At 71.7% G+C, this 112,323-nt stretch carries 102 protein-coding genes (1 of these 102 only partly in view); 39 read left to right on the forward strand and 63 right to left on the reverse strand.

The features are described 5' to 3' along the window. Window positions 1-297: 297 nt before the first annotated feature. The 4 genes from EOT10_RS22425 to EOT10_RS22440 all read left to right on the forward strand — a co-directional run bounded on the left by EOT10_RS22425 (window position 298) and on the right by EOT10_RS22440 (window position 3,918). The gene (locus EOT10_RS22425; RefSeq protein WP_127830083.1) at window positions 298-1,380 is read left to right on the forward strand and encodes a zinc-dependent alcohol dehydrogenase family protein; all 1,083 of its coding nucleotides are present in this window, start codon (window positions 298-300) and stop codon (window positions 1,378-1,380) included. Between the two features lie 6 nt (window positions 1,381-1,386). Beyond that, on the forward strand, window positions 1,387-2,070 hold the full coding sequence (locus EOT10_RS22430) for a helix-turn-helix domain-containing protein (RefSeq protein ID WP_127830084.1): 684 nt from the start codon (window positions 1,387-1,389) through the stop codon (window positions 2,068-2,070). A 124-nt stretch (window positions 2,071-2,194) separates the two neighbouring features. Next, window positions 2,195-2,674, forward strand: coding sequence for a pyridoxamine 5'-phosphate oxidase family protein (locus EOT10_RS22435; RefSeq protein ID WP_127830299.1), 480 nt, complete (start codon window positions 2,195-2,197; stop codon window positions 2,672-2,674). A gap of 314 nt (window positions 2,675-2,988) precedes the next feature. Further along, window positions 2,989-3,918: a universal stress protein gene (locus EOT10_RS22440; RefSeq protein WP_127830085.1), complete on the forward strand. Its 930-nt coding sequence runs from the start codon at window positions 2,989-2,991 to the stop codon at window positions 3,916-3,918. A 71-nt stretch (window positions 3,919-3,989) separates the two neighbouring features. Here the strand turns inward: EOT10_RS22440 and EOT10_RS22445 are convergent, their stop codons facing one another. The 4 genes from EOT10_RS22445 to EOT10_RS22460 form a co-directional block, all read right to left on the reverse strand. Next, window positions 3,990-4,451: an Hsp20/alpha crystallin family protein gene (locus tag EOT10_RS22445; protein ID WP_127830086.1), complete on the reverse strand. Its 462-nt coding sequence runs from the start codon at window positions 4,449-4,451 to the stop codon at window positions 3,990-3,992. 283 nt (window positions 4,452-4,734) lie between these two features. Further along, window positions 4,735-6,144, reverse strand: coding sequence for a dihydrolipoyl dehydrogenase (lpdA, locus tag EOT10_RS22450; protein WP_127830087.1), 1,410 nt, complete (start codon window positions 6,142-6,144; stop codon window positions 4,735-4,737). Between the two features lie 133 nt (window positions 6,145-6,277). Continuing rightward, window positions 6,278-6,781: a hypothetical protein gene (locus EOT10_RS22455; RefSeq protein ID WP_127830088.1), complete on the reverse strand. Its 504-nt coding sequence runs from the start codon at window positions 6,779-6,781 to the stop codon at window positions 6,278-6,280. Then, a complete protein-coding gene (locus tag EOT10_RS22460; RefSeq protein WP_127830089.1) occupies window positions 6,782-8,599 on the reverse strand; it encodes a sialidase family protein in 1,818 nt (605 codons plus the stop codon). Window positions 8,600-8,830: 231 nt separating this feature from the next. Here EOT10_RS22460 and EOT10_RS22465 point away from each other — a divergent pair, with 231 nt between their 5' ends. After that, on the forward strand, window positions 8,831-9,478 hold the full coding sequence (locus EOT10_RS22465; RefSeq protein WP_127830090.1) for a CatB-related O-acetyltransferase: 648 nt from the start codon (window positions 8,831-8,833) through the stop codon (window positions 9,476-9,478). 36 nt (window positions 9,479-9,514) lie between these two features. Here EOT10_RS22465 and def read toward each other — a convergent pair whose 3' ends face one another. Beyond that, window positions 9,515-10,177 carry a peptide deformylase gene (gene def / locus EOT10_RS22470; protein WP_127830091.1) on the reverse strand — a complete coding sequence of 221 codons (663 nt, stop codon included), beginning with the start codon at window positions 10,175-10,177 and terminating at the stop codon, window positions 9,515-9,517. A 171-nt stretch (window positions 10,178-10,348) separates the two neighbouring features. Between def and EOT10_RS22475 the strand changes: the two genes are divergently transcribed. Further along, window positions 10,349-11,116 (forward strand): MBL fold metallo-hydrolase, encoded by a 768-nt coding sequence (locus EOT10_RS22475; RefSeq protein WP_127830092.1) that lies wholly within the window; start codon window positions 10,349-10,351, stop codon window positions 11,114-11,116. A 16-nt stretch (window positions 11,117-11,132) separates the two neighbouring features. Here the strand turns inward: EOT10_RS22475 and EOT10_RS22480 are convergent, their stop codons facing one another. From EOT10_RS22480 to EOT10_RS22490, 3 genes are all read right to left on the reverse strand, one after another. Next, entirely contained in the window at window positions 11,133-11,927 is a 795-nt protein-coding gene (locus EOT10_RS22480; protein ID WP_127830093.1) for a hypothetical protein, read from the reverse strand. 211 nt (window positions 11,928-12,138) lie between these two features. After that, window positions 12,139-14,103, reverse strand: coding sequence for a M13 family metallopeptidase (locus tag EOT10_RS22485; protein WP_127830094.1), 1,965 nt, complete (start codon window positions 14,101-14,103; stop codon window positions 12,139-12,141). Between the two features lie 50 nt (window positions 14,104-14,153). Then, on the reverse strand, window positions 14,154-14,687 hold the full coding sequence (locus EOT10_RS22490) for a YceI family protein (RefSeq protein WP_127830095.1): 534 nt from the start codon (window positions 14,685-14,687) through the stop codon (window positions 14,154-14,156). Window positions 14,688-15,021: 334 nt separating this feature from the next. Between EOT10_RS22490 and EOT10_RS22495 the strand changes: the two genes are divergently transcribed. Beyond that, window positions 15,022-15,651, forward strand: a complete 630-nt coding sequence (locus EOT10_RS22495; protein ID WP_127830096.1) for a hypothetical protein — start codon at window positions 15,022-15,024, stop codon at window positions 15,649-15,651. Between the two features lie 163 nt (window positions 15,652-15,814). Next, window positions 15,815-16,207, forward strand: coding sequence for a nuclear transport factor 2 family protein (locus tag EOT10_RS22500; protein ID WP_127830097.1), 393 nt, complete (start codon window positions 15,815-15,817; stop codon window positions 16,205-16,207). Window positions 16,208-16,250: 43 nt separating this feature from the next. Here EOT10_RS22500 and EOT10_RS22505 read toward each other — a convergent pair whose 3' ends face one another. Further along, complete coding sequence (locus tag EOT10_RS22505; RefSeq protein ID WP_127830098.1) at window positions 16,251-17,204, reverse strand: LysR family transcriptional regulator; 954 nt, start codon at window positions 17,202-17,204, stop codon at window positions 16,251-16,253. Window positions 17,205-17,290: 86 nt separating this feature from the next. On the opposite strand from EOT10_RS22505, the gene EOT10_RS22510 reads away from it, so the two are divergent. The 5 genes from EOT10_RS22510 to EOT10_RS22530 all read left to right on the forward strand — a co-directional run bounded on the left by EOT10_RS22510 (window position 17,291) and on the right by EOT10_RS22530 (window position 22,989). Continuing rightward, window positions 17,291-17,986 carry a type 1 glutamine amidotransferase domain-containing protein gene (locus tag EOT10_RS22510; RefSeq protein WP_127830099.1) on the forward strand — a complete coding sequence of 232 codons (696 nt, stop codon included), beginning with the start codon at window positions 17,291-17,293 and terminating at the stop codon, window positions 17,984-17,986. 210 nt (window positions 17,987-18,196) lie between these two features. Further along, entirely contained in the window at window positions 18,197-19,510 is a 1,314-nt protein-coding gene (locus EOT10_RS22515; protein ID WP_223281139.1) for an aldehyde dehydrogenase family protein, read from the forward strand. A 122-nt stretch (window positions 19,511-19,632) separates the two neighbouring features. Further along, window positions 19,633-21,957 (forward strand): molybdopterin cofactor-binding domain-containing protein, encoded by a 2,325-nt coding sequence (locus EOT10_RS22520; RefSeq protein WP_127830101.1) that lies wholly within the window; start codon window positions 19,633-19,635, stop codon window positions 21,955-21,957. Between the two features lie 11 nt (window positions 21,958-21,968). After that, a complete protein-coding gene (locus EOT10_RS22525) occupies window positions 21,969-22,445 on the forward strand; it encodes a (2Fe-2S)-binding protein (protein WP_127830102.1) in 477 nt (158 codons plus the stop codon). A gap of 151 nt (window positions 22,446-22,596) precedes the next feature. After that, window positions 22,597-22,989 (forward strand): RidA family protein, encoded by a 393-nt coding sequence (locus EOT10_RS22530; RefSeq protein WP_127830103.1) that lies wholly within the window; start codon window positions 22,597-22,599, stop codon window positions 22,987-22,989. 16 nt (window positions 22,990-23,005) lie between these two features. Here EOT10_RS22530 and EOT10_RS22535 read toward each other — a convergent pair. The 3 genes from EOT10_RS22535 to EOT10_RS22545 form a co-directional block, all read right to left on the reverse strand. Then, window positions 23,006-23,880, reverse strand: a protein-coding gene (locus tag EOT10_RS22535) for an IS5 family transposase (RefSeq protein ID WP_223281140.1) whose coding sequence is annotated in 2 segments (ribosomal slippage) — window positions 23,006-23,488 and window positions 23,491-23,880 — 873 coding nt in all. Because the reading frame shifts where the segments join, the coding sequence is not laid out codon by codon here. 169 nt (window positions 23,881-24,049) lie between these two features. Further along, window positions 24,050-24,847 carry a hypothetical protein gene (locus EOT10_RS22540; RefSeq protein ID WP_127830104.1) on the reverse strand — a complete coding sequence of 266 codons (798 nt, stop codon included), beginning with the start codon at window positions 24,845-24,847 and terminating at the stop codon, window positions 24,050-24,052. Window positions 24,848-24,983: 136 nt separating this feature from the next. Further along, window positions 24,984-26,174, reverse strand: coding sequence for an MFS transporter (locus EOT10_RS22545; RefSeq protein ID WP_127830105.1), 1,191 nt, complete (start codon window positions 26,172-26,174; stop codon window positions 24,984-24,986). Window positions 26,175-26,283: 109 nt separating this feature from the next. Here EOT10_RS22545 and EOT10_RS22550 point away from each other — a divergent pair, with 109 nt between their 5' ends. Continuing rightward, a complete protein-coding gene (locus tag EOT10_RS22550) occupies window positions 26,284-27,435 on the forward strand; it encodes a serine hydrolase domain-containing protein (protein ID WP_127830106.1) in 1,152 nt (383 codons plus the stop codon). Window positions 27,436-27,469: 34 nt separating this feature from the next. Here EOT10_RS22550 and hemC read toward each other — a convergent pair whose 3' ends face one another. The 3 genes from hemC to EOT10_RS22565 are packed head-to-tail and all read right to left on the reverse strand — an operon-like array spanning window position 27,470 to window position 30,731. After that, window positions 27,470-28,405, reverse strand: coding sequence for a hydroxymethylbilane synthase (gene hemC / locus EOT10_RS22555; protein WP_127830107.1), 936 nt, complete (start codon window positions 28,403-28,405; stop codon window positions 27,470-27,472). Between the two features lie 51 nt (window positions 28,406-28,456). Beyond that, the gene (locus tag EOT10_RS22560) at window positions 28,457-29,206 is read right to left on the reverse strand and encodes a hypothetical protein (RefSeq protein ID WP_127830108.1); all 750 of its coding nucleotides are present in this window, start codon (window positions 29,204-29,206) and stop codon (window positions 28,457-28,459) included. A gap of 40 nt (window positions 29,207-29,246) precedes the next feature. Beyond that, window positions 29,247-30,731 (reverse strand): M60 family metallopeptidase, encoded by a 1,485-nt coding sequence (locus EOT10_RS22565; protein WP_127830109.1) that lies wholly within the window; start codon window positions 30,729-30,731, stop codon window positions 29,247-29,249. A 204-nt stretch (window positions 30,732-30,935) separates the two neighbouring features. On the opposite strand from EOT10_RS22565, the gene EOT10_RS22570 reads away from it, so the two are divergent. Beyond that, window positions 30,936-31,472: a GNAT family N-acetyltransferase gene (locus EOT10_RS22570; RefSeq protein WP_189491948.1), complete on the forward strand. Its 537-nt coding sequence runs from the start codon at window positions 30,936-30,938 to the stop codon at window positions 31,470-31,472. A 53-nt stretch (window positions 31,473-31,525) separates the two neighbouring features. Here EOT10_RS22570 and EOT10_RS22575 read toward each other — a convergent pair whose 3' ends face one another. The 5 genes from EOT10_RS22575 to EOT10_RS22595 are packed head-to-tail and all read right to left on the reverse strand — an operon-like array spanning window position 31,526 to window position 36,331. Next, entirely contained in the window at window positions 31,526-32,170 is a 645-nt protein-coding gene (locus EOT10_RS22575; protein ID WP_127830111.1) for a GOLPH3/VPS74 family protein, read from the reverse strand. Beyond that, window positions 32,167-32,865 carry an alpha/beta fold hydrolase gene (locus EOT10_RS22580; RefSeq protein WP_127830112.1) on the reverse strand — a complete coding sequence of 233 codons (699 nt, stop codon included), beginning with the start codon at window positions 32,863-32,865 and terminating at the stop codon, window positions 32,167-32,169. The genes EOT10_RS22575 and EOT10_RS22580 overlap by 4 nt, the downstream gene beginning before the upstream one ends. Window positions 32,866-32,924: 59 nt before the next feature. Continuing rightward, window positions 32,925-33,827 (reverse strand): polysaccharide deacetylase family protein, encoded by a 903-nt coding sequence (locus EOT10_RS22585; protein ID WP_127830113.1) that lies wholly within the window; start codon window positions 33,825-33,827, stop codon window positions 32,925-32,927. A gap of 18 nt (window positions 33,828-33,845) precedes the next feature. After that, complete coding sequence (locus EOT10_RS22590) at window positions 33,846-34,997, reverse strand: maleate cis-trans isomerase family protein (RefSeq protein WP_127830114.1); 1,152 nt, start codon at window positions 34,995-34,997, stop codon at window positions 33,846-33,848. Next, window positions 34,994-36,331: an MFS transporter gene (locus tag EOT10_RS22595; RefSeq protein ID WP_127830115.1), complete on the reverse strand. Its 1,338-nt coding sequence runs from the start codon at window positions 36,329-36,331 to the stop codon at window positions 34,994-34,996. The genes EOT10_RS22590 and EOT10_RS22595 overlap by 4 nt, the downstream gene beginning before the upstream one ends. Before the next feature lie 137 nt (window positions 36,332-36,468). Here EOT10_RS22595 and EOT10_RS22600 point away from each other — a divergent pair, with 137 nt between their 5' ends. Next, window positions 36,469-37,179 (forward strand): GntR family transcriptional regulator, encoded by a 711-nt coding sequence (locus EOT10_RS22600; protein ID WP_127830116.1) that lies wholly within the window; start codon window positions 36,469-36,471, stop codon window positions 37,177-37,179. A gap of 61 nt (window positions 37,180-37,240) precedes the next feature. On the opposite strand, the gene EOT10_RS22605 is transcribed toward EOT10_RS22600, so the two are convergent. From EOT10_RS22605 to EOT10_RS22645, 9 genes are all read right to left on the reverse strand, one after another. Then, window positions 37,241-37,753: a hypothetical protein gene (locus EOT10_RS22605; protein ID WP_127830117.1), complete on the reverse strand. Its 513-nt coding sequence runs from the start codon at window positions 37,751-37,753 to the stop codon at window positions 37,241-37,243. A gap of 50 nt (window positions 37,754-37,803) precedes the next feature. Next, the gene (locus tag EOT10_RS22610; RefSeq protein ID WP_127830118.1) at window positions 37,804-38,589 is read right to left on the reverse strand and encodes an SAM-dependent methyltransferase; all 786 of its coding nucleotides are present in this window, start codon (window positions 38,587-38,589) and stop codon (window positions 37,804-37,806) included. A gap of 65 nt (window positions 38,590-38,654) precedes the next feature. Next, window positions 38,655-40,091, reverse strand: a complete 1,437-nt coding sequence (locus tag EOT10_RS22615) for a hydrolase (protein WP_127830119.1) — start codon at window positions 40,089-40,091, stop codon at window positions 38,655-38,657. 136 nt (window positions 40,092-40,227) lie between these two features. Beyond that, entirely contained in the window at window positions 40,228-41,097 is an 870-nt protein-coding gene (locus tag EOT10_RS22620) for a MurR/RpiR family transcriptional regulator (protein WP_127830120.1), read from the reverse strand. 156 nt (window positions 41,098-41,253) lie between these two features. After that, window positions 41,254-42,468: a M20 family metallopeptidase gene (locus EOT10_RS22625; protein WP_127830121.1), complete on the reverse strand. Its 1,215-nt coding sequence runs from the start codon at window positions 42,466-42,468 to the stop codon at window positions 41,254-41,256. Beyond that, on the reverse strand, window positions 42,465-43,217 hold the full coding sequence (locus EOT10_RS22630) for an amino acid ABC transporter ATP-binding protein (protein ID WP_127830300.1): 753 nt from the start codon (window positions 43,215-43,217) through the stop codon (window positions 42,465-42,467). Before EOT10_RS22630 ends, EOT10_RS22625 begins: the two co-directional genes overlap by 4 nt. Before the next feature lie 8 nt (window positions 43,218-43,225). Next, window positions 43,226-44,194 (reverse strand): amino acid ABC transporter permease, encoded by a 969-nt coding sequence (locus EOT10_RS22635; RefSeq protein WP_127830122.1) that lies wholly within the window; start codon window positions 44,192-44,194, stop codon window positions 43,226-43,228. Between the two features lie 2 nt (window positions 44,195-44,196). Then, entirely contained in the window at window positions 44,197-45,144 is a 948-nt protein-coding gene (locus EOT10_RS22640; RefSeq protein ID WP_223281141.1) for an ABC transporter substrate-binding protein, read from the reverse strand. An 82-nt stretch (window positions 45,145-45,226) separates the two neighbouring features. Further along, window positions 45,227-45,793, reverse strand: a complete 567-nt coding sequence (locus EOT10_RS22645; RefSeq protein WP_127830123.1) for a phenylacetate--CoA ligase family protein — start codon at window positions 45,791-45,793, stop codon at window positions 45,227-45,229. A 160-nt stretch (window positions 45,794-45,953) separates the two neighbouring features. On the opposite strand from EOT10_RS22645, the gene EOT10_RS22650 reads away from it, so the two are divergent. Then, entirely contained in the window at window positions 45,954-46,262 is a 309-nt protein-coding gene (locus EOT10_RS22650; RefSeq protein ID WP_127830302.1) for a zinc-ribbon domain-containing protein, read from the forward strand. A gap of 4 nt (window positions 46,263-46,266) precedes the next feature. Here EOT10_RS22650 and EOT10_RS22655 read toward each other — a convergent pair whose 3' ends face one another. The 3 genes from EOT10_RS22655 to EOT10_RS22665 form a co-directional block, all read right to left on the reverse strand. After that, window positions 46,267-46,806: a 2'-5' RNA ligase family protein gene (locus EOT10_RS22655; RefSeq protein ID WP_223281142.1), complete on the reverse strand. Its 540-nt coding sequence runs from the start codon at window positions 46,804-46,806 to the stop codon at window positions 46,267-46,269. A 104-nt stretch (window positions 46,807-46,910) separates the two neighbouring features. Next, a complete protein-coding gene (locus EOT10_RS22660) occupies window positions 46,911-47,543 on the reverse strand; it encodes an LAETG motif-containing sortase-dependent surface protein (protein WP_189491951.1) in 633 nt (210 codons plus the stop codon). Window positions 47,544-47,647: 104 nt separating this feature from the next. After that, entirely contained in the window at window positions 47,648-48,853 is a 1,206-nt protein-coding gene (locus tag EOT10_RS22665) for a Gfo/Idh/MocA family protein (RefSeq protein ID WP_127830125.1), read from the reverse strand. 180 nt (window positions 48,854-49,033) lie between these two features. Between EOT10_RS22665 and EOT10_RS22670 the strand changes: the two genes are divergently transcribed. The 6 genes from EOT10_RS22670 (at window position 49,034) to pspAB (ending at window position 57,277) form a co-directional block, all read left to right on the forward strand. Beyond that, a complete protein-coding gene (locus EOT10_RS22670; protein ID WP_127830126.1) occupies window positions 49,034-49,774 on the forward strand; it encodes a helix-turn-helix domain-containing protein in 741 nt (246 codons plus the stop codon). 112 nt (window positions 49,775-49,886) lie between these two features. Continuing rightward, window positions 49,887-51,632 (forward strand): glycosyltransferase family 2 protein, encoded by a 1,746-nt coding sequence (locus EOT10_RS22675; RefSeq protein ID WP_223281143.1) that lies wholly within the window; start codon window positions 49,887-49,889, stop codon window positions 51,630-51,632. Further along, window positions 51,629-53,911, forward strand: a complete 2,283-nt coding sequence (locus tag EOT10_RS22680; protein WP_127830127.1) for a bifunctional glycosyltransferase/CDP-glycerol:glycerophosphate glycerophosphotransferase — start codon at window positions 51,629-51,631, stop codon at window positions 53,909-53,911. The genes EOT10_RS22675 and EOT10_RS22680 overlap by 4 nt, the downstream gene beginning before the upstream one ends. Before the next feature lie 41 nt (window positions 53,912-53,952). Then, window positions 53,953-55,602, forward strand: coding sequence for a glycosyltransferase family 2 protein (locus EOT10_RS22685; protein WP_127830128.1), 1,650 nt, complete (start codon window positions 53,953-53,955; stop codon window positions 55,600-55,602). Window positions 55,603-55,751: 149 nt separating this feature from the next. Continuing rightward, entirely contained in the window at window positions 55,752-56,678 is a 927-nt protein-coding gene (gene htpX / locus EOT10_RS22690; protein WP_223281144.1) for a zinc metalloprotease HtpX, read from the forward strand. A 23-nt stretch (window positions 56,679-56,701) separates the two neighbouring features. Next, entirely contained in the window at window positions 56,702-57,277 is a 576-nt protein-coding gene (pspAB, locus tag EOT10_RS22695) for a PspA-associated protein PspAB (protein ID WP_127830129.1), read from the forward strand. Between the two features lie 10 nt (window positions 57,278-57,287). Here the strand turns inward: pspAB and EOT10_RS22700 are convergent, their stop codons facing one another. From EOT10_RS22700 to EOT10_RS22715, 4 genes are all read right to left on the reverse strand, one after another. Further along, window positions 57,288-58,085 (reverse strand): family 1 encapsulin nanocompartment shell protein, encoded by a 798-nt coding sequence (locus tag EOT10_RS22700; RefSeq protein WP_127830130.1) that lies wholly within the window; start codon window positions 58,083-58,085, stop codon window positions 57,288-57,290. Next, window positions 58,082-59,125 (reverse strand): Dyp-type peroxidase, encoded by a 1,044-nt coding sequence (locus EOT10_RS22705; protein ID WP_127830131.1) that lies wholly within the window; start codon window positions 59,123-59,125, stop codon window positions 58,082-58,084. The genes EOT10_RS22700 and EOT10_RS22705 overlap by 4 nt, the downstream gene beginning before the upstream one ends. 83 nt (window positions 59,126-59,208) lie before the next feature. Next, window positions 59,209-59,703 (reverse strand): DUF5709 domain-containing protein, encoded by a 495-nt coding sequence (locus EOT10_RS22710; protein WP_223281145.1) that lies wholly within the window; start codon window positions 59,701-59,703, stop codon window positions 59,209-59,211. A 346-nt stretch (window positions 59,704-60,049) separates the two neighbouring features. Beyond that, complete coding sequence (locus EOT10_RS22715) at window positions 60,050-61,234, reverse strand: hypothetical protein (protein ID WP_127830132.1); 1,185 nt, start codon at window positions 61,232-61,234, stop codon at window positions 60,050-60,052. A 274-nt stretch (window positions 61,235-61,508) separates the two neighbouring features. Here EOT10_RS22715 and EOT10_RS22720 point away from each other — a divergent pair, with 274 nt between their 5' ends. Then, a complete protein-coding gene (locus EOT10_RS22720) occupies window positions 61,509-61,727 on the forward strand; it encodes a hypothetical protein (RefSeq protein WP_127830133.1) in 219 nt (72 codons plus the stop codon). Window positions 61,728-61,731: 4 nt separating this feature from the next. On the opposite strand, the gene EOT10_RS22725 is transcribed toward EOT10_RS22720, so the two are convergent. After that, window positions 61,732-62,676 (reverse strand): SDR family oxidoreductase, encoded by a 945-nt coding sequence (locus tag EOT10_RS22725; RefSeq protein WP_127830134.1) that lies wholly within the window; start codon window positions 62,674-62,676, stop codon window positions 61,732-61,734. 209 nt (window positions 62,677-62,885) lie between these two features. Here EOT10_RS22725 and EOT10_RS22730 point away from each other — a divergent pair, with 209 nt between their 5' ends. The 3 genes from EOT10_RS22730 (at window position 62,886) to EOT10_RS22740 (ending at window position 64,562) form a co-directional block, all read left to right on the forward strand. Next, complete coding sequence (locus EOT10_RS22730) at window positions 62,886-63,452, forward strand: rhodanese-like domain-containing protein (protein WP_127830135.1); 567 nt, start codon at window positions 62,886-62,888, stop codon at window positions 63,450-63,452. A 52-nt stretch (window positions 63,453-63,504) separates the two neighbouring features. Continuing rightward, window positions 63,505-63,750, forward strand: coding sequence for a metal-sensitive transcriptional regulator (locus EOT10_RS22735; protein ID WP_127830307.1), 246 nt, complete (start codon window positions 63,505-63,507; stop codon window positions 63,748-63,750). Between the two features lie 257 nt (window positions 63,751-64,007). Further along, the gene (locus tag EOT10_RS22740; RefSeq protein WP_127830136.1) at window positions 64,008-64,562 is read left to right on the forward strand and encodes a DUF4232 domain-containing protein; all 555 of its coding nucleotides are present in this window, start codon (window positions 64,008-64,010) and stop codon (window positions 64,560-64,562) included. Between the two features lie 63 nt (window positions 64,563-64,625). Here the strand turns inward: EOT10_RS22740 and EOT10_RS22745 are convergent, their stop codons facing one another. The 3 genes from EOT10_RS22745 to EOT10_RS22755 form a co-directional block, all read right to left on the reverse strand. Then, complete coding sequence (locus EOT10_RS22745; RefSeq protein ID WP_127830137.1) at window positions 64,626-65,348, reverse strand: PP2C family protein-serine/threonine phosphatase; 723 nt, start codon at window positions 65,346-65,348, stop codon at window positions 64,626-64,628. 213 nt (window positions 65,349-65,561) lie between these two features. Beyond that, complete coding sequence (locus EOT10_RS22750; RefSeq protein WP_127830138.1) at window positions 65,562-65,957, reverse strand: nitroreductase/quinone reductase family protein; 396 nt, start codon at window positions 65,955-65,957, stop codon at window positions 65,562-65,564. 73 nt (window positions 65,958-66,030) lie between these two features. Next, on the reverse strand, window positions 66,031-67,407 hold the full coding sequence (locus tag EOT10_RS22755; RefSeq protein WP_189491954.1) for an MFS transporter: 1,377 nt from the start codon (window positions 67,405-67,407) through the stop codon (window positions 66,031-66,033). 188 nt (window positions 67,408-67,595) lie between these two features. On the opposite strand from EOT10_RS22755, the gene EOT10_RS22760 reads away from it, so the two are divergent. Both EOT10_RS22760 and EOT10_RS22765 read left to right on the forward strand, forming a co-directional pair. Then, window positions 67,596-68,504, forward strand: coding sequence for a TIGR03619 family F420-dependent LLM class oxidoreductase (locus tag EOT10_RS22760; RefSeq protein ID WP_127830140.1), 909 nt, complete (start codon window positions 67,596-67,598; stop codon window positions 68,502-68,504). A gap of 445 nt (window positions 68,505-68,949) precedes the next feature. Next, a complete protein-coding gene (locus tag EOT10_RS22765) occupies window positions 68,950-70,389 on the forward strand; it encodes a PP2C family protein-serine/threonine phosphatase (protein WP_127830141.1) in 1,440 nt (479 codons plus the stop codon). A 97-nt stretch (window positions 70,390-70,486) separates the two neighbouring features. Here the strand turns inward: EOT10_RS22765 and EOT10_RS22770 are convergent, their stop codons facing one another. Further along, window positions 70,487-71,986: a DNA-binding protein NsdB gene (locus tag EOT10_RS22770; protein ID WP_127830142.1), complete on the reverse strand. Its 1,500-nt coding sequence runs from the start codon at window positions 71,984-71,986 to the stop codon at window positions 70,487-70,489. A 232-nt stretch (window positions 71,987-72,218) separates the two neighbouring features. On the opposite strand from EOT10_RS22770, the gene EOT10_RS22775 reads away from it, so the two are divergent. After that, window positions 72,219-73,397, forward strand: a complete 1,179-nt coding sequence (locus EOT10_RS22775) for an aminoglycoside phosphotransferase family protein (protein WP_127830143.1) — start codon at window positions 72,219-72,221, stop codon at window positions 73,395-73,397. Window positions 73,398-74,085: 688 nt separating this feature from the next. Next, a complete protein-coding gene (locus EOT10_RS22780) occupies window positions 74,086-76,071 on the forward strand; it encodes an N-acetylmuramoyl-L-alanine amidase (protein WP_127830144.1) in 1,986 nt (661 codons plus the stop codon). A gap of 73 nt (window positions 76,072-76,144) precedes the next feature. Here the strand turns inward: EOT10_RS22780 and EOT10_RS22785 are convergent, their stop codons facing one another. Together EOT10_RS22785 and EOT10_RS22790 are read right to left on the reverse strand one after the other, a co-directional pair. Beyond that, the gene (locus tag EOT10_RS22785; protein WP_127830145.1) at window positions 76,145-76,645 is read right to left on the reverse strand and encodes a glycosyltransferase family protein; all 501 of its coding nucleotides are present in this window, start codon (window positions 76,643-76,645) and stop codon (window positions 76,145-76,147) included. 113 nt (window positions 76,646-76,758) lie between these two features. Continuing rightward, a complete protein-coding gene (locus EOT10_RS22790; RefSeq protein WP_127830146.1) occupies window positions 76,759-77,373 on the reverse strand; it encodes a CGNR zinc finger domain-containing protein in 615 nt (204 codons plus the stop codon). Between the two features lie 62 nt (window positions 77,374-77,435). Between EOT10_RS22790 and EOT10_RS22795 the strand changes: the two genes are divergently transcribed. Further along, window positions 77,436-78,149, forward strand: coding sequence for a leucine-rich repeat domain-containing protein (locus EOT10_RS22795; RefSeq protein ID WP_189491958.1), 714 nt, complete (start codon window positions 77,436-77,438; stop codon window positions 78,147-78,149). A 10-nt stretch (window positions 78,150-78,159) separates the two neighbouring features. On the opposite strand, the gene EOT10_RS22800 is transcribed toward EOT10_RS22795, so the two are convergent. The 6 genes from EOT10_RS22800 to EOT10_RS22825 form a co-directional block, all read right to left on the reverse strand. Beyond that, window positions 78,160-79,080: a universal stress protein gene (locus tag EOT10_RS22800; RefSeq protein ID WP_127830147.1), complete on the reverse strand. Its 921-nt coding sequence runs from the start codon at window positions 79,078-79,080 to the stop codon at window positions 78,160-78,162. A gap of 142 nt (window positions 79,081-79,222) precedes the next feature. Then, window positions 79,223-79,465, reverse strand: coding sequence for a DUF397 domain-containing protein (locus tag EOT10_RS22805; protein ID WP_127830148.1), 243 nt, complete (start codon window positions 79,463-79,465; stop codon window positions 79,223-79,225). 82 nt (window positions 79,466-79,547) lie between these two features. Further along, window positions 79,548-80,720, reverse strand: a complete 1,173-nt coding sequence (locus tag EOT10_RS22810; RefSeq protein ID WP_127830149.1) for a thiolase domain-containing protein — start codon at window positions 80,718-80,720, stop codon at window positions 79,548-79,550. After that, window positions 80,717-81,763 carry a thiolase domain-containing protein gene (locus EOT10_RS22815; RefSeq protein ID WP_127830150.1) on the reverse strand — a complete coding sequence of 349 codons (1,047 nt, stop codon included), beginning with the start codon at window positions 81,761-81,763 and terminating at the stop codon, window positions 80,717-80,719. Before EOT10_RS22815 ends, EOT10_RS22810 begins: the two co-directional genes overlap by 4 nt. Then, window positions 81,764-82,717: a Zn-ribbon domain-containing OB-fold protein gene (locus tag EOT10_RS22820; RefSeq protein ID WP_127830151.1), complete on the reverse strand. Its 954-nt coding sequence runs from the start codon at window positions 82,715-82,717 to the stop codon at window positions 81,764-81,766. It lies immediately after the preceding gene. A 30-nt stretch (window positions 82,718-82,747) separates the two neighbouring features. Then, on the reverse strand, window positions 82,748-83,560 hold the full coding sequence (locus tag EOT10_RS22825) for a crotonase/enoyl-CoA hydratase family protein (protein ID WP_127830152.1): 813 nt from the start codon (window positions 83,558-83,560) through the stop codon (window positions 82,748-82,750). Window positions 83,561-83,764: 204 nt separating this feature from the next. Here EOT10_RS22825 and EOT10_RS22830 point away from each other — a divergent pair, with 204 nt between their 5' ends. From EOT10_RS22830 to paaK, 3 genes are all read left to right on the forward strand, one after another. Next, window positions 83,765-85,381 (forward strand): acyl-CoA synthetase, encoded by a 1,617-nt coding sequence (locus EOT10_RS22830; RefSeq protein WP_127830153.1) that lies wholly within the window; start codon window positions 83,765-83,767, stop codon window positions 85,379-85,381. A 151-nt stretch (window positions 85,382-85,532) separates the two neighbouring features. Beyond that, the gene (locus EOT10_RS22835; RefSeq protein ID WP_127830154.1) at window positions 85,533-86,324 is read left to right on the forward strand and encodes a GNAT family N-acetyltransferase; all 792 of its coding nucleotides are present in this window, start codon (window positions 85,533-85,535) and stop codon (window positions 86,322-86,324) included. Window positions 86,325-86,412: 88 nt separating this feature from the next. Next, complete coding sequence (gene paaK / locus EOT10_RS22840; RefSeq protein ID WP_127830309.1) at window positions 86,413-87,708, forward strand: phenylacetate--CoA ligase PaaK; 1,296 nt, start codon at window positions 86,413-86,415, stop codon at window positions 87,706-87,708. 69 nt (window positions 87,709-87,777) lie between these two features. Here paaK and thrS read toward each other — a convergent pair whose 3' ends face one another. Together thrS and EOT10_RS22850 are read right to left on the reverse strand one after the other, a co-directional pair. Further along, window positions 87,778-89,037 carry a threonine--tRNA ligase gene (gene thrS, locus EOT10_RS22845; protein ID WP_127830155.1) on the reverse strand — a complete coding sequence of 420 codons (1,260 nt, stop codon included), beginning with the start codon at window positions 89,035-89,037 and terminating at the stop codon, window positions 87,778-87,780. Between the two features lie 221 nt (window positions 89,038-89,258). After that, the gene (locus EOT10_RS22850; RefSeq protein WP_127830156.1) at window positions 89,259-90,779 is read right to left on the reverse strand and encodes an acyl-CoA synthetase; all 1,521 of its coding nucleotides are present in this window, start codon (window positions 90,777-90,779) and stop codon (window positions 89,259-89,261) included. Window positions 90,780-90,918: 139 nt separating this feature from the next. On the opposite strand from EOT10_RS22850, the gene EOT10_RS22855 reads away from it, so the two are divergent. Next, a complete protein-coding gene (locus tag EOT10_RS22855; RefSeq protein WP_127830157.1) occupies window positions 90,919-93,342 on the forward strand; it encodes a penicillin acylase family protein in 2,424 nt (807 codons plus the stop codon). 50 nt (window positions 93,343-93,392) lie between these two features. On the opposite strand, the gene EOT10_RS22860 is transcribed toward EOT10_RS22855, so the two are convergent. Both EOT10_RS22860 and EOT10_RS22865 read right to left on the reverse strand, forming a co-directional pair. Next, complete coding sequence (locus tag EOT10_RS22860) at window positions 93,393-94,949, reverse strand: acyl-CoA synthetase (RefSeq protein ID WP_127830158.1); 1,557 nt, start codon at window positions 94,947-94,949, stop codon at window positions 93,393-93,395. Between the two features lie 252 nt (window positions 94,950-95,201). Then, complete coding sequence (locus EOT10_RS22865; protein WP_127830159.1) at window positions 95,202-96,302, reverse strand: NAD(P)H-dependent flavin oxidoreductase; 1,101 nt, start codon at window positions 96,300-96,302, stop codon at window positions 95,202-95,204. Between the two features lie 161 nt (window positions 96,303-96,463). Between EOT10_RS22865 and EOT10_RS22870 the strand changes: the two genes are divergently transcribed. Next, complete coding sequence (locus EOT10_RS22870; protein WP_127830160.1) at window positions 96,464-98,272, forward strand: serine hydrolase domain-containing protein; 1,809 nt, start codon at window positions 96,464-96,466, stop codon at window positions 98,270-98,272. Here EOT10_RS22870 and EOT10_RS22875 read toward each other — a convergent pair. From EOT10_RS22875 to EOT10_RS22910, 8 genes are all read right to left on the reverse strand, one after another. Then, the gene (locus EOT10_RS22875) at window positions 98,261-99,076 is read right to left on the reverse strand and encodes an oxygenase MpaB family protein (protein ID WP_223281146.1); all 816 of its coding nucleotides are present in this window, start codon (window positions 99,074-99,076) and stop codon (window positions 98,261-98,263) included. The two genes, EOT10_RS22870 and EOT10_RS22875, sit on opposite strands and share 12 nt — an antisense overlap. Before the next feature lie 122 nt (window positions 99,077-99,198). Then, complete coding sequence (locus tag EOT10_RS22880; protein WP_431313318.1) at window positions 99,199-101,163, reverse strand: acetoacetate--CoA ligase; 1,965 nt, start codon at window positions 101,161-101,163, stop codon at window positions 99,199-99,201. A gap of 125 nt (window positions 101,164-101,288) precedes the next feature. After that, window positions 101,289-101,867: an RBBP9/YdeN family alpha/beta hydrolase gene (locus EOT10_RS22885; protein WP_127830163.1), complete on the reverse strand. Its 579-nt coding sequence runs from the start codon at window positions 101,865-101,867 to the stop codon at window positions 101,289-101,291. Further along, window positions 101,864-103,114, reverse strand: a complete 1,251-nt coding sequence (locus EOT10_RS22890) for an MFS transporter (RefSeq protein WP_223281148.1) — start codon at window positions 103,112-103,114, stop codon at window positions 101,864-101,866. The genes EOT10_RS22885 and EOT10_RS22890 overlap by 4 nt, the downstream gene beginning before the upstream one ends. 121 nt (window positions 103,115-103,235) lie before the next feature. Next, entirely contained in the window at window positions 103,236-104,156 is a 921-nt protein-coding gene (locus tag EOT10_RS22895) for a TauD/TfdA dioxygenase family protein (protein WP_127830165.1), read from the reverse strand. Window positions 104,157-104,209: 53 nt separating this feature from the next. After that, complete coding sequence (locus tag EOT10_RS22900) at window positions 104,210-105,181, reverse strand: quinone oxidoreductase family protein (RefSeq protein ID WP_127830166.1); 972 nt, start codon at window positions 105,179-105,181, stop codon at window positions 104,210-104,212. A gap of 82 nt (window positions 105,182-105,263) precedes the next feature. Continuing rightward, complete coding sequence (locus EOT10_RS22905) at window positions 105,264-106,331, reverse strand: beta-keto acid cleavage family enzyme (RefSeq protein ID WP_127830167.1); 1,068 nt, start codon at window positions 106,329-106,331, stop codon at window positions 105,264-105,266. Between the two features lie 229 nt (window positions 106,332-106,560). Next, entirely contained in the window at window positions 106,561-107,571 is a 1,011-nt protein-coding gene (locus tag EOT10_RS22910) for an AraC family transcriptional regulator (RefSeq protein ID WP_127830168.1), read from the reverse strand. 181 nt (window positions 107,572-107,752) lie between these two features. Here EOT10_RS22910 and EOT10_RS22915 point away from each other — a divergent pair, with 181 nt between their 5' ends. After that, a complete protein-coding gene (locus EOT10_RS22915; protein WP_127830169.1) occupies window positions 107,753-109,240 on the forward strand; it encodes a long-chain-fatty-acid--CoA ligase in 1,488 nt (495 codons plus the stop codon). A gap of 91 nt (window positions 109,241-109,331) precedes the next feature. Here the strand turns inward: EOT10_RS22915 and EOT10_RS22920 are convergent, their stop codons facing one another. Both EOT10_RS22920 and EOT10_RS22925 read right to left on the reverse strand, forming a co-directional pair. Further along, window positions 109,332-110,522, reverse strand: coding sequence for an acyl-CoA dehydrogenase family protein (locus EOT10_RS22920; protein WP_127830170.1), 1,191 nt, complete (start codon window positions 110,520-110,522; stop codon window positions 109,332-109,334). A gap of 115 nt (window positions 110,523-110,637) precedes the next feature. After that, complete coding sequence (locus EOT10_RS22925) at window positions 110,638-111,279, reverse strand: four-helix bundle copper-binding protein (protein WP_431313312.1); 642 nt, start codon at window positions 111,277-111,279, stop codon at window positions 110,638-110,640. A gap of 192 nt (window positions 111,280-111,471) precedes the next feature. Here EOT10_RS22925 and EOT10_RS22930 point away from each other — a divergent pair, with 192 nt between their 5' ends. Continuing rightward, window positions 111,472-112,323, forward strand: the 5' portion of a protein-coding gene (locus EOT10_RS22930; RefSeq protein ID WP_223281149.1) for a GNAT family N-acetyltransferase. It continues 42 nt past the right edge of the window; the window shows 852 of its 894 coding nt (coding positions 1-852); the start codon lies at window positions 111,472-111,474; the stop codon falls past the right edge of the window.

A 112,323-nucleotide genomic window follows, 5' to 3' on the forward strand; every position in this document is an offset into this window, starting at 1 on the left:
CGGCCGGCGGCAGGGGCCGGTCGGACCGGGTTCCGGGCCAGGTGGTCCCCACGCGCGTCGAGAAGGGGCCGTTGGTGCCGGGAGGTTCCGCTCGGCCGGTCAAAGAGGGCCGCCCGGCCCATGTGGCGAGCGTCGATCGCAGGCACGCTGGAATGCAGGAGGGTGCTCCGCGCGAGGGGGCGTCGTGCGGTGCCCGCCGCTTGTGGGAACGGGCGGCGGAACGCACGGAGCGTGCCGACAAGCTGCCCAGGCCGTCGTTCGCGCGATCAGCAGCCGTCAGGCACGGAAGGGATCGTCATGAAGGCACTCGTGTTCCACGGCCCCGGAACGTCCGCGTGGGAGGACGTCCCGGACCCTGCCGTCCAGGACGCCGCCGACGCCGTCGTGCGCGTCGAAGCGGTCACCATCTGCGGAACCGATCTCCACATCCTCAAGGGTGACGTGCCCGAAGTACGTCCCGGCACGGTCCTCGGGCACGAGGCCGTCGGGGAGGTCGTCGAGGTGGGCGGCGCCGTGCACGACGTGCGCCCGGGCGACCGTGTCCTGGTCTCCTGCATCACGGCGTGCGGCCGGTGCCGCTTCTGCCGGGAGGCGGCGTACGGACAGTGCCGGGGTGGTGGCGGCTGGATCCTGGGCCACCTGATCGACGGCACCCAGGCCGAATACGTCCGCGTCCCCCACGCCGACCTGTCCACGTACCCACTGCCCGGCGCGGTGGACGTCAAAGACGCGGTGCTGCTGGCCGACATCTTCCCCACCGCGTACGAGGTGGGTGTCCTCAACGGGCGTGTGGCACCGGGAGACACCGTCGCCGTGGTGGGGGCCGGCCCCATCGGTCTCGCCACGATCGCCACAGCGGGGTTCTTCACCCCCGAGAGGATCATTGCCGTGGACCTCGCCCCGGCCCGGCTCGACGCCGCGAAGAACCTGGGTGCCGACGCCGTGGCCCTCGCGGGCGACGAAGCCGAGCAGTTGGTCGCGGACCTCACCCAGGACCTCGGCGCCGACGTGGTGATCGAGGCGGTGGGCGTGCCGGAGAGCTTCGAGCTGTGCACACGCATCGTGCGCCCCGGCGGGCACGTCGCCAACATCGGCGTACACGGGAAGCCGGCGACGCTCCACCTCGAAGACCTGTGGATCAAGGACGTGACGATCACGACCGGCCTGGTCGACACGCGCTCCACCCCCACCCTGCTGCGCATGATGGCCGCCGGGCGCCTGCCCGCGTCGTCCATGGTCACCCACACGTTCCTGCTGGACGACATGGAGGAGGCGTACGACGTCTTCTCCCGGGCGGCCGACACCGGCGCACTCAAGGTGGTACTCGGCGGACCGCGGCACGACGCGGTGACGGTCAGGGCGTCGCGGCAGGAGAGGTGATGCGCCATGTCGGAGCACGTACGGCCGGATGCGGCGGCAGGCCCACAGGGCGACATCGGACGCCGTATCGCCCAACGACGGGAGGAGCTGGGTCTCACCCGCGAGGAGACGGCCGCCAGAGTGGGCACCGCTCCGGGGTACATCCGATACCTGGAGGAGAAGCCCAGCGCCATGCCGGGCATCGGCGTCCTGGTCAGACTCGCCGACGTCCTGGGCATGGGCGTCTCCGCTCTGCGCGGGGGCGATGCGGGTCTGCCGCCCGGCATCGGCAAGGCGGCCCACCGTCCTGAGCTGGCCGAGATGAGCGTGGACGAATGCTGGCAACGGCTGTCGACGCACGGTGTGGGCAGGGTCGCCATCGACGGCCCGGCCGGACTGCTGGTCGTCCCGCTGAACTACACCGTCGTGGACGGCGCGATCACTTTCAGGACGGCGCCGGACACGGCACCCGCCACCGCCGTCGGCAACCAGGTCGCCTTCGAGGTCGACCGGATCGACGAGGCGCTCAGCCAGGGATGGAGTGTGCTGCTGCAGGGCCGGGGCCGGGCCGTGACGGATCCGGACGCGGTGCGGCGGCTCAACGCGCTTGCCTACAGCGGTCCTTGGGCGGGTGGCGAGCGGGACATGTGGGTGCGGGTCGAAGCGGACAGCGTCACCGGGCGCCGGATCGTGGTGCGTCGAGGGGGATGAAGCCATCGATGCCAAACCCGTCGCTCTCACCCCGGCAGGACCGGGCAGAACCAGGCAGGACCAGGCAGGACCAGGCAGGACCAGGCAGGCGGGCAGCTGCATCGCAGGAGAGTTGAGCCCGGTGATGTATCCCAGGGACGGCATTCGAGAAATCGACCGGCAGGAGTGCCTGCGGCTCCTGGCCACGGCCCATGTCGGCCGCATCGTCCACACGCACCACGCCCTGCCGGCGGTGCTGCCGGTCGCCTTCAGTCTGGATGACGACTTCTCCGTGGTGGTTCGGACATCGGCCCTGTCACCGCTCGCGCACGCGATCGATCAGGCGGTGGTCGCCTTCCAGACGGACGAAGTGGACCCCTCCACGGCCAGCGGCTGGAGTGTGCTGGTCACCGGGCGCGCCACCGTGGTGACCGACCCCGAGGACCACCTGCGACTGAGCCGGACCGGTCCACCCGCCTGGCGGTCGTCTCGCCACGACGTCTTCTTCCGCATCGAACCGGTGCTGGTCACCGGGAGCGCGCTGGGGGCGAAGAGCGAAGCCCCGGAAGGGGCCTTGAAAAGAGCCTTACGGCCGACGGCGACGACAGCACCCGCGACTTCCTGACATGCCTTCGACGTCCGGATGACAAGGGCCGAACGGGGCACCCCGAAGCCCCGGCGGCCCTCGCACGGGCCGCCACGCAGGTGTTCTCCTGAAGACGAGGAGGGGCTCGTCCCAAGGACGCGGAGAAGTGGCTTCGTGCCGCGCACCGCGCGATCAGGATCCGCGAGAAGCGGGTGGCCCCTTCTCCCCTGAAGCTTCGGGCTTCATTCGGGCTTCAAGGGGTCTCGATGGTGGCCGAAAGGGCCGTCCGGTCGTGCCCGCCGCGCTGCCGGCGTGAGAGGTATGAGGTTGTGAAGGGTTGTGAAGGAGGAGTCATGGCCAGCGATCCCACCGCCCGGCCGGAGCTCGGGAATATCGTCGTCGGTGTCGACGGCTCACCCTCCGCGCGGACGGCCGCGCTCTGGGCTGCCGCCGAGGCCGATCAGCGAGGGCGGCCCCTGCGCCTCGTCCACGCCGTCGACACCGACCGCCGCGCGCTCTTCGCCAACGCCGACACGATCCAGACGGTGCGCGAAGCGGGCCGCGACCTGCTGACCGAGACGGCGAACGCGGTGCATGAATGCTTCCCGGACCTCACTGTCACCAGGGAACTCAGCCGGCAGGAGCCGATCGCGGGTCTCCGCGCATCCGCCGGCCGTCGCGGAACGATCGTCGTGGGCCACCGCGGTCTGGGCGGCTTCTCCACCCTCATGCTCGGCTCCGTCGGCCTGGGTGTGGCCGCACGCGCCGACGTGCCCGTGATCGTCGTCCGAGGGGAGAGTGAGCGCCCGGAGGCCGGCTCGGTCACCGCGGCCGTGTCCGATGCCACGGACCTGGGATGGCTGCTGTTCGCCGCCGCCGAGGCCGACGCCCGCAAGGCGGTCCTGCGCCTGGTGAGCGTCTGGAACGTGCTCACCCATGTGGGCCGCGTCGCCACCATGCTGGACGACCTCGACGGGATAGCCCGCGCCCGCGTGCAGCAGGTGAAGGATCTCGCCGACCAGGTCCGCGAGGTCTACCCCGACCTGATCGTCGGCCACCATGTGGAAACGGGTACGAGCACCCCCGGCATCCTCATCGAGGCAAGCGTCCACACCGACCTGGTCGTGATGGGCCGTGGCCGTCGCCCCCTGGGGATCGGGCCCTCGCTGGGGCGCGTCGCCCACACCCTGATTCACCACGCCCACTGCCCCGTGGAGATCGTCCCGTCCAGCTTCGCGGCCGGCGACGACGAGTCGGGCGAGTCAGGAGCAACGACAGGCTGACTCGACCGCCGCCGGGGGGGGGCGGCTGGGTCACGCGAAAACCGTCCAGGCTCGCGCAGGCCCGGGGTTCGTCATTGCCCTTCCCCGGCTTTCCGGTCGGCTCGCCGCACTCGCCGCACGGGGATGGTCCGCCGTGTCCCGGCCTTTTCCTCCGGGAGCGGCACTCGGACGGTGAGGATGCCGTCCTCGTACGAGGCGTCGACGTCGTCGACGGGAATCGTCATCGGCAGCCGGACGGTCCGGCGGAAGGATCCGTAGCGGAACTCCGAGTGCTCCTTGTCCTCCTTCTTCTCACTGTGCTCCGCGCTCACCGTGATGAGGTTGTCGTCGACGGTGAGATCGATGGCGTCGGGATCCATCCCCGGCAGTTCGGCCCGCAGCACGTAGGTGCCGTCATCAGTGGAGACCTCCACCGGGATGGAGTGGGCCGCCACACCGGGGCGCCATCCGGGCAGCCCCGGGAACTCACGGTTGAACCAGTCGTTGAGGTCGGGGAAGCGGCTGCGCCTGCGTTCCACCTTGTCTCCGGTCATCGCTCAGCTCCTCGTGTGCGGGCCCGGTCGAAGGGTCGGGTCGTGGAGCCCGGTCCGGCTCCCGCATCCACCCTCGCACCGGGCCGCCCGGGGACGCAGTGCCCAAGGGGGCTGTCGGGGAGGGCCGAACGGCCGTACCGGGCGAGGACCGACCGGCCCATGCGGCCGCCGCGCGGCGCGCCGGTCCGGTCAGGTCTCCCCGGGCGCTCCACCGTTCTCACCGCCTCACCGCCTCATCCGGTGATGCCGCCCCGCCGGCGCAAGGCACCCGCGGGGCCGCACGTCACATGTTGATCATGTGTCCGGCGAGTCCGTGGACCGCTTCCTTCACGGCCTCGCCGAGCGTCGGGTGGGCGTGCACGTTGCGGGCCACCTCGTGCACGGTGAGGTCCCACTGCTGGGCCAGGGTCAACTCCGGGAGCAGTTCGGTGACTTCGGGTCCGATGAGGTGCGCGCCGAGCAGCTCGCCGTACCGGTTGTCGCTGATGACCTTGACGAAGCCGACCGGGTCGCCGAGGCCGTGGGCCTTGCCGTTCGCCGTGAAGGGGAACTTCGCGACCTTCACGTCGAAGCCCTGCTCGCGGGCCTGAGCCTCGGTCCAGCCGAAGCTGGCGATCTGCGGCTGGCAGTAGGTGGCGCGCGGGATCATGGTGAAGTCCACCTCCATGGTCTCGACGCCGCCGATCGTCTCGGCCGCGATGACCGCCATGGCCTCCGCCGCGTGCGCCAGCATCAGCTTCGCGGTGACGTCGCCGATCGCGTACAGGTGGGGGACGTTGGTGCGGCCGCGCCCGTCGACGTCGATCGCGCCGCGGTCGGTGAGGCGTACGCCGGTGTTCTCCAGGCCGTATCCGGTGGTCCGCGGGGCGAAGCCGATCGCCTGGAGGACCTTGTCGGCCTCAAGGACCTGCTGCTGTCCGCCCTTGGACACGGTGACGCGCACCTTGGCCGCCGGGTCGCTGTCGTCGATGGACTCCACCCGTGTCCCGGTGAGCACGTCGATGCCCAACTTGCGGTACTGGCGGGCGAGTTCCTTGGAGACGTCGGCGTCCTCGGTGGGCACCATACGGTCCAGGAACTCGACGACGGTGACCTTGACGCCGTAGTTGTGCAGCACGTAGGCGAACTCGACGCCGATCGCTCCGGCGCCCGCGATGATGATGCTCTCCGGGAGCGTCTCCGTGAGGATCTGCTCCTCGTAGGTCACCACGCGGTCGCTGAGGGCGGTGCCGGGGAGGAGGCGGGTGGTGGCGCCGGTCGCGATGATGCAGTTCCCGAAGGTGATGGTCTCCGTGCCGCCGGCCGAGAGGGCCACCTGGAGCGTGTGGGCGTCGAGGAAGAAGCCCCGGCCGTCGTACTCGGTGATGTCGTTCTTCTTCATCAGGTAGTGCACGCCCGCGACGCGGCCGTCGGCGACCTTGCGGCTGCGCCGGTAGGCCTCGCCGTAGTCGAAGCTGACCTGTCCCTCGACGCGGATGCCGAAGGTCGAGGCCTGCTGAGTGAAGATGTGCGCGAGTTCGGCGTTGCGCAGGAGCGCCTTGGACGGGATGCACCCCACGTTCAGGCAGACGCCGCCCCAGTACTTCTCCTCGACGACTGCCGCGCGCAGGCCGAGCTGGGTGGCGCGCACGGCGGCGGTGTATCCGCCGGGCCCGGCGCCCAGGACGACGACGTCGTAGTGCGTGGTACTCATGGTGCGTTCCTGCCGTTTCGGTGAGACGCGAGTCTGGCGCTGACGTGCACGACGGTACGACGACTCGCCGACTACGCGGAAACGCAACACCCGCGCCGCGCCGGTCGGCGCGGGGGTCACGGCCGGGCCGGGTTCAGGAAACGGCCGAGGTCAGATACGTCAGGTACACCCCTCCCTCGCAGTGCGGCATCTTCCGCAGGGCCCAACGGCCTTCGACGGTCGCGGAGGCGAAGTTCGACTCGGCGTCGTCCTCCTCCACCTCACCCTCCTTCAGGGCGTATCCGGCCTTGGGGAGCTTCTTCTGCAGGAACGTCAGGGCGGCGTCGAAGCCGCCCCGAACGACGGTGGCGACGACGAGCCGGCCGCCGGCGCGGTGCTCCACCGAGGTCACCACCGCCCCGTCCGGCAGCGGCAGGCTCTTGGGGAAGTCCCCGGGGAGCGGCAGGGACGCGGCGGTGGGGCACGCGCCGGCTGCGGCGTCGGCCGGCTGCGCGGCCGACGGATGTGGTGTCCGCCGGGCCGCGACCGGTGCCGTACCTGAGGGCTCGGCGTGCTGCGCCGTCGCCGAGCATCCGGTGACGGCCGCCAGGCCGAGGACGGCGCCGGTCAATGCCGCAGCCGGGGGCGCGAGCTTCACCTACTGACCTCCCCTGGACTTCTTGTACTTGGCGCCGGCGACGGCGTCGAACGCGCCGTACAGCGTGCTGCCGGAGGACTGGCGGGCGATGGAGGCCAGTGCGTCGAAGTTCTGCGCGCCGCCGGTGGCGCAGGTGCCGGTGCAGCCGTCGGCGTAGGCGGCGAGCACGCGGCCCTGGGCGTCGAGGGTGATGTCGTTGAAGTCCAGGAGGTTGCGGTCGTTGCCGCAGGTGGTGCCGCCCGTGCAGATCGACCCCTTCTGGACCGGGTCGGTGGGGGTGGCGTCGACGGTGACCCAGGACTGTCCGCCGTCGTAGGTGGTGGCCACGTACAGGTGCCAGACGCCCTTGAAGTTGGCCGAGTCCTGGTAGTTGCCGCCGGTGGTGGTGCCCAGGAAGGCGAAGGCGGCGCGGTTGTCGTCGCCCGCGGTCACGGCCGGGAAGACGCTGTTCTTGATGCCGAGGCCGGCGCCGACGTTCTGGTCGTAGAGCCACGTCTTGCCCTTGTCGTGGCTGACGGCGATGCGCGCCGTGCCGTCGCTGTTCTGGTAGCCCATGTAGACGGTCCCGCCGGCGCCGACTCCCACGCTGGGGTCGGAGTCACCGGGGGTGCTGGACGGGTTCGGGCGGACGTTCCACGTGAGCCCGTTGTCCTCGGACACGGCCACGGCCTGGTTGCCGCCGCAGCCCTTGTTGGGCACGTACACGGTGCCGTCCGGGGCGACCTTCACATGCCCGTGCAGGCCGCCGCAGTCCAGCAGCGAGTACATCGGAACGGCGGGTCCGTACGTCAGACCGCCGTCCCGGCTGACCGCGCAGGAGGCGTCGGCGATGTCCTGGGAGCAGTAGTAGACGGCGTTCGGGTACGACGTGACGGCGCCCGGTCCGCCCGGGGCGAAGTGTCCGCCGCCGATGGTCTGGTGGTCCACACCGGAGTTGATGCCCGAGCCGCCCGTGGGCGTCCACGTCTCGCCGTCGTCGTCGGTGTAGCAGGTCAGCGCGGTCTTGCCGGCGAGCTGCGACTCGAAGGTGCGGTGGGTGTCCGGGTCGGTGAACAGGATCGGGTCGAGGCTGGTGGTGCTGCCCTGGGGACAGCCCTTGGCCGCTGTCGCGCTCTTGTCCTGCCAGGTGGCGGTGCCCGCGCTGTCGTAGGTGACCTTGAGCGTCGAGGTGTACGACTGGAACATCGCGGCGCCGCTCGCGCGGTTGACGCCGATCGAGGGTTCACCGGCGTTGTGCGCGTCCTTGATGCTGCCGGGTGCCGAGGAGTTCCCGTACGTCGGCGGGGTGGCCGTACTCGGCGGCGGCGCGGCCGGGTTGGTGACGAGCCTCGCGTCGGCGGTGAAACTGTCGCCGAGCGGCGCGAACGGCACCACGCGCACGGTGTACGACGCCGACACCGCCGGGAGCAGCACGGTCTCGGGGTCGCTGGAGGAGGCCGAGGCGGCCACCTCACGGCCGTCCGGGCCAAGGACGTACAGGTCGAAGTCGGCGGCGGAGTCGGGCCACTTGACGTCGATCCGCAGGCTGTGACCGGCGTCGTAGCCCGCCGGTACCGACACCTTCAGGGCGTGGTCGTCGCAGAGTTGCGGACTTCCACAGGTCACTGTCCCGGCGGTGCCCGTGACGTTCGGGACGGCGAAGGGACCGGCGCTCCACGTGTACGTGGGCGCGGTGTCGCTGACGGATCCGGAGGTCGGGGTGGCGGCGTCGGCCGAGACGGTCGGCAGGGCGCCGGCGAGGAGCGCCAGCAACCCGACGGCGACACGCCCCCGCGACCACGGACGGCGGTGCGGACGGAGTGCAGAGAGGAGAGCCACAGGTACCTCGAAGGTTCGCGAGTCGGACGAAGGGGGTGGTACGCGGCGGTACAGGTGGTGCCTTCTTCTGCTCTACGGGGAGGCGGGCGGCGTCCGTCGCGAGAATTCGAACTCTTTTCGGACGATCAACTGCATATGCTGGGCGCGCGAGAAGGGACGAGTCAGGTGACCGCGTAGTGCGGTCATGACCGCCCACCGCCGTACCGTCCGACGTGAGGAAGCCGATCCGCCATGTCCTTCGTCCCCGCCGACCCGACCGTGCTGCACCCGATGCCGGGGCAGTCACGTGTCGTGCTGCTCAAGCCGCTGGTCACCTCGCCGCTGATCGAGGTGGGCGAGTTCTCGTACTACGACGACCCGGACGACCCGACCGCGTTCGAGACGCGGAACGTGCTGTACCACTACGGGCCGGAGAAGCTGGTCATCGGCAGGTTCTGCGCCCTGGGTGAGGGCGTGCGGTTCATCATGAACGGCGCCAACCACCGTATGGACGGCCCGTCGACGTTCCCCTTCCCCATCATGGGTGGTTCGTGGGCGGACCACTTCGACCTCGTCAGCGGGCTGCCCGGCAGGGGCGACACGGTGGTCGGCAACGACGTGTGGTTCGGCTACCGGACCACGGTGATGCCCGGCGTACGCATCGGGCACGGGGCGGTCATCGCCTCGGGCTCCGTGGTCGTCGACGACGTGCCCGACTACGGCATCGTCGGCGGCAACCCGGCGAAACTCATCCGCCGCCGCTACTCCGACGCCGACGTCGACCGCCTCCTGGCGCTCGCGTGGTGGGACTGGCCCGCGGAGCACCTCACCGAGCACATCCGCACCGTCATGTCCGGCAGCGTCGACGCCCTGGAGGCGGCGGCGCCCAAGCCGCGGTAGCCCGGCCGGGGGGCCGGGGAGTCCGTCTCTACGTCTCTACTTGCCCAGTTCGGCGGCGCGGGCCGTGCGGCGGGCGAACACGCTGTGCCGCCTCTCCTCCATCTCGCGCAGCGCCTCCTTGCGTTCGCGCCGGGCGAGGCGGTCGAGGTAGGTGCGGCCGTGGAGGTGGTCCGTCTCGTGCTGGAGGCAGCGCGCGAAGTACCCCCTGCCTTCGATCACCAGCGGGTTGCCGTCCTTGTCCTGCCCCCGGACGACGGCTTGGTCCGGGCGGGCCACGACCTTGTAGGGCCCGGGGACCGACAGGCAGCCCTCCGACTCCTCGACCAGGACGCGCCGCGCGGCGGGCAGTTCGTCGAGGACGGGGTTCGCGATGTGTCCCACGTGGCGCACGCCCCAGTCGTCGGTGATGTCCCACACGAACAACTGGAGGTCCACGTCGACCTGATTGGCCGCGATGGCCGCGCCGTCCGCGATCGCGTTCGTGGCGAACATGTCGTCGATCAGCCGCGCCAGCTCGGGCGTGCCGAACTGTGTGACCTCGCGGCAGCGCCGGCTGAGGATGTCCTCGCCGACGACCGTGATCCGGCGCACCGTTCCCCGCGCGACCTCCGGCGCGGGTGTGGGGTACGAGTCCACCGGGACGCCCTGCACCCGCACTCGACGGTCCCGTGATGCTCCGTCATCGAACTGAACAGTCATGGGTGTTGATGCCTCCCGCGCGACGGACTCGACCCAGATCTTCGCAAAGTAGCAATGCTACGTGACAGTGTGGGCCGTTGATCAACTACCCTGCCTGCGACCGCAGTCGCAGACGATGCATCGCGGTACCCCGGCTCCCCAGCGGCATATCCCGAGAGATGCGGTCCTCAGATGCGATCCGACCTGCGCGAAGACACCCTCGTCCACGCCGCCCCCGGCGTTCACCTGGTGCACGGCAGCAACACGAACTGGGTCATCCTGAGCGAGGGCGACGCCGTCACGCTCATCGACAGCGGCTACCCCGGCGACCGGCAGCAGGTCCTCGACTCACTGGCCGCGACGGGCCACTCCCCCGAGGCCGTGACGGCGGTCCTGCTCACCCACGCGCACAACGACCACCTCGGCAACGCCGAGTACCTCAGCCACACCTTCGGCGCCCCCGTGTACGCCCACACCGCCGAAGTACCGCACGCCCGGCGCGAGTTCCTGCACCAGGTCTCGATCGGCCAGGTCCTGCGCAACAGCTGGCGCCCCGGCGTCATCCCGTGGGCCGTCCATGCCCTGCGCTCCGGCGGCACCGCGGACGCCCGCGTCAACCGGCCCGCGCCGTTCCCCACCAAGGGCGCCCTCGACCTGCCGGGCCGCCCCGTACCGGTCCACACCCCCGGGCACACCGCCGGCCACTGCGTCTACCACCTGCCCGGCGCGGGCGTCGTCATCTCCGGCGACGCCCTCGTCACCGGCCACCCCACGTCCCGCACGCGGGGGCCCCAGCTCCTGCCCGCCATGTTCGACACGGACCGTGCCCGCACCCTCGCCTCCCTCGACATCATCGAGAAGCTCGCGGGAGACATCCTGCTGCCCGGCCACGGCCCGGTGCACCACGGCTCCGTCGCCGAGGCCGCCCGCACGGCACGCGAACGCGCGACTTCTTCGTAAGGCGCAAGGCCCCGGCTCAGCCCCTCGTGCCGGAGCGCCGCCTCGCCGCGTACACGCCGGCACCCAGGGCACCGGCCACCAGCGCGGTGCCCGCGATCAGCTGGGTCGCGTCGAGCCGGGAGAGGCTGCCACCGACACCGGCCTGTACGCCCTGCCGCACGGGTGCCGGGGTGGCGCCGCCGCCCGAGATGGTGAGCGTCGTCGTGCCCCGCTCCCCCTTGCACTCGAACGTCACGGTGTACCGGGCGCCCGGCTTCGCGTCGGGAAAGACGGTGGCCGTGGCCGAACGTCCCGCGGTGAGCGTGACGTCGTCGAAGACCGGCGCCGTGACACGCACGGTCGGCGCCTCGCACCCGGTGGCGTTGAGGGTGACCGTCCCGCCGGGGGACACGGTCGTCGGCGAGACCGTGAAACCGAACGAGGTGATGTTGTGGCCACTGCCCTCATCACGACCACCGTCACCGGAACCCCAGTCATTGCGACCACTGCTGCTCGGGCCGATGCCGCTCGGGCTACTGTCATTACGGCCGCTGTCGGCCTGGCCGGTGTCACTACGGCCACTGTCGGTCGGGCTGATATCGCTCGGAGTGATGTCGCTCGGACTGATGTCGCTCAGGCCACGGTCACTGCGACCGCTGTCGGCCTGACCCGTGTCACTGCGGCCGCCGCCGCTCAGGCCACTGTCGCTGCGACTGCTGTCAGTCTGGCCACCGTCGCCGATGCCCGCGTCGTCCGCCAGGGCCGCCGGGGCGGTCACGGACAGTACGGCGGCGGCGAACAGTGCCGCGGAAGCAATACGTATGGAACGCAAGGTGAATCCCTCCAGGTCGCAAGGGGCACACCACGGGATGCGTCCGTGATATCCATATTCGGCAGAAATGCCCCTTGCCCGCAGGGAACGCTAGGTTCGGCGCCGGGCGGCAGCGACCCGGGCGCCGCCGAACGGAGCACCCGTGGCCGGTGCCCTACGAGAGGGCACCGGCCACGGGGGTGACACGGATCGGTCGGGCGCTACCGGCCGGCTACCAGATGCGCACGCGGTCCGCCGGGTCGAGCCACAGGCCGTCGCCGACAGCCGTGCCGAACGCGTCGTGGAACTCGTCGAGGTTGCGCACGATGTTCGCCCGGAACTCCGGCGGCGAGTGCGGGTCGATGGTCAGGTACTGCTGCTCCTGCTCCTTGCGCCGCTTGGTGCGCCAGCAGTAGGCCCAGTTGAGGAACAGCCGCTGGGAACCGGTGGTGGCGCCGTGCTCCGGCGTCGGGGTGTCCCCGAGCGAGATGACGTACGCCTTGTGGCCGATGGTGAGGCCGCCCAGGTCGCCGATGTTCTCGCCGACGGTCAGCGCGCCGTTGACGGTCTCGCCGGGCAGGTTGCGCGGCGAGAAGCCGTCGTACTGCTCGATGAGGGCCTTCGACTTGGCCTCGAACGACGTCTTGTCGGAAGCGGTCCACCAGTCGTTCAGGTTGCCCGCGCCGTCGTACTGTGCGCCCTGGTCGTCGAAGCCGTGGCCGATCTCGTGGCCGATCACGGAACCGATGCCGCCGTAGTTCTCGGCCGCCTCGGCGTCGGGCGAGAAGAACGGCTTCTGCAGGATGCCCGCGGGGAAGCAGATCTCGTTCGTGCCCGGGTTGTAGTACGCGTTCACCGTCTGCGGCAGCATGAACCACTCGTCGCGGTCGACCGGCGAACCGATCTTGGCGAGCTCGCGGTCCGTCTCGAACGCCGTCGCCGCGTGCACGTTGCCGAGCAGGTCGTCGGGGGTGACGTGGAGCGCGGAGTAGTCGCGGAACTTGTCCGGGTAGCCGATCTTGGGGCGGAACGTGGCGAGCTTCTCGTACGCCCGTTCCTTCGTCTCGTCGGTCATCCAGTCGAGCTGGGCGATCGACTGGCGGTAGGCCTCGAGGAGGTTGGCGACGAGCTCGTCCATCATCGCCTTGGAGGCCGGCGGGAAGTGCCGGGCCACGTACTCCTTGCCGACGGCCTCGCCCATCGCGCCCTCGACGAACGCGACGGCACGCTTCCAGCGGGCGCGCAGCTCCGGGGTGCCGTTGAGCGTTCGCCCGTAGAAGTCGAAGTTGTTCTGGACGAAGTCGTCCGAGAGGTACGGGGCGGAGGCGCGCAGCAGGCGCACGAGCGTCCAGTCGCGCCACTGCTCGACGGGGAACTCGGTCAGGACCTGGGAGAGGTGCGAGAAGTACGACGGCTGCCGCACGCAGGTCTCGGCGATGGTCGCGTCGGTCCCGCCGAACCCGGCGGCGTACCCGTGCCAGTCGAACTCGGGCGCGAGGGCCTTCAGGTCGTCGAGGGTGGTGAGGTTGTACGTCTTCTGGACGTCGCGGGTCTCGGCCCGCTCCCAGTGCCCCTCGGCCAGCCTGGCCTCGATGGCGAGGACCGTCCGGGCGGCGCCGGCCGGGTCGGCGTGCTCGGCGAGCGTCAGGAGGTCGGTGAGGTAGCTGAGGTACTTGTCGCGGATCTCGGCGAACTTGTCCTCGCGGTAGTACGACTCGTCGGGCAGGCCGAGGCCGCCCTGGACGATGTTCACGAGGTAGCGGTCGGAGTTGCGGTCGTCGGTGTCGACGTACGAGCCGAAGAGGCCGGAGCCGCCGACGCGCTCCAGGCGGCCGAGGAACGCGGCGAGGGCGCGGAGGTCGCCGATGGCCGCGATCTCGTCGATCAGCGGGCGCACCGGCGCGAGGCCGAGCGCGGCGATGGCCCGCTCGTCCATGAAGGACGCGTAGAGCGCGGCGATCTTCCGTGCCTCACCGCTGTCGGCCGAGGCCGCCCCGGCTCCCGCCGCGAGTTCCTCGATGATCGCCTTGACCTGCTCCTCGGCGGTGTCGGCGAGCTGCACGAAGGGGCCCCAGCTCGAGCGGTCCTCGGGGATCGGCTCGGTGTCCAGCCAGTGACCGTTGACGTGGCCGAACAGATCGTCCTGCGGTCGGATCTCGGGGTTCATTCCCGGGCGGGCGTCATCAAGAATGCTCATCGAGGCAGCTTATGCGAGGCGGGGCCGCGGCGGCATCGTCGCGACAGCGGTCACCGGGGTGCGCGCGTCGCCCTGACGTCGAGCCGTACGGTCAGACGGCGGCCGGCCATGCCCTTCGCCGCGGTCACGCCGAACGCGTACCGGTCGACGACGGCCCGCCCCAGGACCGTCAGCCGGGGCCCGTCCACCGCCACGGAGTCGACCGTCACGTCGACGGGCCCGGTGACTCCCCGAACGGTCAGCTCCCCCTTCAGGACGGCCCCGCCGGGACCCACCTCCACGCCCTCGCCGACGAAGGCGATCTCGGGGTGGGTGGCCACGTCGAGGTAGTCGCCCGACCTGACGTGCTCGTCGCGGCGCCGCACGCCCGAGTCGAAGGTGGCGGCACCGATCCTCACCTCCACCGTGGACTTCACGGCAGGTCCGGCCACGTCGATCCGCCCCCGCCCGATCCGGAAGCTGCCCCGCACCGGGATCAGTCCGAAGACCGAACGGGTACGGAAGTTCACGCTCGACGCCACCGGATCGATCTCGTACGTGCCGCACTCCGGCACGGGATGCTCTCCCGCGTGCGATGCCACCATGGCCCCCTGTCGGTCTCGTCGCCGCCACCTCGGCGGCTGACCTCAGCATGTCGCGGGGGCGGTGGGGTGCGGCAGAGCGGGATGTCGTCGCCCGGCCGGTACAAATGTCACTGCCGTGCGGGTGCCCGGGGTGGTGGTTCCGCGGTGGTTCCGCCTCCAACGGGCTTCCCACGTATGGGTGTTCCACCGTTGGGGTGGGGTCGTACACGGTGTCACCCCACCTGCACTGCGCAGGGGCAATGCGCCGAAGGACCGTGCACGAGTGTGTGTGGTGTGAGTACCCTTCGGCACCAACACACCAACACAGCCCCACATCCACAGGAAGCGGGCAGTCATGACGGACGCCAACACTCTCAAGTCCCAGTACTCCGCACAGGTAGAGGCGGACCTCGAGCGCAACGCCAAGGAGCAGGAGCGCATCACCGCCGAAGTGGCCGCCCTTCAGGAGCAGCTGCGGACGCTCGACCACGACCGCACCCTGCTGGTGGGGATGCGTGAGGCGCTCTCGGTGCCGGGCGCCGCCCCGGTGGCCGAGGAGACACCTGCCGCCGCGCTTCCCAAGGCACGTAAGCCGAAGGATGAGAGCGCGGCGCCCAAGCAGCGTGCGAAGAAGGCCGCGGCGGGCAAGAAGGCCGCCCCCGCGAAGAAGGCACCGGCCGCCGCGCAGCCCCGGCAGGCGGGGACGCCCACGCTGCGGGAGCTGGTCCTGACCCTGCTCACCGCGAGCACCGAGCCGCGCTCGGCGGCCGAGGTCACCACGACGCTCGGCGAGAGCCACCCGGAGCGCAAGGCGGGCGGCACCGTCGTGCGCAACACCCTCGAGTCGCTCGTGGCCCGCGGCCAGGCCGAGCGCACCAAGCAGAACAAGTCCGTGTTCTACACCGCCCTTCCGGCCGCCGCAAAGGACTCGGGCAAGGACACGTCCAAGGACACCGTCGAGGAGGCCGCCACGGCCGGCGCGTGACGGGTGGCGAGCGCCTGGCACACAGGTGCGGGTGAGGTCACACCGCCGGGGCGGTGGTTCCGTGGCTGACGTGCACACCCATGGCCCGCCCCCCGTAAGCGAGTTCAGGGCGCACGATTAATGTCATGCGCACCAACTCGGCGAACTGACCAGGGAGCGCACCATGCAGGCATTCCGCAAGGCCGTCGAAGCGAACGACCACGACGCGATCGAGGCCCTTCTGGCCGAGAACGTCGTGTTCACCAGCCCGGTCGCCTTCCGCCCCTACCCGGGCAAGGCCATCACCGCAGCGATCCTGCGGGGTGTCTCGCGGGTCTTCGAGGACTTCCGCTACGTACGGGAGATCACCAGCGCCGACGGCCGCGACCACGCCCTGGTCTTCGTCGCCCGCGTCGGGGACCGCGAGATCAACGGCTGCGACTTCCTCCACCTCGACGAGGACGGGCTCATCGACGACTTCACGGTCATGGTGCGCCCGCTGTCCGGGGCGGAGGCCCTGTCCGCCGCCATGGGCGCGCAGTTCGAGCGCATCCGGGAGGAGGCCGCGGGCGCGTAGGCCCACGCAACAGCCGAGTGGCCGGCGCGAGGGCCTTCCCGGATCACCAGTCCCGGCCCGACTCCAGGAGCCGGTCGCGGACGAGCGCCACGTGCGGGTTGTCCGCCGTGCCCGGGCGCTGGACGAGGTAGCCGGTGTTGAAGGGTGGGTCCTCCGGGTCGTGGAGGAGGACCAGCTCCCCGGACGCCAGCGGGTCGCGGCACAGATAGCGCGGCAGCACGCTGAACCCCGCCCCGGCCGCCACGGCGGACAGGACGCCGCGCAGATCGGGCACGGTGACGGCGGCCTTGCAGGTCAGGCGTCTGCCGAAGACATGGCGCCAGTACCGGCGGGCGATCGGCAGGTCCTCCGCGTAGCTGACGAGCGGGACGGTGTGCAGCGCTCCGGGTCCTTCGTCGGCGATCCGCTCCGGGCCACCGACGCGGTCCGCCCAGGAGGGCGCGGCCACGAGGACGAACTCCTCGTCGGCGAGGGGCACCGACGTGAGGCTGCGGCCGCGGGGCCGGGCGGTGGCGATGACGAGGTCGTGCCGGCCGGTGCGCAGTTCCTCGAGGAGCGGGTCGGTCAGGCCCGTGGTGACCCGCAGCCGCACACCCTTCTCGACGAGCGGCGCGAGGGCCGGCAGGACGCGGTGGCACAGCAGCTCGGCCGGGCCCGCCAGGTGGACGGGCTCGCCCGTGGCGTCCGTACCGTCTCCGCCCGTGACGGCCGACAGTGCGTCGAGGGGGTCGACGACCCGGGACGCGAGCTCGTCCGCGAACGGTGAGGGGGCGACGCCGCGCGGCAGCCGCTCGAACAGTTCCCGGTCCAGTTGCCGCTCCAGCGCGCGGATCTGCGTCGTGACGGTGGGCTGCGACAGGCCGAGCAGTCGCGCGGCCGCGGTGAAGGACCCCGACCGGTACACCGCGAGGAAGGTGCGCAGCAGATTCAGGTCCGGCGGACCCGCGTGCGCCGTCCGGCCTATTCCCGGAGACTCATTCGAATCCCTATTTCTCATATGGGCCACCCTATTAGATTCCTATGGCAGACCCGTCCTACGGTCGGTGCCATCGCCCACCGACCGCACCTTCGGAGCACGTCACCATGTCGAAGATCCTTTTCGTAGTCACCGGCGCCACCTACTGGACCCTGGCCGACGGCACCCTGCACCCGACCGGCTTCTGGGCCGAGGAGGCCGTCGCCCCGTACGAGGCCTTCAGGGCCGCCGGGTACGACATCGTCGTCGCCACGCCCGGCGGGGTCGTCCCGACCGTGGACAAGGGCTCGCTCGCGCCCGAGTTCAACGGCGGCCAGGAAGGCGCCGACAAGATGACGGCGGCGCTCGCCTCCTTCACCGAACTCCAGCACCCCGTCAGGCTCGAGGACGTGAACCTCGACGACTACGCGGCCGTGTACTACCCGGGTGGCCACGGCCCCATGGAGGACCTCGCCGTCGACGCCGACTCGGGCAGGCTCCTCACCCGCGCCCTGGAGTCGGGCAAGCCGCTCGGCATCGTGTGCCACGCGCCGGCCGCCGTGCTGGCCGCGATCAAGAGCGACGGCACTAACGCCTTCGCCGGCTACGAGCTGACCGGCTTCACCAATGCCGAGGAGGCCCAGGCGGGCCTCGCCGACCGGGCGAAGTGGCTGCTCCAGGACCGTCTCGTCCAGGCGGGCGTCGACTTCCAGGAGGGCGAGCCGTGGGCCCCGAAGGTGGTCGTCGACCGGAACCTGGTCACCGGCCAGAACCCGTCCTCCTCCGCCCCGCTCGCCGCCGAACTCCTCAAGAAGCTGGGCTGACGACGCCCGGCCGGCCGTCACCCGCGTCGATCACGCTTCAGGGCGATACATCCGGCGGGTGACGGCGTCCGGCGGGCCGCGGCCGTGATCCGCGGCGGATCGCCCGGATCCGGCGACACTGTGGCACCCGCAGGGGCACCCGCGGTCGCCGCCACCCCCTGTCCTCCCGCCCGACACCCCACCGGGCACCCACTCGTGAGGAGACCCCTCGTGACCGACATCGACGACCTCGTCGCCCGTCTCCGCGCCGCCTTCGCCACCGGCCGCGCGAGGCCGCTCGCCTGGCGCAGGGAGCAGCTCACCCGGCTGCGCTCCCTGTTCACCGAGCACCGGGGGGACATCGCGGACGCCCTGTACGCCGATCTGCGCAAGCCGCGTGCCGACGCCTTCGCCACCGAGATCGACTTCCCCGTAAGGGAGATCGACCACACCCTGCACCACCTCGACGGCTGGCTGCGCCCCCGGCCCGTCTCCTCTGGGGCTCTCGCGGGCCTGCCCGACGGCTCGACGGCCCTCACGCAGTACGACCCGCTGGGCACGGTGCTGATCATCGCGCCGTGGAACTATCCGGTGCAGCTGCTGCTCGTCCCGCTCGTGGGCGCGCTCGCGGCCGGCAACACCGTCGTCCTCAAGCCGAGCGAGGTCACCCCGGCGACCTCCGCGCTGATGGCGCGCCTGGTGCCCCAGTACCTGGACACGCGTGCCGTGGCCGTCGTCGAGGGCGGCGTCCCGGAGACCACGGAACTGCTCGCACAGCGCTGGGACCACATCTTCTACACCGGCAACGGCACGGTCGGCCGGATCGTCATGCGGGCCGCCGCCGAACACCTCACCCCGGTCACCCTCGAACTGGGCGGGAAGTCACCGGTGTTCGTGGACCGTGACGTCGACCTGGCCCGTGTCGCCGCGCGCCTGGCGGCCGCCAAGTTCCGCAACGCCGGGCAGACCTGCGTCGCCCCCGACTACGTACTGACCGACCCGGAGACCGCGCCGGCGCTCGCCGCCGCGCTGGGCGCCGCGGTCGAGGCGCTGTTCGGCCCGGACCCGCGGTCCTCGCAGGCGTACGGGCGCATCGTCAACGAGCGGCACTTCGACCGGGTCGCGGCGCTGCTCGGCTCCGGCACGACGGCGTTCGGCGGGCAGACCGACCGCGCCGACACCTACATCGCGCCGACCGTCCTCACCGGGGTGAAGCCCGACGAGCCGGTCATGCAGGAGGAGATCTTCGGCCCCGTCCTGCCCATCGTCGAGGTGGCCGGGCTCGACGAGGCCATCGCCTTCATCAACGACCGCGACAAGCCGCTCGCCCTCTACGGCTTCACGGAGAACGAGACCACCCGGCGCCGCCTCGCCGACGAGACGTCCTCGGGCGGTCTCGGCTTCGGGCTGCCGATGGCCCATCTCCGCGTCCCCGAGCTGCCGTTCGGCGGGGTCGGCGAGAGCGGTCTCGGCAATTACCACGGCCCGCACTCCCTGGCCACGTTCAGCCACCGCAAGGCCCGCCTCGACGTGCCGCTGCGCTGAACCGGGGTCCGTACGTGTGTGGCAGTGATGTGCGGATTTCGCCGTCCGTTCGCGCTCGCCGCCGCCCGCGCCCTAGGCTGCCCGGTTGATCAACTCAATCGTGCGCGCCGGGAGGCACCCCCATGGACGACCCGACAGACTCCCCAGAACCCGCTCGCCCCGCAGGTCCCGGACGGCGCAGGGTGCTCGCGTATCTGCTCGCCGCGCCGACGCTCGCGGTCGGCGCGCGGGTCGGACTCGACGCGGCCGGCGGTGAGTCCGCCGAGGCGGCGGTGCCGTCACTGCCGCAGCCCGAGGAGCTGTTCGACCTCGGTGACATGCAGACCCTGGCGGCGGCGCCCACGTCCGGTCTGATCTCGGTGCAGGTGCACACCGACGGGACGGCGTCGTTCGCCGTCCCGCGCGCCGAGGTCGGCCAGGGCATGACGACCGCGGTCGCCATGATGATCGCCGAGGAGCTGGACCTCCCCCTGGAGAAGGTGCGGGTGTCCCTGGCCGACGCCCGCCCGGAACTGCTGATGAACCAGCTGACCGGCGGCTCCAACTCGATGCGCAGCATCTACCTCCCGGTGCGTTCCGCCGCGGCCGTCGCCCGGCAGCGCCTCGTCGCCACGGCGGCGCAGCAGTGGGGCGTACCGGAGTCCGAACTCACCACCGCGGACGGCGTGATCAAGCACGGCTCGGGGCGGAGCGCGACGTACGGCTCGCTCGCCGAGGCCGCCGCCAGCACGCGTGCGGTCGTCGCCGCCGCCCACCTCAAGTCCCCGTCCGAGTTCACCGTGCTCGGCACCCCGCGCAACCGGATCGACGCACGCGACATCGTGACCGGGCGCAAGAAGTTCGGGATGGACCTCCGGGTCCCGGACGCCAAGCCGACGATGGTGCGCAGGCCTCCCACGGTCAACGGCACGGTGGTATCCGTCTCCAATGCCGACGCGGTCAAGGCCATGCCGGGCGTCACCGATGTCGCCACGCTGCGGCACGGCGTGGCCGTCCGGGGCGAGACCTTCGGCCAGTGCATCGACGCGCTCCGGGCGCTGGACGTGACCTGGGGTCCCGGCACCGTCGACAAGGAGTCGGACGACACCGTCCTCGCCGAACTCAGGGCGGCGGCGCTGCCGATGACCGTTCCGGCGCTCCTCACCAAGAAGGTCGACGCCGAGTTCACCTTCGCGTTCGCCAGCAACAGCCCGCTGGAGCCGGACAACGCGATCGCCGACGTGCGCTCCGACCGTGCCGAGATCTGGGCGAGCCTCAAGGTGCCGATCGTGGCGCAGCGTGACATAGCCGACCGGCTCGGCCTGCCGCAGTCGGCCGTCACCGTGCATGTGGTGGAGGGCGGCGGTTCGTTCGGCCGGCACCTCTTCCACGACGTCGCCGCCGAGGCCGCGGAGATCTCGCAGAAGATGGGCAAGCCGGTCAAGCTGTCCTGGTCGCGGACGGACAACTTCCGGCAGGGCAGGACGCATCCGATGTGTGTCTCGCGGGTGCGCGCCACCTACGCCCTCGGCAACGTCCTCAGCTACGAGCAGCGCCACACCAGCTCCGAGACCGACTTCGGACACGGGCTCGGCGAGATGATCACGTCGACGGCGGCGAAGCTGCCTGTGGCGGGCAACCTGACGTTCGCCGAGACCATCTTCCAGCTGACGCAGTCCACGCCGTACAACTTCGGTGTCACCACGCAGCTCCTCAACGAGGTGCCGCTGAAGTTCAACACCGGCAGCATGCGCAACATCTACTCGCCGAACGTGGCGTGTGCGCGGGAGCTGATCGTCGACCAGCTCGCCGGGAAGATGGGCAAGGACCCGGTCGCGTTCCGGCGGGAGTTCCTCAAGGAGGAGCGGCTGCGTGCCGTCCTGGACAAGGCGGCCGAGGCCGGGGAGTGGGGCAGGGCGCTGCCCGACGGTGTGGCGCAGGGGATCGCGCTGCACACGGAGTACCGAGGCGCGGTCGCCTCACTCGTCGAGATCGACTGCCGGCCGGAGACCGTGAACCGCAAGGTCAGGGACGGTGTGACCGGCCCGCGCGTGACCCGGGCCCTGATGGTCGTCGACGCCGGTTTCGCCATCAACCCCCGTGGTCTGGAAGCCCAGATGATGGGCGGCCTCAACGACGCGCTTGCGATGGCCCTCACGTCGAGCCTGCACATCAAGGACGGCATCCCGCTCGAAGGCAGCTGGGACAACTACTTCTACACGCGGCAGTGGAACACCCCGCCCGACCTGCGCGTCATCGTCATGCCGTCCACGGGTGACAAGCCCTCGGGGGCCGGTGAGCTGGGTGTCGCGCCCGCGTTCGCCGCGATCGCCTGCGCGTACGCCCGCGCCACGGGCACCCTCCCGACCAGCTTCCCCGTCAACCACGCCACTCTCTCCTTCGACCCGCTGCCGCTCGAACCGTCCACGCCCCAGTCCCCCACCGACGGTCTCGACCGCGCCTTCTGAGGAGTCCCGCCATGCCCAGTCACACCTTCAAGCTCAACGGCGAGCAGATCACGGTCGAGGCCGAGGACGACGTACGGCTCCTGTGGGTCCTGCGCGACCTGCTCGGCGTCACAGGTCCCAAGTACGGCTGCGGCCTCGGTGTCTGCCAGGCCTGTACGTCGCACATCAACGGCAAGGCGTTCAACCCGTGTTCGGTGCCGGTGTCGAAGATAGGCGCCGACGACGAGGTCACCACCATCGAGGGTCTGCCCGCCACCGTGGGCAAGGACCTCCACCCGATGCAGGAGGCCTGGCTCGACCTCGATGTCGCGCAGTGCGGATACTGCCAGCCCGGTCAGATCATGACGGCGGTCGCCAAGGTGCGCCGTGCGGCGGAGTCCGGCCGTGAGATCACGGACGCGGACCTCGACGAGATCCGCAACATCTGCCGCTGCGGCACGTACACCCGCATCCGCGAGGCGATCAAGGCGGGTGCTGAGAAGATGTGACTCCCCCCGACACGCCCTTCTAGGGCGTGTTTCGAAAGTAGCGTCGTCCGCCCGGAGGGCGGGCCCCGCGGCGTCTGGTGCGTGCGATCGCAAGGCGCCGGAGCGTCCTAGGGGGTGTTTTGAAAGTGCCGTGATCTGGGAGCATGGCCCGATGGATCTTGTTCGGCAGTTGATCAGTTCTGGCTCACCACTTGAACCCCAAATCGGATTTTCCCGGGCAATTCGGAAAGGGGCGCACATCGCGGTTGCCGGCACCGCCCCCATTGGGGACGACGGGATGACCGTGGGGCAAGGCGACGTCTATGCCCAAATCGTGAGGTGTCTAGACATTGCAGAGGCTGCACTGACGGCAGCCGGGGCCTCGCTGGGGGACGTTGTGCGCACCCGCATCATGCTCACGGACGTGACTCGTTGGAAGGACGCCGCGCGAGCACACGGAGAGCGATTCGCATCTGTCCGGCCGGCCTGCACCTTCGTTGAGGTCTCACGCTTTATCGATCCCGACTGGCTCGTCGAAGTGGAGCTTGACGCCATAGTCGACTGACGCCCGAAGGCGCTGGTCACAGCCACTCGTTGATGGCCGCGACCAGCACCGTCGCCTCGTAGCGGACGGCAAGCTTGTCGTATCTCGTAGCGACTGCGCGGTGGCGCTTGAGGCGATTGATTCCGCACTCCACCGCATGGCGTTCCTTGTAGTCGACCTTGTCGAACTTCGGCGGCCGGCCTCCGTGGGAGCCGCGCTTCTTGCGGTTGGCGATCTGATCGCGCTTCTCCGGGATCGTGCAGCAGATACCGCGTCGGCGCAGATAGGCGCGGTTCCCGCGGGAGCCGTATGCCTTGTCGGCGCGAACCTTGTCGGGCCGGGTGCGCGGGCGCCCGGGACCGATCCGGGGCACGCGGATGCGGCCGAGGACGACCTGGAACTGTGGGGAGTCCCCACGCTGCCCGGCCGTGATCACCAGCGACATCGGCTTCTGGGCCTGCTCGACGGCCAGGTGGAGCTTGGTGGTCAGCCCGCCGCGGGAGCGTCCGAGCCCGTGGTCGGCGGGCTCGGTGAAGACACCGCCGGGCGCTTCGACCTGCAGCTCCCCTTTTTGCGGGCACCGGCCGCGTGCTGGTGGGCACGAGCGACCGTCGAGTCCACGGAGACGTCCCAGGCGATCAGGCCCTCCGCATCGGCCCGGGCCTGGAGCTGCTCGAAGATGCGATGCCAGGTGCCATCCCGCTGCCAGCGGCGGAACAGCCCGTACACCGTCCCCCAGGGCCCATAGCGTTCGGGCAGGTCCCGCCACGGTATGCCCGTCCGAGTCCGGAACCGTATGCCATTGATCAGCTGCCGCTTGGTATGCACTGAAGGACGGCCGGACTTGACGCCCCGCGGCATCAACGGCTCCAGCACCGCCCACTGAGCGTCTGTCAGATCTCCCCGAGCCACGAAACGTGATCATCGCACGACCTTGATCCACTTCTGAAACACGCCCTAGTGGCGGAGCCACTCGGACGTTTCGGCAACGCCGCATGGGGGTCCCCCCGCTCGAGCGAAGCCGAGAGTGGGGGAGTGCGTGCCAGGCGTCGCGGGGCAGGCGGGGCTTTCAAAACACGCCCTAGGTGAGCGGCCGGGTCGGGGCCGGGCCCCGGCCGACGTCGCGTACGAGGTCCAGGCCCAGCACCCGGTCCACGTACGCGAACGTCTCGAACAGGGCCCCGGCCGGGGCGTCCCCGGAGTGTTCGAGTTGGTGCAGGGTGCGCAGCACGCCGGGCAGGTCGAGGTCGTCCTCCAGGCAGTCGCGGATGGTGTCGCGGGCCGGGCCCGGCATGGGGCGGGACGGGCTGTCCGCCCAGGTGGCCACCGCGTGGCGCCAGCGCAGCAGCGTGTGGTGGGCGGCGGCCACGGACGCGGGTGTGAGGTGGACGGGCTCGGTGCGCGGCTCGGTCAGCAGGGCGAGGCGCAGGGCCAGGGGGTCGTGGCCGCCCTCCGTCGCGCCGTCGGCGGCCCGGGCGTCGCCGACGGCGAGCCGGATGACGTCGCCGCCCGAACCGTTGACCTCGCGCGTCGTGTCCCGGGGGCCGACGACCCGGACGGCGAACGGGCCGCCAAGGTCGTGCGCGGTGCCGCGCTCGTCACCGTGCGCGGCGGCGGGGTGCATGCCGAGCTCGGCGGCCCGCGCCTGGAGCGCCTCGCGCCGCTCGTCGGACGCGTCGGGGCAGATCAGCCCCGTGTACGCGATCGTTCCCGACAGTTCGAGGACGCGCGTGAGGATGTCGGCGGTCAGCATCGCCCGTACGTCGGACAGGGTCTCGCCGTCCTCGGGCAGCGCCACGGGCACACCGATGCGGACCACGCTCCGATGCATGACCGGAGCGACGGGACGGCCCGAGGGGGCATCGACGAGGCGCAGCATGCGCCGAGCCTATGCGTAACTCGCCGCCCGCGCCGAGACGTGCGGCCGAATCCGCCCCTCTCGCGTGGTGGTTCACCTGATGGTGGCCCGGCCGCCACGCCAACTGGAGGACACCGCCGAGGGGTTGACGGGTCGCTCACGCACGGCGGCGCATGCCGCCGCTCACCGCCAGGAGGACGACGGCCGCCGCCTGGATCGCGGCCACCACCGCGATCAGCACCGGGATCGACACGTCGTAGAGCACCCCGGTCAGCGCCCCGCCGGCGAACGCCGCCGCGCCCACGAACGCCGCGAAGACTCCGTAGGCCGTCGCCCTGCGGCCCGGTGCGACGAGGTCAGCGACGGTCGCGCGCAGGGTGGACTCCTGTACGCCGGTCGCCGCACCCCACAGCAGGGAGCCGAGGACGACCGGGGCGAGGGAGTCGGTGAACGCGAGCGCGGGCACGGCCGCCGAGAGGAGCGGCAGGACGATCAGCACGCGGGGCCCGACCCGGTCGTACGCCCACCCGGTGGCGAGCGCGGCGAGGGCGTCGACGGCCATCGCGGCCGCGTAGAGCAGGGGGACGGCCGCCGTGGGCAGCAGGCCGCGCGCGACGATGTGGAACGAGAGCACACCGAACGTGGCGAAGCCCGCCATGGTCGCCGCCGTGAAGGACGCGTACACCCAGAACGCGCGGGGCAGGCGGGCGCCCGGCTCCTGCCGCTCGGCGTCGCGCGTCACGGCGCGTTCGTAGGCCGCCGGGTCGGGGACCTGGCGGCGAAGCCGGAACAGGAGCGCGAGGACCGCGATGCCGGGCAGGGCGAGGATCCCGAGCGCGGGTCCGTAGTCGTCGCCCGTCAGGGCCAGCATCCCCGCCACGGTCAACGGGCCGATCAGCGCGCCCACCTGGTCCATCGCCTCGTGCACGGCGAATCCCCTGCCGCGCCCGGTGGCGGCCGTCGCATGCGAGAGCAGCGTGTCCTTGGCGGGTGCGCGGACCGCCTTGCCGACCCGCTCGGCGATCACGAGGACGCACGCGATCCAGAGCACCCCCGTCGCACCGAGCGCGGGGACACTGGCGACGGTCAGGGCGTAGCCGGCGATCGCCCAGCCCCAGAACCGGCCGCTGCGGTCGGCGAGCGGTCCCGAGCCGAGGCGCAGCAGGAGCGCCGCCGCCTCGCCCGCTCCCGTCACGACTCCGATGAGCGCCGCCGACGCGCCCAGCGAGGCGAGGAGCGGGCCGGTCACCGAGCGGGCGCCCTCGTAGACGAAGTCGGCGAGCAGGCTGACCGTGCCGAACCAGATCACGAACCGCCAGGGCCGCATCACTGTCGCCTCTTCGCTCATCCGGCTTCCTCCCCGCCGCCTTTCGGGTGCGACGGCCGCGCCCGGACCGATGATTGTGCGCCGTACGGGGAGTCTTCCCTTCGACCCCCGCACTCGAGAAGGTGGACCGATGACCAGCTTGCAGGACATTTTCGCGCCGCACGTCCGTGACGGTTCGCTGCCGGGAGCGGTGGCCCTGGTCGCCCGGGGTGACCGGGTGGAGGTGGAGACGGCCGGCTCGGGCGGCCTCGGCGGGGGTGCGCCGATGGCCCGGGACTCGATCTTCCGGATCGCGTCCGTCACGAAGCCGGTCACTGCCGCGGCGGTGATGATGCTCGTCGACGAGGGGCGCATCGGGCTCGACGACCCGGTCGACCGGTGGCTGCCGGAGATCGCGAAGCCGGTCGTGGTCCGCACGCCGGACGCCCCGGTCATCGACGTGGTCCCCGCGGTCCGGCCGATCACGGTGGCCGACCTGCTGACGTTCCGCGCGGGGTGGGGCTTCCCGTCCGACTTCTCGCTGCCGGCGGTCCAGGCGCTGTTCGGGGTGCAGAAGAACGGTCTCTCGCCGCAGCTGGTGCCGCCGCCGGACGAGTGGATGGCGGACCTGGCCCACGTCCCTCTGCTTCACCAGCCCGGTGAGGCGTGGCTGTACAACACGTGTTCCGACATCCAAGGGGTGCTGATCTCGCGGGTGTCGGGGAGCGCGCTGCCCGACTTCCTGGCCGAGCGCGTCTTCGAGCCGCTGGGGATGACCGACACCGGGTTCGAGGTACCCGCCGGCAAACTCGACCGGTTCACCACGTCCTACCGTCCCCTGCCCGAGGGCGGCCTCGAAGCGGTGGACGCTCCTGACGGGCAGTGGAGCAGTCTCCCGAGGTTCGCGTCGGGTGCGGGCGGGCTCGTCTCGACGGTCGACGACCTGCACGCGTTCGCCAGGATGCTGCTCGCGGAAGGGACGGTCGGCGGGCGGCGCCTGCTGTCGGCCGACGCGGTGCGGCAGATGACCACGGACCATCTGACGCCCGCGCAGCGCGAGGCGAGTGGCTTGTTCATGGAGGGACAGGGCTGGGGGTTCGGCGGGTCGGTCGACGTGGCGCCCGTCGATCCGTGGAACGTCATGGGCCGCTACGGCTGGGTCGGCGGCACCGGCACGGCGGCGCACCTCGTCCCGTCCACGGGCGCGGTCAGCGTCCTGCTCACGCAGGTGCAGATGACCGGCCCGACCCCGCCGCAGCTGATGCGGGACTTCTGGACGTACGCCGCCACCGCGACCGTCTGAACGCCGGGCCCGGGCCGCAGGGGCGCCCGGGCGCTCAGTGCGCGATCGAGTCGATCAGCTCACGCGCCCCCTGGCGCAGCAGCGCCACGGCGACGGAGGTGCCGAGCGTGGCGGGGTCGAGCGGTCCCGCCCACTCGTGCGCGTTGAGGATCGTCTTCCCGTCGGGGGTGAACACGCAGGCGCGCAGCGACAGGCCGCCGCCGCGCTCCGCCCGGGCGAATCCGGCGATCGGGCTGTTGCAGTGGCCCTGGAGCACGTGCAGGAACATGCGCTCGGCGCTCGCCTCGCGGTAGGCGTCGGGGTCGCCGAGCCCGGAGATCGTGTCGATCACCTCGGTGTCGCCCTCGCGGCACTGAAGGGCCAGGATGCCCGCGCCGATCGGCGGGCACATGACGTCCGTCGACAGGATCTCGGTGATCACGTCGGTGCGCCCGATGCGTTCGAGCCCTGCGGCGGCCAGCAGGAGCGCGTCGGCCTCGCCCGCCGCGAGCTTCTCCAGGCGCCGGTTCGCGTTGCCGCGCATCGGGACGCATTCGAGGTGCGGGTGGGCGGCGGCGAGTTGGGCGATCCGGCGCACGGACGAGGTGCCGATGCGGGTGCCGGGCGGCAGCTCGTCGAGGGTCAGGCCGCCGGGGTGGATCAGGGCGTCCCGGATGTCGTCCCGTGCGAGGAACGCGGCGAACACCGTGCCGGCGGGCAGGGGCCGGTCGGCGGGCACGTCCTTGACGCAGTGCACCGCGAGGTCGGCCTCGCCGGCGAGCAGGGCGGCGTCCACCTCCTTGGTGAACGCCCCCTTCCCCTCGACCAGGGACAGATCGCCCATCCACTTGTCGCCGGTCGTCTTGACGGGGACGACCGTGGTGCGGATTCCCGGGTGCAGGGCGGCGAGTTCGGTGCGTACGCGCTCCACCTGGGCCAGCGCCATGGGCGAGTCGCGGGACACGATACGGATCAGTTCAGGGGCGGACATGGCTCCACGATAGGGGGTCATGTCCGCCGCCATGACGTGACGGGTTCAGCCTCATGGCGTGAACTTGTCACCCGTCACCGTGACCTGGCGCCCGTCCGGGGTGTCCGTCGACGTGCTGCTCAGACAGCTGCCCGACGCGGGGTCGGTGACGGTGGGGAGGCTTCCGGTGTACGTGGTGCCGCCCTCCGTGCCGACGGGCCTGCCGTAGGTGACGGTGACCTGCTGTGCGCAGCCCGCCGTCAGATACGGCTCGATGAAGCCCTGGTCGGCGGCCTTGAAGCGGCCCGAGGCGACCGGGAGCCGGAAGCTGCCGATGTGCGCCACGCCGGCGCCCGTCTCGGTGTTGACGACCTCGCCGTTCATCAGCTGGGTCGTGCCGTCGTCGCTGACGCGTTCCAGCTCGACGGCGTACATCGTGCCCTTCGTGTAGGGGAACTGGACGGCGCAGCTGACGCCCGCGCCGCCGTCGGCCCCGTACTTGCAGTGGCTGTCCGTGGTGGTGGCGTTGGCGTTGAAGGAGCTGAAGATGGCCTGGAGGGTGGGCTGTCCGTTGACGGCCGGCTTGGGCTGGAAACCGGCGTAGGGCCGGGTCCCGCTCTCCAGGGTGGTGTAGTACGCGAAGTAGATGCCGGACGCGTCGGGAGCCGACTCGAACGACATGGGCAGGGTCAGCTTGGTGACGGGCGTGGGCGCGCCCGTCGTCCAGCGGACGGTGGGCGTCGAGGCCCAGCTCTGCCCCGCCGCGCCCAGGGTGAGCAGTGCGGCGGCTCCGGCGGCGGTGGCCAGACGTAGCGGCTTCATCGTCTCTCCTCGGATCTCGTGGTGTCGTACGGATTCCGGATCAGTCGGTGAGCGTGCTCGGGTCGACGGCAGGCCTCGGCAGCTTCAGTGCGGCGAGGGCCTCGACGCCGGCCGCGTCGAGCGGGAAGGCCCAGCTGCGGACGAAGAACTCCGTGAGGTCGCGGCCCGCGACGCGGCTGGCGTTGGAGGCCAGGGCGAGGTACTGGCGGGCGTTGACGACCGGGTCGTGGGTGTAGTCGTCGACGGGCGCGTCGTCCTGGTGCTCCTCGCGCACGAGCCGGTGCAGCCGCGGCCAGAAGTCCTCGCCGAAGGCGAGCTCCAGCTGCCGCAGCGGGATCAGCTTCTCGTAGGCGCCGAAGGACTTCTCGTAGGCGAGTCCCGCGGTGCCGAGTTTGGGCAGGGCCGTCTGGTAGTGGTTCAGGCCGGTCCTGGGGTCGACGGTGAGGAGGTTGGAGGGCCGGCCGAGGGTGCGCTGGGCGGCCAGGGAGTAGATGTTGACGGTGACCTCGGTCAACTGGTCGGCCTGGTAGGCGGCTTGCTGGTGGAGGTGGCCGAGCTCGTGGTAGAGGCCCCACCCGCGCGTGGTGAGTCCCTGCACCGTGCACAGCCGGTCCATGTAGGCGCGCGGGAAGCCGTTGTAGCCGTGCCAGGCGTAGGCGCCGACGCCGTTCGGCACGCGGCTGACCTCGTTGAAGTGGTAGCGGCCCGCCTTGGGCTTGTCGAGCGGTCCGCGTCCGTCGAGGCCGCTGATGCGGGCGTGGGAGTCGATGACGGTGTCGAAGAGCGTCATGAGGGCGGCGTGGTCCTCGCCCCGGTAGAGCAGCGCGCCCTCGCGGGTCAGCGTGAGGATGGCCTGTCCTGTGGTGAGTTCGACCCACGGCACGTCGGTGATCGCGTCCAACTGGCGCTGGAACGCGGCCTCGTCGGTGCGGCCGAGCTCGAAGACGGCCATGTGCGGGGTGTCCGCTCCGAAGGTGACGGCGGCGCGCTCGCCGTATCCGGCGAAGCTCAGGTAGAGCGGGCCTCCGTGGGCGTCGGTGACGGTGTTGCGGCCGGGCCGCAGCGGGAAGGCGCGGGGTTCCTGGAGGGCCTTGTCGGGGTGGTAGTAGTCGTACGTGCCGATGTGCAGGGTCGGCACGGCGTCGCCGGCGGGGCGGACGGTCACGGTGACGGGCGCGCCGGGCCGGGCGTAGCGGCCGGTGGGGATGAAGTCGCTGGAGCGCAGGGAGCGGGCGAGCCGCTTGCGTTCGGTCTCGGCGTCGGCGAACGCCTTGACGAGGAGGGTGTCGCCGCCGGGTCCGGGGGTTCCTTCGGCGGCGACGGCGGTGCCCGGGGTTCCTTCGGCGGCGACGGCGCCGCCCGCTCCGAGCAGGGCGGCGGCCCCGGCCCCGACGAGGCCGGCGAGGACCGAGCGGCGCCCGGGCGCGAACGCTCCGAGGGCGGACGGCGCGAACGGGGAGGTGGCGCCGTCCGGCGCGGGTGCGGCGGCGTACGGGGAGAGCAGGGGGCGTCGGGCAGGGCGCATCGGTCAACTCCCATGAGAAGCAAGGACATCGGAGTGGTGTGCCGGCTGCGCGACAGCATGTAAGCGTTTGCTATCCACCCGCAAGGGGGCCCGCGGTGTTTCTGTCTTTTACTATGGCGGCGACGATTTGACGGGTAGTAACCGCTCACATCGAGCGGTGAGGTCCCGTACGCCCCGATCCGGCATACGAGAGGCGAGAAGTCCGTGGACACGAGCCAGGCCCGGCCCACCCCCGACGGCGTCACCGTCCGCAAGGGAGGGGCCGAGTTCATCGACCGCCTCGGGCCCCTGTGGCTCGCCCTCCACGCCCACCACCAGGCCGTGCAGCCCGGGTTCACGTACTTCACCGACGAGGAGTCCTGGGAGCTGCGGCGGGGCTGCTACCGGCGCTGGATCCTCGACGAGGGCTCGTTCGTGCTGCTCGCCGAGCGGGACGGTCTCCTCGTCGGCTACGCGTTCGTGCAGATGGAGGAGGGGCCCGACGACACCTGGGTCACCGGCAGCCGCATCGCCGAGCTCCAGACGCTGTCCGTCCTGCCGTCCGAGCGGGGCGCGGGCATCGGCACGCTCCTGCTCGACCGGGTGGACGCCGAGCTGGACCGCCTGGGCGTCGCCGACCTGCTCATCGGCACGCTGGCCGCGAACGAGGGAGCGCGGCGCCTGTACGAACGCCGGGGGCTGCGCCCGGCGTTCGTGCACTACGCGCGGTTCGGCGCCGACGACAAGCAGGGCCTGCCGTAAGGCCTCTCGCCGCATTCCGTCGTACGGCGGCGGGGCGAACCCCGCCGTCCGTGTCAGGCGCCGCCCATGCCGCCCTGTGCGGCCACCATCGTCATGCCGAGGCCGCCGATCGCCTTGCCCAGACCGGGTGCCACGGCGTCGAGCCGCGCGGTCAGCTCCTCGACGCGGTGCTTGCGGGCGTGGGCTTCGGCACGGGAGACGACGGACCGGATGCCGCCGGCCACGGCGAGGGCGACCAGTGCGGCGTCGGCGGGCGCGATCCGCGCGGCGGGTTCGGCGCCGTGCAGGAGTCCGGCCGCCGTGGCCTGGAGGGAGGTGACGGCGGAGGCGTCTCTGACAGTGACAGCGCGCCGGGTCCGGCCGAAGGACTTCTTGTCCTCGACGGCCAGCACGCCCTGGGCCGCGAGCCGGTCCTCGACCGCGAGCAGGGTCTCCTTGCGGTCGTGCTTGATCCAGGACTTCCAGCCGCGCCGGTCGCCCGCGACACGGTCGAGGGTGAGGTCGAGGACCGGGTCTCCGGTCGGGCCGGGCGTCGCGACCGTCACGTCGCCGCCGGACTCGGCGAGGTGGCCACGGATCGCCAGCTCGGCGAGAACGGCGGCGCGGAGCAGGAACCCCGTCCTCGTCCGGTCGTAGAGGTCGTGGGCGGAGGTGTCGTAGGCCGTGAGGTACATCCGGGAGTAGAGAGGCTGCGTCATGGCATCGACGCTACGGCGTGGAGGTAGCTCTCCAGCAGGTCGGCGAGTTCTTTCGGGTGGCTCAGCGCCGTCAGGTGCCCGCCCGGCACCTCGTCGGGGGTGATGCCGAGCCGGTCCTGTGCGACCCGGCGCTGGAACTCGGCGGGGAAGAACCGGTCGCCTCGGGCGGCCACCACGCGCGTGGGCACCGCCGGCCACGCGTCCAGGGGGAACGGCGTCGCGAAGACCGCCTCGGACTCCTCCTGCATGTGTTCCGCCGAGGCGTCGATCTGCTCCTGTGACAGGTCGTGCAGGAAGTACGTCGCCAGGTCGAACTCGGCGTCGGGGTCGCGGCCCTCGCGGACGTCGTTCGCGCGGCGGGCGGCCTCCTGCCCGGTGTGGGCCCACCACTCCCCCGGTGTCTCGCCGGGCCGCGGGATCATCCCGTTGACCAGCACGAGGAGCGACACGGGCCGTCGCGCGCAGACCAGGGGCGCCGTGTACGCGCCGAGCGACTGGCCCACCACGACGAGGTCGCTGCGGTCGCCGACCGCGTCGACGACGAGGTCGGCGTACTCGGGGAGCCCGGCCCCCGGGTCGGGGCCGGGGAGATCCACGGCCACCACGTCGTGCCCCCGGCGGCTCAGTTCCGCACCGACCGGATGCCAGTACCAGGCCGAGCCGCCGGCTCCGGGGATCAACACGTACGTGGTCATGGTCCTACCTCCGCGATGGGGCCGTCCGTCCTCTCTGTGACTGTCGGCCCCCGCGGAACTCATCGCATGTCGGCGGGCCGCTCCGAGGACTCGAACGGGAAGCGGCGGCGGAAGTCGTCGGCCGCGTCCTCCAGGGTGCAGAAGGACACTCCCTCGTGCGACGAGACGTACTCGATGAAGCGCTCCAGCATCAGCAGCACCTGGGGGCGGCCGGAGACGTCCGGGTGCAGGGTGACGGGGATGACCGCGTAGTCGAGCTCGCGGTGGACCCAGTCGAACTGGTCCTTCCAGTCCTGCTCCAGGGCGCGCGGGGACACGTAGCCGTGGCTGTTGTGGGAGTGCTTGTTGAACATCATGGGCGGCAGGTCGTCGACGTACCAGTTGCCGCAGAACTCGACGAGGTCGACCTCGCGGCCGTGGATGAGGGGCTTCATCCAGTCCTTGGCCTCGGCCTTGTAGTCGATCTTCGTCCAGGAGTCGCCGACGCGGGCGTAGAAGGGGGTGAAGTCCCGGTAGTTCTGCGAGTGGTCGTAGGAGAAGCCGTACTTGTGGAGCAGGGCGGCGGTGGACTCGGACATCTCCCACCAGGGGGCGACGTAGCCCTTGGGCTTGCGGCCGGTGAACTCCTCGATGAGTTCGACGGACTTGGCGAGGACGTCCTCCTCCTGCTGGGGCGTCATCGCGATGGGGTTCTCGTGCGAGTAGCCGTGCGCGCCGACCTCGTGGCCCGCCTCGACGACCATGCGGGTCTGCTCGGGGAACGTCTCGATCGAGTGACCGGGGATGAACCACGAGGTGCGGATCCCGTAGCGCTCGAACAGCTTGAGCAGGCGCGGGGTGCCGACCTCACCGGCGAAGACACCGCGCTGGATGTCGTTCGGGGAGTCCTCACCGCCGTAACTGCCGAGCCAGCCGGCGACGGCGTCGACGTCGACTCCGAGGGCGATCTTGATGTCCTTCATGGGGGGCAGCTCCTTGTGTTACAGGGCGGTACGGATGCGGGTGACAGCGGCCTCGATCGCGGCGGTGTCGGTGGGTGTCCACGCGCGCTCGGAGAGGCTGTGGACGGAGATCCAGCCGGTCATCGCTCCGCCGGTCTCGACGGGGGCGAGCATCTGGGCCTTCACTCCGTAGACGTCGATCAGGGCCTGCGGCGGGTTGGGCGCCTCGTTGAAGTGCGGCTGGATCAGCGTCCGGCGGTTCTCTTCGAGCCACTCGACGGTGTTCAGGCGCCGCTGGTCGAGCGAGGAGTCGCGGCGGATGGAACGGACTCCGGTGCCGAGGGCCTCGCCGGCCGTGATGTCGACGTTCAGGTCGTGTTCCGGCAGGTCCACGCGGAACGTGGTGCGGTCGGCGCCCGTCTCGGCGAGCAGGCCGGTCAGGGTGTCCTGGATCAGGGCGCGCAGGCTGCCCGAGCGCAGCAGGTCGCCGTGGCCGGTGATCCGGGGCGCGGCGCCCGCGAGTTCGAGGGCCTTCCAGAGGGTGACGGTGACCGAGTCGAACACCGGGATGTCCAGGGTCTGTTCGAGCCGGTCGGCCTCACCGGCGCCGTGCACGTTCGTGCACAGGACCGTCACGGCGTGGGTGTCGCCCTCGGCCGCCTGCTCGATCTGACGGGCGACGTCGGCGGCGGGGATCCGGCCGAAGGCCTCGTTGTCGTCCTCGTCGAACGGCTCCGCGAGGGAGCACTCGATGCCTTCCTTCGCGTACGTCGCGACGATCTGGTCGCACACGTCGCGGGTGTAGGGGAGCGCGAGCCCGAGCCGGGTGACGCCGTACGCCTTGCAGGCGTCGAGGAGGGCGAGGGTGGAGGTGGTGGCGGGGATCCCGGTCTCGGCGGTGATCGCGGCGGCGAGCGCGCGGTCGCGCTCGATGCCGAGCCACGAGCCCGAGGTGCCGTTCCACGCGATCACGTCGACCTTGGCGTCGGCGAGCTGGCGGGCGGCGGCGAGCATCGGCTCCAGGTCGAACTGGGAGTCGCTGTCGCCGTCGAGCGCGATGCGGGTGACGGGCACACGGGCGAAGTGGGCGGTCGCGGCGTCCGTGCCGTGCAGGAGCTTGTAGGTCTCCGGCTCCAGGGCGGTGTTGGACGACGGGGTGAGCATGCCCAGGCGGGGCGTGTTGCTGGTCATCGGGTGGCAAGCCTCTTCGAGTAGTCGATGACGAGGGACGAGAGGGTGAACAGGACACCGGCGCCGACGAAGTAGAGGAGCGCCCAGGTGTAGGACCCGGTGCCGCCGACGATGAAGCCGACGGCGATGGGGGTGACGATTCCGGCGATGTTGCCGGAGAGGTTCATGGCCGCGCCGACGACGCCGGCGTTCGCACGGCCGCCGAGGATGGACGGCAGGGACCAGAAGAGGCCGGCCCAGCGCAGGAAGAAGAGCACGCCGGAGAGCAGCGCGACGGCGGTCATGGCGTCGGGGACGAGGACGACACCGAGGAGTCCGGCGACGACGGCGACGCCGGCCACTCCCATGAGGGTGCGCATCACACGGTTGACACTGGCGCCGGTGGCCTGCCAGCGGTCGTTGATCCAGCCGCCGATGAGCTCACCGACGAAGCCCGCACCGAAGATGGCGAGGGTGGACCAGCCGATGGTCTTGATGTCGAAGCCCTTGGTCTCCGAGAGGTAGAGCGGGCCCCAGGTGAGGATGCCGTAGAAGACGCCGTTGAAGCCCATCCAGCCGAGGCACATGCCCCAGAAGGAGCGGTACTTGAGGTAGGCGCTGAGTGGGTTGCGCTTGTCGGTGCCGACAGCGGCGTCCTCGGCCGCGTGGGCGGCGTCGATGAAGTCGGCCTCGGCCGCGTTGACGCCGCGGTGGGCGCGCGGGGTGTCACGCAGGAACCAGAGGGCGAAGAAGCCGATGGCCGCGGTGAGGACACCGGCGACGACGAAGCTGATGCGCCAGCTGCCGGTCCAGGCGATGAGGCCGGAGATGGCGATGCCGCCGAGCGCGGAGCCGAGCGGCGCGCCGCCGTCCATCAGTACGGCGCCACGGCCGCGCTCCTTGGCGGGCAGCCAGTTGGCGTTGAGCTTGCCGCCGGCGGGCATGACCGGCGCCTCGACGGCGCCGAGGAGCAGGCGGAACCCGAGGAGGGAGCCGACGCCGGTGGCCGCGGCGGTGAGACCGGTCGCGGCGCCCCAGCCGATGCAGGCGCCGCCGGCCATGTACCGGGGGCCGAAGCGGTCGATGAGCCAGCCGCTGGGGATCTGCATGAGAGCGTACGTCCAGAAGAACGCGCTGAGGACGAAGCCGGTGACCTCTTTGGTGAGGTGCAGGTCCTTCGTGATGAGCGGCAGAGCCACCGAGACCGAGCCTCGGTCGATGTAGTTGAGCGACACTACGCCGAGAAGAAGGAGGAACACCTTCCAGCGGGTGCGGGAGGGCCGGGCGACGGAGGTGGCGACCCCGTCGGCCTCTGGTCTCTCGCTTGCGGTGTTTATCTGGTTGATCTTCGACATGGCGGACCTCGAAACGATGGACTTCGGGTACGTGCTGACGTGCAACTTCCGCGTTATGGCATCCCAAACAATGAGGGAACTCCAGAGCCCCGTCAAGCGTTTGGTATACCGTAAGAGCAACTTTTCGGGGAGGACATATGACACAGGCCCAGACCCGGGGCGCCGCGCCCCTGACCGGGACCGTGTGGCTGCGGGACCAGGTCTGCGAGGGGATCCGCGACCAGATCATCACCGGCCGGCTCAAACCGGGCGACCGGCTGGTGGAGCGGGACGTGGCCGAGGAGTTCGGCGTCTCCCGCATCCCGGTGCGCGAGGCCATCCGCATCCTGATGAGCGAGGGCTTCCTCCAGGCCCTCTCGCCACGGCGCATCGTCGTCAAGGAACTCTCGCGCCAGGACGTGGTGAACCTCTTCGACATGCGCGAGGCGCTGGAGGTCCTGGCGGCACGGCGCGCCGCGGAGAACGCGGACGCGGCTCAGCTACGGACGATGAAGCGCCTGCTCGAGACCGCCCGCAAGGCCACGCTGGCCGGGCGCCCCGAGCGGATCTCGCACGCCAACACCGCCTTCCACCACCACATCGTCGAGACCGCGGGCAACGAACTGCTGGCCGCGACGCTCGAACCGCTGGAGGGCCGGCTGCACTGGCTGTTCCACCAGATCGACGACGCCGGCTCGGTGTACGAGGAGCACCGCCGGCTCTACGAGACGATCGCCGCGGCCGACGCCGAGGCGGCGGCGGCGTGCGCGCTCACGCACGTGCGCCACTACCGGGAGGTGGCGCTGCGCCTTCTGTTCGACGAGGCGGACAGCATGCGGTCCGCGGATTCCGCGCCTGCCCGCCCCTGAGATCCGGGTCCGGCCGGCCACCCGTGACGCGGGGTGCGCCGGCCGCGTACGCGGGGCGCGCTCAGTGCCCGGCGACCAGCTTCACCCCCACCACTCCGACGCCGATCGCCGCGTCGACCACGGCGGCCAGGCACGACACGAGCAGCCCGCCGCCCATCCGGCGGCCGCCCGCGTAGCCCCAGGCGGCGAGCCCCGCGATGTCCGCGCCGACCGCGGTCCACAGGGCGGTGCTGAGGTGGAGGGCGCCGGTCGCGGACAGCGCGTCCATGAGAAGGGGCCCGGCCGCGGACGACAGCAGGGGGCTGGTCACGTACAGCATGTGCCGCACCTCGGCGCGGCCCGGGAAGCGCTTGTGCACGACGCGGTGCGACTGCACGTCCGCCACGAGGGTGGCCAGCCACAGGCCGACCGCGGTGCCCGCCACGTAGACGGCGGCGGTCCAGTGCTCCGTGTGCGGGTTCTGCGCGAGACCCACGACCACGGCGACCATGGTGATCGCCGCGTAGATGCGCTCCTTCAGCCGCTCGCGCAGCGTGTCGAGCAGCTCGCTTTTTTTCTCCGCGTCTCCAGCCATGGGGCGAACACTAAGTGCAGCGCCCACCGGGACACCGCCGCTGACCTGCCCTACGGCAGGCGCGCCACCCCGGCGTAGATCCCGCCGGCCTCCGCGGGCGGCGCGTCCGTGCCCCGGTACCACTCCGTCGCCGTCACGAGACCGGGCTCCACGAGGTCGAGCCCGGCGAAGAAGCGGCCGACCCCGTCCCTCGTCCGGAACCCCAGCTCGATCCCGCCCTTCGCGTACTCGGCCGTCACCTGCTCGGCCAGCTCGGGATAGATGTCGGACGACGCGTGGGACAGCACGAGGTAACTGCCGGAGGGCAGCGCCTCGAGGAGCGTGGCGACGATGTCGTACGGCTCCTGCTCACCGGGGATGAAGTGCATCAGCGCGATGAGCGACAGCGCGATCGGCCGGTCGAAGTCGAGCAGCTTGCGGGCGTGGTCGAGGATCTCGCCCGGTGCGCGCACATCCGCCTGGACGTAGTCGGTCATGCCCTCGGGGTGGCTGACGAGCAGGGCTTCTGCGTGCCTCAGGACGATCGGGTCGTTGTCCGTGTAGACGACGCGGGACGTGGGCCGGACCTTCTGCACGATCTGGTGCAGGTTCGGCGCGGTCGGGATCCCGGTGCCGATGTCGAGGAACTGGTCGAGGCCGCTGCCCGCCAGCCATGCGACGGCGCGGTGCATGAACTCACGGTTCTGGCGCGCCGCGTCCCGCGCCTCGGGCGGCAGTTGCTCCCCCACTTCCTCGTCCACGGGGTAGTTGTCCTTGCCGCCCAAGAGATAGTCGTACACGCGGGCCGGGTGGGGCTTGCTGGTGTCGATCCGGGGGGTGGGCTTCGCTGCCGTCATGGCGTGCAGTCTGCCACAGCAACTCGCCTGCCAGTACGGAAGGTTGGCCGGCGGCCCACGATCCGTCAGCTCACGCTGAGCGAGGTGTCGTCGACGACGAACGACGTCTGGAGCTTGGACCCTTCCGTGCCGGTCAGCTGCACCGTCACCGACTGCCCGGCGTACGCGCCCAGGTTGAACGTCTTGAGGGCGTAGCCGGAGCCCGCGTCGAGGTTGGAGTACGTGCCGAGCGTGGAGAGGACGGTGCCGGCATTGTCGAGGACCTGCACCTTGAGGGTGTCGTACGCGGTGGTGGTCGTCGTCTCGGCGGTGTCGACGTGGAGGTAGAGGCCGAGGGTGGCCGCGCAGCCGGTGGGGATGGTCACCGACTGGGACAGGGTGTCGGTGTGGGCGGCGCCGTAGCCGTTCAGCCAGGCCTTGTAGCTGCCGGTGCGGGCGGGTTCGGCCGGGTCGTTGTTGATGACGCCGGTGGACGCGGTCCAGGGGGCGCTGCCCGACTCGAAGCCCTGGTTGCCGAGGAGTTGGGCCGCGGTGCAGGTGCCGCCGCCTCCGCTGCTGCCGCTCGCCCCGGAGAGCCATTCGGTGGCGTTCAGCGCGAGGGCGGCGTCGGTGCCCGCGGGGTCGTCCCAGCCGTTGAAGAGGGTGTTGCCCGCCTGTCCGGTCCCGTCGTCGATCGGGGAGCTGTCGCCCCAGAACGCTACGCGGCCGCTGCCGAAGGTGCTGGTGGCGAAGAAGGCACCCGTGTTGCCGGAGTATCCGGTGCGGTAGACGACGCCCTTGACCGCGGCGTTGTCGGCGGGCTTGAGCGTGGCCGTGGTGCCGTTGCGGATGATGCTTCCGCCGACCTTGCCGAACGACCCGTTGATGACGGGGTCGGTGGTGGAGGTGATGGCCTTCGGGTTGTCGGTGGCGATGTTCAGGACGTCGACGGAGAAGCCGAAGGGGTCGGTGGAGTCGACGCTGTTGTTGGTCATGAGGTCGTTGATGACCTTGACCGCGTCGGCGCCGTCGTTGTTGCGGTCCGCGCCGGTGTGGTCGGAGACGAGAAAGAGCCCGCCGCCGTTCTTGACGAACGTCATGACGGCGGTCTTCTCGGCCGCGCTGAGCAGGATGTTCGGCTCGGGCAGCACGAACGTGTCGAAGTTCTTGAGGTCGAGCGCCGACGTGGTCCCGTAGGTGATGGTGTTGCCCGCGGGCAGCGTCTTGAGGGAGTAGTTGCCGGTCTTCTGGAGGCCGACGCCCCAGGCCGAGATGGCTCCGGTCCAGTCTGTCTCGACCGTCGGGTTCGCCTTCTGGCCGAGCGGGTCGGGCTGGCTGGTGCCGATGATCCAGTCGGCGTTGCCGGCGGTCTCGGCCTTGGTGTTGTCGAAGAGCACGCGGTGGGGGGTCGCGGTGGCGGCCGGGCCGGCATCGGCCTGACCTGCCGTCACACCGGCGAGGAGCATTCCGAGGACGGCGGCCGCGCAGGCGACGCGGCGGCGGGGACGTCTTGATCCGAGCATCCGTCATACCTCCGTGAGGGGTGGGGAGAAGGCGGTGCGGGCGTCGAGTCTGCGCGCGTAGAACACCGTCCGTGCGGAGGGAGAGCCACGCGTGATTGAACAGTACATGGCAATCTGGTGCGCGGACAGGTGTCTGCTACAGCCCCATGCGCCGCGCGATCTCCTCGGTGTGCCGCAGCCTCGCCGGCGCGTCCTCGCCGAGCGCCGCGACGACCCCCGCGACGACGGTCTCGATCACCGCGAGCGTCGGCACGAAGCTGTCGTACGGCGACGGCGTCGTGACGAGGCTGGTCAGTACGACCTCGGCGTGCGCGGAGACCGGGGACAGCCATCTGTCGGTGAACAGGACGACCTTTCCCCCCTGCCGCACGGCGAGTTCGGCCATGGTGACCTTGTCCTGCTCATAGCGGCGGAAGTCGAAGACGACCAGCACGTCACGGCGGGTGAGGGCGCCCAGGGTCGCGGTGCGCTCGACGTCGAGGGCGGGCAGCAGCTTGACGTCGTCACGCAGTTGCATCAGGTGCAGGCCCAGATAGTGGGCGAAGAGATGCGTGAAGCGGCCGCCGGCCAGGACGATGCGCCGCTTGCCGTCGGCCAGCAGGGAGACCGCGCGTTCCAGGTCGTGGGGCGGGAGCTCGGCGAGGGTCTGGGCCACGGCCGAGCTGAAGACGCCGGCGCCCCGCTGGATCAGCGAGTTCTCCCCGTCCGCCGTCTCGGTGAAGCGGCCGTGGTCGGCGGACTGGTACAGGGACAGGGGCGAGGCGTTGCGCTCGTCGAGCTCTTCGCGCAGGGCCGTCTGGAAGTCGGGAAACCCCTTGTAGCCGATCCGGTTGACGAAGCGGATGACGGTGGGGGCGCTCACGGCCGCCCGTTCGGCGAGCACGGCGATTGTCTCGAACCCGGCGGACGGGTAGTTGGCCAGCAGGACGCGGGCGACCTTGCGTTCGGCCGGACTGAGGTCGCCCAGCTTCTGCCGGATCACGTCGGCGAGTGCGCCGGAGGCCATCGTGGGTTCCTTTCGCTTCGTCAGCGGGCGCGGGCCCGTGCCGCGAGCCTAGTGCCGACGGCCGGAGCCGGGCTCCCGGGCCCACCCGGATCGGCGGGGGCTCCCGCACCGGCCGACGGCGCGATGAAACCGGTGCGGGAGCGTCATGGGGCCGCGTCAGCCGCGGCGGCCGTCGCCGAGGTCGGCGATCAGCTCCGCCAGCAGGGCGACCCGGCCGGGGACGGAGGCGGTGTCCAGCCACTCCTCGGGGGTGTGGTCGGCGCCGCCGACCGGCCCGAGGCCGTCGAGGGTGGGCACCCCGCAGCCGGCGATCGTGTTCGCGTCACCCACCCCGCCCGTCGCCGCCCCGCCGAAGGACAGCCCGAGGCGCGCGCCGATGTCCCGGGCCCGGGCCAGCATGCGGCGGGAGGCGTCGGTCTCTTCCATCGGCGGGCAGGATTCCAGCTCGTGGACCTCGGCGCCGGTACCGGGAACGGCGGGCCGGCCGGCGAGCGCCCTGAGCGCGGCGACCGCCTCGCGCATGCCGACCTCGGTGACGGAGCGTATTTCGACGAGGAGTTCCGCCGCGGGGCAGACGATGTTGAACCGGTTGCCCGCGCGCACGACACCGACGTTGAGGGTGACGCCGTCCCAACGGCCGTTCAGCGCCTGGATCGCGATGACGAGGTGGGCGGCGGCCAGGGCGGCGTTGGCTCCCCGTTCCGGTTCGATGCCGGCGTGGGCCGCGCGCCCGGTGACGGCGAGCCTGAAGTCGGCCACCCCCTTGCGGGCGATGACCAGGTCACCGTTCTCACGGGCGCATTCGAGGGCCAGGGCGTGGTGCACGCCCTCGGCGGCCCGCCGGGTGACCGGTCTGCTGACGGGGGATCCGATCTCCTCGTCGGGCGTGGCGAGGAAGACGAGTTCCGCGTAGTCCTCCCGGCCCGCGCGGTTGAGGATCTCGACGGCGGCGAGCCCCGCGACCAGGCCGCCCTTGTCGTCGCTCACCCCCGGGCCATGGGCGATGCATTCCGAGACGGTGAACGGCCGTTCGGCGGCGGCGCCGTCCTCGAAGACGGTGTCCAGGTGCGCGGCGAGCAGGATCCTGCGGCCGCCGTCGGCCACCGCGAGGCGGCCCTTTCTGCGGCCGACGAGGGCGTCGCCGACGCGCCGGCCGTGGGCCGGGGGCAGTGGCACCCGTTCGACGTCGAAGCCCAGGCGTTCGAGCTGGGCTCCGACGAGGTCGGCGACGCGGTCGACGCCGTCGGCGTTGTGGGATCCCGAGTCGACGGCGACGAGCCGGGCGAGGTCGGCGAGGTAGCGCGCCTGGTGCGCGTGGGCGTGGGACAGCAGCGTCTCGTCACGGGAGCGCTGCCGGGCAGGGGCGCTCACAGGACCTTCGAGAGGAAGGCGCGGGTGCGCTCCTGTTCCGGTTCGACCAGGACACGCCGGGGGTCGCCGGACTCGACGACGACACCTTCGTCCATGAAGACCGCCAGGTCGGCGACCTCTCGCGCGAAGCCGATCTCGTGGGTGACGACGACCATCGTCATGCCGTCCTCGGCGAGCCCGCGCATGACGTCGAGGACGTCGCCGACGAGTTCGGGGTCGAGCGCGGACGTCGGCTCGTCGAACAGCATCAGTTTCGGTTTCATCGCCAGGGCGCGGGCGATGGCCACGCGCTGCTGCTGGCCGCCCGAGAGCTGGGCCGGGTAGTGGCCGGCCCGGTCGGCGAGGCCGACCTGGCGCAGGAGGCGCAGCGCGTCGTCCCGCGCCTCCGTCCTGGCGGTGCCCGTGACCTTGACGGGCGCTTCCATGACGTTCTCCAGGGCTGTCAGGTGCGGGAAGAGGTTGAACCGCTGGAACACCATGCCGATGTCACGGCGCCGCGCGGCCACCTCGCGTTCACGCAACTCGTGGAGCCGGGAGCCCTGTTCGCGGTAGCCAACCGGCTCCCCGTCGACGCGGAGCCTGCCGCCGTCCGCCCTCTCCAGGTGGTTGACGCACCGGAGGAAGGTGGACTTGCCCGACCCCGAGGGCCCCAACAGGCAGCACACCTGGCCTCGTTCGACCGTGAGGTCGATCCCCTTGAGGACCTGGAGCCTCCCGAAGTGCTTGCGCACGCCCTCGGCGTGCACCATGGGTGTGCTCAACGTGCCGGATCCTTCCGTGTGCGGGTGCGTGTTCCGGTGAGCAGTCCGCCGCACAGACGTCGCAGCGGTGAGGCGGCGGCACCGCGGGCCGTGCCGCGTCCGTAGCGGCGTTCGAGCCATGTCTGCGGGAGGCTCAGCAGGCTGACCAGGGCCAGGTACCAGAGGGACGCCACCACCAGCATCGGGATGACCTGGTAGTTCTGCCCGTACACGTCCTGGATGTTGGACATCAGGTCGTGCGCGGCGATCACCGACACCAGGGCGGTCATCTTGAGCATGTTGATGGTCTCGTTGCCCAGCGGCGGGATGATCACCCGCATCGCCTGTGGCAGCACGATCCGCCGCATGGTGAGGGCCGGGCGCATCCCGAGGGAGTGCGCGGCCTCGGTCTGTCCGACGTCGACCGACTGGATCCCGGCGCGCACGATCTCGGAGGCGTAGGCGGCCTCGTTCAGACCGAGCGCGAGGAGGGCGGCGACGGACGGGGTGAGCAGGCTGTTGGTGTCGGCCTGGAAGAAGGTCACGCCGGTGAACGGGATGCCGATCATCACGTGTTTGTAGAGGGCGCCGGCATAGCCCCAGAAGATGATCTGGACGAGCAGCGGAGTGCCCCGGAAGACCCAGACGAACAGGGACGAGAGGCCGTACAGGACGGGGTCTTCGGAGAGGCGCAGGACGGCCACGAGGGTGCCGAGGACGAGGCCGAGGGTCATCGCGGCGGCGGTCAGCCACAGGGTGGTGGCGAGGCCGTCGAAGACGAGGCCGGCGAACAGGTAGTGCCCGATGACGTCCCAGTGGAGGTTGCCGTTGCGCGCGAGCGAGCCGATGAGACCGGCCAGTGCGGCGACGGCGGCGACCGCGGCCACGGCACGGCCCCAGTGGCGTACGGGGACGATGTGGGGGGTGTCGGGTGCGGGGCCGTCGCTGTGGCGTGGTGTGCCGGTGGCGGTGCTGGTCACGGACATCTCTAGTCCACCGCCGCGTTCTGGGTGGCCTGCTTCGACGCGATGCCGGCGACGCCGTACTTCGCGCAGATGCGGTGGAGCGTGCCGTCGTCCATCAGTTCCTGGAGCGCTCGCCGGATCGCGCTCGTGAGCCGGGGAAGCTGCTTCGACACGGCGATGCCGTTGGGTGAGGCGCGGTAGCCGGCCGGTGCCTGGGGGTCCTCCGCGAGGTCGAAGGCCTTGCCGCCGTCGGCGGTCTTGGCCGCCCAGCCGGCGGCGGGCTTGGTCACGACGACGGCGCTCACCTTGCCGGAACGCAGGGCGAGTTGGGCGTCCGAGTCCTTGGGGAAGGTCTGGATGTCGGCCGGCCGGTGGCCGGCGGACCGGCACACGGACTGGTGGGCCGTGAGCAGCTTGTGCTGGTTGGTGGCGGCCTGGACGCCGACCGTCGCGCCGCAGAGGTCGTCGAGCGTGACGATCTTCTGCGGGTTGCCGTCGGCCACCAGGATGCCGGAGCCCGAGTGCGAGTAGTCGACGAAGTCGAGCAGTTTCTCCCGCTCCCGGTTGTCGGTGAGCGCCGACATCGCCACGTCGAACCTGCCCGCCTGGATCGCCGGCACGATGCCGTCGAACTTCGTGGGCGTGAAGGCGAATCTCACGCCGAGTTTCGCGCCCAGGGCCTGGCCGAGGTCGTAGTCGAGGCCGGTCAGACCGCTCTTCCCCGCGGCCACGAACATGGCGAACGGCGGGTACGGAACGTCGGTGGCCACGCGCACGGTGCCCGCCTCCCTGATCCGCGCGGGCAGTGCCGCGTGCAGTGCCGCGTCCCGCTCGACGGCGATGTCCGCGGACTTGTCGGGGGCGGCGGGTCCGCCGGGGGCGCCGCTCGCCCCGCAGCCGGCGACCACCACCGTGGCCGCGCAGGCCAGCACGGCCGAAGCCGCGCGGCGAGGCACAGAGATGTACTTCAACGTCGTTCCCTCTCGGAGGTACGAGGCGCGCGGAGACCCCGCGGCCGACCTCCCAGAAGTTACACATCAAGCTCTTGAATGGCTAGATGTAATGCACGTTACGTCGAGCCGGGCGGGCTACGCGGAGCTGGACACCGGGGTCGGAGCGGGGCGGCGGACGTCCGCCATGCGGCGTTCCGGGCCGCGGCGGCTCAGGAGCGGGTGGCCTACGAACGCGGCGGGCGCCCGGCAGCGCGTCGAGGACCTCGATGATGTCGCGCGGCATCACCGGACCGGCGCCGGTGCTCAGCACGTGGTCGGCCTTGCCGAGGATGTGGGAGGTGGCGGGCACGTTCGCCATCTCGCAGGTGAGGGGCTCGTCGGGCAGGCGCCGCACTAGGTCGCGGGTGTCGTAACGGAAGAGCGGCATGCACTCCCGGTACGGGTAGAACAAAGGCGTGGCGACGACGGTGCCGAGCGCGCCCGGCTCCGCCGGCTCCCCGGTCCCCAGGTCGCACACCTCGACCAGGCCGATGCCGGCGTCGATGTGCAGATGGCGCCGCGCGCAGATCGCGCCCGCGACGGGCGTCACCTCGGTCATGCCGTAACCGTCGTGGACCGGGGCGCCGAAGGTCTCCTCGGCGGCGGACGCCAGGGCGGGCGACAGCACGCAGCCATTTTCTTTCTGCCGTTCACCCCGATCGCAGCTGGATTTTCGTTCGCACCCGCAGGCCTCGGTCGCCGGACCGGCCGCCGCGACCGCCCTCTACGATGACGGGGCACCGCCGCTCCTGTGCCGGCGGGCCGCCGGTCGGGAGGGGCCACCAATGATCATTTTCTTCGGTACGCGGGGTTATCTGTACCAGCTCGCGATGCTCACGTTCGTGTGCGGCAACTGCGGCAACCCCGCGGCGCACGCGCTGCGCAAGTACGTCACGAAGTTCACGCTGTTCTTCGTGCCGCTGTTCCCCATCTCGACGAGGTTCCGTTCGCAGTGCACGTTCTGCGGGATCGAGCACCAGCTCACCAAGGAGCAGGCGGAGGCGCTGCTCGCGCAGGCCGCCGCGCCCGCCGGCTACCCGGCCCAGGGTCAGCAGCAGCCGGGCCAGCCGCTCGGCCAGAACCCCTACCAGCAGTAGCCGGTCAGGGGCTGGCGGCGAACGGCGCCGTGAGGCGCAGCCGCCAGTCCCGGTCCGTACGGACCACGAGGTCCACGCGCCAGGCCGCCCCGCTCAGCGGAAGCAGCGGCCGCGCACGCTCCCGCACCAGCGCCGCCTCTTCGTCCGTCGCCCCCGTCACCAGCGTGACGTGCGGTTCGGGACGCTCCCCGAACCGGCCGCCGTAGGGCACGATGTGCGGCCACCGCCCGTAGAACGCGTCGGCCACGGGCCGTAGCGCGGGTACGGCCACCCCGACGAAGCCCGGCGCCTCCACGAAGTCCGTCAGCTCGGTCTCGACGGTGCGCAGCGACGCCGCGAGGTCACGCACCTCGGTGTCGACCGGACCCGTCAGCTCCGCCACGGGCAGGAACGGGTAGAGCAGCGAGACATGCGCGGGCAGGCCCTTCCTGATGAGCCCGGGAGTGACCTCCGCCGCGGCTTCGAGAAGCGGGTTCGCCCAGGGCAGGATGATGACCAGAGCGCTCCGGTCCTCCGGGGCGCGCCCCTCACCGACGGCCGCCATGGCCACCTCACCTCCGCGTCGCGCCGGCACATGTGCGGGGCGGACCGGGAAACGGTCCGCCCCGCACATGTTCTCAGCCCCTGACGGGGCGCCGCGCCTCGGTCTCAGCCCTGAGCGGAGCCGCGGCGCCTGCGCGTCGCCCACACGAGGCCGGCGCCCGCCACGATCACCACGGCGGCCGCCCCGGCGATGACCGGCGTGGCGCTGGACGAGCCCGTCTCGGCGAGGTCACCCGAGTCGGCGCCGGGCTTGCTCGACGGCACCGGCACCGCCGCGGCGGAGGTCGCCGCCGCGCTGGGCGCCGAGCTCGGCGTGGCAGCCGACGAGGGGCTCGACGCGGACGGCGTCGGCTTCGGGCTGACCGACGGCTTCGGCGCGCCTTCGCACACCGGGGCCGTCTTCTTCTCGTCACGCGAGTACTGGTCGCCGTCGCCCGCCTTGACGACGAGACGGACGGTCGACTCCTTGCTGTGTTCGGGGAGTTCCAGCTTCTTGTGGAATTCCCTCTGGAACGTCTCGGTGGGCAGCAGGTCCTTTCCGTCCACCGTGACGTTCACCGTGTTGTCGGCCTTCGACCCGTAGTTGGTCAGGTCGAGGCTGACCTGGGAGCAGGTCACCTCCCATTCGGGCGTGTGCGCCTGGGCGGGGCTCGCGAAGAGCCCCACGCCGAACGCACCTGCCGTGGCGGCCGCTATGAGAGCGCCCGACGTCCGCCACGTCTTCTTGTTCTCGGTCACAGAATTGTCCTCCGCGAGGTTCGCCCCGTTTGACAGTGCGCGCACCCTACTCCTGGCGCAGACGGGTCTCGCCACCGCCTCCCCTTTTCCCATCAGCCCCTGGATCAAAGGGAGTTGGGGGCGTCTCCGAAGTCCGGGATGTCCAGCCGGGCGCCACCGCGCAGGGCGGATTCGTGGGCGACGATGCCCGGCAGGGTGTAGCGGGCGGCGACCCAGGCGTTGACCGGCGGCAGGGTTCCGGTGGCGACGGCGGTGACGAAGTCGTCGACGAGGAAGTGGTGGCTGCCCTCGTGACCGTTGGGCATGTGGTCGAACTCCCGGGGCAGCCGCGCGCGGTCGTGCACGGGCGCGGAGCCTGAGGTGAACGCGTCGCGAAGCGCGGGCGCGATGTGCTGGAGCGAGGGGTCGTCGGCGGGCAGGGTCGGCTTCGGCCGGAGGAGTTCTGAGATGTCCCGCACCCCCTTCTTGTCCTGCCAGAAGCTGACGGTGGCGAGCTGCTCCATGCTGGCGTCCGTGCCGAAGAACCGGAACCGCGATTCCCTGATGTGTGACGGGTAGCCGACCCTGCGGAACTCGTTGGTGCGGAACGAGCCGCCGCCCGCGACCTCGAAGAGCGCGGTCGCGTTCGACAGGTCGTTGCCGAACTGGCTGACCTCCTTGTCGAAGACCCCGTCACCCCTCTCGTCGGGCACCCCGATCGCGGAGACGCTCACGGCATGGGTCTGCCAGGCGCCGAGCACACCGCCGACGGAGTGCGTCGGGTACAGCAGGGGCGGATAGCTGGCGGTGGCCTTCCAGTTGTCGCCCCCGCTGTACCGGTAGGCGTCGTAGAAGCCGAGGTCCATGTCATGGACGTAGTCGCCCTCGGCGTAGAAGAGCCGCCCGAAGGCGCCCTCGGCGATCTGGTTCCGGGCGTGCACGGTCGCCGGGTTGTACTGGCTGGTCTCGCCCATCATGTAGGTCAGGCCGGTGTCGCGTACGGCGCCGACGATGGCGGCGATCTCGTCCTCGGTGATCGCCATGGGTACGGCCGAGTAGACGTGCTTCCCGGCCCGCAGCGCCTGCAGCACGAGCGGTCCGTGGGTCCAGCGCTGGGTGAAGATCGCCACGGCGTCGACGTCGGCGGACTCCAGCAGGGCGTCGAACGAGGGGAACGTGCCGGTGAGCCGCTCGGCGGCGGCGAGCCGTTCGGCGCGCTCGGGCAGCAGGTCCGTGACGTGGATGTCGCCGACGCCCGGGTGGGCGCGGAACAGCTTGGCGAACTGCCCGGAGAACTGCCCGGCGCCGACGATGCCGATCGAGAACGTCATGGGGGTCCCTTCACACGGGGGTGGGAACGTCACTCACACAGGGGTGGGAACTTCACAGGGAATGCCGGGGCCGGTCAAGACCGTCGGTCAAGACCGGGGTGGCTCTCCGGCGGGCGCCGACGCATGGTGGTGGTGCCGGGACAGCCGGCGGTGGGGGGAAGCAGACAGGGAGTGTGAACGATGTCCGGGACCCCCGAGACCGCCGACGGCGTGGAGATCCAGCGCAGCGACTTCGGGCGGCGCGTGGCCGCGCGGCGGGTGGCTCTCGGCCTGTCCGTCGAAGAGCTGGCCGAGCGGGTGGGCGCCTCGGAGTCGTACGTGCACTACGTCGAGACCCAGCCGTCGCGCCCGGGCATCGGCTTCGTCACGCGTTTGGCGGATGCCCTGGACACGACCACGGACGATCTCGCCGGCGGTACGTACGAGACGCCTCCGGGCACCGCGGACGCGTCCCGGGCACCACGTCTCGTGAAGCTGTCCGAGCAGGAGTGCCTGGCCCTCGTCTCCACCCACGGAGTGGGCCGGCTCGGGCTCCAGCTGCCCGACGGGCCGCTGATCCTGCCGGTGAACTATTCGATCACCCAGGACGGCTCGATCGCGTTCCGGACCGATCCGGGATCCGTCGCGGCGGCCGCGGACGGCCACGTCGTCGCGTTCGAGGTGGACCGGATCGACGACGCGATGAGCGAGGGCTGGAGCGTCCTGCTCGTCGGCCTCGCGACCGCCGTGACGGACCTGGCCGTCGCGAGTGAGCTGGCCGAGCACGCGTACTCGTCGCCCTGGGCGGGCGGCGACCGCACCCAGTGGATGGTGGTGAGGCCGCGGCGGACGACCGGACGCCGGGTGATCAGCTCCCTGAATCTGGAGGCGCCGTACGTGGAGCGAGGTAGTGAGGGAAGTAACAAGGAGGAGCAGGAGTAAGGGGCACCCCCTGCGGGGGCGCGGGCCGAAGATCGCCCTCTTACCTGGCTCACAACCAGCTCTTTACCGACCGTAGGACCCCTCTCACCGGCCGCAATTAGCGTCCCGTGCCGTGCGATTGACAGAAGGACAGCAGCCGACAGAGCGGGTGAGCGTGATCGTGATCGCGCACGACGACGCCGGGCACGTACCGGACGCCGTGCGATCCGCGCTGGCCCAGGGCGAGCGCGTCGCCGAAGTCATCGCCGTGGACGACGCGTCCGGCGACGGCACCGGGGAGGTGCTCGACCGGATCGCCCGCAAGGAGCCACGCGTGCGGGTCGTCCACCACACGCTCAACAGCGGGGGCTGCGGCACGCCCCGCAACACCGGCCTGCGGCTGGCCACGGCGCCCTGGGTGATGTTCCTCGACAGTGACGACCTGCTCCCGCCGGGCGCCGTCGACCGGCTGCTCGCCGCCGCCACGCGGCACTCCGCCGACGTCGTCGCCGGGGCCTGCGTACGCCGGGAGATCCCCGACGGGCGAGAGGTGCGCTGGCAGCCCCAGCTCTATGAGACGGAAGCTCTGCACGAGGACACGTCCGCCCACCCCGAGCTGCTCCGCGACACCGTGTCCGTGAACAAGCTGTACGCGCGCGAGTTCCTGGACCGCCATCACATCCGCTTCCCGGACGGACGGTTCCCGTACGAGGACTTCGTGTTCACCGCCCGTGTCTACGCGGCCGCCGCACGGCTCGCGGTGGTCCCCGACCCGGTCTACGTGTGGCAGGTGCGCCGGCAGGCCCGCCGGCTGTCCATCTCCCTGGCCCGCGACACCATCGGCAACTGGCGCAGCCGCGTCGCGGCCCAGCGGTTCGCCGTCCACACCCTGGCCCACGGGGGCCACGGCGGGCTCGCCGACGCCGCGCGCGTCCGCTTCCTGGAGCACGACCTGCGCATGTACCTGCGGGAGCTGCCGCTGCGCTCCGCCGAGTACCGCGAGGCCTGGTGGACCGACACCCGTGCCCTCCTCAGCGGCGATCCGCGCATGGAGCAGGCGGTCAAGTCGGCCTCGGCGCCCGCACGTTGGGCGGCCCTGACCGTGCTGGCCGCGCCGCACCCTCCGCAGGACGACGGCCTGCGACGGCTCGCGGCTCTCGCCGGGCGGCCCGGACGGCTGCTGCCGCCGTACGCCCTGGGCCGGGCGGGCGTCCCGGTGTGGTCCGAGGAGCTGCCCGCGGAACTGGCCGGTCTCGAAGCGCTCACCCCCTGCGAGCTGCCCGTCACCGTAGACGCCGAGGTGACCCCCGGGCCGCGCACCCGCGTCGACCTCACCCTGCACGACCTGTACGGCAGGCTGCGCGCCGCCGGTCCCGAGAGCGTCGACCTCGAACTGGTGGACAGGGCGACGGACCGGGTGGGCCTGAGCGTGCGGGCGGCGTGGACCGACGCGGGCGAGCCCGTGGCCGGCCCCGGCAAGGACGAGCGGCACCGGCACGCCCGCTGGACCGCCCGCGTCGACGGGCTCGCGCTCGCCGGTCTCACCGCGTCGCACCCCGTCGCCGCGTGGGACGTACGCGCCCGCGTCCGCTTCCGGGACGGCTCCGTGAACGAGACCACCGTGCGCGCCCTGCGCCCGGGCCTGCGCCGCGTCGCCGTCCCGCACGCGCGCCGCCTCGTCGTGCTCCTCCAGCCGTACGCCACGCATGACGGCTCGCTCGCGTTCCGCGTCGCGCCCGGTGTCCGCGGTGCCCTGCGCATCGCCGGGGCGCGCGCCGGACGCGTACTGCGGGACCGCCTCCCCGCCCGCCCCGACACCGCACCATCCGCCCCCGCCACCCCCGCCCCACCCGTTCGGCCCGCCGGAGACCCCACATGACCAACCCCGACGTCAGCTTCGTCGTCACCGCCCACAACGCCCAGGGACGGCTGCGCGCCGGCGTCGGCAGTCTGCTCGGCCGGGCCGCCGCCATGGAGTCCGAGGTGATCGTCGTCGACAACGGGTCGGCCGACCTCACCGGCGCCATCGCCGACGAGCTCGCGGCCGAGCACCCCTCGGTGCGCGCCCTGCGCCTGCGCGAGACCCAGCTTCCCGGGGTGGCCCGGGAGGCCGGCGCGCAGCTCGCGCGGGGCCGGTACCTGCTGTTCCTCGACGGCGGCGACGAGCTCGTGCCCGGGTCCCTCGACGCGCTCGGTGCCCGCCTGGCCGAGGCCGGTGAGGACGGTGAGCGCCGTGAGCCTGACGTGTTGCTGTTCGACCACGCCCGGGTCGACTGGCGCGGCGACAGCACCCCCGGCGGGGACAGCGCGCGCCTGGCGCGGGCTGGCCGCGTGTTCGCGCCCCTCGCGAGCCGGCCGTGGCTGCTGCGTACCTCCCGTGTCCTCGCCAACCGGCTGATCCGGCGGGACTTCCACCTCGCCCGGCGCGACCTGTTCGAGCGCGAAGGGCCCGACGAGGCCCTCGCGGCGCACGGAAGCCTGCTGGCCGCGGCGGACATCGGCGCGCTCGACCGCGTCTGCGTCCTGCGGCACGAGCCCCCGGGCAGCCGGCGCTCCCCCGTGTCCGCCGAGCGGTACTTCGAGCTCTTCGACGACTACGAGCGGCTGATGGCGCTCGCCGGGGAACCGGCCGTGCAGAACACACTGTTCGACCTGATGATCCGTCACTACATGGCGGTCGTCGCGGGAGAGGACCTGCCGCGGTCCGAGCGTGCCCGGTTCTTCCACCGTGCCGCCGCCGACTTCGCCCGTCACCGGCCGGCCGGCTACCGGCGCCCCGAGGGCCTCACCGGTATCCGTCACGCCCTGCTCGAACGCGACACCTACGCCGGCTATCCGGCGCTCCAGCAGGCGAACCGGGGCCGCCGCCGGCTGATCGGCGCGGCGGGCGCGGCCAAGCGGGGCGCGGGCCGACGTGCCGAAGGGCTCTTCTACCAGGCCCGGTCGAGGGCGCCGCTCGACCCGAACCTGGCGGTGTTCTCCGCGTACTGGGACCGGGGCGTCACCTGCAACCCCGCCGCCATCTCCGCCAGTCTCGCCGAACTCGCCCCGCACATCCGGCAGGTGTGGACCGTCCGCCGCGCGGGCCGCGCCCTCGTCCCGCCGGGCACCACCGTCGTGTCCACCGACGAGCGCCGCTACTGGGACGTCATGGCGCGCGCCACGTACTTCGTCAACAACGTCAACTTCCCCGACTCCCTGGTCAAGCGGCCGGGCCAGATCCATGTGCAGACCCATCACGGCACGCCGCTCAAGCGCATGGGCGTCGACCAGCTCGCGCACCCCGCGACCTCGCGCGGTGTCGACTACGACGCGCTGCTCGCGCGCTGTGCCCGCTGGGACTACAGCGTCTCCGCCAACCGCCACTCGTCGGAGGTGTGGGAGCGCGCCTACCCCGTCGGCTTCACGTCGCTCGACCACGGCAGTCCGCGTAACGACGTCTACTACCGGGCGACCGCCGACGACGTGCTGCGTGCCCGGGCCCGGCTCGGGCTCGAACCCGGCACCACGGCGCTCCTGTACGCGCCGACGCACCGCGACCACGAGGCGGGCTGGACGCCCCGTATCGACCTGGAGCGCTTCGCCCGCACGCTCGGTCCCGGCTTCAAGGTGCTGGTGCGCGGCCACTACTTCTACGACCGGGGGGCCTCGCCGCTGAGCGCGCTGCACCGCGCCGGTTCGATCATCGATGTGTCGGACCACGACAGCGTGGAGGAGCTGGCGCTCGCGTCGGACGCCCTGGTCACGGACTACTCGTCGCTGATGTTCGACTACGCCAATCTCGACCGGCCGATCCTCGTGTTCGCGGACGACTGGGAGACGTACGCGACCACCCGTGGCGTCTACTTCGACATCACCGAGGAGGCTCCCGGTGTCGTCGCCCGCACGCAGGACGAGCTTCAGGAGGCGCTGGTGAGCGGCGAGTGGCAGGGCGCGGAGGCGGCGCGGAGGCGCGCCGCGTTCCGGGAGCGGTTCTGCGAGTTCGACGACGGCCGGGCCGCCGAGCGCGTCGTGCGCCGGGTGTTCCTCGGCGAGACCCGGCTGCCTCCGGTCGTGCCGGTCGCCCTGCGCACCCCGGCGCCGACACCGGCCGAGGCGGAGCTCACCGCCGTCCGCATCCCCGCGGCGCGCCAGAGCTCGTCCCACGCCTCGCACTGACCCGAACGCCCGGAACCGAACCTCTCGGAGAATCACGATCCATGGCTCCCGAAGTCACCCTCACGGTGATCGTCCACAACGACGCGCACCGGCTGCCGCGCGCCGTCGCCAGCCTTCGTCGGCAGACCCTGCGCGACGTCGAGATCATCATCAGCGACGACCACTCCACCGACAACACCCCTCAGGTGGCACAGGAGTTGGCCGCCCAGGACCCGCGGATCCGGTTCCTGCGGCTCCCGGAGAACAGCGGTGGCTGCGGCGCTCCGCGTAACGCGGCGATCGAGGTCGCCCGCGCCCCGTACCTGATGTTCCTCGACAGTGACGACGAGCTGCCAGAGGACGCGGCCCGGACGCTGCTCGACGCGCTGCGGGGCAGCGGCGCCGACTTCGCCATGGGCGGGGTCGAGCGGGTCCGCACCGACACCGGCCGCGTCACGCGGTGGCATCCGCACCTGTTCGGCGAGGCACGGACCGTCCAGGGCATCGGCGAGAGCCCCGAGTTCCTCTTCGACCACCTGTCGACGAACAAGATGTACACGAAGGAGTTCATCGACCGCTGCGACCTGCGGTTCCCGGTCAAAATCCACTACGAGGACCAGCTGTTCTCCGCACAGGCGTACTGTCTCGCCCGCTCGTTCGCGGTCGTCCCGGAGCCGGTGTACCGCTGGTACATCTCGCCGTACGAGGCCGAGGACGCCCTGTCGATCTCCAATCAGCGCCACCGCATCGAGAACGTGCGGGACCGGGTCGGCGTCGCCCGGCTCATCGACACCTTCCTGACCGAGCACGGCCAGGAAGGGCTGCGGCCGGACAAGGACTACAAGTTCCTCAAGCACGACGTCCGCATGTACGCGGGCGACCTCCCGCAGCGCGACCCGGACTGGATCAAGCAGTTCGCCGACGAGATCTGCCCCTACCTGGACACGCTCGCGCCCGCCGCGTACGCGCGGCTGCCGCGTGACCAGCGGGTGGTGCTCGGCCTGCTGCGGTCGGGGCGTCTTGACGAGGCGAGGCTCGCGGCGCGCTCCCTGGGCCGCGCCGTCGCCCCGCGCGAGGTGACCCGGGACGCGGCGGGCCGGACGTTCTGGGGCGACTCGGTGCCGGCCGAGCCCGACCTGGTGTCCGAACTCGACGTGCGCGACCTGGAGTTGACCACGCGCCGCTTCTCCCGGGCTCTCCTGCGGCACGAGATCACGCGGATCGAGCCGGGGCCCGACGGCGTCCTCGACCTCTCCGTGCGGACCTGGGACCCCGGCCTCCAGCTCCCGGTGGGCCCGGTCGCCGCCACCCTGCGGCTCGCCGCGGGCCGGGGGCTGAGCACGTCGTTCCGCCTCGACGCGGTACGCCCCGGCCTCTACGAGGGTGCGGTCCGCCTGAACCTGGCGGCCGTCCGGATGCCCCCGCACGGCTTCGCCGGGACCCGCCACCCCGCGCTGACCCTCACCCACCGCGGGGAACGCAACAGCGGCCCGCTCTTCGCCCCGCTCGACTTCCCGCGGCAGCGCGGACCCGTCGCCGGGCACCTGGTCACCGTGGAACCGGAGGGCAGGGGTGCGGGCCGCCTCCAGACAGTGTGGGAGCGGCAGGGCACGGCGGCCAGGGTGGAGCCGCTGCTCGTTCCGCTGCGCCGTACGGCGGGCCCCCGGCTGAGGCGGGCGCGCAAGCTGTGGCGGGGGCTCACGAAGAACTGACGGCGGACGTGCCCTACTGGTCGCAGGAGACCGGCCGGAATCGGCCCGGGTAGTGGCATCGTGGAAGGTGAGCGCACCGGTCGCCGGTTCCGCTCCGCGCGAGCGGATCCCACGGCGGCGCGCCGCTGCAAGCGAAGGCGGTGACGGCAGTGGCAAACACCCTGAAGGCCGGAGGGAGCCGGTTCAGGCCGGACCGGCAGCTGACCGCGCGCATGCTGGTCACCGTGTTCCTGCTGGGCCTGCTGTACGTGGCGTTCGTCGGCGCGCTCCTGGTCCTGCTGAAGTCGACCTTCCTGGTCATCGTGCTCGCCGCGGGACTCCTCTGGGCGCAGTACTGGTTCTCCGACCGGATCGCCCTGTACGCGATGCACGGGCGCATCGTCACCCGTGAGGAGAACCCGCAGCTGCACGGCGTCGTCGACCGGCTGTGCGCCACGGCCGACATGCCGAAGCCGCAGGTGGCCATCTCCGGCACCGACCTGCCGAACGCCTTCGCCACCGGCCGCAACGCCGACCACGCGGTGCTCTGCGTGACCCAGGGGCTGCTGCGCCGCCTGGAGCCCGACGAGCTGGAGGGTGTCCTCGCGCACGAGCTGTCCCACGTGGCGCACCGCGATGTCGCCGTGATCACCGTGGCCTCGTTCCTCGGCGTGATCGCGGGCATCGTCGTGCGGTTCGCGTTCTACTCGGAGATGCTCGGCGGCCGCCGCAGGACCGACCAGAACACCCTGATCGTGCTCGGTGTCGTGGTGGGCGTCTCGGTCGCCGTCTACGCCATCAGCTTCGTGCTGATCCGGGCGCTTTCGCGGTACCGGGAGCTGGCGGCCGACCGCGCGGCGGCGCTGCTCACCGGCCGGCCGTCGGCGCTGGCCTCCGCGCTGACCAAGCTCGACGGGGACATCGCCCGCATCCCCAGCGAGGATCTGCGCACGGCCCGGGCGTTCAACGCGTTCTACTTCATCCCCGCGCTGAACAAGAACTCCCCGCTGCCCCGCCTGTTCTCCACCCACCCCTCGCTCGAAAAGCGCCTCGCCCAGCTGGCGGCGATCTCCGCCGACCTGGGCCGTCCGGCCTGACGGGCGCACCGAAGGGATCCGCCATGGGTTTCCTGGACATCCTGCTCGGGCGCACGAGACCTGCCCCGCCGGACCTCGACCGGCTGTTCGGCCTCCCGTCGGCCGCGGTCACCTTGGAGGCGGCCGCGGGTTTCGTCCCGACCGGGCAGGGCTCGGTGTGCTTCACCACGGTGGAGGGCACCGCGTTCGACGAGATCCGCCAGGAGGCCGGGGCGCTCCTGAACGCGGACACCGAGCGCGACGCGACGGTCGAGTTCAGCCGGGACGAGTACGGCTACACCTGGCTCCTGTCGCGCCGCGCGCCCTCGGACCTGCCCGCGCTCGTCGGCGATCTGCACGCGGTGAACACGGCCCTGGAGAGCGGCGGCTTCGGCCCGCAGCTGCTGTGCTCCCTGGTCGGCTTCCGGGACGCGGAGGGCCGGACGCTCGCCCTCGTGTACCTGTACAAGCGGGGCACGTTCTACCCGTTCGCGCCGCTGCCGGGCAAGAAGCGTGACAACGCGCTCGAACTGCGGATCCGCGCGGTCGTGGGGGACGATCTGCGGATCGAGCAGGACCTCGAGCGGTGGTTCCCGGTGTGGGGCGCGCCCGGTCTTTAACAGGGCGTGTTCAGGCGTTCAGGGCGACGACAGCCTCGTCCGTGTACATCAGGAACGTCAGCGTCTCCTGGAAGTACAGCTCGACGCCTGTCGCGTCGTGCGCGGTGTAGCCGATGGACAGGTCCTGGCCGATGCGGAGTTCGTAGTCGCCGCCGCGGGTGGACAGGACGAACGCGCCGTTGATCGCCGGGGCCCAGATCAGGTCGCCGTCCAGGAGCCGGGCGATGTGGCCCGAGACGGGGAAGCCGTGGTCGGTGGTCTCGCTGACCGCCGTGTACGCCTCCGCGCCGAGCAGCAGCGAGTACGGGCCGTCCACACCGGCGAGGCGCAGCGCGCTGAGGGCCCGGCTGATGGTGTCGGGGTAGTCGCGGGGCTCGGCGGGCAGGCTCAGGACCGGGTTGGAGGTCCGCTCGCGGACACCGGCGATGTTCGCCGCCGCGTAACCGTCGAAGACGGCCTGGTCCTCGGCGAACGCCATGGTGCGGGCCGCGTCCTTGACCGGCTGCCAGTCGGAGTCGTTCGAGCCGCGCTCCACGTCGTCCACGGCCTCGCGGCTGACGGTGAACGGGACGCGCAGTTCCACGAGGGGCTGGGCCTCGCGCAGTCGCGCGAAGACGCCGGGGGCGGGGGGTGTGACGGAGCGCAGGTGGCCGGTGCCGACGGCCGCGAGTTCGAGGCCGTCGGGCCCTGTGACGTCGAGGACGCGGCGTCCCGCGACATGGCGCTGGAACGTGCGGCTCGCCTCTTGCTCGATCTCCGCCCAGGCGGCGTCGCTGATGGGGGCCAGTTCGCGGTGCAGGTTGTTCATGACGCGGGGGCTCCTTTGAGGCCGCCGATGCCCAACGAGCCGTCGGACGGGGAGGCGGCGGGCAGCGGTGACGCGACCGGGGCGGGAAGCTCCCCGGCGGCGTCCCGCGCGGCGGGCGGATCGGGCAGGTCGTCGAGGAAGTCCGCGGTCGGGACGAAGAACAGGTTTCCCGTGACGGCGGTGGAGAAGTCGAGGATCCGGTCGGTGTTGCCGGGCGGGCTGCCGATGAACATGTTCTCGAGCATCTGCTCGGTGACGGCCGGGGTGCGCGCGTACCCGATGAAGTACGTGCCGAACTCGCCGCGTCCGACGGTTCCGAAGGGCATGTTCTCGCGGACGATCTTGCGCTCCTCGCCGTCCTCTCCGGTGACGGTGTTGAGGGCTACATGGGAGTCGGCGGGCTTCGTCTCGTCGGACATCTCGATGTTGTCCGCCTTCGAGCGGCCGATCACCTTCTCCTGGTCCTCCGTGGACAGGGCGTTCCAGGCCGCCATGTCGTGCAGGTACTTCTGTACGACGACGTAACTGCCGCCCGCGAACGGGGCGTCCTCGTCGCCGACGAAGACGGCCGCGCGGGCTTTCTCACCGGTCGGGTTCTCGCTGCCGTCGACGAAGCCGAGGAGGTCGCGGTCGTCGAAGTAGGTGAAGCCGTGCACCTCGTCGGTCACGGTCACCGCGTCGCCGAGCTGTCCGACGAGGTGGCTGCTCAGTTCGAAGCAGAGGTCCGTGCGGCGCGCCCGCACGTGGAACAGCAGATCCCCGGGCGTGGCGACGGCATGGTGCCGGTCGCCGGTCAGCTCGCGGAAGGGGTGCAGTTCGGCCGGGCGCGGTCCGTCGAACAGCCGGTCCCAGGCCCGGGAGCCGATCCCTACGACGCACGACAGGGCGGAGTCCGGGGAGCGGAACGACACCGAGCGCACCAGTGCGTTGAGATTGCCGAGCCGGTCACGGACCCGCTGTTCGGCGCCCGGGGCGATGGTGACCACGAGGAACACGGCCGCTGTCGTGTGCGGCGCGATGACTGGCTGCGCTTGCGTCACTGACTCTCCCGCCGGGCAGGCACAGGTGCGATGCGGTCGGCTGACTCCCGTCACCCTAAGCGGGGCACAGGCCGCCCGCACGGTCAGTCGGTGATCCGCCGTGGGTCCCGTCCTCTGCGGACGTCCTCCACCAGGTGCATCGCGGCCTCCTCGGCCGACGCGGCGGCGCCGTCGATGCCGACGTCCTCCGCGAACAGGTCGCTGTCGTCGTCCTCCCGGACCCCTTCGCCGGGTGCCACGAGCCGCCCTGATCGTGCCTCTCCCACCTCGTCGTCGAGTGGTTCGCCGTCGGTGTCCCAGACGTCGCCGATGCCGTCGCCCTCCGGCAGGGACACGTCGGGGACCTCCTCGGAAAGGCGCTCGTCGAGCGTCTCGCCGAGCCGCTGCTCCGTACAGGTGACGCCGGTGTGCTCGACTCCCCAGGGGCGCTCGGGCGGCGAGTAGCCCTCGTCGAGCGGATCGGTGACACCGCCGCCCATGAGGGTGTCCTCCGTGTCGAGGAGGCCTTCGTCGTCCTGGACCTCGGACCCGTCGGGCTGGTAGACGTCGTCTCCCCGCCCTTGATCGTCGATGTCCACGCTCGCCTCCTTCATGAGGCCGGGCTCGGCCGGCGGGCTCAGCGTGACCTCTGCCTCCATTGTGGGCGGCGAGGGGACGATGCGTCCTGCTGGGAGGGATCTCCGGCCCCCGGGACCGATGAAAGTGCCCCGACCGTGACGGGGGATCACGGCCGGGGCGGTCTTCGTGGCCACGGACGGCGGTCGCCTCTCGGCGGTGGCTCCACAAGGCTTCAGCCGAACGATCTTCCTTGCAGGCTTATGAGATGAGGCCCGGGGACACTGTTCCGTCCGCGTCCACGCCCTCTTCAACGACTGACCACCCCGGGGAATTCCCCCACCGCCGGGCATCCCGGCATCGCCTGGGTCAGGGCGTCGCCGGCGCCTTCTCCAGGGCCTCGATGCGGCGCCCGATCGCCTCCAGGGCGCCGGGCCTGCGGCCGGGGACCGCGCGGCGCAGCCGGGTCAGGGGCGCGGCGAGCGCGCGGGCCCGCGCCGGGTCGCCGAGCTGCTCCCACTGGTGGTGGGCCCGGTCCACGGCGGCCTCGACGTCCTCGGTGCCGGGCGCCTGGCCGCGCGCAAGACGGGCCTCGGCCGCCGCCATCCACAGTTCGCAGCTGCGGGCCGGTTCCCGCGCGAGCCGCGCCAGGTCCGCGCGTACCTCGAGCCAGTGGAGCGCCTCCGGCGAGCCCGCGCCATGGGTGCGCAGGGCCCTGCTCTCCCACATCGCGGCGAGGGCGGCGGCCTCGCCGTGCCGGCCGGACTGCGCGGCCGCGAGGATCGCCGGGTGCGGGTCGGCGTCGGGAGCCTCGGGGGCGCGGGCGGGGGCGACGGCCACCGGCTCGGGCGCCGGGGCCGGGGCGGGCACGGTAGGAACCGGAGTGGGAGTACGGGCGCTGTCGGCCGCGAAGAACAGCGCGTCGGCGGGGCCCGACTCGCTTGCCGCCTGGGCGTGCAGGTGCGCGAGGGGCGGGCGGTGGCCGTTGCGCCATATCGACGCGTACGTCCTGAGGTAGGCGGGGGCGGCGACCTTGCGGCGCTGCGGGGGTGGGGTCACCCTCCCGTACACGCGGATCCCCGGACCGAGGCCGAACGCGCCCGCCCGCACCTGCTGCCAGGCGTCGGCGTCGGCCACCAGGTCGAGGACGACCGTGGTGGTGTCGGGGCGGCGCAGGGCCAGTTCACCCGTGAGCCAGTGCCAGGGCAGGGCGGTGTAGCGCAGGGTCGCCGGGGTGGTGCGGGCCAGGGCGAGGTGGAGCAGGCGCTGGCGGTGGTCGAGGTGGAGCTGTCCGGCCACGTAGAGGGTCAGGGGGCCGGGCGCCGCGGCGGCGGTGCGGACGCGGGTGAGGACCGTCTGCGGGTCCACGGGGTCGGCGAGCTCGACGACGGTGGCGGAGGCCGTGCCGGCCAGCGCGCTCGGGGGTACGGCCGCCAGGGCGGGCAGCACCGAAGTCGCGTCGATGAGGCAGCTCTTGTTCGCCGGGGCCGCCGCGAGGAGCAGCGCGGTCCCGGTCACTGTCTGTGCCCCGTTGTCCTGCTGAGTGATCACCACTACAGCACCGTAACTGGTCCCCCCGCGCCGCGCGTCGCCGGTGGCGCGGGCTCGACTGGCACCCATACAGGGCGATTTGGGCGGAAGAGGGGCGCCATGACCGCAGGCCGGACGTGATGCGCCGATCCCTGCCGGTCCGGCCGCACACGCCCCATTCTTGGCGGCGTCTTGGGGAGAATTTGGTACGCGGGCACGGTCCTGGGCGAGCGGCGCGCCGCGGGCCCGTGGGACCGTCCGGGTGCGGAGCCCAATCCCGTCACGGAAGCTGAGGACCATGGACGAACCTGAAGGCTTTCCCCCTGTCGTCGTGCACGCCGCCCAGCCCGGCGGGCGCCGTGTGACCATCCGCGGCGAGGACGCCGGGCTCGCCACCGGGCAGGAGGACGTGCTCGAGTTCCTGCGGCGCGCGGGCCTCGAGGACGCCCGGCTCGACGACCCCGACCTGGTCGAGTGGCGCGGCGGCGGTACGAAGGTGTGGCCCGCGCAGATCTGACCCGTCAGCGGTATCCGCTCGCGTCGGCCGGCTTGCCGGGGTCCTGGACCTCGGTGAGGTAGCGCCACGCGTCGGGGCGGCTGCCGTCGACGTCCGTGAACCCGTACACCTGGGCGAGCGCCCCGCTGGACGTCGACTGCCCGTTCCAGCGCGCCACTTGGGGGTCGGCGGCGAGCGCGGCGACGGCCCTGCCCACGTAGAACGGCGTCTCGGAGATGCAGAAGTGCGGCACCTGGTCCAGGGCGTCGCGCCAGTTCTCCTCGGTGACGCCGAAGTGGCCGAGCATGATCTCCGAGCGGAGCCAGCCGGGGGTGAGGGCGAGCGCGGTCGCGCCTCGCGGGCCCAGCTCCTGCCCGAGAGCGAAGCCCATCCTCAGGACGGAGCTCTTGGCGAGGTCGTAGAAGAACGAGACGCGGTAGTTGTCGCGGTTGTACTCGGCCGTTCCGTCGGTCACCTCCACCACGAGGCCACCGGGATTGCGCAGCAGCAGCGGCAGTGCGTGATGGCTGGTGATCGCGTGCGTCTCGACGGCGAGCCGCAGCAGCCTGAGGCCGTCGTCGAGGTCGTGCTCCCAGACCGGGGTGTCCCAGGCGAAGAGGTGCTCGCCGCCCCAGATGTCGTTGACGAGGACGTCGAGCCGGCCCTGTTCCGCCGCGATGCGGTCGACGAGCGCCCTGACCTGCGCGGGGTCCAGATGGTCGGTGGGCACGGCGATACCGCGCCCGCCCGCCGCGGTGACCAGGTCCGCCGTGTCCTCGATGGTCTCGGGCCTGTCGTACTCCGAGCGCCGGTCCCGCGTCGTGCGGCCGGTCACGTACACCGTGGCGCCGGCCGCGCCGAGTTCCACGGCGATCCCCCGGCCCGCGCCGCGGGTCGCGCCCGCCACCAGGGCGACCTTGCCGTCCAGCCTGACCCTCGTGCCGGTCCCTGTCCCGGGTTCCCGCGTCATCGAACCGCCTCCTCGTCGCCGCTCGGGGCCTCGCGCCCCTCTTCGGTCGAGCATGACCCGGAATCCGGACAACCCGCGTCGTGATTCATCCGACGACGCGACTCGGGCGTCGTTCGATACCCGCGCTCGTATGCTGGATGCCCCGGGGGGTATCCGGCCACAGGTCGCGGCACCCCAGAGATCCCAGCGCACGAGGAGAGACGCACCGCATGACCACCACCCTCGCTCCCGCCGAGCTGCACGCCCGCCCCGCCGACGACACCCTCGTCATCGACGTCCGCGCCCCCGGTGAGTACGCCGCCGGACACATCCCCGGCGCCCTCAACATCCCCTCCGAGCACCTCGACACGCTCCTCCCGGAGCTGCGCGCCGCCGCCGAGCGGCGCCGGATCGTCGTCGTGTGCGCCGCGGGGCAGCGCTCCGCCGCCGCCTGCGCGCGGCTCGCCGAGGCCGGGATCGACGCGGTGGGCCTCACCGGCGGCACCCAGGGCTGGACCGCGGACGGGCTCCCGGTGAACACCGCTCAGACCCACGGCCGGACGGTGTGGGCCATGGACCGGCAGGTCCGCTTCACCGCCGGGTCCCTGGTCCTGCTCGGCCTCGCCCTCGGCCGCCGTGCCCCGCGCGGCCGGCTGCTCGCCGCGGGGGTCGCCTCCGGCCTCGTGTACTCGGGGCTCAGCAACACGTGCGGCATGGCCGCGGTGCTCGGCAAGCTGCCGTTCAACCGGCCCGCGCCCCACACGCTCGACACCGCCCGCGCCGCCCTGCGCGGCTGAGCCGGACCTGGACAGGAGGACCTCGGTGGGTGCGACCGGCGACCCGGCAGCCATGGACGCCGTGCTCAGACGGCTGCGGCGCGCGCAGGGGCAGCTGGCCGGCGTGATCGCCATGATCGAGGCGGGCCGCGACTGCAAGGACGTGGTGACCCAGCTCGCGGCGGTGTCGCGCGCCCTCGACCGGGCCGGATTCAAGATCATCGCGTCCGGCATGCGGGACTGCGTGAACGCGGCCGACGGGGACCGGCCGCCGCTGAGCGAGGAGGAACTGGAGAAGCTGTTCCTCTCCCTGGCCTGATCAATCAGCGGAACGGACGACTCCGGAGCGACTTCAGCGCACTCGTCGCCCGGGGCCGGCCGGCGGCCGGCACGCCCCCGAGGAACCCGGCGGTCATCACCGTGACGCCGCGCCTCCGGCGGTCCGAGCAGCGCCCGCCTGCGCCGCGTCGCACGCGACCCCTCTCGCGATGGGCAAGGGCATTCATCCGAGATACGCTCCTTAAGCGTTGTTTCGGGTGAAATACGAAAGTCGTCGTTCGCCGGGAGACCAGACTGATGCTCGTACGCACCGTCCTGGCGGCCTCCGCCGCCGCGCTGCTCGTGTCCGCCTCAGCCGCTTCGGCCCAGGCCAGGGACGCGACCCCCGCCGCCGCACCGGCCGCCGCCCTCGAACCGTGCGCGGAGAAGGCGCTGACGGTGCGGGCGACCCCCTCCGGCCAGGACAATGTCCTGCGCCTGAGCGTCACGAACCACACCCGCCACACCTGCCTCGTGGACCGCATCCCGCTCGTCACGTACGGGCATCTGGACGGGGCCGCGGTTCCCTTCCCGCTGTCCGGTGACGCCGCGTACACGCTCGGCGCCGGGAAGACCGCCCACGCGGCGGTGCGGTCGCTCTCCGCGAGCGGTGACCGCGACGCGCGGTCGGTCGGCTACGTCGTGGTGGCCGCGAACCCGGAGCACCACGGCACGAAGTTCAGCGCCGTGTCGCTCTCCGAGCCGGGCGGGCTGCGTGTCTGGGAGCCGGTGACGACGCTGTGGCAGCCGACGCGGGCACTGGCGGACGAGGTGCTCGCGGAGTCCGACGGCGGAGGCGTCCTGAAGGTCTGACCCCGCCCCTGACCACAGCCGCTGGTCTCTGGCCTCAGGTCTCAGGTCTCAGGTCTCTGATCGCTAGGCCGCGGACCGTACCGCGAGGAGCGAGGCGTCGTCCTGGAGTCCGCCCTCCGCGTGGCGGAGCAGGTCGGCGGCGAGGGCGTCGGTGAAGTCGTCGAGGTCCGCGTTCGGCAGGACGGCGGCCCGCTCGGCCAGCGGGTAGAACACCCCGCGCGCGTCCCTCGCCTCGCTCACCCCGTCCGTGTAGAGGAGCATGCACTCCCAGGCGGTGGCCGGCACCGGCTGGGCGGCGCACCAGCCGGAGTGGAGGTCGAGGAGCCCGAGCGGGGGCGCGGGCGCGGGGACCGCCGCGTGCACGGCGGCACCGTCGCGCAGCAGGACGGGCGGCGGGTGGCCGCAGCAGACCAGCTGGGCGGAGCCGTCGGCCTCGACGCTGAGCAGGGTCGCCGTCACGAAGCGGTCGGGTTCGTCCGAGTGCGCGACGAGGGCGTGCAGCCGTACCGCGACCCCTTCGAGGCGCGCCTCGCAGACGGCGAGGTCGCGCCAGGCACGTAAGACGGAGTCCGCCGTGCGGGCGAGTTCGTGCCCCTTGCCCATCACGTCACCCATCAACAGGCGGGTGCCGAAGGGCGATTCGACCACTCCGTACACGTCTCCGCCCGCTCCCGCGTGACTCCTCTGCGACGGCGCGAGGCCGGCGCTGTGCAGGTGCCGCGCGCTGACGCGCAGCGTGCCGACCCGCTCGGGGAGGGACGAGACCGGCTGGGAACGGGCAGTCATGCGGGGCCTTCCGGGTACGGCCGGACGAACTGCCCGGCGTGACGCGCCGCGCAAGTGTAGCCAGTCGGGCGCGCCGGGTGACGGGTTGTCACCGAATCCGCCCGGCGGGTGCGCCCCACCTGCAGTTAGTCAACTCCTCGGATCAGTAGGCGAGTTGACTTGCCCACGACACCGGTTGCCCCCTCCGGTCGAGCGTCAGCCGCACGGCGCGCCTCAGTCGGTGAGGTCGGCCCGCAGCGTCAGCAGGTTCGTACCGAGGGCGCGCACCACCGCGCTGTTGTAGCGCGGCAGGGAGGCGAGCCGCGCGCGGGCGTCGTCGTCCGGCAGCAGGTGCGCCGTGCCCGTGTGCCACACGCCCTTGATGCGCACGCGGACCGTGGGGTCGGCCTGGATGTTGCGCACGTACTGCGACTTCTCGCCGTACTCGGAGACCCACCAGAACTCACGGCCCACCAGGCGTCCGCCGACCGGGGTCCGGCGGGGCAGGCCGGACGAGCGGCCCGTCGTCTCCAGCAGGATCTGGCCCGGAAGCCGGACGCTCAACGGATTCACGACCCGTCGCTGGAACGACGTCACGGCCCTGAACTTGACCTCGCGATACCGCGACATGCGTGTCCCTCCGCTCGCTTCGACCGGCGCCTGCACCGGTGGCCATCGCACTGTAGGCGACGCGGAGGGACCGTCAGGCAGGCGCCCTCTCCGGGGTGTCGGGGGCAGGCGTGGCTTTCGAAACACGCCCCAGGGCCAGGGCCGCAGCCACCGCGAGCGCGCCGACGGCAGCGGCGGTGAGCCAGCCGTGGCGGAACGCGGTGAGGGCGGCGTCCGCCGTGCGGGGTTCGCCGATCAGGCCGACCATCAAGGCCACTCCGAGCACCGAGCCGGTCTGCCGGGCCATGGTCGTGACCGCGGACCCGGTGGCGAACCGGCCGGGCGGCAGTGCCGTGGCGGCCGCGCCGACGAGCGTGGGGAGGGCGAACCCGACGCCGATGCCGGTGACGAGCATTCCGGGCAGGAACGCGGTGGCGTAGTGCGGCGCCGCGTCGAGGGCGAGGGCCCACCAGAGGAGTCCGCCCGCGAAGAGGAGGCAGCCGGTCGCCGCCGTGCGCCCCGCACCGAGCCGTCGCACGACGGGTCCTGACGCCATGGCGAGTACGGGGACGACGAGCGGTCCCGGCGCGATCGCCAGGCCGGTGCGGATCGCCGAGTAGCCCCACACCTGCCGGCACCACAAAACGGAGGTCAGCAGCATGGCGGCGAACGCGACCGTGAAGAGGAGTGCGGCGAGCGTCGCGAAGGCGAAGGCGGGGACGCGCAGGAGCGGCAGTTCGACGATGGGGACGGGATGGCGGGCCGAGCGCCGCCAGAAGGCCGCCGCGAGGATCACCGAAGCGGCGAGCGAGCCGAGCACCCGGCCCGAACCCCAGCCCCACGCCTCGGCCTTGACGAGTCCGAGCGCGAGGGACCCGATGGCGAGGGTGAGCAGGACGGCGCCCGCCAGGTCGGGCAGCGGCCCGGCGCGGTCGGGCCGGTCGGCGGGCAGCAGGCGTATGCCGGCGACCACTCCGGCTATGCCGACCGGCACGTTGACCAGGAAGACCCAGCGCCAGTCCGCCTCCACGAGCAGTCCGCCCGCCACGGGGCCGAGGCCCGCGGCGATGCCGCCGATGGCCGCCCAGCCGCGGATCGCGCGCGGGCGGCGCTCCGCCGGGGTGGCGACGAGGAGCAGGGCGAGCGACGTCGGCATGAGGGCGGCCGCGCCCGCGGCCTGCAGGGCACGCGCCGCGACGAGCCACCCTGCGCCGGGGGCCGCGGCGCACAGCGCGGAGGCGACGGTGAACACCCCGAGGCCGAGCAGGAATCCCCTGCGGTGCCCGTACCGGTCGGCCAGGCGTCCGGCGGCGACGAGCAGGGCGGCGAAGACGATCGCGTAGGCGTTCAGGACCCAGGACAGGGAGGCGAGCGACGCACCGTCGAAGGACGTGGCGAGGGCCGGGACGGCGACGTTGACGATGAACAGGTCGAGGTTCACGACGAAGACACCGGCGGAGACGATCCACATGGTGGCCGTTCTTGTGGCCGTTCTTGTGGCCGTTCTTGTGGCAGCCCCAGTAGCCGTCACTGTGGCCGTTCCAGGAGGGGACGCATCGGTCGTATCAGGTGAGTTTGATTTTCCAACGGTCATGCGGGCAACGTAGCGTGCGTGCGCCGGTTCGACAAGCGCGGCCGTGATCATCAAGACTGCGGATCATGCGATTCGGCGTGAACCTTCTGAACTTCGGCACCGGCACGACCCCGCGAACCCTCGAGCGCCAGGCGACGGACGCCCGCGCGCTGGGCTTCACGTTCGCGATGATCTCCGACCACATAGCCGTCACCCCCGACGTCCATGAGGTCTACCCGGCCCCGTTCTACGACCAGTTCGTCCTGGCCGCGCATCTCGCCGGGCGCGTCCCGGGGCTGCAGCTCGGCACGACCATCACCGTCATCCCGTACCGGCACCCGCTCCAGACGGCGCGTCTGGCGGCCAACATCGACCAGCTCAACGACGCCGGGTTCATCCTCGGCGCCGGCGTGGGCTGGTCGGCGGCCGAATACCGCGCCCTTGGCGTCCCGTTCGAGGAGCGCGGCGCCATCACCGACGAGTATCTGGCCGCGATCCGCGCCGCCTGGGCGCAGGACCCGTGCAGCTTCGAGGGGCGCTACGTCTCCTACGAGGGCATCCGCACGGCCCCCGCGCCCGCCGCCGCGCAGCTCCCCGTCTGGGTCGGCGGCGACTCCCCCGCCGCGCTGCGCAGGGCCGGGCGGCTCGGCGAGGGCTGGCACCCGTTCATGCCGACCCTTCAGGGCCTGCGCGCGAAGCTGCCGGTCCTCGCCGCCGCGGCCGAGGAGGCGGGACGCCCGGTGCCGGAGCTCGTACCGCGGCTGCAGATCGCGCTCGGGGAGCGGCCCGACACCGAGGACCGCCCGCTCGGCCACGGCAGCGTCGAGCAGATCCGCGGCGACCTGCGCGCCCTGGCCCAACTCGGCGCCACGCACGTGCTGTTCGACACGTACCCGGGCGACCCGGCGGCCCGGGGCACGGCGGACGACGACCGCCGGGTCCTCGAGACCATCGTCGAGAAGGTCGTCGACCCGGCCACCGGCGAGGTGCGCTGACGCCTCGGGCGCGTCCCGAAAGCCCCCACCCCGCGACGCCCGCCCGGCGACGCCCACCCCGCCACGCCCGCCCCGTCACCCCTGGCACACACGCTCGGCGTCAAGCCCGGCCGAGAGGCTCACGTTCGGTCAGTCCCGGCCCTGGCCCTTGCCCCCGGCGAGCGCCAGGGCCGCGCCGTCGCCGTCGGCGTCCCGGCCGCCCCGGGACCGGCCCAGCAGGGTTTCCGCTGGCCGGCGGCCCGTGGGCGGAGTGGGGCGACTGCCGCCCGACCGCGCGGTACGGTTCCGTGTCCGGACCCCGCCGCCGGGAGGACTCGGGCATATGCCAGAAGCATCACCGCGTCAGGTGTTGCCAAATCCCTTACGGCGCCTCCCCGGCTGTGCGACAGTCAGTACCGGTCCTTCCGTCTGTCCTGGTCGTACCGCGCCAGTATCGGAGTTCGTCATGCCGCCCCATGTCTTCGCGGACCGCCCCGCCGCCCAGCCGCCGGAGCCCGGTTCGGTCGACGCGCTGATCTCGCAGACGCGCCGGCTGCTCGGTGACGTCGACGCCGTGCGGCGCGAGGCCACCTCCGACGACGGTGATCCCGAGCGTCGCTGGCAGCGCGCCCTTTACGAGCTCGCTGTGCACCAACTCACCGATCTCGACAAGCACTTGGCGCAACTGCGCGACGGACTGCCGCGTCCGACCGTGGACTCCCTGGTCCCCGAGGCCCGCGGTGCCACCCCGGCCGAGCCCCAGGACGACTCCCTGCTCAGCCGCGTGGGCAGCGCCGAGTGGAACCTCCTCACGGACGAGGCGAGCTGGTCCGGGGAGCTGTACGAGATCCTCGGCCGCAGCCAGGACGCGCCCCCGCTGACCCTCGACGAGCTGCCCTCCGTCGTGCACGCCGATGACCAGACCATGCTCACCAGGATGGTGACGGACTGTCTCATCGAGGGGAAGCCGATCGACGGCGAGTTCCGCGTCCTGCGCCCCGACGGCACCGCCCGCACGGTGCACATGATGGGCGAACCCGTGCTCGACGCGAACGGTTCCACCGCCTCGATGTGGGCGGTCCTGCGGGACGTCAGCGAACTGCGCCGCACCCAGCGCACCGTACGCGAGACCCATGACACGCTGCAGCGCCGGCGCCACATCGAACAGATCGAACAGACGGAGCACCGGCTCGCCACCGAGCTCCAGGAGGCCGTCCTGCCTCCGTGGGGCGGCTCCCTGCGGTTCTCCCAGGGAGCGCCGCAGGACCTCGATCTCGCGGCCCGCCATCTGCCGTCCTCGGCGAACGAGCTCGTGGGCGGTGACTGGTACGACGCGCTCGAACTGCCCGACGGACAGACGCTGCTGAGCGTGGGCGGACTGGCCGGGCACGGTGTGACCGTGACCTCCGGCATGGCCATGCTCCTGGGCGCGCTGCGCGGCATGGCCGTCACCGGCACCCCGCCCGACCAGCTGATGGGCTGGCTCAACCGGCTGACCGACAGTGCCACGCAGCCCACCCTGGGCAGCGCCGTCTGCTGCCGCTACGACTCCCGGTCGCGCACGCTCACCTGGGCACAGGCGGGACACCCCGCCCCGCTGCTGTTCCGCGACGGGGTGGGGCGCGCGCTGACGCCGCCCGAGGGCGTGCTCCTCGGAGCGACCCCCGGTGCCACGTACGGGCAGGCCGAGGAGTCGCTCCGCGCGGGCGATCTCCTGCTGCTGCACACCGACGGCCTGGTCCCCCACCTGACCGGCGCGGCGGCGGCGAACCGGCTCCTCGATCTCGCGCCACGACTCGCCGGGGCCGCCACCGCGCAGGACTGCGTGCGGACGGTCTTCGAGGAGTTCGGCGCCCACGAGCGCGCGGACGACGCCTGTGTGCTGGTCGCCAGGATCGGCTCCTGACGCGGACAGCTACTGGTTGTCGAGAGCTACCTGTGTCCGTACTCGTTTAGTCGTTTAGTCGTTCACTCGTTGAAGTCGGGCCGCGTGCCCCGGTAGGTCATGCCTGGGCCCGGTTGCCTCCCTGGCTCTTGCCCGCGCTCTTCGGCAGCGCGAGCTGGATCTCCTCGCGCAGGTCCACGATCTTCGGGTAGCCCGCGTACTGCCCGGTGAGCCGGTACATCTCGCGGAGCCGGTCCCAGGTGCGGTGGGAGGAGTTGGCCCCCATCGACACCAGGGCCAGGCGCGCGTACCGGTCGGCCTGCTCCGGGTCGTCGGCGATGAACAGGGCCGACGCGAGCGAGATGTAGTCGAAGATCTGTGACCGCTGCCGTCCGTTCGCCCGCAGTTCGAGGGCCTCCTTGGCGTGGCGCTGGGCCGTGTTCGCCGCGGCGGGCTCGTGGTCGGCGAGGGTGCGGTACGCCAGGGCCTGCATCCCGTGCAGGTCCGCCTCGTCGAACATCTGCATCCAGCTGGGCGGCGGGACATCGCCCTTGTCGGAGACGAAGAGGTCCTCCGCCTCGCCGAGGGTGCGGCGCATGGCCTGACCCTTGCCCATCGACGCCTGCGCCCAGGCCTCGATGGTGTAGAGCATGGCCCGGGTCCGCGGCAGGGTCTCGTCGCCGGATCCGGATTTGGCGAGCTTCATGAGGTCGAGGGCGTCGTCGGGCCGGCCGAGGTGCACCATCTGGCGGGCCGCCCTGGACAGGGCCTCCCCGGCGCGCGGCCGGTCGCCGCCCTCACGGGCCGCGTGCGCGGCGATCACGAAGTACTTCTGGGCCGTGGGTTCGAGGCCGACGTCGTGGGACATCCAGCCCGCGAGGACGGCCAGGTTGGCGGCGACGCCCCACAGGCGCCGCTGGAGATGGTCGGGGTGCCGGTAGCTGAGCATGCCGCCCACTTCGTTGAGCTGGCCCACCACCGCCTTGCGTTGCAGTCCGCCACCGCGGGCCGCGTCCCAGGCCCGGAACACCTCGACCGAGCGCTCCAGTTCCTCGATCTCCTGCGACCCGATGGGGGCGGCCTCGTAACGGTCGTACCCAGCGGGGTCGGCGTGCAGGGGGTCGTCGAGGCGTGGAGCGTCGGCCGCGAGGGCCGGGTCGGTGTGGAGCCAGTCGTGCATGGCGCTCTTGAGTGCAGATCCTGCTGTGAGCGCGGCACCCGCGCCCACCAAGCCGCGTCGGTTGAGCATGAGGTCCATTCCCGTGAATTCGGTGAGGACCGCAGCAGTCCGCTCGGGCGCCCACGGCACGCCGTCGGGGTGTTCCACACCCCGCTCGTCACGCCGTTTCCCCGTGCGCCCCTGCCGGACCAGACCGAGGTCCTCGATGGTCACGACACGGCCGAGTCGCTCGGTGAACAGCGCCGCCAGCACCCGTGGCACCGGATCGCGCGGGATCTCTCCCATGTCGATCCAACGCCGCACCCGTGAGGTGTCGGTCGCCAGCTGGGGGTGGCCCATGGCCGCCGCCTGCCTGTTGACCAGCCTCGCGAGTTCGCCTTTGGACCAGCCGGCCAGGCCGAACAGGTCGTTCAGGCGGGTGTTGGGTTGTCCGTTCACGTCAAGCCCCCAGGTTCTCGGCTGAGTTGACAGTAACCCTCTGTCAGTTGCAGAGCGACTATTCGCCAGGGTTCGCCAGGGTGCGCCAGATGGTGTGCCAGTGGGCACGGGGTGTCAGGTAGGAATGCGCCACCCCGACCCGGTTGCCGCGGCTCACTCCCCAGGGTGCACCACGGTTCCCGGGGCGGGTGGCGCCGGCAACTCGCAGGCACACGAAGGGATCTGTTCGCCCATGTACGCAGCATCGTCCTCCGTGTCCGCCCCGCCCCGGCCGCTCTACGCCCGGCCTCCGGCCCGCGGCAACGGCCGCGCGGGAGAGGCACCCACGGCGGGCAGCGGCCCGTATCTCGACCCCGCGCGGCCCGCGGCCGCGGCGCTCGGCCCCAGTCGGACCAGGCGTGTCCCGGGGCTCGGCACCCAACCGCTCAGCGGGAGACTCGACTTGTCCGGCCCCCAGGGCGCGCAGCTGCGCACGGCGATCGCCTCGGTGCACCGGATCTGCCCGGAGTTCAATCCGGTGCAGGTGCTGCGCCGCAGTGGACGGTCGGTGCTGCTCGTCGGCACCACAGGGCGCAGCACCGCCGTCGCCAAGTGTTTAGTGGATCACTCCCCCGTCTGGGCCGAGCGGATCCGGCACGAGATAGCGGCATACCGCTCGTTCGTCCGGCACCGGCCACCGGTCCGGGTGCCGCGGCTCATCGCCGCGGACCCCGACAACTGCACGCTGGTGATCGAGCGGATGCCCGGCCGCGTCGCCGCCCTGCAGCGGCACCCGGCCGAGGCACCGCCCCGGGCGGACGTGCGGGCCGCGCTCGGCGCGATCTGCCGGCTCAACCTCTGGCGCCCGCCGGCCGGTACGTTCAACGCTCCGCTGGACTACGCGGACCGGATCTCCCGGTACCACGACCTCGGGCTGCTGACCGACCGGGACATGGGTGACCTGCAGAAGCTGCTGCACGGCATCGCCCACGCGTCGGGCCGCCAGGGCATGGGCCAGTTCTGTCACGGGGACGCGCTGCTTTCGAACATCCTGCTGTCACCCGCGGGCCCCGTGCTCGTGGACTGGGAGCACGCGGGCTGGTATCTGCCGGGGTACGACCTGGCGACGCTGTGGTCGGTCCTCGGTGACGCGCCGGTGGCGCGGCGCCAGATCAGCCAGCTCGCGCAGTCCGGTGGGCCCGCGGCGCGGGACGCGTTCCTGGTGAACCTGATGCTCGTGCTGACCCGGGAGATCCGGACGTACGAGACGGCTGTGCAGCGTTCGATGCAGGACACGGCCCCGGCGGCGGCGAGCACGGCCCCGCAGGGTGCCCTGCCGACCGGTGAGGAACAGCGGCTGCTGCTGCGGCGGCTGCACGACGACTGCCAGCTGGCCCGCCGGGCCGTGCGGGCGGCGGTCGGTACCCGCTGACGGACGGACAGAGATCCGCGGTGCGCCAGGACAACGGCGCACCGCGGACTTCGCGTGCCCCAGGGGGTGTTCGCGTTCCCTAGGGAGTGTTCGCGTGCCCCAGGCGGTGTCTGACACGAGGTGCAGCTCCCCGCCCGGTCATGGCCGCGGCGAGGCCGCGTCCGGGAGGGCACGGCCGGCCTAGGTGAGCTCGTGCGTGGTCGGCACGGACGGCCCGCCCGGAGTACGGCGGCCCCGGCCGGGGAAATCGCCCCCTCTACTGGGACCTGCGCACGCGGCGCGACGAAGTCGAGCGCGTCTTCACCGTGTGACGCCGCCCCGACCCGGCTCGACCCGGCTCGACCCGGCTCGACCCGGCCCGGCCCGGCCATCGGGGCCATAAGCGCCCGGGAACATCCGAGCGGCCCATCCTCCGATCAGGTGGAGTACGCGGAGGAGTTCGGGCGGCCGCTCCCGTATGCCGAGACAGTGGCCGCACGGTTTTCGTGCGGCCATTGGTCCACTCCACTGACGCGCCGCAGGCGGTGCGGCCTCCTCGGCGAAACCCCGTGGAACGCGTCCTGACATGGGAAATCCCTTGCCCTGAGCATGATTGACGGATCGTCGGAGAGCCGGTACCACTGACCCACGATCGCCCCCGCACTCCCGTCGAGCTCATCCGTCCCAGGACCGTTCCCAGGAGGCCGCTTTGCCCTCGACCACCAGCGACCGCGCACCGGCCGCCCGCAGACGCACCCACCAGGCGGCCCGGGCGGCGGGGACGCTCGCCACGGCGGCTCTGCTGCTCCCCCTCCTCGGCGCCGCGCCGCCCGGTGCGGCCGAGGAGGCATCGCCGTCACAGCTCCAGCACGCGTTCGCGACCGCGGCCGCCGAGTACCGGGTGCCGCAGAGCGTCCTGCTCGGCGTGTCCTACCTCCAGTCCCGCTGGGACAGCCACGGCGGCGCACCGAGTGTCACCGGGGGCTACGGCCCGATGCACCTCACCGACGCCCGCGCCGCGCTCGCCGGGGTGGCCGCGCACAGCGAGGCGGCGGGCGATCCGCGCGGGGACTCCTCACGGGCTGCGCTCACCCCGAAGGCGAAGGTGCCGCGCGACTCCCAACTCCCGGCCCGGCTAAAGTCGTTGACCCGCGCGGCCCAACTCAGCGGCATCCCCGCCGAGGAGCTGCGCACCGACCCCGCGGCCAACGTGCGCGGCGGCGCCGCCCTGCTCGCCGCGGCCCAGAAGGCCCTCGGCAAGCCCCTCAGCTCCGACCCGGCCGACTGGTACGGGGCGGTCGCGAAGTTCTCCGGCGCCGACGACACGGCCACGGCGGCGACGTACGCGAACGACGTGTTCGCCGTGATCCACGACGGCGAGCGCCGCACCACGGACTCCGGGCAGCGCGTGCGGCTGACGGCCGACCGCGCGCTCAAGGCCGACGCGGCGCAGGTACGGAGCATGGGCCTGCGGAAGTCCGACGAGAGCGGCACCGAGTGTCCGCCGACCGTGTCGTGCGAGTGGATCCCGGCGCCCTACGAGGAGTTCGGGGACGGCGACTACGGCAACCACGACCTCGCCGACCGGCCGAACGACCAGAGCATCGACTACATCGTCATCCACGACACCGAGGGGCCGTGGGACACGACGCTGCGGCTGGTGCAGGACAAGACGTATCTGGCGTGGCACTACACGCTGCGGTCCACGGACGGGCACATCGCCCAGCACGTGAAGGCCAAGGACGTCGGCTGGCACGCGGGCAACTGGTACGTCAACGCCAAGTCCGTCGGCCTGGAGCACGAGGGCTTCCTCGCCCAGCCCGACTCCTGGTACACGGAGGAGATGTACCGCGCGTCGGCGCGCCTGGTGAAGTACCTGGCGAAGAAGTACGACATCCCGCTGGACCGGCAGCACATCCTCGGGCATGACAACGTGCCGGGGACCACGCCCGCCGGGATCAAGTCGATGCACACGGACCCCGGTCCGTACTGGGACTGGGCCCACTACTTCGCCCTGATGGGCAAGCCGTTCGAGGCCACCGCCGGCACGAAGGGCGGCCTGGTCACGATCGCCCCCGACTTCGCCACGAACAAGCCGGTCTACACCGGCTGCGTCAAGGCGGGCGAGGCCTGCGCGGCTCACGGTTCCGGTGCCGTGCGGGTGCACACCGCGCCCAGCGAGGACGCTCCGCTGATCAAGGACATCGGCCTGCGTCCGGGCGGCGGGCCCTCCACGACCGACGTGAACGACATGGGCGCGCGCCTGTCGACCGGCCAGGAGTACGCGGTCGCGGAGCGCAAGGGTGACTGGACGGCGGTCTGGTATCTCGGCCAGAAGGCCTGGTTCGAGAACCCGGAGAAGCAGCCCACGGCCGTGAACGCGAAGGGCCTGGTCGTCGCCCCGAACGCCGGCCGGACCGACGTCCCGGTGTACGGGCGCGCCTACCCGGAGAAGGAGGCGTACCCGGCGGGCATCACCCCGCAGGCGATCACCCCGCTGCCGTACAAACTCCTCGCGGGGCAGCGCTACGTCGTCGGCGGCCGGACGACCGGCGAGTACTTCTTCTCGCCGACGTTCGACACGACGTCGCACCGGGTGGTGCGCGGCACGGACGCCTACTACGAGATCCAGTTCGGTCACCGGGTGGCGTACGTGCGGGCCGCGGACGTGCAGGTGCTGCCGTCGGACGCGTAGCCACACGGCGAGACGGCCGGGCCCGGACCTGCTCAGAAGCAGGTCCGGGCCCGGCCGTTTCGGAGTGTGTGTGTCAGGCCTGCTGGAAGAGCTCGGGGGGCAGCGGCTTCAGGAGCGCGTAGAGGTCGTCCGTGATGGGCCGGTCCCAGGCCGCGATGGTCACGAGGACGTTGTCGCTGCGGTCGAACTGCACGCAGGAGATACGGCTCTCGGAGAGCTTGAGGCGGCGCACGATGAGGAGGTTGTCGCCCTGCATCACCGGGATGTCCTCGGTGTCGACGACGGTGACCTCTTCGTCGTTCTCGAGCGCCAGGAGGAGCTGGCCCACCTCGAAGGGGATCTCTCCCTCGGCGACCTCACGGGCGGACGAGCCCTCGGGGAGGTTGCCGATGATCATCGCGGGGCCGCGGCCGCCGAACAGGTCGTAGCGCAGGAACACGCCCTGGCAGCTGCCGTCGGGGGCGGGCAGCAGGCCCGCGCCGAGATTGCCCGGCCAGTCGCCCGGGTCCATGGCGAGGACATCGAAGTCAGGACCCGCGGGTGTGGCGGAGCTGCGTCGGCGGAGGAAGGACATGCCGCAATGGTACGTGCCGCGCGGGGTCACGCGGGCCGGGGCTCCGCACCGCACCCCGCGTCCCTTGTCCTCAGACGCCGGACGGGCTGGACATACCCGCCGCACAGCCCGGATCAGGCTTCCGCGCGGTGCCGTTCGTGGTGGCGGGCGACCCGGGCGCGGTTTCCGCAGGACGGCTTGCACCACTCCTGGCGTGGGTGGTCCTTGAGGAAGTAGCGCACGCACCGCGGGGCGTGGCAGGAGCGCAGGCGTTCGCGGTCCTCGCTCGCGAGGAAGGCGACGGCGGCGCGGGCGAGGGCCGCGGTGAGCAGGTCGGGCGCGGGTGCTGCGGTGCGCGCCTCGTGGCGTACGAGGGGGGCGGCGCCCTCGGCCCAGGTGAGGACGGGGACGGTCGGGGCGAGTGCCGCCGCCGCGTTGAGCCGCCGCACCGCCTCGCTCACGGGGAGCAGGCGGTCGGCGTCGGCGGGGCTCGGGGCGGCCGGGCGCACGGCGTGCGCGAACAGCGCGCGGACGGCGGCCCGCACCTCGCGCACCTCGGCGAGCGCCGTCGCGTCCGCCTCGAAGCCGGCGGCGTCCGGCAGTGCGCCGGCGCGCTCCCGTACCCAGGCCGTCAGTGCTTCGGGGCGGTCGAGGTCGTCGGCGACACCGCCGTGTCCGTCGTGGCGGATGGTGAGGGCGAGGTCCAGGGAAAGGGATGTGTCCTGCGCGCCCGCACTGATGTCACTCATGGCGCTAATGATAGGGTCCCGCGCATCCATTAGCTGACCCTTGGCCTGGAGGGAGAGTCCGGGTGCTGCTCAATTACTGGCGGGCCGGCCTGCACGACGTACCGGACGAGGTGTGGGAGCACCCGCGCCTGGAGGTCCTTCTCCTGCCGGACAACGCGCTCACCCGGCTCCCCGAGCGCATCGGCTCGCTCGCCCACGTCCACACGCTCGACCTCGGGCACAACCGGCTCACCTCGGTCCCGGACACGCTGGGCGACCTTGTGGGCCTGACCCGGTTCCTCTATCTGCACGACAACGCGCTCACCGACCTGCCCGACACGCTCGGCAAGCTGTCCCGCCTCGCCTATCTGAACGTCGGCGAGAACCCGCTCTCCCGCCTGCCCGCGTCGCTCGGCTCGATGGCGGGCCTCGTGGAGCTGCGCGCCCAGCACGCCACCCTCGCCCGGCTCCCCGAGTCGATCGGCGGTCTGAGCGCGCTGCGCGAGCTGTGGCTGCGCGGCAACCGGCTCACCGCCCTCCCCGACTCCGTACGGCACCTGCGTGAGCTGCGGGAAATCGAACTGCGCGAGAACGCCTTCGCCGACGTGCCCGCAGCGCTGCGCGGCCTCCCGCTGCTGCGCCGCCTCGACCTGCGGTCCAACCGGCTGCGCGCGCTCCCCGACTGGATCGCCGAGATGCCCGCGCTGGAGAAGCTGGACCTCAGGTGGAACGACGTGCGCGTACCGCCGGGGGTGGCGGACGCGCTCATGGCTCGGGGCTGTGCGGTGCTGTACTGAGACGACAGCCCTAGGACTGCGCCCCGGCCACGTCGTCCGTGGCCGGGGGTACCACCGCGACCGGGCTCGCCGCGTGCAGCAGCACCGCCTGGGTCACCGAGCCGAGCATCGGCGCGGGCCGCGTGAAGCGGCGCCGGTGGCGGCCCACGACCACCAGGTCGGCGTCGCGGGAGTTCTCCACGAGGTGTCCTGCCGCGTCGCCCGGCGCCACGTACAGGTCGACCTGTACGTCCGGGTGCTCCTTGCGGAAGGGCGCCACCGCCGCGTTCACCAGGGTCAGCGTCTCGTGCTCGGCCGCGTCCTGGTCGACGGTCGTGGGCGTGAAGTCGCCGAACGTCGTCCAGGCGAGGACCGGCCACGGGAACGCGGCGATCACCTGGAGCCGCGCCCCGGAGCGCTCCGCCTGCCCGAAGGCGAAGGCGAGGACGGTGCCGTCGGGATCGTCCGCGTCGACGCCGACGACGACCCGCGGTCCGGGCGGTACGTCGGCGTCGCCGTGCACGTCACGCCCGGGGCGCGGCACCACGACGACGGGGCAGGTGGCGTCCCGCGCGGTCGCCACCCCGTTCGAACCGAGCAGCAGGCTCGCGAAGCCGCCGCGGCCCCGCGAGCCGAGGACCAACAGCTCTGCCTCGGGGCCGAGTTCGGACAGGACGGCCGCGGGCGCGCCCTCCAGGGTCACGTACTCCACGGGCGGCAGGTCGTCCCGACCCGCCAGGGTGGCGCGGACCTCGTCGAGGACCCCGTCCACGGCGGGCTCCGGCGGGCCCAGCACCCCGGGCCGCGTCCAGGGACCCTCCTGGCGCACATGGACGATCCGCGCGGGCGCCCCGCACCTACGTGCCTCGGCGAGCGCCCACTCCAGCGCGCGCAGACTGTCCTCGGATCCGTCGACGGCCGCCACGACGGGCAAGGGGCGCGGGGTACTCATGTCCAACCTCCGGCACGCTCGGCTGTTCCTGCCCCCAGCCTCGCGCACGGCGGGGCGAGGAGGCAGGAGCACAGGTCACGTGTCGGAGCCGGGCCCGCTCGGCCCCCATGCCGGCGGCCAGGTGGGCCGCGGCGGGGCCCGCTCAGGTCAGGTCGAACTCTCCCTCACGCGCCCCGAGCACGAAGGCTCCCCATTCCGCGGGCGTGAAGATCAGGGACGGGTTCTGCGGGCTGCCGCCGTTGCGCATCGCGATGAAGCCTTCGACGAAGGCGATCTGGACGTCCCCCAGACCCTTGCTGCTCGAATGCCAGTCCGCGGTGCTCAGGTCGAGGTCCGGCTTGTCCCAACCCGCGATCGTGCGCTGCTCGATGGTGCTTTCGGCCACGTCCGTGCTCCTCCCGGTTCGTCGTCCGCCCGCCAGCCTAGCGACCGGTCCGCGCGCCGGACAGGCCGCGGCGGCGAGCCGTTCAGGACGTGGGGGGCTCCGCTCCGACGAGCCACATCGAGAAGAACTGGGCACCGCCGCCGTAGGCGTGTCCGAGGACCTTCCGTGCGCCGTCGACCTGGTGTTCTCCCGCCTGCCCGCGGACCTGGAGCGCGGCCTCCGCGAAGCGGATCATGCCGGAGGCGCCGATGGGATTCGTGGAGAGGACGCCGCCCGACATGTTGACGGGAAGGTCCCCGTCGAGTTCCGTGACGCCGGACTCCGTGAGCTTCCACCCCTCGCCCTCGTCGGCGAAGCCGAGGTTCTCCAGCCACATCGGCTCGTACCAGGAGAACGGGACGTACATCTCGGCGGCGTCGATCTCCCGGCGCGGGTCGGTGATGCCGGCCTGCCGGTAGACGTCGGCGGCGCAGTCCTTGCCGGCCTGCGGTGACACGAAGTCCTTGCCCGCGAAGAGCGTCGGCTCGCTGCGCATCGCCCCGCCGAGCATCCAGGCGGGCGGCCGCGGCGAACGGGCCGCCCCGGCACGGTCGGTGAGGATCATGGCGCAGGCTCCGTCGGACGACGGGCAGGTCTCCGAGTAGCGGATCGGGTCCCACAGCATGGGCGCCGCCTGGACCTTCTCCAAGGTGATGTCGTGCTCGTGGAGGTGGGCGTAGGGGTTCTTGAGGGCGTTGCGGCGGTCCTTGTAGGCGACGAGGGAGCCAACGGTGTCGGGCGCTCCGGTGCGCCGCATGTACGCGCGCACGTGCGGGGCGAAGAAGCCGCCGGCGCCGGCGAGGAGCGGCTGGGTGAAGGGGATCGGCAGGGACAGGCCCCACATCGCGTTGGATTCGGACTGTTTTTCGAAGGCCAGGGTGAGGACGGTCCGGTGGACGCGGGAGGCGACCAGGTTGGAGGCGACGAGTGCCGTCGAGCCGCCGACCGAGCCGGCCGTGTGCACCCGGAGCATCGGTTTACCGACCGCGCCGAGGGCGTCGGCCAGATAGAGCTCCGGCATCATCAGGCCCTCGAAGAAGTCGGGCGCCTTGCCGATGACGACGGCGTCGATGTCGGCCCACGTCAACTCGGCGTCCTGGAGGGCTCGTTGGGCCGCCTCGCGGACGAGTCCGGCGATCGAGACGTCCTTGCGGGCCGCGACGTGCTTGGTCTGGCCGATACCGACGACGGCCACGGGTTCTTTGGCGACACTCACTGGGCGTCCCCTTCCAGTACGGCGACCAGGTTCTGCTGCAGACAGGGACCGGAGGTCGCGTGCGCGAGTGCCCGGTCGGACTCACCGCGGTGGATGCGGGCGGCGGCCTCGCCGAGCCGCAGCAGGCCCGCGGCCATGAGCGGGTTGGCGGCGAGCGCCCCGCCGGAGGGGTTCACGGCCACGTCGTCGCCCAGCTTCAGGGCCTTGCGCAGGACGACCTCCTGCGAGGTGAACGGGGCATGCAACTCGGCGGTGTCCACGGGCCGTTCGAAGGCCCCGGCCCGCTCGGCGGCGAGCCGCGTCGACGGGGAGTCGGTGAGGTCGCGCACCCCGAGGCTGTGCGCCTCGATGCGGTGGTCCATGCCGCGGATCCAGGCGGGCCGCTCGCACAGCTCCCGTGCCTTGTCGCCGGCGGCGAGGATCACCGCGACGGCGCCGTCGCTGACGGGCGGGCAGTCACCCTTGCGCAGCGGCCGCACGAGGTAGTCGCCCTGCGGCACCGAACCCTTCACCTGCGCATGGGAGTTGGCCGCCGCCGACTCCCGGCTCCTTACGGCGACACCGGCGAGCGCGGGCTCGTCCGTCTCCCCAGCGTCGATCAGGGCCTGCGCCTGCAGCGCGGCGAGCGCGACCGCGTCGGGCCACAGCGGGGCCACGTAGTACGGGTCGAGCTGGCGGGTCAGCACGTCGCGCACCGAGCCGGGCGAGGACTTGCCGTACGAGTAGACGAGCGCCGTGTCGACCTCGCCGGTCAGGAGCTTCACCCAGGCCTCGTACATCGCCCAGGCGCCGTCCATCTCCACGTGCGACTCGGAGATCGGCGGCCAGGCGCCGACGCCGTCGAGGGTCATGGTGAAGGAGAACGCGCGGCCCGCGAGATAGTCGGAGGAGCCGGAGCAGGTGAAGCCGATGTCGCTGGTCCTCAGGCCGGTCTGCGCCAGGACCTGGTGCAGCACCGGCATCACCATGTCGACCTCGGAGAGTTCGTCGGTGGTGCGCAGATGGTCGCTCTGCGCGAAGGCGACGATCGCTACCTCTCGCATCTACACCAGCTCCTTGTACGTGTCGTAGTCGGCGTCCGGCTCGCCGGTGGGCCGGTAGTGGTCGGGGTAGCGTCCGCCCTCGGTCCACACCGGCTCGACCCTGAGGCCCATGCGCACCTGGTCGTAGGGGATGCCGCCGATGCGGCCGTGGAGTGCGAGTCCGGCGCCGTCGAGCGCGATGTGCGCGTAGACGTAGGGCACTTCGATGTCGAGGTTCCTGGCCTTGATGTTGACGATGCAGAAGGTGGTGACGGTGCCGGCCGGGCCGACCTCGACCTGGTCGGTGGTGGCGACGCCGCAGGTGGGGCAGGCGCCGCGCGGCGGGACGTAGACCTTGCGGCAGGAGGGGCAGCGTTCGCCGACGGTGCGCCGCTCGGCGAGGGCGTTGATGTAGGCGGTCTGGGCGCGGCCGGGCGAGTAGGTGTAGTCGAGGCGGGCGGGCGTGACGATCCCGGTCACCTGGTCGGTGAACTCGCCTGCGTGCGGCGCTACTTGACCGGCCTCTTCGGAGCTTTCGTGCGGCTCGAAGCAGGCGATGTCGGTGATGGCGCCGGTGCGTTCGGCGGCCCAGCGGACGCGGACGCGCATGCCGGTGGTGACGGCGTCGGGGCCGGTCGCGTCGAGGGCGTGCAGGACGGCGGTGTCGGCGCCGTCGAGGCGGACGAGGACCCAGGCGAAGGGGGTGTCGAGGGGCTGGCCGCGGCGGGGCTCGGGGTTCCAGGCCCAGGTGGTGACGGTGCCGGTGGCGGCGACCTCGACGAGGTCGCGCAGCTCGTCGGCGGTGACGGGGTCGTACTCGACGGGCGGGACCATGATCTTGCCGTCGGTGGCCCTGACGCCGAGGACGGTGCGTTCGCGCAGGCCGGTCAGGAACGCGCTCTGGACCGGGCCGAGCGAGCGGGTGAAGGGGAACTCGACGACGAGAGGGGCTGTGAGGACTTCGACTTCGGGCACTTCATAACTCCTTGGCGGTCAGAGAGGGCTTCACGCGCGCCGGTAGACGGCGGGACGCTTCTCGGCGAAGGCCCTCGGGCCCTCCTTGGCGTCCTCGGTGGCGAAGACCGGCCAGCCGCGTTCCAGTTCGGACTTGAGGCCGTCGGTCTCGGTCATCTCGGCGGTCTCGTACACCGAGGCCTTGACCGCCTCCACCGCGAGCGGGCCGCAGGCGTTGACCTGCTCGGCGATCTCCAGGGCCCGGTCGAGGGCGGCGCCCGCCGGGACGACACTGCCGACGAGGCCGATGGAGAGCGCCTCGGCCGCGCTGTAGTGCCGGCCGGTCAGCAGCATCTCCAGGGCGTGGGTGCGCGGGATCTGCCGTTGCAGCCGTACGGTGGAGCCGCCGATCGGGAAGAGGGCGCGCCTGACCTCGGAGAGTCCGAAGGTCGCGGTATCGGCGGCGACGCGGATGTCGGTGCCCTGGAGGATCTCGGTGCCGCCGGCCACGCAGTACCCCTCGACGGCGGCGATCACGGGCTTGCGGGGCCGGTGGTGGCGCAGCATCGCCTTCCAGTGCAGGTCGGGGTCCGCCTTGAGGCGGTCGCGGTACTGCTCGCCGGCCATGCCCTTGCCGGCCAGGGCCTTGAGGTCCATGCCCGCGCAGAAGCTGCCGCCCGCGCCGGCCAGGACGACGGAGCGGATCGTGTCGTCCTCGTCGGCGGCGATCCACCCGTCGTACAGGCCGACCAGCATGGGAAGCGAGAGCGCGTTCTTGGCCTCGGGCCTGTTGAGCGTGAGTACCAGGGTGGCGCCTTCGCGCCGCACCGTGAGGTGTTCCGTCCCGTGTTCCGTCCCACCCATTGCCGTACTCCCGTCTCGGATGCGTCGTGTACGTCATGCGCCGTGCGTACGTCCCGGATGCGAGAACAGGTTGCAGTAGGCGGGTGGCCAGTTCAATAGTTTTCTGACACTCAGTCAGATTTCTTGGGCTGGGCCCTTCCCACTTCCGTACGGCTCTGCTGTGATGACGGCCATATCGAGACGGTGCCTGGGTCAGGAGGAGCGGTGGAGTACAACCTTGCCGACCTGTTCGAGTCGGTCGTCGACGTGGTCCCGGACCGCGAGGCGCTCGTGCACATCGACCATCCCGGCACGGGCGCCGAGCGCCGGCTCACCTACGCCGGACTCGACGCGGCCGCCAACCGCCTCGCGCACCACCTGATCGACAGCGGGCTTCGCCCCGGCGAGCACCTGGGCCTGCACCTGTACAACGGCATCGAGTACCTCCAGACGGTCCTCGCCTGCCTCAAGGCCCGGATCGTCCCGGTCAACGTCAACTACCGTTACGTGGAAGAGGAGTTGGTCTACCTCTACCGGGACGCGGACCTCGCGGCGCTGGTCTTCGACGCGGAGTTCACCGAGCGCGTCGCGGGCGCGCTCCCCCGGACGGAGAAGCTGCGGCACCTCGTGCGGGTCGGGACGCCGCCGCCCGGCGCGCCGCCCGTGAAGGCCCTGGACTTCACGGAGGCGGAGGCGGCCGGTTCACCGGAGCGCGGCTTCGGGGCGCGCTCGGCCGACGACCTGTTCATCATCTACACCGGCGGCACGACCGGTATGCCCAAGGGCGTGATGTGGCGCCAGGAGGACCTGTTCTTCTCGGGGCTCGGCGGCGGCGCCCCGACGGGTGAGCCGGTCGGCAGGCCGCAGGAGCTGGCGGAGCGGGTGGCCGCCGGCGGTGACGGCATCACGTTCTTCCCCACCCCTCCCCTGATGCACGGGACCTCTACGCTCACGGCCTTCATCGGCTTCAACTTCGGCCAGCGCATCGTCATCCACACGAAGTTCGCGCCCGAGGAAGTCCTGCGCACGATAGAGAAGGAGAAGGTGACGAGCATGTCGCTCGTCGGGGACGCGATGCTGCGCCCCCTGATCGACGCGCTGAACGGGCCGATGAAGGGCACCGACTGCTCGTCGATGTTCAGCGTCTCGTCGTCGGGCGCCATCATGTCGGAGACGGTGCGCGCCCAGTTCCAGGCGCTCGTCCCGAACGTGATGCTCCTCAACAACTTCGGCTCCTCCGAGTCCGGGTTCAACGGCACGGCGACGGAGGACTCGGGCCCCGAGAAGGGCTTCCGCCTCCGGGTCAACTCCCGTACGCAGGTGGTGGATCCGGCGACGTACGAGCCGGTCGTGCCCGGTGAGCCCGGCCGTCTCGCGCAGCGCGGACACGTGCCGCTCGGCTACTACAACGACCCGGCGAAGACCGCCGAGACGTTCTTCCAGCGGGGCGACGAGCGGTGGGTGCTGCTCGGCGACATGGCGACGGTCGACGAGGAGGGCATCGTCACCGTCCTCGGCCGGGGCTCCCAGTGCATCAACACGGGCGGCGAGAAGGTGTACCCGGAGGAGGTCGAGCAGGCCCTCAAGTCCCACCCCGACGTCTACGACGCGCTGGTGGCCGGGGTGCCCGACGCGAAGTGGGGCAACCACGTGGCGGCGGTCGTGCAGCTGCGCGACGGCGCGGCAAGGCCCTCCCTCGACGACATCCAGACGCACTGCCGCACCCGGCTCGCCGGTTACAAGATCCCCCGCCGCCTGGTCCTCACGGACAGCATCCAGCGCTCACCGAGCGGCAAGGCGGACTACCGGTGGGCGCGGGCGGTGGCGGCGGACGGCGCCTGACCGGGCGGGACAGGCCCCGGGTGGCGCGGGCGCCGGGCCGGGCGGGTTCCGGGTCGTGCGGGGGCCGGGCCGTGCGGGGGCCGGTCCGTGCGGGCGGCGGGCCGCGGGGAATCCGGTTGCCGCGGCTCCGCGCCGGTGCTGAAGTGGCCGGATGGATCACGACGAGGTACTGGCCCTGTTCGACCGCCAGATGAGACGCGACGCCGGGCCCGACGCATCCGGCACGCGGGTCGAGCGCGTGGACGGCGTGGTGCGGCAGACCGGAGCGGGGGACGGCTGGAGCGCTGTGGTCTGGTCGGACCTCGACGAGACCTCCGCCGACGCGGCGATCGCCGCCCAGGTACGCCACTTCACCGAGCTCGGCCGCGAGTTCGAGTGGAAGGTGTACGGGCACGACCTGCCGTACGATCTGCCGCGGCGCCTCACGACCGCCGGGTTCGTGGCCGAGCCCGTCGAGACGCTTCTCGTCGCCGAGGTCGCGGAGCTGCCCACGGACGTCCCGCCGCCCGACGGGATCCGGCTGCTGCCCGTCACGGACGCCTCCGGTTTCGACCTGCTGGCGGAGGTCCACGACAAGGCGTTCGGCAGGAGCCTCGGACTCACCCGGCACCAGCTCCTCGCCCAGCTCGCCGCCGACGGCGACGCCGTGCCCGCGGTCCTCGCGATGGCCGGGGACGTCCCGGTGAGCGCCGCCCGGATGGAGCTGCATCCCGGCACGGACTTCGCCAGCCTGTGGGGCGGCGGCACGGTCGCCGAGTGGCGCGGGCGCGGGATCTACCGCAGCCTCGTCGCGTTCCGCACCCGCATCGCCGCCGAGCGAGGCTACCGCTACCTCCAGGTCGACGCCTCCCGCATGAGCCGCCCGATCCTGGAACGACTCGGCTTCGCGGCCCTGAGCACGACGACGCCGTACGTCCACGCGGGACGGGCCGCGCAGGGCTGAGCGGCGAGATTCCCCGCACCCCTCTTGACGCACGCCCCGCCCCTTGCCTTACTGAGCCTGAACAGGTCAACCGAACGATCGGTCGATGATGACGGAACTGCTCGACGCGGGGGAACGGCTCGGACCGGAGGAACTGCGCGCGGCGCAACTGGAGCGGCTGCGGGCGACGCTGGCCCGCGTGTACGAGCGCGTGCCGTTCTACCGCGCGTCCTTCGACAAGGCGGGCGTGCGCCCCGACGACTGCCGCTCGCTCGCCGACCTGGCCCGCTTCCCGTTCACCACCAAGACAGACCTGCGCGACAACTACCCCTTCGGGATGTTCGCCGTACCGGAGACGGACGTGCGCCGGCTGCACGCGTCCAGCGGTACCACGGGCCTGCCCACCGTCGTCGGCTACACGGAGAACGACCTGTCGATGTGGGCCGACATGGTGGCCCGCTCGCTGCGCGCGGCCGGCGCCCGCCCCGGCCACAAGGTCCATGTGGCGTACGGCTACGGCCTGTTCACCGGGGGCCTCGGCGCCCACTACGGCGCGGAGCGCCTCGGCTGTACGGTCATCCCCGCGTCCGGCGGCATGACCGCACGCCAGGTGCGGCTGATCCAGGACTTCCGCCCGGAGGTCATCATGGTCACGCCCTCGTACATGCTGACGATCCTCGACGAGTTCGAGCGGCAGGGCGTCGACCCGCGCGGCACGTCGCTGAGGGTGGGGGTCTTCGGGGCCGAGCCGTGGACCGAGGAGATGCGCCGCGAGATCGAGGAGCGGTTCGCCATCGACGCGGTCGACATATACGGCCTCTCCGAGGTGATGGGTCCCGGTGTCTCGCAGGAGTGCGTGGAGACGAAGGACGGGCTGCACATCTGGGAGGACCACTTCTATCCGGAGGTCGTCGACCCGTTCACCGGCGAGGTGCTGCCCGACGGCGAGCAGGGCGAGTTGGTCTTCACCTCGCTCACCAAGGAGGCCATGCCCGTGATCCGTTACCGGACGCGGGACCTGACCCGGCTCCTGCCCGGCACGGCGCGCCCCGCGTTCCGCCGTATGGAGAAGGTGACGGGCCGCAGCGACGACATGGTGATCCTGCGCGGGGTGAACCTCTTCCCCACCCAGGTCGAGGAGATCGTGCTGCGCACACCGGCCGTCGCGCCGCACTTCCAGCTGCGCCTGACGCGCGAGGGCCGGATGGACGCCCTGACGATCCGCGCCGAGGCCCGCGCCGGCGCGACCCCCGAGGACCGGTCCGCCGCGGCCCTCGCGATCGCGACCGCCGTGAAGGACGGCATCGGCGTCTCGGTGACGGTCGAGGTCGTCGACCCGGAGACCCTGGAACGCTCGGTCGGCAAGATCAAACGGATCGTGGACCTGCGGGGGAAGGAGGGGTAGGCCCCCTTCCTCCACGAGGCCCCCCTTGCCTCATGAGGCCTCCTTCCCTCATGAGGGCCCGACCCGGCGTCAGTTCACGCCGTCCCACAGTTCGCCCGCGTACGCCTCCACCCCGGCCGCTATCCCGGCCAGCGCCTCCTCGGCGGAGAGCGGGGCGAGGCGGCGGCCGTCGCGCAGGCGCAGGGCCACGTGGCCGTCGGCGGCCTCCTTCGCCCCGATGACGGCCTGGTAGGGGGCGAGCCGGGCCTCCCGGACGCGGGCGCCGAGGGTGCCGCGTTCAGGCCCTGCGATCTCGGCGCGCAGACCCCGTTCCCCGCACTGCCTCAAGAGGGCTTCCGCGTCCGGGAGTTCGGCTTCCGAGATCGGGAGGATCGCCATCTGGACGGGGGCGAGCCACGCCGGGAAGGCGCCGCCGTGCGCTTCGACGAGGTGGGCGACGGCCCGCTCCACACTGCCGATGATGCTGCGGTGGACCATCACGGGCCGGTGTTTCGCCCCGTCCGCGCCGATGTAGTGCAGATCGAACCGCTCGGGCTGGTGGAAGTCGACCTGGACGGTGGACAGGGTCGACTCGCGCCCCGCGCCGTCGACGACCTGGACGTCGATCTTGGGGCCGTAGAACGCGGCCTCCCCCTCCGCCGCCTCGTAGGCCAGGCCCGAACGGTCGAGGACGTCGGTGAGCAGCGCGACGGACCGTTCCCACATCTCGGGTGCGGCGACGTACTTGCCGCCGGGCCCGGGCAGGGAGAGCCGGTAGCGGGCCACGCCGATGCCGAGCGCCTCGTACGCCGCGCGGATCATCTCCAGGGCGGCCGCGGCCTCGCCGGCGACCTGGTCGAGGGTGCAGAAGATGTGCGCGTCGTTGAGCTGGATGGCCCGTACGCGGGTGAGTCCGCCGAGCACGCCCGACAGCTCGGAGCGGAACATGCCGCCCAACTCGGCCATGCGCAGCGGGAGTTCGCGGTAGCTGTGGGAGCGGGAGCGGTAGATCACCGCGTGATGGGGGCAGAGGCTCGGCCTAAGGACGACCTGCTCGCCGCCGAGGTCCATCGGGGGGAACATGTCGTCGCTGTAGTGCGACCAGTGGCCGGAGATCTCGTACAGCTCGCGCTTGCCGAGGACCGGCGAGTACACGTGCCGGTAGCCGGCGCGGCGCTCGGCGGCGCGGATGTACTCCTCCAGGGCGTGCCGTACGGCGGCGCCGTCGGGCAGCCAGTACGGCAGGCCCGCGCCGATCAGGGGGTCGGTGTCGAACAGGCCGAGTTCACGGCCGAGCCTGCGGTGGTCGTGCTTCGGCTTGTCGCTCAGGGGATGCGGGTGGGTGTTCATGGGTGGGGCCTCTCGCGGTCTGCGGGCGAGTGACCCCACGGCGAAGCCCCGGGGCCATCGCCCCGGGGCTTCGGACAAGCACAGCTGTCAGCGCGCCGGGACACTCTCCGGCGTCGTCGTCATGGCAGCGGCGCGTCGCTTCATGCCGGAGACCGTAACAGGACCCGGGCCGGTCGCGCGCTCCATTTGTTTCCCGTGCTCAGTCCACTTGATTCCCATACTCAGTCCGCCGCCGCGAACCGGTCCCGCAGCTCCCGCTTGAGGATCTTGCCGCTGGCGTTGCGCGGGAGTTCGGCCACGAAGACGACCCGCTTGGGCGCCTTGAAGTGGGCGAGCAGCTCGCGCGCGTGGTCGATGAGTTCCGCCTCGGTGACGTCGGCGCCGCGGACGACGACCGCGGTGACGGCCTCGATCCAGCGCTCGTCGGGCAGTCCGACGACGGCGGCCTCGGCCACCGCCGGGTGGGTGTACAGGGCGTCCTCCACCTGACGGGAGGCCACCAGGACTCCCCCGGAGTTGATGACGTCCTTCACCCGGTCGACGACGGTGAAGTAGCCCTCGCCGTCGCGCACCGCGAGGTCCCCGGAGCGGAACCAGCCGTCGCGGAAGGCCGCCTCGGTCTCCTGCGGCTTGTCCCAGTAGCCGTCGCACAACTGCGGTGAGCGGTACACCACTTCGCCGGGGGTGCCGTCGGGCACCTCCTTGCCGTCCTCGTCGACGACCCGGGCCTCGACGAAGAGGACGGGCCGCCCGCAGGAGTCCATGCGGCCCTCGTGCTCGTCGGGTCCGAGGACGGTGGCGAGCGGGCCGATCTCGCTCTGGCCGAAGCAGTTGTAGAAGGCGAGTCCGGGCAGGCGTGCGCGGAGCCGTTCCAGGACCGGCACGGGCATGATCGACGCGCCGTAGAAGGCCTTGCGCAGGGCGCTCAGGTCGCGGGTCGCGAAGTCGGGGTGCTGGGAGAGGCCGATCCAGACGGTGGGCGGCGCGAAGAGGCTGTCGGCGGCGCCCGCCTCGACGAGGTCGAAGATCTTCGCGGCGTCGGGTCCGTCGAGGATGGTGTTCTGCGCGCCGACGGCGAGGTAGGGCAGCAGGAAGACGTGCATCTGGGCCGAGTGGTAGAGCGGCAGCGAGTGGACGGGCCGGTCCGTCTCCTTGAGGCCGAGGGCGTGGATCGCGCTGACGTACTCGTGGACGAGCGCGCGGTGGGACATCATCGCGCCCTTGGGGAGCGCCGTCGTGCCGGAGGTGTACAGGAGCTGCACGAGGTCGTCGGCGTGCGGCTGCGGGCCGTCGTACGGGGCGGCGGTCGCGATGCGGGCGAGCAGGGAGTCGTCCGTGTCGCGCAGCGCCAGGGTGCGCGCACCGGCCGGCAGCCGGTCCGCGAGGTCCGGGTCGGTCATGACGAGCGCGCTGCCGGACTGGCCGACGATGTAGGCGAGATCGTCGCCGGTGAGGTTCTGGTTGACCGGCACGTGCACGAGCCCGGCGCGCGAGCAGGCCAGGAAGCCGATCAGGTAGGCGTCCGAGTTGTGCCCGTAGGCGCCGACGCGGTCGCCCGGTCCGAGGCCGAGCCCGCGCAGCACCGTGGCCGCGCGCGAGACCGCCTCGTCGAGTTCGGCGTACGTCCATGTGCGCGCGCCGTAGCGGACGGCGACCCGGCCGGGGGCGCGTCGGGCGCTGCGACGCAGCGTTCCGTCGACCGTGCTCGCGCGTACGTCTCGTTCGTTGCTGACACCCGTCATGGCGTGATCCTGTGCCCCGGCCGACGCGAAATCAAGGCGGGCGACACGCGTCGCGGGAAGGTGTTTCCGGACCCCGCACCTCCGTGCATACCGGTTGGTACGCTCAAGCGCCTCTGTCCTCACAGCAGTTGGGAGCACGATGCGCACCCGCCCGAGACGCCTCGCGGTCATGGGTTTCGCCCTGTTGACCGCCTTGAGCACCACGGCCTCGCTCCCGTCGGCCGCGGCCGACGGCCCCGGCCGGCCCGAGAACCACCCCCACGGCGGCGGCCTGTCCGCCACGATCCGCTACACCGAGTACGGCATTCCGCACATCGTCGCGAAGGACTACGCGGACCTGGGCTTCGGCACCGGCTGGGCGCAGGCCGCCGACCAGGTGTGCGCGCTCGCCGACGGGTTCGTCACCGTACGCGGCGAGCGCTCGCGCTACTTCGGGCCGGACGCTGCCCCCGACGGCTCCCTGTCGTCGGCCACCAAGAACGTCTCCAGCGACCTCTACTTCCGGGGTGTGCGCGAGGCGGGCACGGTGGAGAAGCTGCTCGCCACACCCGCGCCCGCGGGACCGGGGCGTGAGGTCAAGGAGACGATGCGGGGCTTCGCCGCCGGGTACAACGCGTGGCTCAAGCAGAACGAGATCACCGACCCGGCGTGCAAGGGCGCGGACTGGGTGCGCCCGGTGACACCCCTCGACGTCGCGACGCACGGTTTCGCGCTCGCCGTACTGGGCGGGCAGGGACGCGGCGTCGACGGCATCACGTCCGCGCAGCCGCCCGCCGCGGGCGCGCCCGCCCGGGCCGGCTCGCCGGACAAGGCCGAAGTGGCCGCTGGCGCACGGAAGTTGTTCTCCGCCGAGGACGCCGACATGGGGTCCAACGCCGTGGCGTTCAGCGGCGCGGCCACGGCGAACGGCCGCGGTCTGCTCCTCGGCAACCCGCACTATCCCTGGCAGGGCGGCCGCCGGTTCTGGCAGTCGCAGCAGACGATCCCCGGCGAGCTGAACGTCTCCGGCGGCTCGCTCCTCGGCTCGTCGACGATCTCGATCGGGCACAACGCGCACATCGCGTGGAGCCACACCGTGGCGACCGGCGTCACCCTGAATCTGCACCAGCTCACCCTCGACCCGGCCGACCCCACCTCGTATCTCGTGGACGGCCGGCCGGAGCGGATGACGAAGCGGACCGTGACCGTGGCGGTCAAGGACGGCGCCCCGGTCACCCGCACCCAGTGGTGGACGCGGTACGGGCCCGTCGTGAACGGGCTCGGCCCCTCGCTCCCGCTGCCCTGGACGTCCACGACGGCGTACGCGCTCGGCGACCCGAACGCCCTCAACCTGCGCGCGTCCGACACCGCGCTCGGGTTCAGCAAGGCGCGTTCCACCGACGACGTGCTGAACACGCTGCGGCGCACGCAGGGCCTGCCGTGGGTGAACACGATCGCCGCCGACTCGGCCGGGCACTCGCTGTTCACGCAGTCCCAGGTGATTCCGCGGATCACCGACGATCTGGCGGCGCGCTGTTCGACGCCGCTCGGCAAGGTCACGTATCCGGCGGCCGGGGTCGCGGTCCTGGACGGCTCGCGCGGGGACTGCGCGCTCGGGTCCGACAAGGACGCCGTGCAGCCGGGGATCTTCGGGCCGTCGAAGATGCCGGTCCTCAAGGACGCGCCGTACGCGGAGAACTCGAACGACAGCGCCTGGCTGGCCAACGCCGACCGGCCGCTGACGGGGTACGAGCGGGTCTTCGGGACGGTCGGCACGCAGCGGTCGATGCGGACGCGCGGAGGCGTGGAGGACGTCGCGGCGATGGCGCGCAAGGGCGGGCTCACGGTCTCCGATCTCCAGCGGCAGCAGTTCGCCGACCGGGCGCCCGCGGGGGATCTGGCCGCGGCGGACGTGGCGCGCGCGTGCGCGGCGCTGCCGGGCGGCACGGCAACGGGCGGTGACGGCAAGCCTGTTGACGTCCGTCAGGCCTGCGATGTGATCGGGAAGTGGGATCACTCCATGAAGACGTCGAGCCGTGGAGCTCTGCTCTTCGACCGGTTCTGGCGCAAGCTCACGGCGGCCGTACCGAACGACAAGCTGTGGAAGGTGCCGTTCTCGGCGACCGACCCGGTGCGCACGCCCAACACCCTGAACACGGACGCGCCGGGCTTCGCGACGGCTCTCGCCGACGCCGTGGGCGAGCTGCGGTCGGCGGGGATCGGCCTCGACGACCCGCTCGGCGACCACCAGTTCGTGGTGCGGGGCGGCGAGCGCCTCCCGGTGCACGGCGGCACGGAGTCGCTGGGCGTGTGGAACAAGGTCGAGACGGTGTGGGACGCCAAGGCCGGCGGCTACACCGAGGTCGTGCACGGCTCCAGTTACATCCAGGCCGTCGGCTGGGACGGCGGGCGCTGCCCGGTGGCCCGCACGCTGCTGACGTACTCCCAGTCGCCGAACCCGAACTCGCCGCACTACAGCGACCAGACGCGGCTGTTCTCGAAGGGCGCGTGGGTGACGTCGCGGTTCTGCGAGAAGGACATCCTGGCCTCGCCCGCGCTGAAGGTGGTGCGGGTGCACGACTGAGGCGGCGGGGTGGTCCGGGTATCCAGAAGGGCACCCGGACCGCCCCGGTCTCACATCGCCCGGGTGCGCCCTTCCCAGTACGGGTCGCGCAGGCGGCGCTTGTAGAGCTTGCCGTTGGGGTCGCGCGGCATGGTCTCGATGAAGTCGACGCTCTTGGGCCGCTTGTAGCCGGCGAGTTGCTTCTCGCAGTGGGCCAGGATCTCGGCGGCGAGTGCGTCCCCGGCCGTGTACCCCTCGGCGGGTTCCACGACCGCCTTGACCTCCTCGCCCCAGTCGTCGTGCGGGATCCCGAAGGCGGCGGCGTCGGCGACGGCCGGGTGGGTGAGGAGCGCGGACTCGATCTCGGCGGGGTAGATGTTCACGCCCCCGGAGATGATCATGTCGATCTTGCGGTCGCGCAGGAACAGGTACCCGTCCTCGTCGAGGATGCCGAGGTCTCCGACGGTGAAGAAGTCGCCGATGCGGTTCTTCTTCGTCTTGCTGTCGTCCTTGTGGTACGAGAAGCCGCCGGTGCTCATCTTCATGTAGACGGTGCCGAGTTCGCCGGGCGGCAGCCGGTTGCCGTCGTCGTCGAACACGGCGAGTTCACTGATCGGCCAGGCCCTGCCGACCGTGCCCGGCTTCTTCAGCCAGTCCTCGGCGGTGGCGAAGGCGCCGCCGCCCTCGCTGGCCGCGTAGTACTCCTCGACGCTGTGGCCCCACCAGTCGATCATCGCGCGTTTGACGTGGTCGGGGCACGGCGCTGCGCCGTGGATGGCGTGCCGCATCGACGACACGTCGTACGCGCCCCTGACACTGTCGGGCAGGGCGAGCAGACGGTGGAACTGGGTCGGCACCATGTGGGTGTGCGTGCACTTGAAGGTGTCGATGAGGCGCAGCATGTCCTCGGGGGTCCACTTGTCCATCAGGACGAGGGTGTGCCCGATGTGCAGGGACGCGCCCGCGAACTGGAGCACGGCGGTGTGGTAGAGCGGCGAGCAGACGAGGTGGACGTTGCCGTCGAACGGCTTGATGCCGAAGATGCCGAGGAAGCCGCCGAGGTACGTCTCCTCGGGGAGCTTGCCGGGCAGGGGGCGGCGGATGCCGCGGGGGCGGCCGGTGGTGCCCGAGGTGTAGTTCATGACCCAGCCGAGGGTGCGGTCGTCCGGCACCGACTCGGGCTGTCCGTCGAGGAGTTGGGCGTAGGGGCGGAAGCCTTCGACGGCTCCGACCGCGTAGCGGTGGGTGGCGGGCAGCTTCGCCTCGTCGGCGGCCGCGGTGGCCTGCTCGGCGAACCGCTCGTGCGCGATGAGCACCTTCGCGCCCGAGTCGGCGACGATCCAGGCGATCTCCGGGCCGACGAGGTGGTGGTTGACCGGGACGAGGTAGAGACCGGCCTGGGAGGCGGCGAGGTACGCGGTGAGGAACTCGACGCCGTTGGGCAGGACGACGGCGAACGCGTCGCCGCGGCGCAGGCCGGCCGCGCGTAGTCCGTGGACCAGTTGGTTGGCGGCGGCGTGGAGCCGGCCGGCGGTCCATTCCTCGCCGTCGGGCGCGACGAGCACGGTGCGACGGGGGTCGGCGGTGGCTTGCGCCCAGAAGCCGTTCGGGCCGGTCTGGTCGGGCATGGGGTGTCCCTTCTGGATTCATTGCCGGGTGCGGGTGAGTGGGGGCGGGTCGCGCAGTTCCCCGCGCCCCTCAAGGGCGCACTGCGTGCGCCTTCGTGACGGGCGCGGCCAAGCGCGCCCTTCCTGGTGCGCGGCGAAGCCGCGCATTCAGGGGCGCGGGGCTGTGTCAAATGCGGCTCCGCCGCGTGGGCGCGACCAGCCACGACGAAGCCGGCACCCGGCAGCCAACCCACACCCCCGCGGCGCACCCCGTCATCTCCCGGCGATCCGATTGACCCGGTCGATCGCCTTCTCGAATCCCCGCGTCAGCTCGTCGAAGACATCCCTCACGCTGCGTTCCTCGTTCATCCGCCCCACGATCTGCCCCACGGGCGTGCCGAGGAGCGGATCGACCTCGTACTTCTGAATGCGGGAGACCGCCTCCGCGACGAGCAGTCCCTGGAGCGGCATGGGCAGCGTGCCGGGGCCCGCCGGGTCGTCCCAGGCGTCCGTCCACTCCGTGCGCAGCTGCCGCGCCGGCTTCCCGGTCAGCGCGCGGGAGCGCACCGTGTCGCCGGATCCTGCCGCGAGGAGTTTGCGGGTGAGGGCGGGCGAGTGGAGGTCGGCCTCGGTGGTGGTGAGCCACAGGGAGCCGAGCCAGACGCCCTGGGCGCCGAGCGCGAGGGCCGCCGCGATCTGCTGTCCGCTGCCGATGCCGCCGGCCGCGAGGACGGGCAGCGGGGCGACGGCGTCGACCGCTTCGGGCGTGAGCACCATGGAGGCGATCTCGCCGGTGTGCCCGCCGGCCTCGTAGCCCTGCGCCACGACGATGTCGATGCCCGCGTCCGCGTGCTTGCGGGCGTGCCGGGCGCTGCCGGCGAGCGCGGCGACGAGTACGTCGTGGTCGTGGGCGCGCCGGATGACGTCGGCGGGCGGGGAGCCGAGCGCGTTGGCGAGGAGTTTGATCGGATAGTCGAAGGCGACATCGAGCTGGTTGCGGGCGACCTGTTCCATCCAGCCGGTGATGCGCCAGCCGGAGGCCTCGCCCTCGGCGAGTTCGGGCACGCCGTGTTTGGCGAGGGTGTCTTTGACGAACTGGCGATGTCCTTCAGGGATCATCGCCTCGACGTCGGCCTCGCTCACCCCCTCCACCTTCTTCGCGGGCATCACGACGTCGAGGCCGTAGGGCGCTCCGTCGACGTGTTGTTCCATCCAGTCGAGATCGCGGGCCAGATCGTCGGGCGCGGTGTAGCGGACCGCGCCGAGTACGCCGAGCCCCCCTGCCCTGCTGATGGCGGCGGCCACGGCCGGGAAGGGCGTGAAGCCGAAGATGGCGTGCTCGATCCCCAGTTTCTTGCTCAGCTCCGTCTGCATGGGCGCAGAATGCCGCACTCCTCCGCACGAGGGAAGAGCGTTTCTGATGCTGCGTCAGATTTCTGCGGCGCATTTCCGAGGCTTGACACGACTCGAACGTGACATGAAAGTTTCATGCGTTGAGCCAGATCCCGAAAGATTCTTTCAGAAGGGGTTCGTTCATGACCGACGGCGCGGCGGACAGACGGCACGACACGGGCGACGGCTTCACCCGTCGCCAACTCGGCGCGGGAGTACTGGCCTTGGGCGGGGCACTGGCCATCGCGCCGTTCCCGGCGGGGCCCGCGGCCGCCGCGGACGCGCAGCCGGACGGGCGCGGGCCCACCCTGCGCCGCGGGTCCGCCGAGCAGGCCGGGCTGATCGCCGGACATCTGCGCCAGCTCGTCGCCGACGCCGAGAAATACCTCGGCCCCTCCCCCAAGCACCCGTGGTACGCGGGCGCCGTGCTGCTCGCGGGCCGCGGCGGCACGGTCGCGCTCCACCAGCCGATCGGCAAGGCCGTGCGCTACGCCGCCTACGACGACAAGACCGACACCGGGGTGGAGTTCCCCGCCGACCAGCAGATCCCGGCCGCCGAGGACACGGTCTACGACCTGGCGTCCGTGTCGAAGCTGTTCACCTCGCTCCTCGCCGTACAGGAGATGGAGCGCGGCGCCCTGGAGCTGGAGGCCACGGTCGCCTCCTACCTCCCCGACTTCGCCGGCGCGGGCAAGCAGGACATCACGATCCGTCAGCTCCTCACGCACACCTCCGGATTCCGCGCCTGGATCCCCCTGTACAAGGAGACGACGCGCGAGGGCCAGCTCCGCCTCATCTGGAACGAGGCGCCGCTCAACCCGCCCGGCACCAAGTACCTCTACTCCGACCTCAACCTCATCTCCCTCCAGCTCGTCCTGGAGAAGCTCACCGGGCAGACCCTGGACGTGCTCCTGCGCGAGCGGATCACCGAGCCCCTCGGCATGCGCCGGACCCGCTACAACCCGCCCGCGTCCTGGAAGCCGAAGATCGCCGCCACGGAGGACGCGCGCCTGCCGTGGTCCGGCCTGAACCGTGGCCTCGTCTGGGGCGAGGTGCACGACGAGAACGCGTTCGGCCTCGGCGGTGTGGCGGGGCACGCCGGCGTCTTCTCCTGCGCGTGGGACCTCGCGGTCCTCGGCCGCACCCTCCTCAACGGCGGCTCGTACGGCACGGAACGCATCCTGTCCGAGGACTCGGTGCGGCTCCTCTTCACCGACTTCAACCAGGCGTTCCCCGGCGACGAGCACGGCCTCGGCTTCGAGCTCTACCAGCACTGGTACATGGGCGCGATGGCGACGCCCCGCACGGCCGGACACACCGGGTTCACCGGTACGTCCATCGTCCTCGACCCGACGACCGACTCGTTCCTCGTCGTGCTCGGCAACTCCGTGCACCCCGTGCGCTCCTGGCGATCCGGCTCCGCTCCCCGGGTCGCCGCGGCGAACAACCTCGCCCGCGCCGTCGCCGTACGCCCCGCGCACGGCCGCACCGCGTGGTTCTCCGGCATGGCGAGCGCCACGTCGGCCACGCTCACCCTGCCCGGCCTCGACATCACGTCGGACGCGGCACGCCTCGACTGCGACCTGTGGTGGGACACGGAGCCGCACTCCGACTTCCTGTACCTGGAGGCGTCGGCGGACGACGGAGCCGGCTGGCAGCCCCTGCCGTTCACGACCACCCGCAAGGGAGAAACCGCCGAGGAGCACCCCACGGGCACGGCCGACGGCTGGTCGGGCCGCGCCTGGCACCGCCTGACCGCCGGTCTCGGCGCCTTCAGGGACGGCCACGTCCGCCTGCGCTGGCGCTACGCGACGGACCAGCTGTACGTGGGGCGCGGGGTGTACGTCGACGGGATCCGCGTCAGCGACGGCCGCCGTACCGTGTTCGACGAGGACCGCCCGGCCGACGCGGCGGAGATCGCCGCCGTGGGGTGGGCACCCTCACGGGACTGAGCGAGCGCTGCACGGTGCCGGGCGGCTGCCGGGGCCGAGCCGGGCCATGGCGCGCAGGACGTGCTTCGGCGGCAGTTGCCAGCGCACCCGGGCGGGAACACAGCGCAGGACGGTGCCCGTGGTCCGCAGTCCGCGGGTCACGGCGGAGGGCGACGGTGCGGGCCTGCCGTACAACTCGTGGGCGTACGGCGGCAGGGAGGCGTACGCGAGGGTCGACACGCGCCGCCACAGGGTCGCGCGCGCCGGGGTCACGAGGGGGTGCACGGGCGGCCTGCGCAGGAAGTCGTCGACGTCCCTGGCCTCGGGCCCGGCGGCGAGCCGCGGCCTCATCCCCGCCAGATACGCGGCGAGTTGGGCCCGGTCACCGGGCACGTCGGCGGGGTCGAGCCCGACCAGGCGGGCGCTGGTGCGGTGTTCGGCGACGTACCGGTCGGCCTGTGCGTCCGTGAGCCGGAACCCGGAGCGGCGGGCGACGTGCAGATAGGAGTCGATCTCGGCGCAGTGCACCCACAGCAGCAGGTCCGGCTCGTCGACGCCGTACCGCTCCCCGGTGTCGGGGTCGGTGACCTTCAGCAGGCTGTGGATCTTCCGCACGCGGGCGCCGGCCCGCTCGGCGGCCTCGGTGGTGCCGTACGTCGTCGTGCCGACGAAGTTCGCGGTCCGCATCAGGCGGCCCCAGGCGTCCTTCCTGAAATCGGAGTTCTGCATGACGCCGCGCACGGCGCGCGGGAGGAGCGCCTGGTAATAGAGGGCCCGCACTCCGGCGACCCACATCATGGGGTCCGCGTGCACCTGCCAGGTCACCGACGCGGGCCCGAAGAGCCCCGGATCTCCTGGACGTCCCGGGTCTCCTGAGTGCCCTGCATGTCCTTGTGGCGCCGCACCCCGTGCCGTTCCGCCCACGCCGTGGCCTCCCGTCCTCCCCGTCAGTGTGCACCGGGGCGGACCTCTTGGCGACGGTACCGGCGTCGGCCCCCGAGCCCGGCCGCGAAGTCCTCGAACCACACCAGCATCTCGGGATGGGTGACGGCACCCTCGGCGCTCACGTCCGCGGCGCGAGCCCCCTGGATGATCCGCTTGACGGGAACCTCCAGCTTCTTCCCGGTCAGGGTGCGCGGCACGGCGGCTATCGCGTCGACGACATCGGGAACGTGCCGGGGCGAGAGCTCTCCCTTGATCGCTACGGCGATGCTCCCGCGGAGCGCGTCGTCGAGGACCGCGCCTTCGGCGAGGACGACGAAGAGCGCCATGACGTAGTCGCCGTCGGGCAGTTCGGCGCCGATGACCACGCTGTCCGCGATCTGGGGAAGCTGTTCGACGACGGCGTAGATGTCGGCGGATCCCATCCGTACACCCATGCGGTTGAGCGTCGAGTCCGATCGTCCCGCCACCACGACCGACAGGTCCGGGCCGACCGTGACCCAGTCGCCGTGCCGCCAGACCCCGGGGTAGACGTCGAAGTAGCTGGCCAGGTAGCGCCGGTTCCCGGGGTCGTCGACGAAGTGGAGAGGCATGGAGGGCAGGGGCGCCGTCACCACCAGCTCCCCCTGCTCACCCACGAGTGGCCGGCCGGCGGGATCCCACGCGGCGAGCGCGACACCGAGCGCGGGGCACTGGATGCGGCCGGTCCTGACCGGAAGAAGCGGAGAGCCGCCGGCCAGGACCGAGCAGATATCGGTGCCGCCGCAGATCGACTGCAGCCACACATCGGGGTGCAGCCGCTCGTAGACCCAGCGCCAGGTGCTTCCGGGGAGGGCGGAACCCGTCTGCAGGACGGACCGCAGGGCGCTCAGGTCGACGGCGGCCGCCGGATGGGCGTCCGCCTTCTCCGCGGCGACCAGGTAGGCCGCGCCGACGCCGACCATCGTCGCCCGGGTCCGCTCGGCGACCTTCCAGACGCCGTTGACGTCGGGGTGGGTGGGGCTGCCGTCGTACAGGACGAGGGTGGCTCCGTGCAGCAGGCCGCCGACCATGAAGTTCCAGACCATCCAGCTCGTGGAGGTGTGGAAGAAGTAACGGTCCTCGCTCCGGAGGTCGGCGCCCAGGCCGAGAGCCTTGAGCAGTTCGACGACGATGCCGCCGTGGCTCTGCACGATGCCCTTCGGTACGCCCGTCGTGCCCGACGACCACAAGACCCAGAGGGGGTGGCCTGCGGGAACGTCGGCGAAGCTCAACTCCGCCTGATGCGCCAGCAGTTCGGACCATGCATGCTGCACCGCGTCCGTGCGCCGCGACCACGGCGACGCGGTAGAGGAGGCGGAGAGGTGGCCGATGGCGACGAGGTGGCGGACCGTGGGAAGTCCGTCCATGATCTCGGCGACCTCGGGGCGGCGGTCGAACTCCTTGCCCGCGTAGAAGTAGCCGTCGGCGGCGAAGAGGACCGTCGGCCCCACCTGTTGCAGCCGGGCGAGCACACCGGTCGTGCCGAAGTCCGGCGAGCACACCGTCCACACGGCTCCGACGGCGGCGCTCGCCAGCAAGGCGATCACGGCGTGTGCCGTGTTCGGCAGGTAGCCGGCGACGCGGTCACCGGGGCCCACGCCCATCGCCCGAAGTGCGGCGGCGACTGCGGCGACCTCGTCCCGGAGCTGCCGCCAGGACGTCTCCGTGGGGCCGCCGGCCTCGGTGACGGAGATCAGGGCCGGGCGGTCGTCGTCGCCGGTGGGGGCGAGACAGCGCTCGGCGAAGTTCAGCCGCGCTCCCGGGAACCAGGAAGCCCCAGGCATCGACGCGTCGGCCAGGACGTCGTCGTAACCACTGACGGCGTCGAGGCCGTAGAACTCCCACACCGCCGACCAGAACGCGGGCAGGTCGGTGGTGCTCCACCGCCACAGTTCCGTGTAGTCACCGTCGCGGAAGGACAGACCTCGGGTCGTGCTCAGCCGGCGCATGAAGGCGGCGACGTTCGAGCCTTCGGCCGTGGAGCGGCTCGGCGACCAGAGGAGGTCAGGGACGGGGTTGGTGCTGGTACTGGTGCCCAGGTCTGTATTTTCGGTCTCGGTCTCGGTCTCGGGGTTCACAACGCCTCCGGGGCGGGGTCGAGTTCGCGTATGAACTCCTCGGCTCGCGGCCATGCGCCGTAGCCGGACGCGGGGTTGAGGTGGCCGACCGGGCCCAGGTTCACCAGGCGGCTGCCCCAGGCGCGGGCGAGGCCCGCGACGCGGTCGAACGTGGCGAGGGGGTCGTTCGTGCTCGCGGCGACGATGCTGCGGAAGGGCAGGGGGCTGCGCGGGATCGGCGTCCAGCCGTTCTCGCGCAGGGCCTGAGCCGTGGGGTAGCCCGCCGGCAGCGGGGTGTCGAAGTCGGGGGGCGCGGCCAGCAGCGCGCCCGTCACCGGACGCCGGTGGCGCTGCGCCCAGTGCACCGTGGTCATCACGCCGGCGCTGTGGGCGACGAGGACGACCGGTCCCGGGATGTCCGCCAGGACCGATTCCAGGGCCGCCACCTGCGCGTCACGGCTCAGGCGGTCGCCCGTCAGGGGTGGGACGGAGCGGGCGCCGACGGTCTCGGCGGCGAGCACGGTCTGCCAGTGCTCCTCCACATGGTCGCGCAGCCCGGGGACGATCACGACGGTCGGCGAAGCGGTACGGCTCATGGTTGCGGCTCCAGGTCTCTGACGTGCGCCTCGGGAAGCAGGTCGAGGCGACGCAGGTCCTTCTCGTAGAAGAACCTGCCGAGGGCGAACGCGGCGGCGCCCACGACCGCGACGAGCGGAACGACCTGGAGTGCGCGGAGCAGGCCCATGTGGTCCGCGAGCACTCCGGTCACGGCGGGGCCGGGGGCGAGTCCGAGCAGGCTGTTGGCCAGGGTGAGGGTGGCCATGGCGGTCGCCGAGATGGCGGTCGGGGTCAGGCGCGCCACCATGGCGGCCGCCGGGCCGGCCGTGGCGCAGGACAGCAGGGTGCCGGCGCCGATCAGGACGAGCTGGGGCGCGCCGGTCGGCGAGCGGAAACCGGCCGTCAGGAGGACGAGCGAACCGAGGCTGCAGCAGACGGCCACCGTCCAGGTGCGGGCCCGGACCGTCCGGCAGAGGCGGTCGGAGACGAGCCCGCCGGCGATCATGCCGATGCCGGTGATCAGCGCGAACACCCCGGCCACCACGCCCGCCTTCGCGGTGGGCATGGCGTAGTAGCGGTTGAGGAAGCTGGGCATCCAGGCGAGGAGGGCCATCGCGATGAACATCTGCAGTCCGCTGCCGACGTAGGCGCAGATGACGGAGACGGACGAGACGAGCCGGGGCAGCAGGGTCCGCAGGGGTGCGCCCCGGCCGGTTGTTCCGCTCAGGTCTCCGGTCGCCGGGCCCAGCTTCTTCTCCGTGACGACGACGGCGTAGACCGCGGCGAGCACGAGTCCGAAGAGGCCCATCACGCCGAACGTCCAGCGCCAGCCGAGGTGTTGGGCGACGACACCGCCGACCGACACGCCCAGCACCGATCCGAACGAGCCACCCGCCATGAACGCGCCGGAGAGGGTGGCCCGCAGGCGGACGGGGAAGACGCTGAGGACGACGGCGATACCGACGCTCCCGTAGGCCGCCTCCCCTACGCCGACCATGAAGCGGGCCAGGAACATCTCGCCGTAGCTCGCCGAGACCGCGCAGCCCACGGTCGCCAGGCTCCACACCACCGCGGCGATCACCAGGCATCTGACCCTCCCCCAGCGGTCCGCGAGGAGCGAGAGCGGGAAGGTGAGCACCCCGACCATCAGTGCCACGATGCCGCTGAGGGATCCCAACTGGGCGTCCGACAGCAGCCATTCGGCCTTCAGGAGCGGAAAGACCGCGTTGAGGACCTGACGCGACATGTAGTCGGACAGCAGGAGCCCGAAACTCAGGACGAACACGAGCCAGGCATACGTGCGAGATATCGCTGGTACGGCGGGAGACGTCCCCGGTATCCCCGGTACAGCCGTACCGGCAGTGTGAAGTCCCATCGGCGTCACCTTTCTCGTCGGGGGTGGGGACTCAGAAGGTTCTGTCGCCGACGATTCCGGCGCGCTCCATCTTGCGGACGGCGGGCCAGTAGTCCTGGACGGCGTAGTGCTGGGTGGAGCGGTTGTCCCAGATGGCGAAGCTGTTCGGCTGCCAGCGCCAGCGCACCTGGTACTCGGGGACGGCAGCCTGGCTGGTCAGGTAGGTCAGGAGGTTGGCGGCGCCCGGCGCGTTGTCCTGCCCGAAGCGCACGTTCTCGGGGGTGTGGAAGTTCACGAAGTGGGTGGTGAAGGAGTTGACGAAGAGGATCTGCTCGCCGGTCTCCGGGTGGGTGCGCACCACGGGGTGCTCCGCGTCCGGGTACTGCTCCTTGAGGCGGTGCCGCCGCTCCTGCGTCATGACGGCGCCGAAGCTCGCCTCGATGCTGTGCCGGGCGCGCAGCCCCGCGATCTGCGTCTTGATGTGCTCGGGCAGCCTGCGGTACGCCTCGGCCATGTCGACCCAGATCGTGTCGCCGCCCACCGCGGGCGTCTCGACGCAGCGCAGCACGGCGCCCATGGGCGGGCTCTCGCGCCAGGTGCCGTCGCAGTGCAGCGCGTTCTCGTAGTGCTCGGGCTTGCTGTCGAGGTCCTTGTAGATGCGGACGAGGCCCGGGTGGTCGGGGTCGCTGCCGACCACCGGGTGGTCCTCCAGGGTGCCGAAGCGCGACGCGAAGGCGACATGTTCGGCGCGGGTGATGTCCTGGTCGCGCAGGAAAAGGACCTTGTACCGCAGCAGCAGCTGTTTGATCTCCGCGAAGAGGTCGGCGTCGCGGGCGGCGTCGCCGAGGTTCACTCCGGCCAGTTCCGCGCCGATGGTACAGGTCAGCGGCTCGACCGTGATCGAGGTACGGAGGATGTCCGGGCGCACCAGGGCGGGCGCGCCCTTCCTCGGGTGAACGGTCTGGGGGGTCATGGTGCTCACTCCTTCACAGTCGGTGTGCTCAGTCGTGTGCTCAGTCGGTGTGCTCACAGGACGAAGACGGAGGAGCCCGTGGTCCGTCCCGCTTCGAGGTCGCGGTGTGCCTGGACCGCGTCCTGGAGTGCGTAGCGCTGGTTGATCTCGATCTTGATGCGTCCGGCGGCGACGTGGCCGAAGAGCTCACCGGCCAGGGCGTCTCGCTCGGCGGGGTCGGCGATGTAGTCGGCCAGGGCGGGCCGGGTCGCGAACAGCGAGCCGTGCAGGGCCAGTTGCATGGCGTCGAGCGGCGGAACTCCGGAGGACGTGCCGAAGCACACCAGCAGACCGCGACGCCGCAGTGAGGCCATGGAGCCGGCGACGGTGTCCTTGCCGATGCTGTCGAAGACCACCGGCACGCCCTTGCCGTCGGTCAGTTCGCGCACCCGCTCGGCCACGTCCTCGCGCCGGTAGTACACGATGTGGTCGCAGCCGTGGGCGCGGGCGATCTCGCCCTTCTCCTCGCTGGAGACCGTGCCGATCACGGTGAGGCCGAGCAGCTTGGCCCACTGCGAGAAGATCAGGCCGACGCCGCCGGCGGCCGCGTGGAGAAGGACGGTGTCGCCGGACCGCAGCGGGTGGATCCGGCGCAGCAGATAGGCCGAGGTGAGGCCGCGCATCGTCATCGCCGCCGCCGTCTCGCAGCTGATCTCCTCCGGCAGCCTGATCAGCGAGTCCGCGGGCATGACGCGCTCGGTGCTGTAGGCGCCCAGCGGGCTGCCGGTGTAGGTGACCCGATCGCCCGCTGCGACGTGGGTGACACCGTCCCCGACGGCCTCGACGACTCCCGCGGCCTCCACGCCGAGCCCGGCGGGCAGCGGGGCCGGGTACAGGCCGGTGCGGAAGTAGGTGTCGGCGAAGTTGAGTCCGACGGCGACGTGCCGGATACGTACCTCGCCCGGGCCGGGGTGGCCGACGGTGACCTCTTCGTACCGCATGACGTCGGCGCCACCGGTGTCGTGGAAACGAATGGCGTGTGCCATGACGTGCTCCGTTGCTCGCTGCTCGTTGCTGGTTACTGGTTACTGGTTACTGGTTACTGGGTTACTGGTTACTGATCGCTGGTCACTGGTTGCTCGTGGCGTCGTCGCGCAGCATGAAGCCGCGGTGGCCGGGGCGGCGGTTGGGCACCATGCCGAGCCGGTTCAGGGTGTCGTCGGCGTTCGCGTACCACTCGCCGATCCGGTAGATCTTCCTGGCCTCCTGGCCCGTGGCGATCTCTCGGCCGACCGCGTCGGCGATCCGGACCATCTGCTCGACCTGCTCGACGGAGGACATCCGCTCGCCCTTGCGGCGCCACAGGTTGTCCTCGTTGCCGACGCGCACGTGGGCGCCCAGCGCGATGCCGATCGCGTTCATCGGCGCGACGGCGCGCATGGAGGCCTCGATGGTGAGGACGGCGCCGTCCGGGACGCGGCGGACGAACTCGATCAGGTCGGCGGGGTGACGGCCGGCGAAACCGCCCCCGATCGCCACGTAGTTGAGCACGAGCGGGCCGCTGTAGACGCCCTTGCGGATCAGTCGCTCCACGGTCTCCAGCTGTGCCATGTTGGCGAGTTGGAAGTGCGGCTGGATGTCCTTGGCGCGGAGGCGTTCGAGGTGCTCAAGGTAGAAGTCGGGCCCGGCCTCGACCACCATGTCCCGATAGGCCTTGTAGAACGCCGGCTTGGCCATCGACGTGCCCTCGATGTCCTCGTCGTCGAAGATCTCGACGATGTTCATCTGGTTGGTGTTGATGGCGATCGTGACCTGGTCCGGCCCGGGGGTGATGTCGGCCAGCATGTGGCGGGTGTCGTAGCTGAGCCACTTGGCGTCGCCGCCCTCGTCCTCGGGGGCGAAGGAGATCGAACCGCCGATCTGCAGAACCATGTCCGGCACCGCCTCGCGCAGCCGGGCCATCAGTTCGTTGAACATGGACATGCGCTTGGAGCCGTGGCCGTCCAGTTCTCGCACGTGGATGTGGAGCACGGTGGCGCCGGCCTCGTAGCAGTCGACCGCGGCCTGCACGTGCTCGTCCATGGTGAGCGGCAGGTCGTCGGCGTCGCCGGGCAGCCACTCGGGCCCGTAGGGCGCGGCCTGGATGACCAGCTTCTCCTGGTTCTCCGGGTACAGGGAGTCGTCGAGGAAGTGCATGGTCCATCTCCTTTGATGAGGGCATGACAGGGACCGCAGGGACCCCGCGAATGGGGAACGGGTCCGAACGAATCTTGGAGTGGAGGGAGAGGCGGCCTCAGGCAGGCAGGGTCCCTGCTGTCCTCGTGCGGCCGGCGGTCTCCCTTGCGGTAAGGCAACGTTAACGGCCTGTTACGCCGGGCGCTTAGCCCCAGGTGACATCAGACTTACCACTTGGGGACACCCGCGCTCACGCCCGTGGCGCGGCCTTGCGGGTGCGCCACTGCCGGGGGCTGCAGCCGAAGTGCTCGCTGAACCAGCGCGAGAAGGCGCTCGGCGCGGAGAAGCCCAGCAGACCGGAGATCTCCGTCAGCGAGCGGCGCGGGTTCGCCACGAGCTGCTCGGCGAGCTGGGCGCGCGTCGCGTTGAGGAGGGAGGAGAACGTCTCGCCGGCGGCGGCCAGTTGGCGGTGGACGGTCCGCCGGTCCACGCCGAGGCTGGAGGCGACCTGCTCGATGGAACACCGGCCGGTCGGGAGCAGTACTTCGATCAACTCGCGCACACGGTCCGCCACCGTCGTGTCACGCGACACCGCGAGCGACTCGAAATACTGCCGGGCGTACGTCCGCAGCTGCGGGTCGGACATCGGGTTGGGCGCGTTGAGATCACTCGCGTAGAAGACGATCCCGTTGAAGTCCCGGTCGAATTCCACCATGGTGCCGAAGACCCGGCGGTGGGTTCCGGTGTCCGCGGGGGCGGAGTGGGTGAAACACACGGACACGGGCTGCCACCGGGCGCCCAGGAAACTGCGAAGGACCTGGTGGAAGGCGCCCACGGCCAGTTCGACGGCCTGGCGGGTCGCGACGGCCTCACCGGGCTCGAGGCTCACCTTGAGGGTGGCCAGGCCGCTCGCCTCGGAGAGCCGGCTGTGCAGCATCTCGTTGTACATGGACTCGTGGCGGACCAGCAGTTCCAGGGCGCTGCGGGTGTCGGGCTCCTCGCGGATGACGAGGCTGATGGGGCCGAGGTTGGAGAAGCGGCGGCGCTCGGCGAGGAGAAGGCCGAAGTCCTCGTGCGCTGCGGCGGCCGCCGAGAGTTCGAGCAGCTCGGTCACGGCGACGCCGGAGATCCATCTGTCCTGGACGGCGAGACCGACGGGATCCAGGCCCACGCGTTTCATCAGGGCCCGCGGGTCGATGCCGAGTGACTGGCTGAGCTCGACGTAGCTGCTCAGCGCCGCGTTACGGACAAGGGGCTTCATGGGCGCACTCCCACCTGCTCTGTCCCCAAGTGATAAGTCACACGTCACATCACGTCAAGCGATGCCCCATGGTGTGACCTAACGTAGCCCCGGAAAGCGGCATGAAGACGACGACGAACACCGGCAACAGCACTCTCCGCCACCCGTGACTCCACCAGCTCAGACCAAAGGGGAAAAGCGCATGGACAACCTCGTCGACCGGCTGGCGGAGCGCGCCCGGTCCGATGGCGACCGGATCGCCGTCCGCGAGGACGAAGTCGCCCTGACCTACGCGGAGTTGAACGACGAGAGCGCCCGGGTGGCCGCCCTGCTGCGGGACGAGGGCGTACGGGCGGGCGACCGCGTGGCGCTGGTCATGCCCAATGTCACCCGCTTCCCCGTCGCGTACTACGGCATCCTCCGGGCAGGCGCCGTGGTCGTTCCGATGAATCCGCTGCTGAAGGCGCGCGAGATCGCCTTCACCCTCCGGGACTCCGGCTCACGGATCGTGCTGGCGTTCCCGCAGTGCGCGGACGAGGCCGTCAAGGCCGCGGCGGAGGTGGGCATCGCCTGCCTCGTCACGGATTCGACGGCCTTCGACGCCCGGGTGCGGGCCACCGAGCCGATGCCGGGGTCCGTCCCGCGGGCGCAGGACGACACGGCCGTGATCCTTTACACCTCGGGCACGACGGGCACCCCCAAGGGCGCCGAGCTGACCCATCGCAACCTCCTCACCAACGCGGCCACCGCCGCCGAGACGCTCCTCCAAGTCGGGCCGGACGACGTCCTGTTCGGGGGCCTGCCCCTGTTCCACGCCTTCGGCCAGACCTGCGCCCTCAACACGGCCGTCACCGCCGGCGCCACCCTCACACTGCTGCCCCGCTTCGACCCGGCCAGGGCGCTGGAGATCATGCACCGCGACGGGGTGACCGTCTTCCTCGGCGTCCCCACGATGTTCACGGCCCTGCTCACCACCGGCGCCCCCGACGATCACGACCTCTCGCGGCTGCGGCTGGCCGTCTCCGGCGGCGCCTCACTGCCGGTCGAGGTGCTGCACTCTTTCGAGCGGAAGTTCGGCATCACCGTCCTTGAGGGGTACGGCCTCTCGGAGACCTCACCGGTCGCCGCGTTCAACCCCCCGGACCGGCCGCGCAAGCCCGGCTCCATCGGCCTCCCCGTGCGCGGGGTGGAACTCAGACTGGTCGCGGACGACGGCACCACGGTGGGCCCGGGCGAGATCGGCGAGATCGCGATCCGCGGCGACAACGTCATGAAGGGCTACTGGAACCGCCCGGACGCGACCGGGGAAGCCGTCCGGGACGGGTGGTTCCACAGCGGCGATCTCGCCCGGGTCGACGACGACGGCTACTACTTCATCGTCGACCGCAAGAAGGACCTCATCATCCGCGGCGGATACAACGTCTATCCGCGCGAGATCGAGGAAGTCCTGTACGAGCACCCGGCCGTGGCCGAAGCCGCCGTCGTCGGCGTGCCGCACGAGGTCCACGGCGAGGAGGTGGCCGCCGTGGTGACACTCAGGCCGGGCGCGCACACCAAGCCCGACGAGGTACGCGACTTCGTCCGCGAGCGCGTGGCCGCGTACAAGTACCCGCGGATCGTCACCATCGCCGACGCGCTCCCCAAGGGGGCGACCGGCAAGATCCTCAAGCGCGAGATCGTCGTCGGCTAGCCCCTGCCCCGGCACCCTTCCGGCCCGATCGCGGTCGACCGCTGTCGATCGCGGTCGACCGCGGGCCGGTCAGAAGCCGGGCGCGAACCGGTCAGCGGCGGACGCGGGGCATTCCCAGGCCGATCCAGGAGATGATCTCGCGCTGGATCTCGTTGTTTCCGCCGCCGAAGGTGAAGATCACGGCCGATCGGTAGCCGCGTTCGAGTTCGCCGTGCAGGACGGCGCCGGCCGATCCCTCCTTGAGTGCCCCGGCCGCGGCGACGACCTCCATCAGCCACGCGTACGCCTCGCGGCGCGCCTCGGAGCCGTACACCTTCACGGCGGAGGCGTCCTGTGGGGTGAGGCTGCCGTTCTGGACGGCGTTCACCATCTGCCAGTTGAGGAGCTTCATCGCGTCGAGCTTGGTGTGGGTCTGGGCCAGGCGCTTCCTCACCCAGCCGAGGTCGATGACGCGGCGTCCGTCGGCCAGCTTGGTGTCCATGGCCCAGCGCTGCACGTCGCGCAGGGCGCGGATCGCCATGGTGCCGTGGGCGGCGAGGGTGACCCGCTCGTGGTTGAGCTGGTTGGTGATCAGCCGCCAGCCCTTGTTCTCCTCGCCGACGCGGCGGCTCACGGGGACGCGGATGTTCTCGTAGTAGCTCGCGGTGGTGTCGTGCGAGGCGAGCGTGTTGATGACCGTGCAGGAGTAGCCGGGGTCGGACGTCGGCACGAGCAGCATCGTGATGCCCTTGTGCGGCGGGGCGTCCGGGTCCGTGCGCACCGCCAGCCACACCCAGTCGGCCGTGTCGCCGTTGGTCGTCCAGATCTTCTGCCCGTTCACCGTGTAGTGGCCGGTGACCTCGTCGCCCTCCCGCACCGCGCGCGTCTTGAGCGCGGCGAGGTCGGTGCCCGCGTCCGGCTCGCTGTAACCGATGGCGAAGTCCAGCTCCCCGGAGAGGATCTTCGGCAGGAAGTACGCCTTCTGCTCGTCCGTGCCGAACTGCATGATCGTGGGGCCGACCGTGTTGAGCGCCATGAGCGGCAGCGGTACGCCCGCCTGCGCGGCCTCGTCGAAGAAGATGAACTGTTCCATGGGCGTGAGGCCGCGCCCGCCGTACTCCTTCGGCCACCCCACGCCGAGCCATCCGTCGGCGCCCAGCCGGCGCACCGTCTCGCGGTAGAACCGCTTCTGCGCGGCCGGGTCCTCGTAGCGGGCGTACGCGTTGTCCGGCACCAGCTCCGCGAAGTAGGCGCGCAGCTCCGTGCGCAACTGCTGTTGTTCGGGCGTGTATTCGAGGTGCACGGCCCCTCCTGGCGGTCGCTGGTACACCGGGTCCCGGTCTTGACGGCGCACACAGTAGAACGCGTTCCAGAAATAGGGAATGGCCAGGGGCGGACCGGTCGGAAGCCGGGGCGTCTCAAGTGCTCAGTGTCGCCAGGAAGTCCGAGCAGGCGCGCGCGCAGGCGCGGCACGCCTCGCCGCACGACTCCGACTCGGACCTCAACTCCGACTCGGACCTCCACTCCGCCGCCCACTCCACGTCCGGCCCCGCGTCCGACTCCGCGTCCGACTCCGTCGTGCGGTCGCAGGCGCGGGCGCATTCCAGCGCGACCGCCCGGCACCACTCGACCTGGAGCCGGATCGTGTACTCGTCCCGCCACGCCTCCTCCGACAGAAGGCGGCACGTCGCGTCGCAGACCTCCACGCACAGCAGCGCCCTGCGGCGCAGTTCGGCCCCACGCCGTGGGCGCAGTTGCTCCTCCAGGGACGACGTGACCCCGGGACCGCCCTGGACCGCGGCCGGTTCGAGCTCCACGAAGCTGACGCGGAGCGCACAGGCGCGAGCACATTCGACGCAGGCCAGAGCGCAGGCGAAGCGGTCCTCCAGAAAACGGACGAGGGCGGCCTGGCCGGGCGGGGCGTCCGCGCCCACGTCGGCGCCGGGTGAGGTGTCCGCTCGGGTGGTTCGGGCGTCCGCACCGGCCAGGGTGCCCGCACCCGGCACGGCCTCCCGCGGATGCGCGGCGCCACCGGCCACGCGTTTCGGGGTGAGGGTCACAGTCGGCTCCTTCCCTCCCGTACCGGGGCGCGCTCGCGCCCCGGGCGTCGTCCGCTCCCTGATCGGGTTGCCGCACCGTGGCCGCCCAAACACCATGCGCGACACCGGACCGCACGGGATCAATCCCATTGCGGCGGCCGCACCCGGCGGCTACGTTCTGCGGGTCCCGAACCCGCCCCGCAAGGAGCCGACTTGACACCGCACCTCACCCCCCTGACGGACCCGACCGTCGGTCCGGACGCCCGCCGTCTCGTCTGGCTGGCGTCCGACGCCGACGGGAATCCCGTGGGCTCCGCGTTCATGCGGCTCGCCGACCGGGACGGGCAGCGGCACCTCGCCGAACTGTCGCTCCAGGTCCATCCCGCGGAGCGACGCCACGGAGTGGGCACCCGGCTCCTCGACGCGGCGGTGACGGCCGCGAAGGACGACGGCCGGCGCTCACTCGTCGCCCCGGCCGACGACGCGTCCCCCGCGGACCTGTTCCTCGCCGCGCGCGGCTTCCGCCGGGTCCTGAACATGACGTACGCCAGGCTTCCGCTCGCGGACGCGGACGTATCGGCCCTGGAGCGGACGGTGCTCGCGGCGCACCCCGGGTACCGGCTGATCTCCTGGGAGGGGACGGTTCCTGACCACCTGGCGGCGACGTTCACCGCGTCGCGTCGCGCCATGGACGACATGCCGATGGACGACACCGACTACGGGAAGGTCGAGTGGACGGTGGACCGGGTCCGCGCCGCCGCGGCCGCGGTCGAGCGGCGCGGCGAACTCCTTGACACGGTGGCTGCGATCGACGCCTCCGACGGCAGCGTCGTGGGGTTCACCGAGCTCGTCGTCCCGGGCGACGGCACGGGAGACGGACAGCACTACGGAACAGGGGTACTGCCCGAGCACCGTGGCCACGGTCTCGCACGCTGGATGAAGGCCGAGTCGATCCTGCGTGCCCGCGGCCGCCACCCGGGCCTCTCGGGCCTGCTCACGGACACCGCGGACAGCAACACCCACATGCGGGCGGTGAACGACGGTCTCGGCTACGCGCCGACTCAC

Source organism: Streptomyces antnestii (genome assembly GCF_004005495.1).
Lineage (GTDB): Bacteria > Actinomycetota > Actinomycetes > Streptomycetales > Streptomycetaceae > Streptomyces > Streptomyces antnestii.

Excerpts from the sequence above, each read along its gene's own strand:
- EOT10_RS22595 (WP_127830115.1), bottom strand. The coding sequence starts at position 36,331 with ATGTCGAAGATCAACCAGATAAACACCGCAAGCGAGAGACCAGAGGCC.
- EOT10_RS22825 (WP_127830152.1), bottom strand. The coding sequence starts at position 83,560 with ATGGGTGGGACGGAACACGGGACGGAACACCTCACGGTGCGGCGCGAA.
- EOT10_RS22540 (WP_127830104.1), bottom strand. The coding sequence starts at position 24,847 with ATGCTGCGCCTCGTCGATGCCCCCTCGGGCCGTCCCGTCGCTCCGGTC.
- EOT10_RS22855 (WP_127830157.1), top strand. The coding sequence starts at position 90,919 with ATGCGCACCCGCCCGAGACGCCTCGCGGTCATGGGTTTCGCCCTGTTG.
- EOT10_RS22720 (WP_127830133.1), top strand. The coding sequence starts at position 61,509 with ATGGACGAACCTGAAGGCTTTCCCCCTGTCGTCGTGCACGCCGCCCAG.
- EOT10_RS22495 (WP_127830096.1), top strand. The coding sequence starts at position 15,022 with ATGACGGACGCCAACACTCTCAAGTCCCAGTACTCCGCACAGGTAGAG.
- EOT10_RS22750 (WP_127830138.1), bottom strand. The coding sequence starts at position 65,957 with ATGTCGCGGTATCGCGAGGTCAAGTTCAGGGCCGTGACGTCGTTCCAG.
- EOT10_RS22755 (WP_189491954.1), bottom strand. The coding sequence starts at position 67,407 with ATGTGGATCGTCTCCGCCGGTGTCTTCGTCGTGAACCTCGACCTGTTC.
- EOT10_RS22560 (WP_127830108.1), bottom strand. The coding sequence starts at position 29,206 with ATGAAGCCGCTACGTCTGGCCACCGCCGCCGGAGCCGCCGCACTGCTC.
- EOT10_RS22880 (WP_431313318.1), bottom strand. The coding sequence starts at position 101,163 with ATGCGCCGGCTGAGCACGACCCGAGGTCTGTCCTTCCGCGACGGTGAC.
- EOT10_RS22510 (WP_127830099.1), top strand. The coding sequence starts at position 17,291 with ATGTCGAAGATCCTTTTCGTAGTCACCGGCGCCACCTACTGGACCCTG.
- EOT10_RS22635 (WP_127830122.1), bottom strand. The coding sequence starts at position 44,194 with ATGTCCGTGACCAGCACCGCCACCGGCACACCACGCCACAGCGACGGC.
- EOT10_RS22525 (WP_127830102.1), top strand. The coding sequence starts at position 21,969 with ATGCCCAGTCACACCTTCAAGCTCAACGGCGAGCAGATCACGGTCGAG.
- EOT10_RS22765 (WP_127830141.1), top strand. The coding sequence starts at position 68,950 with ATGCCGCCCCATGTCTTCGCGGACCGCCCCGCCGCCCAGCCGCCGGAG.
- EOT10_RS22905 (WP_127830167.1), bottom strand. The coding sequence starts at position 106,331 with ATGCACTTCCTCGACGACTCCCTGTACCCGGAGAACCAGGAGAAGCTG.
- EOT10_RS22900 (WP_127830166.1), bottom strand. The coding sequence starts at position 105,181 with ATGGCACACGCCATTCGTTTCCACGACACCGGTGGCGCCGACGTCATG.
- EOT10_RS22500 (WP_127830097.1), top strand. The coding sequence starts at position 15,815 with ATGCAGGCATTCCGCAAGGCCGTCGAAGCGAACGACCACGACGCGATC.
- lpdA (WP_127830087.1), bottom strand. The coding sequence starts at position 6,144 with ATGAGTACCACGCACTACGACGTCGTCGTCCTGGGCGCCGGGCCCGGC.
- EOT10_RS22655 (WP_223281142.1), bottom strand. The coding sequence starts at position 46,806 with ATGGCGGCCGTCGGTGAGGGGCGCGCCCCGGAGGACCGGAGCGCTCTG.
- EOT10_RS22585 (WP_127830113.1), bottom strand. The coding sequence starts at position 33,827 with ATGAAGGACATCAAGATCGCCCTCGGAGTCGACGTCGACGCCGTCGCC.
- EOT10_RS22580 (WP_127830112.1), bottom strand. The coding sequence starts at position 32,865 with ATGACCACGTACGTGTTGATCCCCGGAGCCGGCGGCTCGGCCTGGTAC.
- EOT10_RS22725 (WP_127830134.1), bottom strand. The coding sequence starts at position 62,676 with ATGACGCGGGAACCCGGGACAGGGACCGGCACGAGGGTCAGGCTGGAC.
- EOT10_RS22885 (WP_127830163.1), bottom strand. The coding sequence starts at position 101,867 with ATGAGCCGTACCGCTTCGCCGACCGTCGTGATCGTCCCCGGGCTGCGC.
- EOT10_RS22850 (WP_127830156.1), bottom strand. The coding sequence starts at position 90,779 with ATGACGGGTGTCAGCAACGAACGAGACGTACGCGCGAGCACGGTCGAC.
- EOT10_RS22865 (WP_127830159.1), bottom strand. The coding sequence starts at position 96,302 with ATGCAGACGGAGCTGAGCAAGAAACTGGGGATCGAGCACGCCATCTTC.
- EOT10_RS22550 (WP_127830106.1), top strand. The coding sequence starts at position 26,284 with ATGACCAGCTTGCAGGACATTTTCGCGCCGCACGTCCGTGACGGTTCG.
- EOT10_RS22620 (WP_127830120.1), bottom strand. The coding sequence starts at position 41,097 with ATGGCCTCCGGCGCACTCGCCGACGTGATCCGGCAGAAGCTGGGCGAC.
- EOT10_RS22465 (WP_127830090.1), top strand. The coding sequence starts at position 8,831 with ATGTCCTTCGTCCCCGCCGACCCGACCGTGCTGCACCCGATGCCGGGG.
- EOT10_RS22735 (WP_127830307.1), top strand. The coding sequence starts at position 63,505 with ATGGACGCCGTGCTCAGACGGCTGCGGCGCGCGCAGGGGCAGCTGGCC.
- EOT10_RS22895 (WP_127830165.1), bottom strand. The coding sequence starts at position 104,156 with ATGACCCCCCAGACCGTTCACCCGAGGAAGGGCGCGCCCGCCCTGGTG.
- EOT10_RS22440 (WP_127830085.1), top strand. The coding sequence starts at position 2,989 with ATGGCCAGCGATCCCACCGCCCGGCCGGAGCTCGGGAATATCGTCGTC.
- paaK (WP_127830309.1), top strand. The coding sequence starts at position 86,413 with ATGACGGAACTGCTCGACGCGGGGGAACGGCTCGGACCGGAGGAACTG.
- thrS (WP_127830155.1), bottom strand. The coding sequence starts at position 89,037 with ATGAACACCCACCCGCATCCCCTGAGCGACAAGCCGAAGCACGACCAC.
- EOT10_RS22800 (WP_127830147.1), bottom strand. The coding sequence starts at position 79,080 with ATGAGTACCCCGCGCCCCTTGCCCGTCGTGGCGGCCGTCGACGGATCC.
- EOT10_RS22445 (WP_127830086.1), bottom strand. The coding sequence starts at position 4,451 with ATGACCGGAGACAAGGTGGAACGCAGGCGCAGCCGCTTCCCCGACCTC.
- EOT10_RS22665 (WP_127830125.1), bottom strand. The coding sequence starts at position 48,853 with ATGACGTTCTCGATCGGCATCGTCGGCGCCGGGCAGTTCTCCGGGCAG.
- EOT10_RS22475 (WP_127830092.1), top strand. The coding sequence starts at position 10,349 with ATGCGATCCGACCTGCGCGAAGACACCCTCGTCCACGCCGCCCCCGGC.
- EOT10_RS22775 (WP_127830143.1), top strand. The coding sequence starts at position 72,219 with ATGTACGCAGCATCGTCCTCCGTGTCCGCCCCGCCCCGGCCGCTCTAC.
- EOT10_RS22700 (WP_127830130.1), bottom strand. The coding sequence starts at position 58,085 with ATGAACAACCTGCACCGCGAACTGGCCCCCATCAGCGACGCCGCCTGG.
- EOT10_RS22740 (WP_127830136.1), top strand. The coding sequence starts at position 64,008 with ATGCTCGTACGCACCGTCCTGGCGGCCTCCGCCGCCGCGCTGCTCGTG.
- EOT10_RS22670 (WP_127830126.1), top strand. The coding sequence starts at position 49,034 with ATGTCCGGGACCCCCGAGACCGCCGACGGCGTGGAGATCCAGCGCAGC.
- EOT10_RS22615 (WP_127830119.1), bottom strand. The coding sequence starts at position 40,091 with ATGCTCGGATCAAGACGTCCCCGCCGCCGCGTCGCCTGCGCGGCCGCC.
- EOT10_RS22520 (WP_127830101.1), top strand. The coding sequence starts at position 19,633 with ATGGACGACCCGACAGACTCCCCAGAACCCGCTCGCCCCGCAGGTCCC.
- EOT10_RS22545 (WP_127830105.1), bottom strand. The coding sequence starts at position 26,174 with ATGAGCGAAGAGGCGACAGTGATGCGGCCCTGGCGGTTCGTGATCTGG.
- EOT10_RS22760 (WP_127830140.1), top strand. The coding sequence starts at position 67,596 with ATGCGATTCGGCGTGAACCTTCTGAACTTCGGCACCGGCACGACCCCG.
- EOT10_RS22860 (WP_127830158.1), bottom strand. The coding sequence starts at position 94,949 with ATGCCCGACCAGACCGGCCCGAACGGCTTCTGGGCGCAAGCCACCGCC.
- EOT10_RS22815 (WP_127830150.1), bottom strand. The coding sequence starts at position 81,763 with ATGCGAGAGGTAGCGATCGTCGCCTTCGCGCAGAGCGACCATCTGCGC.
- EOT10_RS22730 (WP_127830135.1), top strand. The coding sequence starts at position 62,886 with ATGACCACCACCCTCGCTCCCGCCGAGCTGCACGCCCGCCCCGCCGAC.
- EOT10_RS22425 (WP_127830083.1), top strand. The coding sequence starts at position 298 with ATGAAGGCACTCGTGTTCCACGGCCCCGGAACGTCCGCGTGGGAGGAC.
- EOT10_RS22430 (WP_127830084.1), top strand. The coding sequence starts at position 1,387 with ATGTCGGAGCACGTACGGCCGGATGCGGCGGCAGGCCCACAGGGCGAC.
- hemC (WP_127830107.1), bottom strand. The coding sequence starts at position 28,405 with ATGTCCGCCCCTGAACTGATCCGTATCGTGTCCCGCGACTCGCCCATG.
- EOT10_RS22630 (WP_127830300.1), bottom strand. The coding sequence starts at position 43,217 with ATGGTGCACGCCGAGGGCGTGCGCAAGCACTTCGGGAGGCTCCAGGTC.
- EOT10_RS22685 (WP_127830128.1), top strand. The coding sequence starts at position 53,953 with ATGGCTCCCGAAGTCACCCTCACGGTGATCGTCCACAACGACGCGCAC.
- EOT10_RS22565 (WP_127830109.1), bottom strand. The coding sequence starts at position 30,731 with ATGCGCCCTGCCCGACGCCCCCTGCTCTCCCCGTACGCCGCCGCACCC.
- EOT10_RS22575 (WP_127830111.1), bottom strand. The coding sequence starts at position 32,170 with ATGACGCAGCCTCTCTACTCCCGGATGTACCTCACGGCCTACGACACC.
- EOT10_RS22590 (WP_127830114.1), bottom strand. The coding sequence starts at position 34,997 with ATGACCAGCAACACGCCCCGCCTGGGCATGCTCACCCCGTCGTCCAAC.
- EOT10_RS22915 (WP_127830169.1), top strand. The coding sequence starts at position 107,753 with ATGGACAACCTCGTCGACCGGCTGGCGGAGCGCGCCCGGTCCGATGGC.
- EOT10_RS22790 (WP_127830146.1), bottom strand. The coding sequence starts at position 77,373 with ATGAGTGACATCAGTGCGGGCGCGCAGGACACATCCCTTTCCCTGGAC.
- EOT10_RS22910 (WP_127830168.1), bottom strand. The coding sequence starts at position 107,571 with ATGAAGCCCCTTGTCCGTAACGCGGCGCTGAGCAGCTACGTCGAGCTC.
- EOT10_RS22605 (WP_127830117.1), bottom strand. The coding sequence starts at position 37,753 with ATGGCTGGAGACGCGGAGAAAAAAAGCGAGCTGCTCGACACGCTGCGC.
- EOT10_RS22505 (WP_127830098.1), bottom strand. The coding sequence starts at position 17,204 with ATGAGAAATAGGGATTCGAATGAGTCTCCGGGAATAGGCCGGACGGCG.
- EOT10_RS22610 (WP_127830118.1), bottom strand. The coding sequence starts at position 38,589 with ATGACGGCAGCGAAGCCCACCCCCCGGATCGACACCAGCAAGCCCCAC.
- EOT10_RS22680 (WP_127830127.1), top strand. The coding sequence starts at position 51,629 with ATGACCAACCCCGACGTCAGCTTCGTCGTCACCGCCCACAACGCCCAG.
- EOT10_RS22600 (WP_127830116.1), top strand. The coding sequence starts at position 36,469 with ATGACACAGGCCCAGACCCGGGGCGCCGCGCCCCTGACCGGGACCGTG.
- EOT10_RS22745 (WP_127830137.1), bottom strand. The coding sequence starts at position 65,348 with ATGACTGCCCGTTCCCAGCCGGTCTCGTCCCTCCCCGAGCGGGTCGGC.
- def (WP_127830091.1), bottom strand. The coding sequence starts at position 10,177 with ATGACTGTTCAGTTCGATGACGGAGCATCACGGGACCGTCGAGTGCGG.
- pspAB (WP_127830129.1), top strand. The coding sequence starts at position 56,702 with ATGGGTTTCCTGGACATCCTGCTCGGGCGCACGAGACCTGCCCCGCCG.
- EOT10_RS22835 (WP_127830154.1), top strand. The coding sequence starts at position 85,533 with ATGGATCACGACGAGGTACTGGCCCTGTTCGACCGCCAGATGAGACGC.
- EOT10_RS22490 (WP_127830095.1), bottom strand. The coding sequence starts at position 14,687 with ATGGTGGCATCGCACGCGGGAGAGCATCCCGTGCCGGAGTGCGGCACG.
- EOT10_RS22530 (WP_127830103.1), top strand. The coding sequence starts at position 22,597 with ATGGATCTTGTTCGGCAGTTGATCAGTTCTGGCTCACCACTTGAACCC.
- EOT10_RS22785 (WP_127830145.1), bottom strand. The coding sequence starts at position 76,645 with ATGTCCTTCCTCCGCCGACGCAGCTCCGCCACACCCGCGGGTCCTGAC.
- EOT10_RS22870 (WP_127830160.1), top strand. The coding sequence starts at position 96,464 with ATGACCGACGGCGCGGCGGACAGACGGCACGACACGGGCGACGGCTTC.
- EOT10_RS22485 (WP_127830094.1), bottom strand. The coding sequence starts at position 14,103 with ATGAGCATTCTTGATGACGCCCGCCCGGGAATGAACCCCGAGATCCGA.
- EOT10_RS22435 (WP_127830299.1), top strand. The coding sequence starts at position 2,195 with ATGTATCCCAGGGACGGCATTCGAGAAATCGACCGGCAGGAGTGCCTG.